Raw genomic sequence first — 114906 nt, 5'->3', positions numbered from 1 at the left:
AGTGCGATTGGCGCGCGAGTTCCGGTTTGTCGCACTGACCATCACCGATACGACATCGCAGGTCATCGGCCTCGCCGCCGGGCTCGCCGCCGCGCTGGCCGGCGCAAGCTATTGGTCGCTCGTCATCCAGATGCTGGGTGCATACGGGTCGCTGCTGATCCTGCGGATGGCTGTCACTCGCTGGTGGCCTGGGCGCCCCCGCCGGGAGCCGGGAATGAAAGCCCTCTATCTGTTCGGCGTCCACTCGGGGGCTTCCCAGCTGATCAATTACGCCGCATCGAATACGGACAGCTATCTGATCGGTATCCGCTGGGGGGCAGGCCCGCTCGGCCTCTACAACCGCGCTTTTCAGATATTCTCCGTTCCGGCGAACCAACTGCTGGCACCCCTGACAAACGTCGCACTGCCGCTGTTATCGCGGAAACGCCACGAAGGCAACGATTTCTACCCCCTTCTGTGGAAGGCACAGGTGGTTCTCTCGGCTTCTCTGGTGTTCGTCTTCACGCTGACGGCCTCGCTCGCGGAGCCCTTGGTACACGTCGTCCTCGGACCGAAGTGGGCTGCATCTGCTCCGCTCTTGGCGATTCTGTCGATTGGCGGTGCGGCGCAGGTCCTCAGTTACGTGTCTTATTGGGCGTTTCTTGCCTCAGGAAATGCGAAGCAGCTGTTCTACTTCAGTCTTGTCACCAAGCCGATGCTTGTCGTCTGCATCCTTGTGGGGTCGATCGCCGGAGTTCAGGGTGTCGCTTGGGGATTTGCGACCGGCCTGGCGATGTCCTGGTTGATCAGTCTTGGCTGGCTTCAGCGTTGCGATTCCATGCCCGCGTGGAAGTTTCTGCGCACCGGTATTCATGTGCTCCTGTGTGGCTTCGTGGCGGGCGGAGCCGTGCGAGTGGTCACTACGCAATCAGGCATGGGCTCAACCGTTCTCACCCTCGCGGGCGGATTTGCGCTCAACAGTTGCCTCTATCTTCTGCTGCTGCTTTCGAGTACCCCGACGCGAAAATTGTTGGCCGAGTTCCTTGGTCGCGGCCTCACCCGGGTGATGGCAGGACGATGACATCGCGGTGAATCGCATTGGTTTCCGGAGCCATCGAAACCACGGAACCCGCAATGGTGTCATCGGGTCTTGGGTGAGACTCCTGCGGAACCGCTCCTCTCGAGCGCGTCGTACACCGCGGCAAATCCCGCTGCCATCGACGACGGGGAAAACTGTTCTCGTCCGAACTCCCATGCTCCGCGGCCGGCTCGGGCACACCGTTCCGGATCCTTGAGAAGTTCGACCACGGCACTTGCGTACTCGCGGGTGTCGAACGGACGTACCGCCTTCGTCGCGTCGGGCAGAAATTCCTGCACTTCATCGATATCGAACGCAAGTATCGGACGTGAATAGGAGTACGCGTCGAGTATCACCCCGGATTGGGTCATGGATATGTACGGAGTAAGCACGAGTGTCGCGTCGCGGAAATACCGCTCGACGGCCTCCTCCTCGATGAAGTGGTCGTCAAGATGGACGTTCGGGCACGCTGCGATTCGAGAAATGAGTTCGCCTGGCAGGTCCTTCGACGGCTGGCCGGCGACAGTGATCTTGATAGTGGGATCGAGTCGGTAGACCTCGTTGAAAATCTCGGGGTACATCTCGCAGCCCTTGTACAAGTTCAGCCGACCGAACACGAGGGCGCGCTTCGATGTACCGGCATCGGCGGGCTCGTAGTCCCTCCACCGTTTCAAGCCGAGCGGAGCCCGGACAATTCGACAGTTGGGCCGGAGGACCCGCTCCGCTTGCGATCGCGCTGTCTCGGAATGGACGATGATCGCATCTAGTCGGCGTTGGATTGCCTTGTGGTAAGCGACGACACCACGCTGGACCGAGTCACCGTCGTGACCTATCGGATCGTGGAACGTGTGTACCCATCGGGTGTCGATGCCTCGCCACCGCACTTGTTGCAGAAGCAAGTAGTTCCACACGTGCTTGTTCACAAAATGGATGACATCTGGCCGCACCCGTTGGATGAGCTCTGCGACGACATGGAGCGACTTCTTTGATGACCACAATGATGCAATGGATGGGCGTGGCGTTGCCGGTGTAGGTACGACGATGTTACGCGGGCCCAAGTCATACGGACTTCGCAGAGTCGCGGAACCGGCAGTCCACACATCGTGGCCGAGGGAAGCAAGCTCGTCGCTGGCGCTGTAAAGGTACTTCTGCATCGTGGGCAGGGTCGAAAATGAGATCAGCAGTACCTTCGCCAAATTCTCGGACCCTTTCATTCGGTCAAGCCGCCCGTTCGGCTCGTAGCGGATACGTGAAGCCACGGCGTCACGCGATATGCACAGGAGTGTAGAAGCTACTGCCCGACATTTTATGGCCTACGGCGATCGATCGCGACTCCCGATGAGGGAATTCGACACTGTGTGTGGCGCCGGAATGCCGAGTCAAAAATAGCTGCGATCTGCCCCGCGATGAAATAGGCCATGTGAGGAATCTGGCAACGCGGCAGTGGAATGTGCTGAGGACGGTGAACCACGTTTCTCTAATCGCATAAACGCCCACCCGAGGGGCGGCACTGTCCAATGTGCGTCTCCAGCTTTCGTAAATGAGGCAGCCGAGATACCCTCTCCCGGGAAAGTGCCGCGATACGCCGACCGTTAGCGACCCCTGGGGCGGTCCGGTCCTGTCGCTTCCTCAAGATACGTTGCCGCACAACAATTTTCATCTCCTATTGACCGCTTCGCATGACACTTTTTGCCTGACTCAAGCTAGACTCCGCGTAAGCGAATCGGTGGTTCATTGAACGTCGCGCACCTGATCCAGGAGGGCTGTTGAAGATTTTCTCCAAGCGCTGCTGCCCGCTGCGAGATCATTATTGCGAACCGTCGTTCGACAACGAATCGTTGAGGGAGTCGTTGTCAAAGGGCGGGCCGCTGCGAGGCATTGAGTGGAATGTGGCCGACCTGCGCGGGTTATTGGTGTCGTTCCCATATAGCAGCGATGACTGCAGCAGTTGAGAGCTGGTGCGCGTCCACGCTCACCTGTTCCGTACGTGACCTTTGACAGCCACCCCGGAAGCGGTCTGGCCGCTTCCCTACAGAGAGTGTGATCATGACGCCAGCAGCCAACGAATTTGAGCCGGGCGACCGCGCATGAAGCTCTTCTGGTGGTCACCTCGTAGGGATGTGCGCGCTGCATGGGTCGAACTGAGGTCGAACTCTTCTACGTGGATTCGATTGCGAGCCGGCGGAGGCAGGCTGCTCTCGAACTTCGGTGACGAGATGTCGCCACTTGTTTTTCGTTCCCTCGGATATGACGTCACCTGGGCGCCACTCGACTCGGCTGAGGTGACTGGCATAGGTTCCGTCCTCGACTTGTATATGTGGGCGCGAAAACCGACGTGCTCGGTGGTGTGGGGCTCAGGCTTGCGCACGGTTCCGACGCCCGAATCGCGGGATGCCGTGCAGCGATCAGTACGAAGATTCATCGCTGTCCGAGGCCCCAGAACACGGGACGCACTCGGGCTTCCTATGACCACCACACTGGGTGATCCAGGCCTTCTCGCCCCCGCGTTGGTCGATGGATCGAAATTGCTGCGCGGTGTGCACGCCGTTGTCGTCCCGCACTATCGGGTCTGGGCTGATCCGGAGTCTCGGGGTCACCTGAAGGCCTTGGCTGCGCAGGGCTGCGAAGTGGTCATGCCGAATGAGCACCCGATAAAGGTGGTGCGTGCCATAGGCAGCGCAGCGATCGTCTACACCTCCAGCCTGCACGGCCTGATTGTTGCCGATGCCCTTGGTGTGCCGGCGGTGTTGCTCCGATTCTCGGGGCCAGAGCACTCGGGTGAGCCCGAGTTCAAATACGCGGACTATTTCGAGAGTGTGGAATCAACACCGCGCTGGATCGATGTCCACGAGATCGCCTCCGGGAGCCGAGTATTGCTGGACCGGATCGAGATGGAGTCGGAGACCCGGCAGCGGTCGGCTGCCGCTCTCAGGTCGGGGCTCGAGGAGTCGGCTGCCCTGTTGTCGGGCGCATTATGAATGCTGGAGTGGAGGAATTGGCTACCGGCGTAGGTATCGTGCGCGCGAAGATCAGCCCTCTATGTCTATGACAAGGGTTTTCCTCATTTCGCCGTTCTCCCCGCTGGATTCTCACGACCACGCGGCCGCTGACTATATGGCTCCGCTGGTGCACGAACTCGGCAAGCTCGTCGACTTGCACGTGTACGCGCCCACCAGCTGCATAACCCGGCCTTCTGTGGTCGCTGGTGTCAACTTCCACGCGGCTTCCCCGGCGCGTAGACCAGTGACAGCAGCAGCTGGTATATACCCGTATCACTTCCGGGAATCGTGGAGCCGACAATCAACGCGCGAAGCGTTGCGCATTGTGAAGCAGATCAATCCCGATGTTGTGCACATGGAGTACATCCAGCCGGCCGAGGCTGCACTGGCAATCCGAGACGTGCCCGTGACGATGACACTGCACGACTTGGCCACGCGCGCCTATCGACAGTCACTTCGGGCGCCTTGGTATACACCCCGCGGCGCCTTTGAACGTGTAGAGCTTGCGCGGTACGGGTTCTGGGAACGAGCCGCTGTTCGACGTGCTGCGCATATCTTCACCTTCTCCGAGAACGACGCAAGGGACGTATCACATTTGGCGGTGTCCACTTCTTCACCGAGAATCGGTATCTCGTTGGATGTACCGGCTTGGTCACGCGCAGAGCGCAGCGACCCGGTGCTGCTGTTCGCGGGCGCGATGTGGCGCCCCGCGAACGTCATTGCCGCAGAGTATCTGGCACATGAGGTTCTTCCGTTGGTTCGTCGCGTACACCCCGGCGCTGTTCTTCGGATCGTCGGCGCGAGGCCCAAGGACTCGGTGCGGGAACTCGCGTGTATCCCAGGAGTGGCCGTCGTCGGGGCGACGGATGACTACTACGGGGAGTTCGGGCGCGCTGACGTGGTCTTGGCTCCCTCGATGGTTGAGGCCGGTGTGCTGCTCAAATCGCTGCATTCCCTGGCGGCGGGTGCGCCGACCGTGCTGAACTCGTTCGCCGCGCGTGGACTGGAAGGTCTCGACTGGGGGAAGGATGCCCTTGTTTCTGACGGCGCAGGGCAGATGGCGGAAGCGGTCAGCCGGGTTCTCGCCGACGCCTCATTCGCCCGAGCCCTTGGAGCCGCGGGCCGGCGCTTCGTCGAGCAGCACCATTCGTGGTCTTCTTTTGCCCGAGAGTATGCAAGGGTCTTCCGCGAATTGGCGGCAAAGTGAGTGGCCGATCGACATAGCGATAAGTGGAGGGCCCTGCCTGGTGATATGTCGATCCGGACGAGTCAACGAGGCACGGGTGCAAGAATTTCAGCATATTCCGGTGCGCGGCACGGCCTGTATTGGATCGCAAAACTGATCTTGCTCCATACGTCGCAGCGCCACTGAATCCCTTATCCTCAAGTGAAGTGGAGCCCTCATGGTTATTCGGCCGAACGCGTTTGGAGCGCATGCAATCTTGACGAACTTGGCACCGAGGTCTGGTGGGCCTGGCGCTCCGGCCGTGGACGTTGGCTCACTCGCCCTCCAGGCCGACCGCAGGGGTGTACCTGGGGCACGTCGTGCTCCGCGCGCACGTCGGTGTGTCGATTGCGGCCCAACCGCCACGTGTGGTTCCGCAGCCCGATGAACAGTCCAGTGGCGATCGTCGTGGGGTTTCGTTCAGAGACGGTGATCGGCGAGTGTATTAATGCTCTGCTTGCGGTTCCGGACCTAAGCGTCTTTGTATGGGACAACTCGCCGGATACAGCGACACGGTCAGTGATCGAGGAGTTCGGCAGCGATAGGGTCACCGTGCTGTCAGACGGTCTGAATTACGGCTTCGGCGGCGGCGTCAATCGCGCTGTTGCAGCTGCCCGTGCAGCGATTGCGGAGGACATCAGCCTTCTCGTGGTCAATCCGGACTGCGTGGTCACGCCTGACGTGGTCGATCGGCTTCATGCTCGCGTCACTGGGGCGGATGATGCCGGCATGGTGGCGCCGAGGATGCGATATCCGGATGGTCGCGCGGGATTCGCCGGCGGCCCTTGGCCATCGCTACTGAAAGAGGTTGCCGCAGCGACTCGGCTGGATGACCTGTTGCCAGTCGGACTTAGAAACAAGATCCTTGCGGGCGGCGGACGGATTATGGGGCGGCGGAACACGCTTGCGGATGGTTTGAGAGAAGGATCCGAACTGGAGGTGGACTGGGTTTCGGGCTTCTGCTTCGCAATTCGGTCCGAACTGTTCCTCGCGGTCGAGGGATTCGACGAGGATTATTTTCTGTACTACGAAGATGTCGATCTGTCACGTCGTGTGAAGGCCAGAGGCTATCGCAATCTCATTCTGCGCGATATCGAGGCGCTTCATTATGAAAGTACATCAACCCGAGGCGTGGGGAAGTCCAAAGTCTATTGGAAAGGCTTCGCGACGTATTGCGCAAAGCACAAGTCCAGAAGTGCGGCCCGGATCGCAAGTTTGCTGGCCTCATGAACGGCTATCGGGATGTGGTCGTGATGTCCCTGAAAGATCAGGGATGCTGACTCCATGACCATCATCTATGTGCTCGCCGTGGTGTTTGCCCTGGTTTTGGTACGCGGACTGCAACGAGGTCCCGAAGAAAGCTCGGCGATCACCTTGGTGTTTGTCGCCGCAGTGTGCTATCTCGCGCCAGCTTATGTTCTCTACCTGGGCGATGTGTACAAGCATGTCGACATTGCGCCGTCCTCCGTCGGTGTGACTTCAGTAATGATTGCCGTCGTCGCGGCATTGCTGATCAACCTTGCCGGGCGATTGCATTTTCCGGGAGCTTGGCTTCTTGTGCCCGCGACTATTTGGCTCGCGGTAGGTACCTGGCTTTCGTGGGGCAGGTCGGACGAGCACGATGCCGGCCTGGCGCACTTGGGTGTGGGGTTTGCCGCCTGGCTTGTCGGGACGTCATGTGCGTATGCCATACGCGCCGATCCGCGTGTCCGCGAGCGTGCCGCGATGTACCTGACCGGCCTACTCGGGATACAAGCTGTGGTGGTTACCGGACAGGCGATCGGGTTTGACATCAACCCGATGAGCGCTGAGGAGCTCGCCATCCTCGATGGGCGCTACAACGGCCTTCTGAATCATCCCGGACAGCTGGCCAACGCCACATTGATGATCTTCGTCCTCATCCTAGCGCTTCGGGATACCGCCGCTTCGTGGCGGAGCGGCCGGACGTCGCTGATCTTCGCGCTTGTCATGGGAATCTGTATCGCCGCTGGAAGTCGAGCTCAGATATTCGGAGCCCTTGTCTTGCTTATGGGTTGGGCGTTCTTTGCCTATGGGCAGAGGGCTCCGCGAGGCAAGAGGTTCGGCGCGTTGGGCATCGCGATAGTCGGGCTTGTTGCGAGCTACCCGGTACTACAGCGAAGGTTCGAGGAGGATCCGACCGGTGGTGGTCGCAGTATTCTCCAGGAAATCGGGTTACAAGCGGTGATGGATCATCCTCTCGTGGGGGTGGGGCCGAACAGCTACGTCAGTGTCATTGGGTTGTCCGACGCTCTGACAGCTTCGGGTGTGCCTGTACACAACGCCTTCCTGCTCTCGGCCGTGGAGATCGGTGTTGTCGGCGCGATTGCGTTGTGGTTGCCCGTGCTCTGGACGTTCGTCCGGGGGTTTCGCCTGCGAAAACAGGCCGGCACGGCCCACGCGCCGGCCGCGGCAGCGACTGCTTTTTTCATCCCGTTCGTCATCAGCACCTTCACGGGATGGGGTCTGTTGTCTGACCCGCTGTACGGTCTGCTGATGTTGGTGATGGGGGCGATATACGCTCTGATGTTCCCGCTCGGCGGAGATGAGGAAGTGCTGAAGCCGGCAGTTCTGCAACGTCGCGCGCGATTCTGACGCAGGCAGCGCCAGGCACGTAATCACCACGGCGGCAACGCGCTAAATCACCGCACGTCGCCGGCGTCACACGCCGTCAACAGCTCAGGGCGTAGCATCCAATCGCACGAACTGCCCTTGCCGATGCTGTTCGATGCAGGCGGCGCGGCGGATCTTGCCGCTGGTGGTGGTCGGGATCGAGCCGGGCGCCACCAGGACGATATCGGCGACGTGAAGTCCATGCGCGCGTGAAATCGCAGCGGTCACATCGTTTTTCACGACTGCCAGAGCGTCGGAACCTTCGAGTTTCTTCAGTTCGATGACGGTGACCAACTTCTCGGTCTGGTCGTCAGGCACCGCGATAGCCGCCACCCGGCCACGGGTGATCTGCTGAACGGTGGCTTCGATGTCTTCAGGGTAGTAGTTGCGGCCCCGCACGATCAGCATGTCCTTGATGCGTCCGACGATGAATAGGTCTCCTTCGGAGATGAAGCCTCGATCGCCGGTGCGCAGCCACCCCGTCTCGGGGGTGCCCGCCGGCGCATCCGCCAATGTCGCGCCGAAGGCGGAGCCGGTCTGCTCGGGTTTGCACCAGTACCCGGCGGAGACGTTCTCGCCGTGGGTCCAGATCTCGCCGATGGTGCCGTCCGGACAGGGTCGGCAAGTGTCGGCGTTGACGATTCGCACCAGCGGCGAGACTGGCATCCCGTACCTCATCAGGGGTGACCCACCCGGGCTGCGGGTCGCGACGCCCTCGACCAAATCCTCGGCGGCGAACTCGACGGCCTCGGGCACCCGGTCGCTGTTGCCGCTGGCCACGAAGACTGTTGCCTCGGCGAGTCCATACGAGGGCACCATCATCTCGGGCTGGAAGCCCACGGCGCTGAACCGCTCGTTGAACTTCACCAGGGTGGGCGGATGGATCCGCTCGGCCCCGTTGATGATGCCGAGGATCCCGCTGAGGTCGAGATCCGACAGGTCGGCATCGCTGGCGCGCCGCGCCGCGAAATCGAACGCGAAGTTGGGGGCGGCCGACCACGCGTACCTGGGCCGAGACAACGCTTGCACCCAGCGCATCGGATTGCCCAGGAACGCCAGCGGGCTCATCAGGTCCGCCGCGTGACCGGCGAAGATGGGCCCCGCGATTCCCAGCATCAAGCCCATATCGTGGTAAAACGGCAGCCACGAGACCAGTTTGGTGCCGTCGGGGAGCACGCCTCCGTGCTGGGCGAAGTAGTCGGCCATCAACTGCTCGTAGTTCGCCTGCAGGTTGCGGTGGCTGATCATCACGCCGGCCGGCAACCGAGTCGAACCCGAGGTGTACTGCAGATAGGCGGTATCCGGGCCCTGCGCCGGTGCGGAGCCTCTGGGGGCGGGTCCGTCGAGATCCAGGTTGTCCACGGACACCACCGCGATCATCGCGGCACCGTCGTCGACGTACTGCGTGGCGAGGTGGGCGACCGCCGAGGTGGTCAGCACGACCGCCGGCGATGTGTCGGCGACCACGGCGCTGACCCGCTCATCATGCGAACCGGGTACCGGCACCGACAGGGGCACAGCGATGAAACCCGCCTGCATGGCGCCCAGGAACGCCACGATGTAGTCCAGGCCCTGCGGAGCGATGATCAGCGCCCGGTCGCCAGGGGACCCGTACTGCTCGAACTCCACGGCCGCGTTGAGCGTGCGGCGGTGCACCTGCGCCCACGTCAGCGTCTCAACCACACCGGCAGGGTTGACGTCGTAGTCGGTGAAGGTGAAGGCCTCGGCGTCGGGAGTCGCGGCGGCGCGTTCCTGAAGCAGGGTCAGGAGGGACGCGTTTTGCATGGTGGTCAGGCTACTCAACGGCTTGTACGGTCATCCGGTGGTGGGCCCCGCCTACCTGTCCGACTGACATAGGTCGCGCTGAGACAGAGTGTCGATGGAGGAAGCTTGCTTACCGGCTTGATCTCTCGCGATACAGCACCACCGCGCGGAACGTACGGATGATGATCTTGATGTCGAGCCACAGCGACCAGTTCTCGATGTAGAAATTGTCGTACCGGGCCCGGTCAAAGATCGAAGTGTCCCCTTTGAGGCCACTGACTTGGGCAAAGCCGGTGAGACCCACCTGAACCCGATGCCGATAGGCGTACCGGTCCACCTCGGTGGAGAACTGCTCGACGAAATGTGGCCGTTCCGGTCGTGGACCGACAATGGTCATATCCCCGCGGAAGATGTTCCAGAGCTGAGGCAGTTCGTCGATCGACGTGCAGCGCAGGAACCGTCCGACTGGGCCAACGCGGTTGTCTGAGGCCACATTCCAACGGGTTTGTGACTCTGCCTCATTTGCCGGGCGCATCGAACGGAACTTCAGTAATTCGAACTGCTTTCCGTCTCGGCCGACGCGCACCTGCCGGAAGATGACGCCGGGTCCGCCCTCGATCCGAACCGCGATGGCCGCTGCGGCCAGCACCGGCATCAGCACGATGAGAGCAATTGTCGAGACCACGATGTCGAACACTCGCTTGATCACTCGTGTCGGTCCCTGCAGGTTGGGGTTGCGGATCCGCATGATGGGAATGGAGCCGATCTGGTCGGCGATACCGGTTTGGGTGTGGAAGTGATGCATCCGCGGAACGATCAGCAACTCCGCCGACAGGCATTCCGTGGTTCTCACGGCTGTCATCAGCGCACGTTCCTCAAACGAGCCGTCGGCAATCAGGAGCGTGTCCGCACCTGACGTCACAACGGCCATATCCAGGTCGGCCAACCGGCCGAGGCGCTTGAGGTATTGCTCGGCCGGGCAGATGTCGCAGTCATCGACGAAGCCCTCGATCTTGAGCCCGTACTCAGGGTGTTCGGCGAGAGTTCTGGCGAGTTCGGCTGCCGCCGCACCGCCGCCGATGAGGACGGTGTGGTGTCTGGTCAGCCCCCGCCGGCGGCTTGCGGCGATGAGCCGTGTGGTGATGAGCCGCCCGAGGACGACCAGCGCGATTGCCTGCGCGGCAGTCTCGAGGAAGGTCAGCACCGAGATCTTTTGATGCATATAGAGGATCGCGGTGGAAACCACGGCGGCTGCGGCCAGCAACCGCGTGAGAATCATGGGGAGTTCGTCAAGGACACTCAAGTGCAGTGGCGCGGTGTACTTGGTTCCGCCGGTGAGAAGCAGGATTCCCAGCGCGGCGAAGGCAAGCATCGAGTAGATCTGGGGTGGCCGCCACGCGAGTGGCATGAGCATCATCGCGAAGTCGATCACCGGAACCACCATGTATCCCCGGACACGACTGAGAAGTGGCCTGCTCGGCGCCGTCTTGTCGACCTGTAGCGGTTCGATGTGTGTCGTCGGGAAGCGATTGGTCCTCGATGCGCTGGCACGTTCCCAGCGGGTGCGCGGCGGTTCGAGTGCACCCCTGGACAGCTTCTTAACCGCGACGGCAGCGCTTGCGGCTTTTCCGGCGGCCGGGACATGCGTAATCGCATCAGCTACGTCTGTCACTTACCCGTCCGTTCGAAGTCAGCAAACAATCTATCCTCCGAATGATTTTGATGATCTTGCGTATATCGACGCTGAGGCCGATATCTTGCTGACGGCATCGTCAATGGGAGCAATGCTTCGTGAGTGAGTGTGCGATAGCGGGCATCCTTGGAGCCATCGCTGAAGGGGCGTTGCGAAATCCGGGCATCTAATTTGCTGGATCGCGGGGAACGCGTGACGTGCAAGGTCGGGTTGCAACTTGCGTCCGTCATGACTCGGTTCACGTCCTTTCCGCAGTTCAGAAGGATACTAATGGGCCCGCGCTGCCTTTGCACAGTGAATTATTAACGTTTCGGAAGATAAATGTCGACCCCTGGTGCTGCGAGTTGAAGGATGGCAAAAAAGGCCAGTTCAGGAGCACTGTTACCCCCAGCGAGCGTCCGCGCGGGCATCGAAACCGGCCGCGTGGCGCCGCGGTCGAAAGCGTGCAGCTTAAGCGCAGTCCAAATTTGCTGGATTGCTATCTCGTGTGCTGGTTAATGGTGGTTTGGCATCCGCTGGGAATCGTCGCGGACATTCGCCGAAGTAGCTCGATAACGCGCCGACTGAACCGCTTCGAGATGCCTTTCTGCAATAGAGCAAACCGATTGGTGCGAGACAGTGTGCGGGGAAAGTCCTCCACTGTTTGTCGTGTTGCGGCTTTCCTGCCTGATAGGGCCGGAATTGCCGATGCGGTAGGCGTGTCACTTGAGCGAATTTTGGCGACGCGCGGCGACGGATCCTGAAGTTGCTGAGGATCGCGGCCGTGGGATTGCTGAACGGGCCACCCCAGTTGCCGTACGCGACAGGGATAGTGATTATGCGACTGGTGCCAGACCTGCGCCGGCGCCCGTCAGCAACGTACGGGCGGTAGCGGGCACGTTGCACCCTGTGAACTTGAGCGGGACCTGGGTGGGTCCGCGGTGGTGATCGTGAACGAGACGTAAATTTTGGCGCGCGAACGTCGTAGGTGTCGGACCGTAACGCCGGGGCTCAGACGCCTGACAACCCCGCCAGCAGCAGCGCTGCGCCCACCACGGTCAATAGACCAGCGACTTCTCTGCGTCGACGCGCACGGATCCAGTCGTTCAGAGCGGTCATCACCGCGCTGGTCTTGGCCGGCGCCACCAGATAGGCGATCAGTGGAATTTCGACAAGGGCGAATGCGACGCCGTTGAACAAGACAAGTGCGCCCAATTGCGCAGACGTGCCGATCCCCGACGCCGCGATGACGGCGAGGGCAGCCAGATAGTCCACCGAGGGAAGGGCAATCCCGAGCCCGGCGGTTCCCGCGACCCACAGCGATTCTCCCTCCAGCAGCCGCGTCATCCACGCCGGAGGCGTTCTCGTCTTTCCTGGTATCACCGCTAGGGCGAGCGCGGCGACCAGCGCCATCACGCCGATGGCGATCTGGACGCGGGGCAAGGTGAAATGTGCCTGGGGTAACCGCTTTCCGATGACGAAAAGCACTGTCACGCCGGTGGCCAGGCCCATCGCGAACCCGCCGGCCAGAAACGCCCCCAGCTGAAGGTGCGGGCGGGGACGGTTCAGCATCACCACCGACATGCCGATGCGGAAGGGTTCCAGGCTGACCGCAACGGCCATCACCAGGAGGGTCAGCCACATGTGTCGGCTAGTCGCTCGGTGAATCGGAGGAGCGTCGGCACAATTCAAGGATTGGGGTGAGCAGTTCGGCGATGCGAGCTCCGACTGCCGCGAAATACTCCGGAGCCTGCCCGATCGGGTCGCCGATATCAGCCGCCGCCCGGCCGGCCAGGTGTGGGCGCAGCGCGGCGAGGTCAGTGACGTTGGGCGGGTTGCACTCGGCGGCAAGCAGTGCGGCCTCGCTGAGTGTGAAGGTCTTGCGGAATTGCCGCGGCGCGAGTTCCAACACGTCGTTTCTCTGCGCCGCGGTCATGGTGAGAACCAGGTCCGCGTCGTTGGCGACAGGGGCCGTGAGGTGTCGTGCCACGAAGCCGGATGGATCCCCGCCCAGTTTCTCCAGGACTCGTGCGGCGTCGGAGTGCATGGGACTACCTATGACAGCACGCGTGCCGGCACTCGAGGTGGCGAAATCCGGGATCTGCAGTGTGGCGCCACGTGCTGCGGCGAGTCGCTCACCTGTCGGCGATCGGCAAATGTTGCCGGTGCAAACGAATAGGATGTGCAGATCAGCCCCCGATTCGGTCTGGTCAAACGTGTGGATTTGCTGCTCGTAGATCACGGCATCCATCCGTGCACCAAAGTTAGCCCACCCGCTTCCGCTGTGCCACGATGGCCGCGTGAAAGGGATAATCCTGGCCGGCGGTTCGGGAACACGTTTGCACCCGATCACTTTGGGTGTGTCCAAGCAGTTGATCCCGGTCTACGACAAGCCGATGGTGTATTACCCGCTGTCGACGCTGATGCTGGCCGGTATTCGCGACATCTTGGTCATCACGACGCCGCATGACGCGCCGAGCTTCGGGCGGTTACTGGGAGACGGTTCCCGATTCGGTGTGTCGATTACCTACGCTCAGCAGCCATCGCCTGACGGGCTGGCTCAGGCGTTCACGATCGGCGCCGAATTCCTCGGCGCTGACAGCGTGGCGTTGGTGCTGGGCGACAATTTGCTCTACGGACCTGGATTGGGCACGCAACTTCAAGCCTTCAATGACATCGATGGCGGGGCGATCTTCGCCTACTGGGTGGCCGAACCCGGCGCCTACGGTGTGATCGAATTCGATCGTGATGGATTGGCGGTGTCGTTGGAGGAAAAACCCAAGGCGCCCAAGAGTAACTATGCAGTTCCGGGACTCTACTTCTACGACAATGACGTGGTGGCGATGGCGAAGTCCCTGAAGCCCAGCGCGCGTGGTGAGTACGAGATCACCGATATCAACCGAATGTACTTGGAACAGGGCCGGTTGCAGGTGCAGGTGTTGCCGCGAGGAACGGCATGGCTGGACACCGGGACATTCGATCAGATGACCGACGCCGCCGAATTCGTTCGTACCATGGAGCGGCGCACTGGATTGAAAATCGGTGCTCCTGAGGAAATCGCTTGGCGGCAAGGATATTTGACTGATGACGAGTTGCGCGAACGGGCCGAGTTGCTGGTGAAATCGGGCTACGGGACGTACTTGTTGGGTCTGCTCGACAGGAGCCACTGATGACACGGTTGCTCGTTACCGGGGGTGCCGGATTCATCGGGTCCAACTTCGTCCACTACGCCGTCGAACACACCGACCATCACCTCACCGTTCTGGACAAGCTCACCTACGCGGGCAACCGCGAGTCGCTGGCGGGCCTGCCGGAAGATCGGGTGGCCTTTGTATTGGGCGATATCGCGGATGCCGCGTTGGTCGACGACTTGGTGGGATCGGTCGATGCCGTCGTCCACTACGCCGCGGAGTCACACAACGACAACTCCTTGAGTGATCCGCATCCATTCCTGCACACGAATCTGGTCGGCAGCTTCACGCTCCTGGAAGCGGCGCGCAGGCATAGCGTTCGGCTGCACCATATTTCGACCGACGAGGTGTACGGCGACCTGGAACTCGACGACCCGGCACGTTTCACCGAAGCCACTCCGTACAACCCGTCCTCGCCCTACTCATCGACGAAAGCGGGCAGCGATCTGCTGGTGCGTGCCTGGGTACGGTCCTTCGGGGTGGAAGCCACCATCTCCAACTGCTCCAACAACTACGGGCCCTATCAGCACGTAGAGAAGTTCATTCCCCGTCAGATCACCAATATTCTGCGCGGCGTGCGCCCGAAGTTGTACGGCGAGGGTCGAAACGTGCGGGACTGGATTCACGCCGACGATCACTCGTCGGCTGTGCTGACGATCCTGGAAAAGGGGCGCGCCGGTGAGACGTACCTCATCGGTGCCGACGGTGAAATGGACAACAAAACCGTCATCGAAATGATCCTGACCTTGATGGGCCAGCCCGCCGACGCGTTCGACCATGTCACCGACCGCGCAGGGCACGATTTGCGTTACGCCATCGACTCGACCAAATTGCGCACCGAACTCGGCTGGCGGCCGCAGTACCAAGATTTCGAGAGCGGTCTGGCCGCGACCATCCAGTGGTACCGCGACAACGAATCCTGGTGGGCGCCGGCCAAAGACGCGACCGAAGCGTTCTACGCTCGCCTAGGCCAGTAACCGTGACCGAGTATGGAAAGGCGCTGCGCTGCAGTGCGACTCCGATTCCCGGTCTGACCGTCTGGGACCTACCGGTGCACGGCGACAACCGCGGTTGGTTCAAGGAGAACTGGCAGCGCGAGAAGATGGTGGCTGCCGGGCTGCCCGACTTCGGGCCGGTGCAGAACAATGTGTCGTTCAACGATGCAGTCGGCACTACCCGGGGTATCCACGCCGAGCCCTGGGACAAGCTGGTCTCGGTGGCTACCGGCCGGATCTTCGGTGCCTGGGTCGACCTGCGATCCGGCCCCTCCTTCGGAACGGTGTTTACCGCTGAGCTCGACCCGTCCCGGGCGGTGTTCGTGCCGCGTGGCGTCGGCAATGCGTTTCAAACCCTCGAGGCGAACACCGCCTACACCTATCTGGTCAACGACCACTATTCACCCGAGGCCACCTACACGTCGGTGAATCTCTCGGACGAGACCCTCGCCATCGCCTGGCCGATCCCGTTGGAAAGGGCCGAATCATCGGCCAAGGACCAGGCTCATCCCCGGCTTGCTGACATTGTTCCCGTGCTGCCACGCAAGACGCTCGTCCTCGGCGCGAACGGACAGCTGGGCCGGGCCTTGCGGGACGTGTACGCCGATGTCGCCTACATCGACTTCGCCGGGCGGGACGAGTTGGACCTCGCCGCCGCCGACTTCGATCACAGATTCCCGTGGCGGGACTATGACACCATCATCAACGCTGCGGCGTACACCGCGGTCGACGCGGCAGAGACGGCCCAAGGCCGCGCCGCGGCCTGGGCGACGAATGTCGTGGGCCTCGCTGCCTTGGCGCGGATCGCCACCGCACACGGACTGACCCTTGTCCACATCTCGAGCGACTACGTGTTCGACGGCGCCATCGAGCGGGCCTATCGCGAAGACGATCCGCTTACCCCGCTGGGCGTGTACGGCCAGACCAAGGCCGCCGGTGACCAGATCGTCAGTACAGTTCCCGGTCACTACATCGTCCGGACGTCCTGGGTTATCGGCGACGGGCCCAACTTCGTCCGCACCATGTTGAGCCTCGCTGGACGTGGCGTGAACCCGTCGGTCGTCGACGACCAGTTCGGGCGGTTGACCTTCACCTCCGAGCTGGCCGGTGCCATCCGGCACCTGTTGGACGCGCGCGTCCCGTACGGCGTGTACAACGTGACGGGCTCCGGGCCGGTGACCTCGTGGGCGGGTATCGCGCGTCGGGTGTTTGCGCTGGCTGGTCATGATCCAGATCGGGTGGCGGCGGTGAGTACCGAACGATACTTTGCCTCGATTGCAGGTCCTGTCGCACCTCGGCCACGGAATAGTGTCCTGGACCTGGCAAAAACGTATTCCGTTGGATATCGAGCAATCGGCGCTGACGAGATGCTGGCCCGTTATGTATCGGACGTAAAACAAGTCCGCGGGCAGCGCTGACCAAAGATTGCCTCGATATCGGTATTCCGCGCAATTTGCTTGGCCGTAGAAACATCCCTTCACCTGCGCTCTTTCGTGTTGACAGGGGGCACAGGGTCTGGGATTCTTTTCCCAAGTTCCTTGACGGAAGGCCATCAGAAAATGTCCGCTATCGCGACACGTTTTTCCAACGCAACGACCAAATTCCAGGTGGGAGTCGCAACGTGCGCCGTCGCGGCCGCTGCCACCCTTACCCCGGCGATTGCCGCCCAGGCCGATATCGCCACACCGGCTCCGCTGGCCCCGGTAACCCAGGTTATCGACAACATTGCTCAGGACAACTGGTTGCAGAACCAGTTGTGGTGGATCGGTAGTGCCAATCCGAATCCGCCGGCCCAGACCACTGTGCTGACGTTCACGCCACTGGCCTTGATCCCGGGTTTCCTCAAGCCGATCTACAAATCGATCACGGGCGGACTGAACTTCCAGGTGTGCCTGCTGGGGGCCAGCGCGAAGATCGGGCCATACGGCACCTTGACCGTCTCGTTCGGTAGGGGCTGCTAGTAGGCAGACCACCGCACTGGTCAGTAGGGACACATCAGCCGTCCCGTTGATGCTGCAGTCAGATAGGCCGCAGCCCTGAATGGGAAGGCGATGTCCGCTGAGCGACTCTTCGAACGATGAAGATCGAGTGGAGACTGACCGCGCGCCACGGTTCGAACGCTTTCGCGAGTTGCTGGCCCGCCGGCAGACCAAGGTACTGGCTGCGGCATTCCTGGTGATCGTCATCGCGTTCCTCGGGTGGCTTGGGTTCGAGGCGTACTCGGCCAAGAGTCAGCTGGAGCAAGCGCGGGGAGACGCGCAGCAGGCCAAAGACGCCCTGTCGGACGGCCGAGTCGAAGAGGGCCAGCGATTGGCAGACTCGGCGGCGGCCCGCGCTCAAGCAGCGAACGACGCGACGCACTCCGTGCCATGGACCATTGCCGCAGCTGTTCCCTGGTTGGGCAGTCCATTCGAGACCGGACGGCAGATCTCGAGTGTCGTGCTCGGCCTTGCCAGTGACGTGCTCAAGCCGTCTGCCCAAGTCGGCGTGACGATTTCGCCCGACAAACTATTCGAAGGTTCACGTCTGAACGTGCGCCTTCTTCAGGAGAACGAGCCGGCGCTCAGCAAGATCTCCGCGGTTGCGCGCCGTCTGGAAACCGAGGCGAGTGCGATCTCCGAACCGGCCTATCTGTCGGTACTCGGAAAGGCGCGAACGGAAGTTCAAGCCCAAACGGCAAAGATCACCTCCCTCCTGGAAAACACTGCTCTTGCAGCCCGGTTGGCCCCGTCGATGATGGGGGCCGATGGTCCGCGCACCTATTTCATGGGCTTTCAAACCAACGCCGAGGCGCGCGGCACCGGCGGAATTCTCGGTGGGTTCGGCATCCTTCATTTCGAGAACGGCAAGCCCACCGTCGAAGCGCTGGGACCCAACACCGAACTCAAGGGACCGTTCACCCCGCTCGACCTCGGACCCGAGTACGCCGAACAGTACGGCTTCGCCAACGCCAGCATAGATTTCCGCAACAGCAATCTCAGTTCGCATTTTCCGTATACGGCCCAGATCTGGAAATCCATGTGGGCGCAACAGTCCGGAACCAACGTTGACGGCGCCATCGCCATTGACCCCGTTGCGTTGAGCTACATTCTTGGCGCAGTGGGGCCGGTGACACTTGCCGACGGTGAGAAGGTCACCAAGGACAACGTCGTCGAGCTGACCGAGTCGATTGCGTACCAACGCTTTCCCACCGATCAGACGGCACGCAAGCAGTATCTCCAGGATATTGCGAACGCAGTGGTGAAGAAGATGACGGGCACCGTGGAATCACCACGACAAATGCTCGAAGCATTGGGTAAAGCAGTTGGGGAGGGCCGCATCGCCGCCTGGAGCGCGTCACCCGACGAGCAGAAACTGCTCGAAGAGACGCCTCTGGGTCATGTCGTCCCCGCAGACTCAGCGCCCTACGCCGCGGTCGTCATCAACAACCTCGGCGGTAACAAGATGGACTACTACCTGCGGCGGGAGATCGAATACGCCGCAGACGGCTGCTCCGCGGACCATCGGAACACCACGGTCACGGTGAAGTTGAAAAGTGTTGCCCCCGAAGCGCCATTGCCCGACTACGTGGCCGGAGCCAATGGCGTGATCCCGAATATTCCGTTCACCATGCCGAGCGGGTCGATGTTGACGTCGGTGCGCCTCGTGGCGACCAAGGACGCAAAGATCTTGAGCGCCTTCTCCAATGGCGAACGCATACCGGTCTTCACGGGCACCGAGCGTGGGCATCCGACGTTCGAAGTCCAAGTCGCGATCCCACCGCGTCAAGCAGGTGAGCTGGTGTTCCGATTGTCTGAACCGACCGCGCCGGGAGTGCCGCGAGTTCCGGTTCAGCCCCTGATCGACAGTGTCGTTCCGGTCGTCAAGGTGCCGGAGTGCCCGCAATGACGAAGAATCATCCCCATTGGGGGTCGGCGGTCGTCGGAGAACGTCGCATACGAGCGGGTTGACACGGCTGAAGCGTTGACCGGCGGTAGGGTTCGCGAGCGTCGACGATATGACAAACAGACTTTGAGGCGCGGAAGAGTTACGGCGAAGGGTTGACCTTGAAACTACAAGACTTCTTGAAGTTGATCCGGGCACGGTGGATTACGGTTTGTGCGTCTGTGCTGGTGGCGACGGTGGTCGCGGTCGCGGTGACACTGTTGACAACTCCGCTCTATCAGGCATCGACGCGGCTTTTCGTATCGGCATCGACCGCCTCCAGTGTTTCTGACATCTACCAGGGAAACCGCTTCTCACAGGAGCGCGTCGTCTCCTATGCGCAGCTGCTCATGGGTGAGACGCTCGCGCAGCGCACGGTGGACAAGCTCGGCTTGGACATGACGGCCCAGGATCTTCAGGAAAAGGTCAAGGCAACGGCAAAAACGGGAACCGTACTCATCGACGTCAACGTCGTCGATGCCTCGCCCGTTCGTGCGCGTGACATCGCCAATGCGCTTTCTGACGAGTTCGTGGTCATGGTTCGCGACCTGGAAACGGTGGAGCGTGGTGCAACCCCCGATGCCCGGGTCGTGGTGGAGCAACGGGCGTCCGTCCCGGAAACTCCGGTGAGCCCGAAGAAGACCCGCAATATTCTCGTGGGGCTGGCCGCAGGTCTTGCGCTCGGTGTCGCACTGGCCATCGTTCGCGACCTCCTGGACAACACCGTCAAGAGCCGAGAGGTTCTTGAGGAGATCACCGATGTCGGCGTGGTCGGCGGCATCCAACTCGACAAAGAGCGCCGAAAGAACCCGGCCATCCTGTTCGGCAAGGACAACAGTGCGATCGCAGAATCGTTCCGTAAGCTCCGCACGAATCTGAGCTTTCTCGCGGTCGACAACCCGCCACGTGTCATCGTCGTGACGAGCTCGATTCCCAACGAGGGGAAGTCCACCACCGCAATCAACATCGCATTGGCATTGGCGGAGAGTGGCAACAACGTCGCATTGGTTGACGGCGACATGCGCCGGCCCACGGTGCACAAGTACCTCGACCTCGTGGGACCCGTGGGGTTCAGCACCGTGCTCAGCGGTGCGGTACCGCTGACAGAAGCGCTGCAGAAGACACAGTTCGACGGCCTCACCGTCCTGGCCGCCGGCACGACACCGCCCAATCCGAGCGAACTGCTGGCTTCGCAGGCCGCGACGAAGGTGCTTGCCGAATTGCGGGCACATTTTGATTACGTCATCGTCGACTCCTCGCCGCTGCTGGCCGTCACAGACTCGGCCATACTCGCCGCCAATGCCGACGGTGCCTTGATCATGGTCAGGTACGGCCAGACGAAGCGCGAACAGCTTGCCCAGGCAGTCGAAACTCTGCAGGGCGTCGGTGCCACTCTCTTGGGCTCGGTGTTCACCATGATCCCGTCGAAGGGAAGCGCAGCGTACGCCTACTCGTACAGCTACTACGGCGAGTCCAAGGAGAAGTAGCTCGCAGTCCTGTGGCGGGGTGACCCGACTGGGCGGTTCCATTCACCCTGAGCCGGACCATGGCCCTCCGTCCGTTCGGCGGGAAAGATGGGCCTGTGGTTTCTGCGCAGACGGCGTTGCCGGTCGTCGACCTCCGGGATGATCCGGACGTCCTGCGACGCCGGCTCGGTCAGGTGGCGCACGAGGTGGGCTTCTTTTACCTCACTGGTCACGGCGTCCCCGATGAGCTGATCGACCGGGTGCTGACCCAGGCCAGAGGACTGTTCGCGCTGCCGCAGGCAACCAAAGACGCGGTGGCGATGGTCCACAGCCCGCACTTCCGCGGGTACACCCGGCTGGGCGGTGAACTCACCGGTGGCCAGGTGGACTGGCGCGAGCAGATCGACATCGGCCCCGAGCGCACCCCGCTGGCCGACCCGGGTGAGCCATACCTGCGGCTGCAGGGGCCCAACCAGTGGCCGGAGGGACTGCCCGAACTCCCCGCTGTGATCGCCGAGTGGGATGCGGCCTTGGCGCAGGTGGGGCGAACACTGTTGCGGCACTGGGCCGTTGCGCTGGGCAATCCGGAAAGCGTGTTTGACGCGGCCTTCGCGGATACGCCGGCCACGTTGATCAAGGTGATCCGGTATCCCGGTGGCGCACCGTCGAGTCAAGGTGTCGGGGCGCATCGCGACGCCGGCGTGCTGACCCTGCTGCTCGTAGAACCGGGTAGCGCCGGCCTGCAGGTGCGCACGAGTGGGACCGGCCCAGATGGCTACGTCGATGTCGACCCGCTGCCGGGGGCGCTCATCGTGAATATCGGCGAGATGCTGGAGATCGCCAGCGGCGGCTACCTGCGTGCCACCGAGCACCGCGTCCGGATCCACGAGGCCGAGCGTCTGTCAGTCGCCTACTTCTTCAATCCGCGCCTCGACGCGCAGATACCCGTCCTACCGCTGCCCGCCGACCTGGCAGCACAGGCCCGCGGGGTCACCGACGACCCCGCCAACGATCGCATTTACGCTGTTTACGGGCGCAATGCGTGGAAGAGCAGGTTGCGCGCGCACCCTGATGTGGCCGCCGCGCACCGTTACGTGTGAAGATGGAAGTGTTATGAGCGACACAGAGCTGAGCCCAGCCTCCCTCCGCGAGGCCTTCGGCCATTTCCCGTCCGGTGTCATCGCGATTGCCGCGGAAGTCGACGGCGTCCGGGTCGGCCTGGCGGCGAGCACCTTCGTTCCGGTCTCCCTGGATCCGCCCCTGGTGGCGTTCTGCGTGCAGAACAGCTCGGAGACCTGGCCCAAGCTGAAGGATCTGCCGTCCCTCGGTCTCAGCCTGCTCGGCGAATCGCACGATCAGGCCGCACGCACGCTGGCCGCCAAGACCGGGGATCGGTTCGAGGGCCTGGACACCCACTCACACGAGAGCGGCGCGGTGTTCGTGCACGGCACCAGCGTGTGGTTGCGCAGCACCATCGATCAGCAGGTGCTGGCGGGCGACCACACGATTGTGGTTCTGCAGGTCACCGACATCACCGTGCACGACGTGCCGCCGATCGTGTTCCACCGCAGCACGTTCCGCAAGCTCGGCGTTTAGGGGCGCCCCGCGAGCTCCTCGCGGTAGACGGCGATCCGCTTCTCGATCTCGGCCGCGTCGCCGGGGCGGCCCTCCTTACGGGCCAGCTCGGCGCGGGCACTCAGCTCGCGGATGGCGTTGCGAATGTCGTTGACGCTGTTCGTTCCACCCAGTGTCATCGGTGTCCCTTTCGACGCTGATCGGACATCTTTCGGTCGCTCCACCAACCGTACGCCGAGTGCCGGCGGTTGTGGGCGCCGATTTCGTCGTGGACTCGGCATGCCAGCGCACCGTTCCCCCGATTGGGGGACAAGCAGTTCACCCGGTGCATCCACCGGTCACCCGACATATCCCACGTGCGAACCAGGGCATTCTTATCTCAACACCAGAAAGCCACTCACACAAAGGATTACCGAAATGATCAATACCCTAGGACTCAGCATTGTCACCGCCGGAATCATCGGCGCCGGAGCTCTCGGCTTGGCCGGCACCGCCGCCGCGGCCACCACGACCACCGCCCCGACCGGCCCGGGCTACTCGTACAGCCCCGACACGTACGCCCACCCGGCCCCCACCGCGAAGCCCGGCTGGCACAACAACCACGGTCCGGCCCGTATCGCCAACCTCGCGAACCAGTGAGCCAGAAGTAAGAATGCCCTTCCCGGGAAAAGCCGGGAAGGGCATTCTTACCTCGAGCTGACTATCGCCGGAACAGCTTGTTTCCCAGCCACACGATCGGGTCGTACTTGCGGTCGGCGACGCGCTCCTTCATCGGGATCAGCGCGTTATCGGTGATCTTGATGTGCTCGGGGCACACCTCGGTGCAGCACTTGGTGATGTTGCACAGGCCTAGGCCGTTCTCGTCCTGAGCCATGTCGCGGCGGTCCAGGGTGTCCAGTGGATGCATGGACAGCTCGGCTTGGCGCATCAGGTACCGCGGTCCGGCGAACGCCTCCTTGTTCTCCTCGTGATCGCGGACCACGTGGCAGGTGTTCTGGCACAGGAAGCACTCGATGCACTTGCGGAACTCCTGGCTGCGGTTCACATCCTCCTGCTGCATGCGGTAATCGCCGGGTTGCAGGTCCTTCGGCGGCGTGAACGACGGGATCTCGCGGGCCTTGGTGTAGTTGAACGAGACATCGGTGACCAGGTCGCGCATCACCGGGAAGGTACGCAACGGCGTCACCGTCACCGTCTCGTCCTCACCGAACGTCGACATCCGGGTCATGCACATCAACCGCGGGCGCCCGTTGATCTCGGCCGAACAGGAGCCGCACTTGCCGGCCTTGCAGTTCCATCGCACGGCCAGGTCACCGGCCTGGGTGGCCTGCAGGCGGTGGATGATGTCGAGCACCACCTCGCCTTCATTGACCTCGACCGTGTAGTCCTTCAGCTCGCCGCCGTCCTCGTCGCCGCGCCAGACCCGCAGACTCGCGTCATAAGAAGCCATGGTCAGCCCTTCCGTTCGGGGTGCTCGGTCAATTCGGCCTCGGTGTAGTACTTCTCGAGTTCGGCGAGCTCGAAGGTCGCCAGCAGGTCCGGTCGCATCGGCACCTGCGGCTCGGGATCGACCGTGACACCGGGGACCATCGCCTCGGCGGTCGCGGCACCCGTGGTCTTGCACACCAGCAGCGTGTTGCGCCAGTTGGCGTCCATTGCCGGATAGTCGTCGCGGGTATGCCCGCCGCGGCTCTCGGTGCGCTGCAGGGCGGCCTTGGCCACGCATTCGCTGACCAGCAGCATGTTGCGCATATCGATGGCCAGGTGCCAGCCCGGGTTGTAGATCCGGCCACCCTCGACGACGACGTTCTGCAGGCGGCCCCGCAGCTCGTCCAGCTTGACCAGCGCCTCCTCGATCTCTTCCTTCTTGCGGATGATGCCGACGAGATCGTTCATCGACTGTTGCAGCTCGGCATGCAACGTGTACGGATTCTCGGGATTCTCGTGCGCCTCGTACGGAGCCAACGCCATCTTGGTGGCCTCTTCGACAGCCGCCTCAGGGGGCGTCGGCCGCTCGGTCAGTGCCCGCACATAATCGGCTGCCCCGAGTCCGGCCCGGCGGCCGAACACCAGCAGGTCCGACAGCGAGTTACCGCCGAGGCGGTTGGAGCCGTGCATGCCGCCGGAGCATTCACCGGCCGCGAACAGTCCCGGAGTCGCGGCGCCGCCGGTGTCGGGATCGACCTCGATACCACCCATCACGTAGTGGCAGGTCGGACCGACCTCCATCTCGTCCTTGGTGATGTCGACCTCCGCCAGCTCGATGAACTGGTGGTACATCGAGGGCAGCCGGCGCTTGATCTCCTCGGTGGGCATGCGCGAGGCGATGTCGAGGTACACCCCGCCGTGTGGGGTACCGCGGCCCGCCTTGACCTCGGCGACGATGGCCCGGGCGACCTCGTCGCGGGGGAGCAGATCAGGGGTGCGCCGCGCGGAGTCGTTGTCCTTGAGCCACTGGTCGGCTTCTTCCTCGGTCTCGGCGTACTGGCCCTTGAACACCGGGGGGATGTAGTCGAACATGAACCGCTTGCCCTCGGAGTTCTTCAGCACCCCGCCGTCACCGCGGACACCCTCGGTGACGAGGATGCCCTTCACCGAGAGTGGCCAGACCATCCCGGTGGGGTGGAACTGGATGAACTCCATGTTGATCAGGTTGGAGCCCGCCCTCAACGCGAGGGCGTGGCCGTCGCCGGTGTACTCCCACGAGTTGGACGACACCTTGAACGACTTGCCGATGCCGCCGGTCGCGAGCACCACCGCCGGTGCCTCGAACAGGATGAAGCTGCCGCTCTCACGCCAATACCCGAACGCTCCTGCGATCCGGTCACCATCTTTGATCAGGTCGGTGATCGAACACTCGTGGAAGACCTTGATCCTGGCCTCGTAGTCGCCGAGTTCCTTCTTGTCCTCCTGCTGCAGCGAGACGATCTTCTGCTGCAGGGTGCGGATGATCTCCAGACCGGTGCGGTCACCGACGTGGGCGAGTCGGGGGTAGGTGTGACCGCCGAAGTTGCGCTGGCTGATCTTGCCGTCCTTGGTGCGGTCGAACAGCGCACCGTAGGTCTCCAACTCCCACACCCGGTCCGGTGCCTCCTGCGCGTGCAGTTCGGCCATCCGCCAGTTGTTCAGGAACTTGCCGCCGCGCATGGTGTCACCGAAGTGCACCTGCCAGGAGTCCTTCGAGTTGACGTTCTTCATGGCTGCCGCGCAGCCACCTTCGGCCATGACGGTGTGGGCCTTACCGAACAGCGACTTGGTGACGACTGCCACCCGGAGGCCCCGTTCGCGGGCCTCGATCACCGCTCGCAACCCCGCGCCGCCGGCACCGATGACGACCACGTCGTACTGGTGCCGTTCGAGCTCAACCATTAACCACCCTCATCTATCGAAAAATGCAGTTGTGAATTGTTCTGTTAACCAATGAATCTGAGATCGGCGATGGTGCCACTGGCCACCAGCATGATGTAGAAGTCCGTCAGCATGAGGGTGCCCAGCGTGATCCAGGCGTACATCTTGTGCCGGGTGTTCAGCCTGCTGACCTGCGTCCACATCCAGTACCGCACAGGGTGTTTGGAGAAATGCTTGAGCTTGCCGCCGACGGCGTGCCGGCAGGAGTGACACGAGATCGTGTAGACCCACAGCATGATGACGTTGACCAGCAGGATGATGTTGCCCAGGCCGAAGCCGAAGCCACTGGCGGTCTTGTCCGAATGGAAGGCGATGATCGCGTCGTAGGTGTTGATCAGCGAGATGATCCCGGCGATGTAGAAGAAGTACCGGTGGGTGTTCTGGATGATCAGCGGCAGGCGCGTCTCGCCGGTGTACTTGGCGTGCGGTTCGGCCACAGCGCACGCGGTGGGGGACTGCCAGACCGAGCGGTAGTAGGCGCCTCGGTAGTAGTAGCAGGTCAGCCGGAACAGCAGCAGGAACGGCAGCGACAGCGCGGCGTAGGGCAGCCACCAGACGTCAGGAAGGAACTGCGGCCAGAAGTGGCTTGCTTCCGGCACGCAGCCCTTACTGACGCACGGTGAATAAAACGGTGTCAGGTAGTGATAGGCGGGAACGTAGTAATTGCTCTGCAGGAAGGCGCGCACCGTCGCGTAGATGACGAATGCGGCGAACCCGAGATCCACGATGAGCGGAGACTTCCACCATGCGTCGGTGCGCAGGGTGCGTTGTGAGATCTGAGCTCTCGTTGGTGAGAAGACGCCGGTACCTTGACGATCCGAGGTCGGTGCGCTCACTGAGTTCCCTCTTTTTCTGTTGTGTGCTGGCGCGGTGCTTACCGCGTGCCGCCGAGCCCTTCGTCGTCGACGTCGCGCCAGAAGTCACTGTCATAGTCGGTGTCGGGGATGGAGATCTTCTCCACCGAATGCGGGTGGTGCACCGTCCGTCCGCCGCGATCTATCTCAAGCTCTCCGGCGTCGATATCGAGTCGGTCGATATCGTTGAGCATGCGTTCGGCGTCGTTCACGATGCGGCGCATCGCGGGGCTGTCGCCGTGCCGGGCCGCCAGTGATGTGACGCATCGGCGAAGGCCGCCGATGAGTTCGTGGAGTTCGGCAATCTCGGTCGTAGTGGACAAACTAGTGACCTCCTTGGGCTGAAGGGTGTCATGGCTCACATTACGCATTCGATGTTAGCCACAACACGGACTCCATAGTGAGACAGATCACGTCTACGAAACGAGAGGTAACCGAATTGTCGAATCAGGTGCTTGTGGAGAAAGCTGCCGCGCTGCTGGCGCTGCACCGTCCTGGCAATCCAGGGGTGCTCCCGACGGTGTGGGATGCCTGGTCGGCGAACACCGTGGTCAACGCCGGTTTCGGTGCCCTCACGGTGGGCAGCCACCCCGTCGCGGACTCCCTCGGAAAGCCCGACGGCGAAGCGATCAGCTTCGATGATCTGCTGGCCCGCGTCGCCCAGATCACCGCCGCCGTCGATGTCCCGGTGTCGGTGGACATCGAGTCGGGTTATGGCGAGTCGCCCGCCCGGCTGATCGACGGACTGCTGTCGGTCGGGGCAGTGGGTTTCAACCTCGAGGACACCGTGCACAAGGAGGGGGACCGGCTGCGCACTCCCGAGGAGCATGCGGCGCTCGTGGGCGAACTGCGCGCCGCGGCTGATGCGGCCGGGGTGCACGTGGTGGTCAACGCCCGCACTGACATCTTCATCAAGAAGGAAGGCGCTGATTCCGACCGCGTGCAGCGCGGGATCGACCGGCTCACCCTGGCCGCCCAAGCCGGCGCCGATTCACTGTTCCCGGCCGGTCTGCAACCCGCCGACGGATTGGCGACCCTGGTCGAGGCCGTGCCACTGCCGGTCAGTGTCACGGTCAAGCCCTCCAGCGACCTCGCCGAGCTCACCGCCATCGGCGTCGGCCGGATCACCTTCGGCCCGTTCCTGCAGTGGGCGCTGACCGAGAAGATCAACGAGATCCTCACCCGCTGGAAGTAGCGAGCTGGATTCCGACGTTCTGGTGTCCTGAACGCCCGCGCCATGACCGGAACGTCGGAATCCGCAGCACCAGGGAGCCGTCGCGGCATCCGGTGCGTCTGAACAGATGTGCGCATACCGTTTGTGGGCAGCGCGGCGGTCACCGAGGGCCATCTCAGCCGGTCACAGCTACGTACGAGCTACCGGCCCATTTATCGCGGCATCTACGTCCCGGTTCGCCACGAGCCGACGCTGCGCGATCGGATTGTCGGTGCCTCGTTGGCCACGGGCGGGGTGATCGCTGGTGTTGCGGCTTCGGCATGGCACGGCGCGAGCTGGGTCGATGCGGACACCGATATCGAGGTCGTTTCCGCTGGCCGCCCGCAGCGCGGCCTGGTCCTGCACGATGAACGGATCACGTCTCACGAGATCACCTGTATCGACGGCGTGCGCGTCACCACGCGTGCCCGTACCGCCTTCGACCTTGCTCGGCGTCTGCCGCGAGATAAGTCTGTCGCCCGTCTCGATGCCCTGATGCACGCCAATCCGTTCGAGATGGTTGACGTCTATGCGCTGGCCGGGCGCAACCGACGGGCGCGCGGATTACCACTGCTTCGCAAAGCGCTGCCGCTGGTCGACGGCGGGGCAGAGTCACCGCGGGAAACCTGGCTGCGACTCCTGTTCATCGACGCAGGATTGCCAAAGCCCACAACGCAATTCGTCGTCTACGAGGACCGTCGCTACGTCCGCCGGATCGACATGGTGTGGACGGAGTTCAAGGTAGGGGCCGAGTACGACGGCGCCCAGCACCTCACCAACCGCGCCCAGTACGCGAAGGATGTGTGGGCGGCCCGCGCGCTCGCGAGACTCGACTGGCACATCGTGCACGTCATCAAAGAGGACGACCCCCACGAGATCGTGAATGAGGCACGCGCAGCGCTGCTCTCCCGTGGCTGGCGTCCGTGAATCCCGACGTTTTGGTGCCCTGGCGGTCGCCGGAGCCGCCAGAACGTCGGAAACCAGGCTCAGGCGCCAGGCCCGCTACAGCGTGCCGTCGAGCTCCCCGAGCCTGTTGGTCAGGCTGATGTTCTCCGAGTAGTCGACCGGGCAGGCGATGATGGATACGCCGTCGGAGGCCAGCGCGGTGCGCAGCGTCGGCAGCAGTTCGTCGGCAGCGTTGATCCGATACCCCTTGGCGCCGAAGCTCTCGGCGTACTTCACGACGTCTGGGTTGGTGAAACCGACGTTGTAGTGCGCGCCGAGTTCAAGGTCCATCTTCCATTCGATGAGACCGTAGCCGTTGTCCTCCCAGATCAGCACGACAAGCGGAATCTTTTCCCGGACAGCCGTTTCGATCTCCTGGCTGTTCATCAAGAAGGCGCCGTCACCCATCACCGCGAGCACCTTGGCATCCGGCCGGGCGAGTTTCACACCCAAGGCGCCGGGCAGGGCGAACGCCATGGTGGACAGCCCGTTGGAGATCAGACAGGTATTGCGCTCATAGGTCGGATAGAGCCTGGCCATCCACATCTTGGCCGCACCGGTGTCCACCAACACGATATCGCTGCGTCCCAGCGCGGCCCGGGTATCGGCCACCACCCGGGCCGGGGCCAGCGGGTAGCGCGCATCATCGGCGCCGCGTGCGATCTCCTCGGCGAGCAGATGAGCGCCGGGCGCGGGGCGCTCCCGGTCGTAGCGTTGCCCGGCCATCGCCTCCCGGATTGCGTCGAGTGAGGCGCTGATATCGCCCATGATGCCGACGTCGACGGAGTAGTGCGCGTCCACCTCGGCCGGAAACCGGTGCACGTGGATGATCCGCTTGTCGGCGTTCGGGTTGATCCGCACCGGGTCGAATTCCTGCAGTTCATAGCCGACCGCGATGATGGTGTCGGCATCGTCGAAGCCGAAGTTCACGTAGTCGTGCCGCATGAAGCCGAGGGTGCCCATGCCGTTGGGATGATCGTCGGGCATCACCCCTTGCCGTGGAAGGTATTGGCCACCTGGATGCCGAGTTCTTCGGACAGCTGCACCAGCGCCGTCGTCGCATCCGCGCGGGCGGCGCCGTGGCCGGCCAGGATCACCGGCCGTTTCGCCTCCTTCAACACCGCGACGGCGCGCGCGATCTGGCCGGGGGAGGGGGATTCGGCGCGAACCACGTTGCGTGGCAGTGGGTGTAACGCGTAGTCGCCTTCGTCGGCGTCGATGTCCTCCGGGATGGCGAGGTACACCGCCGCGGGACGCTCGGTTTCGGCGAGTTTGAATGCCTTACGGAACATCTCGGGGATGGCCAGTGGTGTGGGCACCCCGTCGGACCACCGGGTGATGGGTGCGAACATCGACACCAGGTCGACGTACTGGTGGGATTCCTTGTACTCGCGGTTGCGTCCCACCTGCGCAGAGATGGCCACCAAGGGGGTGCTGTTGGTGGTCGCATCGGCCACCCCGAGTTGCATGTTGATCGCGCCCGGGCCCAGCGTGCTCGACACCACGGCGGGTCGTCCCGTCACACGCCCGTACATCTCGGCCATGAATGCGGCGGCCTGCTCGTGGCGGGTCAGCACATAACGGATCGTCGACGAGCCGGCGAGCGCCTGCACGAATCGGATGTTCTCCTCGCCGGGGATCCCGAAAACCAGTGAAACTCCCTCTGCTTCAAGGCACTCGACCATCAATTGTGCTGCCGTGGGCATCCTCAGACCTCCAGATCACGTTTCCACCGTCACGCTACGCCGGTCTGGTGGCGTGCCGGCGTCAGCTGCCGACGGGCACCTCGGTGAATCCTGGTTCGCCGGCGTCGACAACCGAGTTGAATCGGCGGCGGGTATGCAGGTGGTGGCTGATCTGGTCCATCGCGTGTTCCGAAAGTGCACTGACGTCGAAGTTCTCGGCTATCCGCGTGGCGCTGACCGACGACGTGAGAACCGCGGTGCCGCGCTGGATGCCCCAGGCCAGGAGCACCTGGGCCGGGGTTTTCCCCGCGTCGGCCGCGATGGCGATGATCACCGGGTCATCGAGAAGCCGCGGCTCCAGGGCATGCCCCAGCGGCGCGAACGCGAGCAGGGCGATGTCTTCGGCTTGGCAATAGTCATACAGCTCCCACTGCGGGTGGTAGGGGTGTGCTTCCACTTCCACGACCGCCGGTTTGATCCGGGACGCGGTGACGATTCTGCGGGTGCCCTCGACGTCGATATCGGACAGACCGATGGCGCGGGTGAGCCCGGCGTCGACCAGCTCCTCCATCGCGGCCCAGGTTTCTTCGAGGGTGACACCGTCGTCGTAGACGACGGCACCGGAATCATCGCGGGGGTCCTGGTCGTCGCCGGGCCGGAATGCGAACGGGGTGTGCATCAGGTAGAGGTCGGCGGCCTCCACACCGAGCCGGCGCAGGCTCGCCTGCAGGGCGGGTTTGACCCGTTCCGGGCGGTGGTTGTTGTTCCACAGCTTGGTGGTCAGGAACAGGTCGTCGCGCCGGACGGTACTGGCGCCGAACACATCTTTGAGCGCCTCACCCACGTCGGCTTCGTTGCGGTAGCGCTCGGCGGCGTCGAGGTGCCGGAAGCCCGTCTCGACAGCGGTTCTGACCACCTCGCGGGTGCGCCGACTGTCGGAGATCAAGGTCCCGAACCCGAGGGCGGGCATCTCGCCGGCGTCGTCGCGCAGCTTGATCCGTTGTTCGAAAAGTCTCATTTCTGTTCTCCTTGAAGGTGTTTGACGGCCTGCGCGGTGGTCCACACCGCGCTGGCGAGGAAGCGGAAGTTCACCAGTGCCGCCAGGTACCCGTCGCCTTCGGGCAGGCGCGGCCCGGCGGTGGCATCCTTGACCACCGCCACCTCGAAACCCTGCTCGATGAGTTCGCGCAGGTGTCCTTCGACGCACAGGTTGGCGGCCATTCCGGCCAGGATCACCTGGCTCACACCACGTTTGCGCAACTGAAGGACGAGGTCGTTCGATTCCGGGCCGACGATCTTGTGTGGTGAGGTGATCACGGTTCGTCCGTCGTGGATATGGCGGTGGTATGCGGGCAGGAAGTCCGCGCCCGAGCCGGTGAACCCGTCGAGGGTGTACGCCCCCTGGCGTGCGAACATGCCGACCGAACTCATGAACTGTTCGAGCGGATCGCCGAAAGTCCACTGTTCGTCGGTCGGATAGAAGTAGTGCGGAGACACCGCGACGGTGATGTCGGCCGACTTCGCGGCGCGCAGGAGTTCGCCGATGTGGGCGACGGTGTCGTTCTCGATGACGCTGGGCCCGAACGCCGCCCAGGACGCCCCCTCGGCGCTGAGGAAATCGATCTGCGGATCGGTGATGACGAGCGCCGCGCGCTTCGCGTCGAAGACGAACCCGGAGGCCGGCAAGGCGGGGTTCGCGGGTTCTCCCGATGTCGTGAGCTTCATTGGACCGTCCTTGTGTGGGTGACTGTTCACAATAATAAGTGACCGGTCGTCTATTAACAACGTGCCTGAGGTGTGATTCGTCAGACGCGCGGTGGATCAGGGCGTGAGGAGGGCGGGGATCGTGACCGCTTCGAAGCGCTGATAGGGGGCGCGGCTGCGGATGACCTTCCCGCGCAAGGCGGCGCCCTCCCACGCTTCGATCAGGGTGGCGGCCAGTTCGCCGGCATCGATATCGGTTCTGATGTCGGCCCGGAAGTCGTGGCCGTCACGCTGCCCGGAACGCACGCACGCCGCGAGTGCGTCATCCCAGCGGTCCAGGATGCGCAGCAGTTCGGCGCGGACCGACTCGCTGGACCCGCCCAGTTCGAGCGACAGGTTGCCGACCAGGCAGCCGAGCAGGAAGTCTTCGGCCTCGTGATCGTCGGTGAGTGCGCGGAAGAAGCGGATGATCCGCTTGCGCGCCGGCCCGGTCGACTCCAAGATCGGCAACAGCCGTGCTTCGATATCGGACCAGTAGTGGTTCAGGATCGCGGCGCCGAACTCTTCCTTACTGGGGAAATAGGCGTAGAAGGAGCCTTTCGGCACGCCGGCGACGTCGGTGATGTCTTTGACCCCGCTGGCGGCGAACCCCCGGGCGTGCACCAAGCCGAGGCCGGCGTCGAGCAGGCGCTGGCGTACCTCGGGATTCGCGGGACGGGGCACGATGAAATCATAGCCGACCGGTCACTTATCGACAGGAGAGCACTCACACCCGCCTCCCGGCCGATGTGAGAACACCGTGACGGCCGCTTCACACGACGCGACATTTCGGCAATATCGACTCCCTAACGTCGTGGTATGCACTCAGCCAAGCATGTTGTCGTGGTCGGACACGGCATGGTCGGACACCGGTTCGTCGAAGCCCTGCGATCCCGGGACACCGAAGGCTCCTGGCGGGTCACCATCCTGTCCGAGGAAGCCGATGCGGCATACGACCGCGTCGGTCTGACGGGATACACCGAGCACTGGAACCGGGCCGCGCTGGCCTTGTCCGGTAACGACTATGCAGGCGACAACGACGTCGTGCTGCACCTCGGCTTGGCGGCCCGGGAGATCGACCGGGCCGCCAAGACCGTGACCGCCGCCGACGGCCAGGTGCTGGAATACGACGCCCTGGTGCTGGCCACCGGGTCGTACGCCTTCGTGCCTCCGGTGCCCGGACACGACCTGCCGCAGGTGCACGTCTACCGCACCCTCGATGACCTGGACGCCATCCGGGCGGGCGCGAATACCGCCCTGGCCACGAGCACCCCGGTCGGTGTCGTCATCGGCGGCGGCCTGCTCGGTCTGGAAGCGGCCAACGCCCTGCGTGGGTTCGGGCTCACCACCCACGTGCTGGAGATGTCGCCGCACCTGATGGCCAACCAACTCGACGAGGCCGGCGGTGTGCTGTTGAGCCGGATGATCAAAAGCCTGGGTATCGAAGTGCACACGGCGGTGGCCACCGAGAGCATCGCCCCGGTGCAGCGGCACCGGCCCATCCGTAAATCCGCCGTCGACGATTCGATGCGGGTCACACTCAACGACGGCAGCACCATCGACGCCGGCGTGGTGGTCTTCGCCGCCGGTGTGCGCCCCCGGGACGAGCTGGCCCGCGCCGCCGGCCTGGACATCGCTCAACGCGGTGGTGTGCTCACCGACCTTTCCTGCGTCACAAGCGATCCGCACATCTACGCCATCGGCGAGGTGGCTGCCATCGAAGGCCGCTGCTACGGGCTGGTGGCCCCCGGCTACACCACCGCCGAAGTGGTGGCTGACCGGCTCCTCGGTGGCGAGGCCGAGTTCCCCGGCGCGGACATGTCGACCAAGCTCAAGCTCCTCGGCGTCGACGTCGCGAGTTTCGGTGACGCCCAAGGACATACGCCGAACTGCCTGGAGGTCGTGGTCAACGACCCGGTCAAGCAGACCTACGCCAAACTGGTGCTCTCCGATGACGCCAAGACGTTGCTCGGCGGCATCCTGGTCGGCGACGCGTCGGCTTACGGTGTGCTGCGGCCCATGGTGGCCAGCGAGCTGCCCGGTGACCCGCTGGCACTGATCGCCCCGGTGACCGACGGCGACGCACCGGTACTCGGTGTCGGGGCGCTGCCCGATATCGCCCAGATCTGCTCCTGCAACAACGTCACCAAAGGTGATCTCAAGGAGGCCATCTGCGGTGGCTGCGACGATGTCGCCGGCCTGAAGAAGTGCACCCTGGCCGGCACCTCGTGCGGATCATGTGTGCCGCTGCTCAAGCAGCTGCTGGAGGCCGAGGGGGTCGAGCAGTCCAAGGCGCTGTGCGAGCACTTCGGTCAGTCGCGTGCCGAGCTGTTCGAGATCGTCAGTGCCACCGAGATCCGCACGTTCTCCGGCCTCATCGAGAAGTTCGGCACCGGAAAGGGTTGCGATATCTGCAAACCCACCGTCGCGTCCATCCTGGCGTCCACCAGTTCGGATCACGTGCTCGACGGTGAGCAGGCTTCGCTACAGGACTCCAACGACCACTTCCTGGCCAACATCCAGCGCAACGGCAGCTACTCGGTGGTGCCGCGGTCACCCGGCGGCGAGATCACCCCGGAGCAACTGATCCTGATCGGCGAGATCGCCAGGGATTTCGACCTCTACACCAAGATCACCGGCGGGCAGCGCATCGACATGTTCGGCGCCCGGGTCGACCAGTTGCCCGAGATCTGGCGGCGCCTGGTCGAAGGCGGCATGGAATCCGGTCAGGCCTACGGCAAATCCCTTCGCACCGTGAAGAGTTGCGTGGGCAGCACGTGGTGCCGGTACGGCCAGCAGGATTCGGTGAACATGGCCGTCGAGATCGAGAAGCGCTACCGCGGTCTGCGCTCACCACACAAGATCAAGATGGCGGTGTCGGGCTGCGCTCGAGAGTGCGCGGAGGCCCAGAGCAAGGACGTCGGCGTCATCGCCACCGAACAAGGATGGAACCTCTACGTGTGCGGCAACGGCGGTATGTCGCCACGGCACGCCAAACTGCTGGCCAGCGACCTCGATGACGAGACCCTGGTGCGGTACATCGACCGGTTCCTGATGTTCTACATCCGCACCGCCGACCGGCTGCAGCGCACCGCGCCATGGCTGGAGGCCATGGACGGCGGACTCGATCACCTCCGTGATGTGGTGTGCAACGACTCGCTCGGCCTGGCCGCGGAGTTCGAGGCGGCCATGGAGCGGCACGTCGCCGGCTACGCCTGCGAATGGAAAGGTGTGCTCGACGACCCGGAGAAGCTGTCGCGTTTCGTGTCGTTCGTCAACGCCCCCGATGTGGTGGATCCCACGATCGAGTTCACCGAATCCTCGGGCCGCAAGGTCCCGATCGGGATGCCCACCCTGCGGCCAGTTCAGGAGAAGTCATGACCTTGCTCGACGACCGCAAAGACGTTGACGCCCAGGGTGACTGGGAGTGGGTCGAAGCCTGCCCGTACGACCGGCTGCTGCCGTGCCGCGGCGTGGGAGTGCTGTTGCCCGACCAGACCCAGGTGGCACTGTTCCGCCTGGACGACGGGTCGCTGCATGCCGTCTCCAATATCGACCCGTTCTCCGGTGCCGCGGTGATGTCACGGGGGATCGTCGGGGACCGTGCCGGCCGCGCCTGCGTACAGACGCCAATCAAGAAGCAGGCCTTCGCCTTTGACGACGGCAGCTGCCTGGACGACCCGGACGTGTCGGTCGCGGTGTTCCGGACCCGGCTTACGCCGGACGGTCTTGTGCAGATCGCTGTGTAGCGGCGGCGGCCCAGTGGGCGTCCCGGCCCGGTCCGGGCCGGCGCACGACGTCGCCACGCCGCTCCAACACGGTGAGATTCCGATAGACAGACTCGATCACCGCGCCTTTGCCCAGAGCCTTGCCCTTGAGCTGCACGTAGTCGCGCAGTTCCGCGGTGGTCATCGTCCCGTCCGTGTCGTCTAACGCGGTGAGCAGCCACTCCCGTAGCTGCGCCGCCCCCCATTGTGAAGCCATCGCAGAGATAGTAGCCGAGGAGTGCGACGCGTCCGACCAGTTGCGTTATGTCAACCTCGGGCGTCGAGTTCAATTTGAAAAGTGCTGCGCCATCTGGTAATTGCCGCCAACCTTTCGCGCAGGTGAACATCAAGCGGCCGACTCGAGCCAATCGTCGGCACTGACTAGTATCGACCCTGAAGTGGGGGGCGTTATGGGGATGCGTTCGGTAGCGACGCTGGTCGGAGCGGCAGGGGTGCTGGGCTCGCTGCTGGCCCTCGCCACAGCCGTCGGACTCGGGGCGGTGGACCGCAGCGGCGCACCCATTCCGTGCGGGGACGGTTTCCGTCCCGATTTCGAGGTTGCCGCCAAGGTGGACCGGCTCAACTTCGACCAGAACATCCTGAGCGGGCCACAGTTCGAGACCAGCGACTACGCCGAACAGTGCGGCGGGTTGATCGACACCCGGCGGACGGTGGCCGCGGCGGTTGCCCTTGGGGGAGCGGTGCTGCTGGGGTCCGTGTCTGCGGTCCCGTACCTGGGCCGGCTACGCCGCGCTGGGCAGGCCGACCGCACCGGCACGGCGGAACCTGCTGGCGATGAGCCGGACCATGCCCGGGTGGATGCCGAGTGGGTCGCCGACGATATCGGCACCGGAGGCACGCAGCCGATCCTGGAAAAGCCCGTCGGCCAGCAGATAGGACGCGACAGCCACCCGTCCATCCGTGCGGTGGCGCGCAGCTTGGACGGCCTCCGCGACGGTGGGGGCCCCGGTAGCGGCGAAAGCAAGCTCTACGCGGTCTCCGGTCAGGGCCGATAGCATCGCCGCGGTCTTACGCAGATCGGACTGCGCACTGCGATCCGAGGTGCCCGCGGCCGCCAGGATGACGGAATCGCCTGGCCGCCAGCCTGATTCGAAGAGTCTGTCGGCCATGACCCGCACCGTTCCGTGGCATGGCCCCAGGGGCTGGGTGACAACGACCCGCTGGTGCCCGCTGGCGGCGACATGGGCGGGCACGTCCACCCGCACGTGGTAGCCCCCGGCCAGGAACGCCGGCACCACGACGGCGGGCTCGTGTCCGGGCAACGAATCGAGCACCTCGCACGGCGTCGGCCCGAGGACGTCGACGAACGCCACGCGCACCTCACGGTCCAACACCGAGGAGACGCGCTGCGCCAGCTCGCCGATCATGTTCACCCCGCCGGCCTTACGGGTGCCGTGCGCCACCAAGACGTATCTCATCATGCACCCACCGGGAATTCGTCCACGGCCAACCGATAGCCGCGCTTGACCACGGTCGCGACGATGTTCTTGTCGCCCAGTGCCGTTCGTAACCGCAGCACCGCCGTTTCGACGGCGTGGGTGTCGGTGCCGCTGCCGGGCAGGGCGCCCAGCAGGTCGGCGCGCGACACCACCGCGCCCGGCCGGTGCGCCAGCGCGCGGATGGTGGCCATACCCGCGGGCGGGAGCTCCTTGACCACCTCGTCGACCATCACGCAGGTGCCCCGGATCTCCAGGACATGTCCGGCCACCCGGATACGGCGGGACTGCAGCAGGGGCAGTTCATCGGTGATGTGGCGGGCCAGCGCACCCAGGCGCATCCGCTCCGGGGCCGAGGTGGGCACGCCGAGCCGGACCAGCGGCCGGGCGGTCACGGGGCCGACGCACATGGCGTGCACGGTGGTGCGCAACGCGTGCAGCAGCGAGTCCTCCACACCGAGTTCGGCCGCCCGCATCAACGTGGCCGCGACCGCGGGGGCGGAGGTGAAGCTCACGGCGTCGAATCGTTGATCGGCGATGGCCATCACCATCTGGTCGAAGGCGCCACCGCGTGGTGCGGGATGCCAGCGGTACACCCGGATGGGCACCACGTGGGCGCCGGCGGCCATCAACTCGTCGAGGAATTCCGGGAACGGATCCCACTCGTCGGTGGCGCCGTGCAACTGCACGGCTATCCGCATGCCGACGATGCCGCCCTCGAGCAGATAGTGCAGCAGTTCGCGGGAGGACTCCGATTCCGGCGACCACTCCTCGGGCAGGCCGGCCGCGCGTAACGCCCCGGTGGCCTTCGGCCCGCGGGACACTATCCGCGCCTTGGACAGTGCGGAGGTCAGTTCGCGCGCCAGTCCCCAGCCGTCGGCGGCGGCGATCCAGCCGCGCAGCCCGATCCCGGTGGTGGCGATGACGATGTCGGGCGGGGCCGCGATGAGGGCCTCGGTGTTGGTGCGCAGTTCGTCGTCGTCGGGAAGCGGGACCATGGCGATGGCGGCCGCGCTCGTGACGTCGGCACCGCGCCGCGTCAGCAGCGCGCTCAGCTCCTCGGAACGCCGGGCCGAGGTGACCGCAACCCGGAACCCGGTGAGCGGAGCCCAATCAGGTTCGGTCATGGCACCTGTGTATTCAGCTCATGTTTCGGGCGGGTTACCCGGCCGTTGCCGAGGTGTGTCGCGTCATCGCGAAGGTGCTGCGGGCTGCGCATGCCGCCCACGTTAGGAAGACTATGTTGCGCGAACACTCTCTGCGATAGCCCGGCTGTGAACTTCCGCTCACTGCCGCCAGAGTACTCCTGTGAGGTCCGTGGGCAACGGTTTCACCAAATGTCACCGTCCCGCCAATCGCAGGTCAGATCCCCGTCGGGGTCGAGTTGTGCGGTGACCGGCAACACGTAGACGGCTCCGTCGTCATCGGGGGTCGGGGTGATACCGGACGGGGTCAGCGCAGAGGTCGCGCCCCGCCACTTCACCCAGCCTCGCGCGCCGTAGAGCGAGCGACCCGCGTCTGAAGAACTGAGCGCACCGATCTCGTAGGCGCCGCGCAGCACCTGCTCGACGGCGTCCATCACTGCTCCCGCCAGCCCTTGTCCGCGCCAATCCGCGCGCACGGCGACCGCTTCGACGTACCCGCAGCGCAGCGCACGGCCCTGGTGCAGCAGCCGGCGTTGCACCACGGCCCCGTGGGCGATGATCGCGCCGTGGTGCCAGACGAGCGCGTGCATCCCGCCCAGCGCATGTTCCCAGTCGGCGTCGGTGAAGTCGCCCGCGAACGCGTCGAGCACCATCTTCCGGGCGTCGGCTCGGGTTTCACCGTCGAGATCGGCGGTGTGGATCAGGCGTGCGGTGTATGCACCCACATCTGCCGTTCTACCAGGCGCCGTCACCCGACACGCGGAGTGCGCGCCAAAATGCGACTCCGACGTTTCAGTGCGCCGGGTTGCGCGGATGCGACCAATGCAACCGAATGGTCTGCCCCGGCCGTGCCTGCCCGACCTTGTCCAGATCGGCGTCGGTGATCACGCCGATCACCGGGTAGCCACCGGTCACCGGATGGTCGGGTCCCAGGATCACCGGAAAACCGTTGGGGGGTACCTGGATTGCGCCACGGGTGGCGCCCTCGCTGGGGAGCTGCCGATCGGGCCAGCGGTACTCCAACGGCATGCCGACGAGGCGCATGCCGACGCGGTCACTGCGATTGGTGACGAGCCAGTTGGTGCGGACCAGGATGTCCGCATCGACGAACCAGTCGTCCCGCGGGCCGGGCACCACGTGCATCTCCAGGATGTCCGGCTCGATGGAGGCCACCGGCGCCTGGTCCAGTTCGGGGAACTCGGCGGTGTGTTCGCCGACCGGGAGCACATCGCCGGCGCGCAGCGGGGCCGGGCCGATCGCCGACATCACGTCGTAACTGCGTGAGCCCAGCACCGGGGCCACGTCGATGCCGCCGCGCACCGCCAGATAGCTGCGAAGCCCGGAGTGCGGCGCGCCAAGCGATATCACCTCGCCGTCATGGGCGTAGTGAATGCTGTTGGTGCCGAACGGCTTCCCGTTGACCGACGGATCGGTGTCCGCTCCGGTCACCGCGATCGCCACGTCCCCGCCGCGCACCCGGGCCGAGAATCCGCCGAAGGTGACCTCGACGGTGGCGTGCTCACCCGGGTTGGCGACCAGCCGGTTGGCCAGTGTGTGGGCGCGCCGGTCGGCCGCACCGGAACGGGTGACGCCCATGTGCGCCAGCCCGGGCCGGCCCAGATCCTCCACCAGAGCCAACGGCCCGGTGCGCAGCACCTCCAGCGTGACGCTCATGCTGCCTCCTCGAATCGCACGGTCATACCCGGCACCAGCAGGGCGGGCCGGTCGCGGTTGATATCCCACATGACGGCATCGGTGCGCCCGATCAGCTGCCAGCCACCGGGGGTCTCGCGCGGATACACACCGCTGAACTCGCCGGCCAGGGCCACCGCGCCGGCGGGGACTCGGGTGCGTGGCTCCGAGCGCCGCGGCACGTGCAGGCGAGGGTCGCCACCCACCAGATAGGCGAAACCCGGTGCGAATCCACCGAACCCGACCTGCCACAGGCTGCCGGTGTGCGCGGCGATCACCTGGGCGGGACTCAAACCGGTCAGCTCGGCCACCGTGTCGAGATCGGCACCGTCGTAGACGACCTCAATCACCACGTCGGGTCCGGCCGGTGGTGCGGTGGCCTCGTGGTCGACGCGCACCTTGCTCAGCCGTTGCCGGGTCGGGGCGACATAACGCGGCCCGGCCAGCTTGAGCAGGATGGTGCGCGACGCGGGGACGATGTCGAGCACACCGAGCAGGTCGGCGTGGCGGATGGCAGCGGCCCAGGCCAATACCTCGGCGGTGCTGCCGAACTCGAGGAGCAGTGCCTGATCCCCGTATTCACGAACGGTGCTGAGCACCGGCGAATCCGTAGTGACGGTCATCTACCAACGCTACCGCCGGGTAAGTTCATTGCGCCGCGGTCTGTGAGCTTTGCCAGAGGAGCCTTAGGGGCTGTTTAGGCGGCCAGTGCGTACGTGGGTTCGTGGCGTTTCACATACGCGATCACCCGGTAGGTGATCGGCAGCATCACGATCTCGACCGCGGTCTTGTAGATCCAGCCCAGCGCGGTGTAGACGGCGAGATCCTTGAAAGTGGTGATGCCGATGGCGCCCGCGGCGATGGTGCAGAACACCAGGGTGTCGCCGAGCTGACCGGCGAAGGTGGACCCGACCAGCCGCGCCCACAGGTGCTTCTCCTTGGTGCGCTCCTTGATGGCCACCACGACCCAGGCGTTGATGGTCTGCCCGACGATGAAGCCGGCCAGGCCGGCGACGATCAGCTGGGTGTAGGCGTGCACGACGTTCTCCAGGTGCGGCTGGTTCTCGTAGAAGTCGGCCGCCGGGAGGTACAGGGTCACCCAGAACATGAGGGCCGCGAGGATGTTCATCGCGAATCCCAGCAAGATGGCCTTGCGGGCCGCCTTGAATCCGTAGACCTCGGAGAGCACGTCGCCGATCACATAGGTCAGGGGGAAGACGATGAAGCCACCATCGGTGAGGATCGGCCCGAACGCCACGCCCTTGGTCGCGGTGACGTTCGAGATGATGACCAGGGCGGTGAACACCGCGACGAAGACCGGATAGTAGGCCGAACCCATCTGTGCGAAACGGGTCGGCTCACGGTCCTCGGTGCTGATCACCCGGATATCTTGTCAGGCCATTCCTGTGGGCCGGTTGCTAGCCCACCGCGGTCGCCAGCAGCGGCGGTAGCCTATCGGCGACCAAGGGTAGGGACAGCGGCGACGAGAACATGATGGCCGCGGCCAGCTCGGAGTCGGTGAACACGTTGTGTTTCGTGCGGGCGGCGATATCCGGTTCGGCCAGCAGGGCATCCCGGGCGGCGTCACCGTCGGTGGTCCAGATCAACACGTCGGCGCTGCCGAGCTCGGTTTTGAACTTGTCGCGTGGCACCGGGGAGTCCACCGTCGGTACCGAGAAGCCGAGTTCGGTGAGGAATTCACTGCGCCATCCGGTGCAGACCAGGAGGTGGTCGGCGCTGAGCGCGCCCTCCAGAAGGAGCGCGGTGTGCCCGGCGAACTGCCCGCTGTTCTTGCCCGCGGTGGTGAACTTGTCGTCCACCTCGGTGACCAGCCGCTGCATCTCGTCGTGCTTGAAGACCGCCTGCCCGATGGTGGTGGCCTGGTCCTTCCACGGTTCGAAGAAGGCCTCCTGGCCGGACTGCGCGACGGTCGGCGCGATCCCGGCGAGCTTGTCGTAGGTGTCCTTGTCCAGCCCGGCGTTGGTGGCGACGATCAGGTCGGGTTTCAGCGCCGCGATGGCGTCGGTGTCGATACCGTCGGCCAGGTTCAACAGCGCAGGCTGCGCCGAGCCGAGTTTCGCGGTGGCCCACGGCCAGACCCCGAACGGCTGCCCGCCGAACCAGTCCGTCACCGCGATCGGCACCACACCCACCGCCAGCAGGAAGTCCTGTTCGTTGAGGCCCGCGCTGACCACCCGTGTGGGCGCTGCGGGAATCTTGGTCGCCCCGAACGCGTGCTTGACGGTCACTGACCCGTCCTTGGCCACGGTGCCCGGTTTGGCCTCGGGGCTGCAGGCGGCCACCAGTGCCACCCCCGCGGTCATCGCCAGGAAACCGCGCCGGGACAGATGTGTCGACACGCTGCGAGACTAGCTAAGTCCTCTCTGGTACGCCGATTGTGGGTCTTGTGCACGCTGTGGCGTCGAAACGCGTGCACAGGGCCCACACGGGGCGGCGGTTACGGCGTCAACGCCAGCCCGAGTGCGCGCCGCGCGGCGGCCTCGTCGCCGTCGATCCGGGCAACGGCGGGCAGGTCGAGGCGTTTCCACAGTCCCAGGTAGAGCGTCTGGGCATCCGTGGTCAGGGTGGCGACGGGCTCGCCGTCGCCGAGCGTCCAGGTGTCTGCCGTGTCGGCGGCCACGATCCGCAGCGGTTCGGACACCGGTGCGCTGCGCTCCAGATGCACCTGTCGGGGGTAGAACATCGACACGACCTCGTCGACGCCGTCGGCGGCGAACGCCGCGTCGAAGACGGGTGTGGTGCCGAAGGCGGATTCCAGGTCGACGCGATGGATGGCGTGCTCATGGGCCTGGCGGCGGATCCACCAGCCCGCGGTCCTGGGCGGCGGCCCGAAATTCCAGCACGGTTCGTCGGCGGCAACGGCGCGCAGCGCGGTGAGGAAGTCGGAGATCCCGTCGATGAAATCGGCCACCGGCGTAGGACCCGGCTCCGGAGTGGACTGCGGCTCCCGGTCACGCAGGATCGAGCGCACCCAGGACTCGACAACCCAGAGGTGGGCGAGCAGATCGGTGACGGTCCAACCCGGGCAGGTGGGTACCTGCCGCTCCAGATCCGGGCCGCCGGCCAGTGCTGTCGCCTGAATGGCGATCACGTCCTCTTGCAGTTGCCGCAGCAGCGCATCGTTGTCCACTGGGGCAGATTACGGTGCGGGATCAGGGGGCGCCGATACCCCGCAGCAGCACGGCCAGCCCGAACTCGAAGGCCTCGTCGGCGCGGCCCGGCCGGTGGTCACCGGTGGCCAAGGCGGCAGCGAACTCGGGTGCGACGTCCGGACTTGAGCCCCATGGTGTTTCGGGTGCGGCCGCGTCCAGTGCGGAGCCGAGGACGAAATTGTCGATGAGGGTGATGATGTGCAGCGTCTCGTCGGGTCCGAAGCCCGCGCGGGTGAGCGTCAGGGCGAGCGCGTTGTACATCTCGACCGCGTGCGGGCTGCTCACCGGGTACGCCGTCATCAGCGGGATCAATCGCGGGTACCGGGCGTAACTCCGTCGATACGACCGCATGATCGCGGCGACCACCTCGGCCCATGGGCCGTCGAGTTCGGGGAGCTCGACCTCGCTCATCGCGATCTCGCGCAGCAGTTCGACGATCTGTTCGCGGCCGGTGACGTGGTTGTACAGCGAGGACGGGCTGACCTTCAGCTTGCGGGCCAGGTCCGGAATGGTGAATCCGCCGGTCGCAGTGACCAGGTCCATCGCCGCCCGTGCGATGCGGTCGGTGGACAGGATCGGAACTGAAGGTCGGCCCATGCGAATTTCTCCGAACACTTGCGAAGTCGTGGCGTCCATCACACAATAAACGAAATCAATTCGTTTTAGGGGTATCGACATGCTCACCTTGACCGCAGCCGCGCCCGCTCCGCTGTCGCGCACCACCGCCTCCGATCGGGACCCGCTGCGCGTCGCGCTCGTGCAACACCGCTGGCGTGACGACGCTGCCGAACTGGCCCGGGTGCTGCGGGACGGCATCGACCGAGCCGCGGGCGAGGGGGCCCGGGTGGTGTTCCTGCCCGAGATCACCCTGCTGCGCTACCCGGCCGACACCCAGGCCGGCCCGAATCCCGGCGACGCTGCGGAGGAGCTGACCGAAGGCCCGACCTTCGCCCTGGCCGCCGAGGCCGCCCGCGCCAACGGCATCTTCGTACACGCCTCCCTCTATGAAAAAGCCCCTGCCGCAGACGGTCTGGGCTACAACACGGCCATCCTGGTGTCTCCGTCCGGGGAGCTGGTCGGGCGTACCCGCAAGATGCACATCCCGATCTCGGCCGGCTACTACGAGGACACCTACTTCCGGGCCGGGCCGGCAGAGAATGCGTACCCCGTCTACGAGCCCGAGGGCCTCGGCGCGCGGCTGGGTATGCCGACCTGTTGGGACGAGTGGTTCCCCGAGGTGGCCCGCAGCTACTCGCTCGGTGGTGCCGAGATCGTCGTCTACCCGACGGCCATCGGATCCGAACCGGTGTTCCCGGCCTTCGACACCCAGCCGTTGTGGCAGCAGGTGATCGTCGCCAACGGCATCAACAGCGGGCTGTTCATGGTGGTGCCCAACCGCACCGGGAACGAGGGTGCGCTGTCGTTCTACGGTTCGTCGTTCATCTCGGATCCCTACGGCCGGGTGCTGGTGTCGGCTCCGCGTGACGAGGAGGCCGTGCTGGTGGCCGATCTCGACCTGGACCAGCGTCGCGACTGGCTGGAGCTGTTCCCGTTCCTGCTGACCCGCCGGCCCGAGAGCTACGGCGCACTGACCGCGCCCGTCGACCCCGAGCGTCCGTACGGTGCGGGGCATGCGGCGACAGCGGTGGTCAAATGACGTATGTCATGCCCGCGGAGGCCGCGCCGCAGGACCGGGTGTGGATGGCCTTCCCGTCGGCGGGGTACTCGCTCGGTGACACCGAAAGTGAGCACCACGAGGCCAGGTCCACCTGGGCGGCGGTCGCGCACGCCATCGCCGAGTTCGAACCAGTCATCATGCTGGTCGATCCGGCCGAGCTGACTGCGGCCAAACGCTATGTCTCCCAATCGATCGAGATCGTCGAAGCACCGCTGAACGACGCGTGGATGCGCGATATCGGGCCGACCTTCGTGCACGCCGAGGACGGCTCGGTGGCCGCGGTGAACTGGCTGTTCAACGGGTGGGGCGCTCAGGACTGGGCGCGCTGGGATCGGGACGAGAAGATCGGCGCGACCGTGGCGGAGCTGGCCGGCGTCCCGATCGTCAACTCGGAGTTGGTCAATGAGGGCGGCGGTATCCAGGTGGACGGGCACGGCACCGTGTTGGTCACCGAAACCGTGCAACTCGACCCCGGACGTAACCCCGGGCTCGGCAAGGCTCAGGTCGAGGCGGAGTTGGCGCGCACCATCGGCGCGACCGATGTCGTGTGGTTGCCGCGTGGGCTCACCCGCGACTCGCAGCGCTTCGGTACCAGGGGACATGTCGACATCGTCGCCGCCATCACTGCGCCGGGACGGTTGCTGCTGCACACACAGACCGCCGACGAACATCCGGACACCAAGGTGTGCAAAGAGATTCGACATGCGCTGGAGGATCGCTTCGACATCGTGGACATGCCCGCACCGGACACCCTCACCGATGCCGAAGGCTACGTCGACTACAGCTACATCAACCACCTGGTGGTCAACGGCGGGGTGATCGCATGCAGCTTCGGCGATCCCCGCGATGCCGACGCCGCTGCCATCCTGGCCGAACAGTATCCCGGGCGCACCGTGGTCGGTGTGGACGCCCGACCACTGTTCGAGCGCGGCGGCGGTATCCACTGCATCACCCAGCAGCAGCCCTCGCCGAATACCGAGCGCGCGTAGATGTCTGGGCGTACAGTGCCCCGGGTGGCGACACTGTTTGACAACGGAACAATCTGGACCGGGGCGCAGACCTCGGATGCACTGCTCGTCGCCGACGGCGTCATCGTGGCGCTGGGGCAGCAGGCCCGCGAAGGGCAAGCGGACGAGACCGTGGACCTGGAGGGCGGATTCCTCATGCCCTCCTTCGGGGACGGGCACGCGCACCCCCTGTACGGCGGGCTGGAGGCCGCGGGCCCCCAGGTACGTCAGTGTGGGTCGGTCGACGAAATCGTCGCGGAGGTAGCCAGATTCGCTGCCGAGAATCCGGACGAGGAATGGATCGTCGGTGCGTCCTATGACGGCAGCCTGGCGCCGGGTGGTCTGTTCGACGCACGCTGGCTCGATGCCGCCGTACTGGATCGGCCGGTCGTGCTGCGGGCGTGGGACTACCACACGTTCTGGGTGAACTCCATTGCGTTGCTGCGCGCCGGGATCACCGGGGATATGGACGATCCGGTGCTCGGGGAGATCCCGCACCGTGCGGACGGGTCCGTGCTGGGCACCCTGCGGGAATGGGGTGCCACCGACCTGGTCAGCAATGTCATGCCGGCCCGCGACGAGGCCGTGCGCATCGCGGCGCTCGGCACCGCGGCCGACTACTTTCTGGCCCGTGGTGTCACCTGGGTGCAGGACGCCTGGGTGGAGCCGGCCGACGTCGACACCTATATCGCCGCCGCCGAGCAGGGCGCGCTACGGATGCGGTTCAATCTGGCGTTCTATGCCGACCCGCGTCATTTCGATTCGCAGGTAACGCAATACGCGTCCGCGCGGGATCGGGTGCAGGCTGCGGACTCGCCGCTGCTGACCGCCAACACCGTGAAATTCTTCGCCGACGGGGTGGTGGAGAACGAGACCGGGGCGCTGCTGGCGCCGTACTGTTCGGGCCTGCACAGCCACGGAATGCAGCTGTGGGAAGGCGATTCGCTGGCCGAGGCCGCCCGCCGGGTCGACGAACTGGGATTCCAGATCCACATCCATGCGATCGGCGATGCCGCGGTGCGCCAGGCGCTCGACGCCATCGAGTACGTCGTGGCGCACAACGGTCCCCGGGACCGACGGCCTGTCATCGCGCACGCCCAGCTGATCGATGACGCGGATATCGACCGGTTCGCCGCGCTCGGTGTCATTCCCAACATGCAGCCGTTGTGGGCCCAGATGGATGCGCTGATGACGGTGCTGACCATCCCTCGACTGGGTGTCGAGCGTGCCGATAAGCAGTACCGGATGCACACGCTCGAAAACACCGGGGCGGCATTGGCCTTCGGCTCGGACTGGCCGGTGTCCTCCGGGGCGCCGCTGGACGGCATCGCGGTTGCGGTGTCGCGGCGCACCGCCGAGGGTGATCCCGAAGGCGGCTGGATTCCCGAGGAGATCGTGCCCATCGACCGGGCGCTGTCGTCCTATACCGCGGCCGTGGCGTATCAAGCATTCGCCGAGAACGCGTGGGGCCGCCTCGTGCCGGGCGCCAGCGCCGATCTGGTCTGGCTGGACGGCGATCCGACCACCACTGCCGCGCTGGACCTGCCCGGATTGCGGGTACGCGGCACCTATCTGCAGGGCCGGCGCGCGTACGCAGCCGAACAGTGAAAGGCGCCAACATGTCTGAGACGATCGCGGAAACTGAAGGCAACCTGAAACGAGTGCTCGGCCTCCCGTCGCTGGTCCTGTTCGGGCTGGTGTACATGGTGCCGCTGACGGTGTTCACCACCTACGGCATCGTCACCGAGACCACCGGTGGCCGGCTGTCGGTGGCCTACCTGGTCACGCTGGCGGCCATGGTGTTCACCGCGCGTTCGTACGCGCGCATGGCGATGGCGTATCCCGTGGCCGGATCGGCGTACACGTACACGCAGAAGTCGTTCGGCGCACCGATCGGTTTCCTCGCCGGCTGGTCGCTGTTGCTCGACTATCTGTTCCTGCCGATGCTCAACTACCTCGTCATCGGCATCTATCTCAACGCCGCCATCCCGGCCATCCCGGCGTGGGCGATCGTCCTGGTCACCATCGCGATCGTGACCGTGCTGAACATCGTCGGCATCGTGTCGGTCGACCGGGCCAACTTCCTCATCATCGGTATCCAGGCGATCTTCATCGTGGTGTTCATCGTCATGGCGTTCATCGCGATCTCGCACTCCGGAACGGTCGACGCGATGGCCCCCTTGCGCGGCGATGGGTCGGCCGGCGGCTTCGACCCGATCCTGGCCGGCGCGGCCATCCTGTGCCTGTCCTTCCTCGGCTTCGATGCGGTGTCAACACTTTCCGAAGAAGCCAAGGACCCGAAGCGGACGGTCCCGCGGGCCATCATGATCGCCACCGTGGTGTCGGGCCTGATCTTCATCTTGCTGTCGTACATCTCGCAGCTGGTGTACCCGGCCAACCAGTTCGCCGATGTCGACTCAGGCTCCCTGGAGGTCATGACGACCGCAGGTGGGCAGTTCCTGAACTCCTTCTTCACCGCCGCCTATGTTGCCGGTGCGCTGGGGTCGGCGATCACCTCGCAGGCCTCGGTGGCGCGAATTCTCTTCGCGATGGGCCGTGACGGCATCCTGCCGCGCAAGGTATTCGGCCACGTTTCGGTGCGCTTCAGCACACCCGTGTACGCGATCGGATTCGTCTCCGTCATCTCACTGGCGGCGGTGTTCGTGGACCTGGCGCTGCTGGCCTCGGTGGTCAGTTTCGGTGCGCTGGTGGCCTTCTCGGTGGTCAACCTGTCGGTGATCAAGCACTATTTCGTCGATCTGAAGCACCGGGCGGGTGCGCAACTGCTCGGCAGCCTGATACTTCCTCTGATCGGTTTCGTGCTCACGCTGTGGCTTTGGACCAGCCTGTCCGGTACCGCATTGATCGTCGGATTGATCTGGCTGGCGATCGGGTTCATCTGGTTGCTCGGCGTCACCCGCGGATTCTCCCGGCCGACGCCGACGCTGGATCTCGCCGAGTAAAGGCAGCGCGCCGAACAGCCGACCGCCGGCTACGGGACGTCAGTAGCCGGCGGTGGAGCTTTGGCCGCGCGCGATCAGACCAGGGTGACGGTCACCGGGATGTTGCCGCGGGTGGCCTTCGAGTACGGGCAGGTCTGGTGCGCGCCGTCCACGATCTTCTGGGCGATCTCGCGATCCACACCGGGCACACTGACGTTCAACCGGGCCTGCAATGAGAATGCGCCGTCGGTGTTGAGCAGGTCGACCTCCGCGTCCACGGCGGTGTCGGCGGGCAGCTTCACCTTCTGGGCGGCCGCGGCCACGCCCATTGCGCCGATGAAGCAGGCGGACCAGCCTGCGGCGAACAACTGCTCGGGGTTGGTGCCGGTGCCGTTGGCCCCGGGCGGGGTGAGCTGGATGTCGAGGTTGCCGTCGGCGCTGTAGGACTCACCCTGGCGGCCACCGGTGGTGTGGGTCTGGGCGGTGTAGAGGACGGACATGTGGGGACTCCCTCGGCTTGATGTGTTCGTTGTACAACCCAGAACGGGTGGTTCCGGCAGATCATTCCCATCCGATTAAATCGGATCCGATTATTTTTGGCTACGCTGGGGAGATGACACCGGATGTTCCGAAGCTCGCCGACTTCATGTGCTTCGCGGTCTACTCGGCCAACCTTGCCTACGGGCGGGCCTACAAGCCGATCCTGGACAAACTGGGTGTCACGTACACCCAGTACATCGCGATCGTCGCGCTCTGGGAGGAAGACCACCAGACGGTCGGGCAGCTGGGCGACAAGCTGTTCCTGGAGTCCAACACCCTCACGCCGATCCTGAAGAAACTCGAATCGGTGGGCTTGGTCACCCGTGCCCGCGATCCGCGCGACGAACGCCAGGTGCTCGTCAGCCTGACCGACGCCGGCCGCGCGCTGCGTGAGCAGGGCGCGGAGATGGATCTGGTCGCCGCGACCGGCCTGTCCCTGGACGAGCTGCGCATCTTGCAGCGCGGGGTGGCCACCCTGCGGGACAATCTGCGCGAGCACGTGCGGCAGACGGCGGACTGAGCCGGTGGACCTACGGTTGCAGCCGGATCTTCAGGTGTTCGCCCGAGCGTGACATGGCCGCCGCATAGCCGGCCGCCGCAGCGTCCAACGGCATTGTGGTGGTGAAGATTCCGCTGACATCCAGCCGCCCGTCCTGCAGCAGCGGGATCAGCTCGGGCCAGGTCTGTTGCACCGGGGCGGTGGTCAGCCGGATGGTCAGGCTGCGGATCAGGCAGGCCAGTGCCGGGAGTGGGTAGGGCTGCAGGTCGTGCACGCCCACAATCGACACCGTCCCACCGGTACGTACGGTGTCGAGCGCATCGTTGATGGAGGCGTCGGTGCCGACGGCGTCGATCACCGAGTCAGCGCCGAGACCGTCGGTGAACTCCCGCACCTGCTGTCCTGACGGCGGCGACACCGCGACGGCCCCCCGCACCGTCGCGCGGGCGCGGCGGGCCGCCACCGGGTCGACGGCGAAAACCGTGGCAGCGCCCAAAGCGAAGGCACTCTGTAACGCGCACATGCCGACCGCGCCGAGCCCGATCACCGCGACCGTCCCGCCGATCGGGATGTCGGCACGTGTGGCGGCGGCCCAGCCGGTGGCCAGGTTGTCGGTGAGAAGCAGTGCCTGGTCGGTGTCGATACCGTCGGGCACGGCCAGCAGCTGGAAGTCCGCTGCGGGCACGGCGAGCAGATCGGCCTGCGCACCACCGAGCGCTCCCGAGCCGAAGATCCGCGGCCCGCTGACACAGCGGATCGGATCGTGTGTCGCGCAGCCGGGACAGCGTCCGCAGCCGGCGACCGAGGACACCAGGACTCGGTCGCCCACAGCGAATCCGGTGACCTCCGAGCCGATTTCGACGACGGTGCCGACGGCCTCATGTCCGAGGGTGACGGGGTCGACGATGGGGTAGTGGCCTTCCAGGAAGTGCAGGTCCGATCCGCAGATGCCGGTGGCGCTCACCTCGACGATGGCGCCATCGGGGCCGGGTAACACCGGGTCCGGCCGCTCGGCGACGCTGATCTGTCCCGCATTGTCGACGACGACCGCGCGCATACTCACGCCTCCTGATAGTCGGAGAAGACGGGTTCATCTATGGCGGAGCGATATTCGGACAGCCGCCACGGGCTGACGGTGTGGATCTCGCCGTCGGCGTTCTTGAAATACGAATGCTTGACCGACGGGTGCGCCCACACCGTCTTGCGGATCGCGTCCTGGGACCGGGCATGCCACGCGGCGGTGGGTTCGGGTAGGGGCTCCATGGATCGCAGTCCCGCCGTGATGAGGTGCTCGAGGCACTTGTTGATGTAGCGCATCTGCAACTCCGAGTTCATGATGAGGCTGCCGCCGTGCGCGAGGTGCGTGCCTGGTCCGTAGGTCATGAAGAAGTTGGGAAAGCCGGGAACGGTGATTCCGCGGTAGGCGAACGGTCTGCTGCCCCATTGGGCGTGTAGGTCGGTCCCGTCGCGGCCGGTGACCGTCATCGGGAACAGGACATCGGTGGCTCGAAAGCCGGTGGCGTACAAGAGGATATCGGCGTGGTGCTCGACGCCGTCGGTGGTGACGATCCCGGTCGGCGTGATGCGCTCGATCGGAGTGCGGATCAGATCGACATTGTCGCGCTTGAGGGTGGACAGCCAGCTGCCGTTGTCCTGCAGGGTGCGCTTGCCGGTGGCCGGATAGTCGGGCAGCACCTTGGCGAGCAGTTCGGGATCGTCACCGACCTGGGTGGTGATCCAGTCGGTGAACATGATGCGAGCGAGGGCGTTGATCTCGCTGACGGCGTCACCCTGGTCTGGGTAGTCGGGGTCGACCCGGGCGGCGTCGAGACCCTTGTCGGCGCCTGGCCACAGCAGCAGGAACCGGTACCACCGGCCGTAGAACGGCAGGTGCTGCATGGCCCAGCGGGCGCCCTCGGGTACCCGGTCGTGATACATCGGGTTGGGGAACATCCACTGGGCGGTCCGCTGGAACACCGTCAGATGCGCCACCTTGTCCGCGATGGCTGGGGCGATCTGAAATCCGCTGGCACCGGCGCCGATCAGTGCGACGCGGTTACCGGTGACATCGATGTTGTGGTCCCACCTCGCGGAGTGGAATGCGGGTCCGGCGAACGTCTGTGCCCCGGGAAACTCGGGGATCCGTGGCCGGTTGAGCTGGCCGACGGCGGTGATCACGGCGTTGGCGGTGAGCGTCTGCGTGCCGTCGGCGGTGCGCACCGTGACATGCCAGCGCTCGTCTTGCCAGGTGGCGGAGAGGACCTCGGTGTTCCACCGGATATGCGGTTCCAGGCCGTGCCGGTCCACCACCTCGCGGAAGTACTGGCGCAACTCGGGTTGTTCGGCGAAGAAGTGGTCCCAGTGATTGCTCGGTTCGAAGCTGAAACAGTAGAAGTGGTTGGCGACATCGACACGCGCGCCGGGATAGCTGTTCTCCCACCAGGTTCCGCCGGGGCCGGCGTTCTTCTCCACGATGGTGAAGGGAATGCCGGCTTGGGTGAGCCGTACGCCCGCCAGTACACCGGACTCTCCGCAGCCGATGACGATGACCCTGAAGTCGTCGGTGTCCTGGAGTGCCGTCGGGCGCCTGGGGTCGGCACCCTCCAGATCCAGCTCTTCGAGCATCAGCGCCATATTGTCCTGGTCGACGGGTTCGCAGGCGGCCCAGTCGAGCATCTCTTTGACCAGTTCGGAGGGTAGCGGGTCGGGTACCGGGCAGCCGCGGTCGCGGTAGTCGGCGATGACCGGCAGCGCGGCGGCGCGGGCGCGGGCCTTGTCTGCCTCGCTCATGAAGCCCTGCACCTCGTTGAGGAACAGTCCGGCCTGCGTGAAGTCGCGAATGTAGGACGGGTCGCCCGTGATGTGCACCAACGACAGCAGCAGGGTGGGGATGCTGACGTCCTCGAGGGCCTTGGTGATGTCGACGTCCGGCGTATCGAACGGCTGTCCCACGTGGAAGTGACGCGTCACGCGGGGTTACGCTACTCGCCGTAGCGTTATGGGACAAGGGTCTCCGGCCTCCAGTCCATCGTGCTTCGGCACCCGGATGGCAGGGCGTGGGAGGGGAATCGGCTAGCGGTGGATGCCGGTGGTACGGAATCGGCTTCGATATGTGCTGGGTGAGACCCCGAGAGCGCGCCGAAAGGCGCGCCGCATGGTGTCCGCAGACCCGAAGCCGGCCCGGCGCGCGATGGCTTCCTGACCGTGATCTCCCGTCGCCAGTAGCACTTTCGCCGCCTCGAGTCGCGCCTGTTCGACGAACCGGGCCGGAGTCAAGCCGACCTGATCGTGAAACATGCGTACCAGGTGTCGTTCGCTGACCGCAGCACGTTCAGCCATCGCCGCGATCGAATGATCGGCGCCCGGATCGGCAACCACCGAGTCGAGGATCTCGCGAAGTCCACTCTCGACCGGCAGCGCAGCCTCGGTCCAGACGCTGAACTGGGCTTGACCGCCGGGGCGCTGCAAGAACACCACCATCCAACGCGCCACCCGCCGGGCCACGTCGGGACCGTAATCGCTTTCCACCATGGCCAGGCCGAGGTCGATGCCCGCGCTGATTCCTGCTCCGGTGATGTACGGCCCGTCCTGGACGAACAGCGAGTCCGGCACCACTTCGATCTCGGGATACGTACGTGCCAGCTCCTGGCAGTGCGCCCAATGCGTGGTCGCCCGGCGGCCGTCCAGTAGACCGAGCGAGGCCAGCACGAATGCGCCGGTGCACACCGAGGCGACCCGCCGGGCCCGCGGCGCCAGTTCACCCACCATCTGCAATGCCGCCGCAACGACGTCCGGCGTCTGCTCTTCGGGGATATCGTGCTCGCCGGGCGTGAATGAGAAGTCGGGCGGCACCCCGCCAGGGACGATCAGTGTGTCGATCCGGTCGGGCACCTCGGCCAGCGACATATCGACCTTCAATGAGACGAACGACGTCGTGTCGACGGCCTCGCCTGTGGGCGAGGCCAAGATCACCCGGTAGTGCGCTCCGAAATCGTTTGCCCGGGCGAATATTTCGAGTGGCGCGGCGACATCCTGCAGCGTCACCTTGTCGTACAACGCGAACACGACGATCTTGGACGCCTTGGATTCCCGCGCTTTCGCGGGTTGGCGCCCTGCGGCAGAGAGCCGCGCTGAGCTGCGCGTGTCCGACACCCGGTGATGTCCTTTCCTGGCCCCGGCCGAGGTGACAGTCAACGTAGCGGCAGACGGGTACGACGGCAATGGGGGCGGAGCCGAGAACAGTGCCAAGTCCGGAATTGCGCGATTCGTGTCCGGACCTGACGGGCGGAGCAATCCACGTGTAACACCGCTGAAACCCACTGGTACGAAACTGATTTCAGCGTAGCTCGCGCCGAAGTCGAAGCGAGCCATCCCCTCAGATTCTCGAAGGTGAGCCATGGATTCTCGGACAGCCTTGACGCTGAGCATCGGCGTGCTTGGCGGCGTGGCAGTCGCATTCACTGCTGAAGTCATCACAGTGCCCATCTGGGTGGTGTTCCTGGCCTGGGCATCGTTCTTCTTCGTCGGAGGCGGCGTGGCCGGCTGGGTCCGTTCGGTCTCGTCGAACCTCGTCGGTGTGGTGATCGCTTCCGCCAGCCTGTATGCCGCCCATCTGATGGGCGGCGGCCTGCTGGTCACTGCCGTCGCCGTGGGCGTCGGCAGTGCAGTGATGGTGCAGGCATCCTGGGTGCCGCTGCTGGCCACCACCCCGGCCGTCGTCGTTGGATTCGCCTCCACGGTGTCGACGGTCGCCGGGCGGGGCAATGACATCACCGTGACCACCATCTCGCACCCCGGCCTGGTTGCCGCCGTGGCCTGTGTCCTCGGCGCATCGTTCGGTTTCTTCTCCGAATACCTCGCGACGGTCATGACCAAGAAGCCCGCTGCGACCCCGTCCACAGAAGGAAGCCCTGCCTGATGAAACTGCAGCACTATCTCGGCGGCCTCGAGGGGTTGCCCGAGCCGCTCACCTTGGAGAAGCGAGTCTTCGTCGAGGACTGGGAGAAAAGGATCTTCGGCATCCATGTCGCGATGATGGGGTTGTCCAACCATCTCGGATCGGCGTTGCCGGAGTACCCGATCGATGAGGTACCCACCGCGTTCAAAGACGAGTGGACGTGGGCCGACCTGCGCACCGGCGCAGAGGCGATGAACCCGTTCGACTACTTCAAGTTCCGCTATTACGAGAAGTGGTTGGGCGGCATCACCCAGTTCTTCATCGACAAGGGCTACGTCACCGAAGAGGAACTCGCCGATCGGATTGCCGAACTGACCCCGCCAGCAGGCGAGGATCTGCCGGCCATCGACGATCAGGTGATCGCCTATCTCCGCCTCGGCGACAGCCCGCGCCGCGACGTCGCGCACCCGAAGTTCGCGGTCGGCTCGCAGGTGCGTATCACCAACGTCCCTGCCGACGCGCACAGCCGACTGCCGGGATACCTGCGTGATCGGGTCGGCGTTGTGGAACGGGTCTTCGAGGGCGACTACGGCTACTTCACCCATACCGGCGACGGGATCGGTGACCCGATGCCGATCTACATCGTCGAATTCGACCCGGCCGAAATCTGGGGTCCGCGCGCCGAGGGCGGCCCGCAGAAGCTCTACGCCGAGCTGTTCGAAGCCTATTTGGCACCGATCGAGGAGGAATCATGACCGGCCAGTTCGCCTACCCGCCCGACCGCGAGGAGATCAGCGCCAAACAGGTGACCGCCTTGGAGGCGCTGCTCATCGAAAAGGGCGTCATCACACCGCAAACCGTCGACAAGGTGCTCGCCTACTTCGAGACGGAGATGACCCCACTCAACGGCAAGAAGATCGTCGTCAAGGCGTGGACCGATCCGGAATTCGCCGCCAAGATCGTCGTCGACACCCCGGCGGCCGTCGCCGAACTGAACCTGCCCGAGGGTATGGCCGGTGCCGAGGGTGAGCACCTGCAGGCCGTCGCTAACACGCCCGGGGTGCACAACCTGGTGATCTGCACGCTGTGCTCATGCTTCCCGTGGCCGGTGCTCGGGTTGCCGCCGTACTGGTACAAGGATCCGACATTCCGGTCACGGGCCGCGCGGGAGCCGCGCAAGGTGCTAGCCGAGGTCGGAGTCGATCTGCCGGCCGACACCGAAATCAAGGTATGGGACTCCAGCGGCCACTCGCGATGGTTCGTCATCCCCGAAAGGCCGGAGGGCACTGAGGATTTCACCGATGAGATGCTGATGGATCTGGTGACCACCGAGTCGATGATCGGCGTGGCGTTGGCGGGTCCCGCGTGATGAAGCTGCACGAGACCTGCACCACCGACCAGGCTGCCCCGCAGTTCGACCACGAATGGCAGCGCCGGGCATTCGGGTTGGCCCTCGCCCTCTCGGAGTTCCGGCACTACCCGTGGAGTGAGTTTCAGCAGACCCTGATCGCGACGATCGGGGAGTGGGAAACCACCCCGGAACCCGAACGGGGGCAGTGGGAGTACTACGACCACTGGGTCGCGACGCTCGCGAAGCTCGTCGACCGCCACGAGCTGCTGACCGCCCCGCTGCTCACCGACGCCAATGATCACGCCATCGCCCACGACCACGATCACGATCACTAGAACTGCGAGGACTTGAGATGAACGATGCCAACCCCGCCCTCGGTGCGCCACTCGCCGATCTGCGTGCAGCAGCTACCAGCCTCGCCGTACCGGTCCAGCTGGCCGTCCTGACCCTGCTCGCGGTCATCGCCTACTACTTCGTCGGCTACGACCAAGGCGCGGTGTCCGTGTTCGGTTCGGACACCCATGTTCACGAGTTCGTGCACGACGCGCGACACCTGCTGGGCTTCCCGTGCCACTGAACGTCGAATTGCCGCCCATGTTGCGGTATCTCGTGCCCGGTGTGGTCGGCGGCATCGTCAGCTTCGCGTTCAGCCGCGTGATGATCGAGCCGTTGATCAGTTCGGCCGTGGACTACGAAGGGCAACGCGAGCACGCGCAGGCCCAGCTCGCCGGAAGTGATCACGAGCATGCCCACGAGCTGTTCAGCCGTTCGGTCCAGGAGAACTTCGGTGCCGCAGTCGGAATCATCGCGATGGCGGTCGCGATGAGCGTGCTGTTCGCGGTGGCCCACAACGTGATTCGCACCGTGCTGGAACGGCGAGGCGCCACGCCCGATCCCACCGCCCTGGCCCTGTTGCTCTCGGCGGGTATGTTCACGGCGATCGCGTTGGTGCCGGGCCTGAAATACCCTGCGAATCCACCGACCGTCGGGCTGGAAGAAACCATCGGTGCCCGAAGTTCGGCGTTCCTGACGATCACCGTGATCTCGGTGGTGGGTGCGTGTGTCGCGGTGGCAGCCGGCCTGGCGTGGTCGCGTCGGTGGGGAAGTTGGCCGGCTGCTGCCGTCGCGGTCGGCGGTTACGGCTTGGTCATGCTGGCGGCCTTCGTATGGTTGCCCGGTTTCCATGAGGTTCCGGGACCGATTTCCGGGCCGGATGGCGTGCTTGTCGACGGCTTTCCCGCCCAGGTGCTCGGGGACTTCCGGGTGTATTCACTGCTGAACCAGGCGTTGATGTGGCTGACGATCGGTGCGACCGGGGCATGCCTGTCGGCGTTGTCATCGTCGATGCGACGCAGGAACGGACTGTCGTCGCTGGCCACGGTCGGTGGGCCGCACGGGGATGCTCGTCGCCAACGGGAGTGATCAGCGCCGGTGGTCTAATGGCCCGCGCCGCACAGGGTGCCGTCAGGCGGAGGCAACGTCCAAACAGCAAAAGATTTTGGCCAAGTCATGACTCACACCTCCACCCCGCCGGACCGGTGACCTCACTCACGGCGATGCGGCACGCGCGTCGTCCGGCAGCCGTGGCCGATCGTCACGAGTGGGAGTCCGGTTCAGACCATGAATCGAGCCCTCTGCAGTCACCACATCCGACGGCGGTGAGAGATTCATGGCAGGAGGAATCGCAAGAATGCTGCTAGGTGAGTCGGGTTCCGCCATCGACTTTGACAACCGACAGGCGCCACTGTGCTGGACGCATCGAGCCCATCGTCGGCCTGTATCCGTTCGGTCGCGTGGCGCTCAGTGGATGGCGGTTCCGTGCTCCTCGTCGATGCGGGTGGTGACACCGGTGGCGAGGTCGGTGCGCGTCACGTCTATGGATGCGTAGGTCCAGAAGATGTGCATCTCTTCGGTGGCTGAGGTGTTGTGGAAGTAGTGGCGGATACCTGCCGGGATGAAGGAATTGTCGCCCGCCGAGACGGGATACGCGACACCGTCGATGTGCGCGACAGCAGATCCCTTGATGACGAGGACGCTTTCGTCGCAGTTGTGGATGTGCTCGGCTATTGCGGAACCTGGGCCGAATACGGTGATTCCGTTAAGGAATTGCTGTGATCCGACTTGCTGGGAAACCAGGGGTACGGTGCTGGCACCGCCACCACGTTGGTCCGCGATCTGTTTCGAAATGCGAATCGTGTTGGAAGGCACAGCTACTCGCCAGGTGGCCGCAGCTGCCCGTACTGACGAAGGGATACGGCGCGTGTTCGCCGACCTGCGAGACCGGTTTATAGAGGTGGCCCAGGATGACTCGACGCCGGTGGACAGCGACCGCTTCTACGAGCTCACCGAAGCCTACGACCAGGCGATCATCGCCCACGCGGCTAACCAATACCTGTCGCGGATCATTGGAGAGCTTCGACCGCATAGCGCCCGGCTGCGTATCATCGCCCACTCACCGAAGCGGCTCGCGCAGTCACGCGACGAACACCTCATTCTGTGCAGAGCAATCGTCGAGGCTGACCCCGACGCCGCGGCCGCCGCCTGCGTCCTACATCTGCGTCATACCGAAGAGACCATCCTCGCTGCCGTGATGGAGTCAACGCGCCGCATGCAGGTGGATCTCATCTCGATGTGACGGGATCCAAGGAATATAAGTCGGGGGAGGATCGTCTTGTCCAGGCCCCAAGGGCGGACCGCCAGGACGCAAACCGTCTGAGAGCTGGCCTGACCTATCGATGCGGCAGACTCTCGGACAGGTCTTTGTCGATGAACAGAGCTACCTACCGCAAAGGCGCACAGGTAGTTCCGTTGATACGTGTATCGGCGGATCAGGTGCGCGCTGATGCCGGGCGAGTGAGGTGGCCGCCGACGATTGTTGCGGTGACATCGGAGGATCGCGCGACGAGGGGTAGTTGGTCTGGCCGCGCGCCGCGTGTCCGGGGTGTTCGCACATCGACCTCGACGGCGTCGAACGGCAGGCCCACGGCAAGTCCGGGGGAACGCCGACGGCCCATCGTCAGCCCGAGGGAGCGCAGGCCACCAAGCGAGCCCGCTTGCCACAGCATGTCGGGCGAGAAGACGCCGCGCCGCCGGAACCGTAGCCGCTGATCGAGCTCGAGTCGACCGAGCTCCTCCCACGGATCGATGACGGCGTGCTGGTCGGATCCGATCGCCAGACCGGCGCCCGCCGCGAGCAGTTCGGGCGCAGGCCCGATCCCGTCGCCGAGATCGGCCTCCGTCGTCGGGCACATCACCACGGTCGTCCTCGCATCTCCCAGCAGACGGATGTCGTCGGCGGTCAGGTGCGTCGCATGCACGGCCGAGAATCGCGGCGTGAGCATTCCGCAGTCCGCGAGCAACCCAACCGGCGTGACGCCGTACGCAGCCATACACGCGTCGTTCTCGGCAGGCTGCTCCGAGACGTGTGCGTGCACGGGCACATCACCCGGCAGGTGCTCCACGATCACAGCGAGGTCTTGCCGTGAGACCGCGCGCACCGAGTGGATCGCCGCACCCAGCGTCACCAATCCCCGGCCCGCCGCGTCGAGCCTGTCGCGCAAGGCGTGCCAGCGTTCCAGCCAGCCGTACACATCCGAGTCCCCGAACCGTCGCTGCCGGTCGTCGAGGGGTTGGCCAATGCCGCCCCGCAGATAGCACGTGTCCAGGAGGACGAGCCGGATACCGGCCGCCGTCGCGGCATCGGCGAGCGCGATCTCCATGTCGTGGCACGGATAGCGTGTTCCGTCGGGCAAATGGTGCACGTAGTGGAACTCGCCGACGGCGGTGTATCCCGCGTCCCGCATCTCGGTGAACACTTGCTCGGCGAGGTCGCGGTAGCTCTCCGGCGACAGCCGAGACGCGATGTCGTACATGCGGTTTCGCCACTGCCAGAAGTCGCCGCCATCGGCGTGGGTATGGCCGCGCAGATCTCGGTGGAAGGCGTGGGAGTGCGCGTTGACGAACCCGGGCACGACGACGTCGAGCTGGACGTCACCGGGGCGCTGGTCGACACCGGCCTCCAGCCCGGTGACCATCCCGCGGTCGAGCGTCACGCGCACGTCGCCGGCGAATACACCGTCGACGAGCGCGAGGCGACAGTGATACGACAGATCCGGGCCGGTCACGGAATCGGTTCTCCTGCCAGGTCGCGCAGTGCTGCCGCCAGACCTCGGGCACCCTCTTCGCAGTCTTCGTCGCGCGCACTCTCGCCCGGGGCATGCGATACCCCGGTCGGATTCCGTACGAAGATCATCGCGGCAGGAAGGTAGGCGGACAGGATGCCCGCGTCGTGGCCGGCACCGGTAGGTATGGCGGGTGCGCCCCCGATGGCTCTGGCCACCCGCTCGGTCAGAGCCTGATCGAAGGTGACCAGCGGTGAGAACGACTCCTCCTCGACTTCGAGGACGCACTCCTCGTTCGCCACACATTTGTCGATCAATTCGATGGTTGCCGACAACTGCGCACGCACGTCGGCGTCGGAGTGCGCGCGGATGTCGAGCCACGTGTGCACGCGTGAGGCGATGACGTTGGTGCCGTTGGGCGTCACCGAGATTCGGCCCACCGTACCGCGTGCGGTGGGGTGTTCCAGCGCCGTGTTGCGGACCACCAGCGCAGCTGCGGAGGCGGCGACGACGGGATCACGTCTACCCGCCATGGGAGTGGTACCGGCGTGATTGCCCTCGCCGGAGATGGTCAGCCGCCACCTGCCGTGCGCCATGATCCCGGATGCGACGGCCAGTGGAAGCCCGCGATCCTCGAGGTCCACGCCTTGTTCGACGTGCAGTTCGACGAATGCGTCGAGGAGAGCGAGACGGTCGGGATCCGGGCCGATACGCGACACGTCCATACCCGTTTGGCGCCAGGCTTCTTCAAGAGTGACTCCATCGCTGTCCACGCGGACCAGCGCGGCGTCGGCGGTGATCTCTCCCGTGAGCAGCCGCGTGCCCAGGCACGGCATGCCGAAGCGGCTGCCTTCCTCCTCGGTGAAGGCGCAGACGGCGAACGGCCGGCTGGGAACCCAGCTCTCGGCCCGCAGGATCGCCACAGCCTCGAATGCACTTGCCAGCCCGAGTGGGCCGTCGTAGGCGCCCCCGCCGGGGACCGAATCGAGGTGGCTGCCCGTGGCAATCGCACCGGGGCCGGAGCGGCCCCACCATGCCCACAGGTTGGCATTTCCGTCGGTCTCGACCGCCAGGCCGAGGTTGGTGGCCGAGCGGACGAACCAGTCCCGCAGCGCCATTTCAGCCGGATCGAACAAGTGACGCGAATAGCCTCCGCGCACCGGATCGCGGCCGATCTCACGAATCTCGTTGAGTCTCTCAAGAACCGACATGGCTCACCCCCTGGACGGGTCGCGGTTGCGCCGTCGGTGCGGTGATCTCGTGTCGGTCAGGGCGACATATGGTCGGCATTGCGGTCAGGTTCGTTTCTCTCGAAGGCTTGCGGTGATGGATTCGGGCGTCAGGATTGCGCGAAGAAGGCGGTCAGTTCCGCAGCGACCGTCTCGGGCTGCTCGAGAGGGCCGGCGTGTGCCGCGCCGGGAATTGCCCGGACGCTGCCGTTCTGCACCTCCCGGGCCAACTGCCGCGACCGCTGTTCGGGCACCAGTTGGTCGTACTGGCCCCACAGCGCCAGGACCGGAGGTGTCACCTCGGGCAATCGCGCGGTGACGTCGTAGTCGGCGAGCGCTTCGCACGCGTAGGCGTAGCTGAGGTCGTCGGCGTCGAGGAGTGCGGCCAGAGCCCGCTCGATTCGCTCAGGATGGTCGTGGGTGCCGGGGGCGAACCAGCGCTGGCGGGATCCGGCTGTCAGTGACGCAGTGCCGTTGGCGCGCACCGATGCGGCCCGTTGCGCCCACGATTCGGGTGAGTCGACACTGGATCCCGCTGCGAGGATCGCAGCCCCGGCGGTCTTGTCGGCGTGGCTGAGCGCCAGCTCGATGCCCACCGTGCCACCGATCGACACGCCCGCATAGAAGAATCTCTCGACACCGCGAGCATCGAGGTGTCCGACGACGGCATCGGCCAGGTCGCCGATCGTGAATGGGTTTGCAGCGCTGGGTGAATCACCATGTCCGGGGAGATCCCAGCAGATCACCCGGAACGACTGCGCGAGCAGTGCAAGCACGTCTGTCCACAGCGCGGCGGAGGTGCCCAGGGAGTGCCCGAGTACCACGACCTCCGCGTCGGGGTCGCCGACTGGATCAGTGAAATGTATTGCAGGGATTGGCATGACCTTGTCTTGGGATGTTCGCCCGTACGTCGCGGGGGTAGTTGAATTCGGGTGCGGGTGCGCCCTCTGCGCTGCTGGGTCATTCGACGTGTTGCAGAAACGTCTTCGTTCGTTCCGAAGTCGGTGCGTCGAGAAGGTCGACAGACGTGCCGATTTCCGCGATCTGGCCGTTGTCCATGAATGCGATCCGGTCGGCGACGTCGCGGGCGAACCGCATCTCGTGGGTCACCACCATCATCGTCATGCCGCCCTCGGCAACTCGGCGCATTACGGCGAGCACCTCGCCGACCAATTCCGGGTCCAGCGCGCTCGTCGGTTCGTCGAACAACATGAGCTTGGGCTCCATGGCCAGGGCGCGAGCGATGGCCACCCGCTGTTGCTGCCCGCCGGAGAGGTGTCGCGGATAGTAGTTCTGCAGGTGCTCGAGGCCGACGTCGGCCAGCGCGGCCGTCGCTCGTTGCACAGCTTCGCGTTTCGGGAGTCCGCGGACTTTGATCAGGCCGATCGTGACGTTCTCGAGGGCGGTCAAGTGAAGGAACAGATTGAAGTGCTGGAACACCATGCCGATGTGCTCCCGGTAACTCGCGGTCTCGGACTCGCTGGCTTCGTGCAACTCACCGTTTCTGACCACGGCACCCGCGAACCGATCGTCCACCCGTATGTATCCGCCGTCGATCTGTTCCAGGTAGTTGACACAACGAAGCAACGTGCTCTTTCCCGAACCGGACGGACCGATGAGACAGAGCACTTCGCCCTTGGCGACCTCGAGATCGATTCCCTTGAGGACCTCGACATCCCCGAAGCGCTTGGTCACGCCGTCGATGGTGACAAGGTTTGGTCGTGTCATAGGGTCGCCTCCACCCGCCGCTGCTGGGCGGATCTGGGCGCAGGCCCCCCGGACATGGAATACCTCTTCTCCAGAAAATGCTGTCCGAACGTCGCGCAGGTAACCAGTACCAGGTACCAGAAACTCGCGACCATCAGCAGCGGTATGGTCTGGAAGTTGGACCCGTAGATCTGCTGGGCCCGGGTGAGCAGGTCGCCGCCACCGATGACGGCCACGAGGGCACTCGCCTTGAGAAGGCTGATGAATTGATTGCCGGTGGGCGGAATGATCACCCGGATGGCCTGCGGGATGACGATCGTGCGCATGGCAAGTCCTCGTTTCATGCCCAGGCTGCTGGCGGCCTCGCGCTGGCCGCCGGGCACCGACATCAATCCCGCTCGGATTATCTCCACCATGAAAGCGCCTTCGTGAAGCGACAATCCGATGATCGCGGCGGTGAACCCGGTGATCAGTGTGTTGGTGTCCCAGCTGTGCTCGCCGAAGCCCACGCGGGGGATGAACAGTGCGGCGTTGAAGCAGATGAGAAGCAGGATCAACAACGGAAGGCCGCGGAAGAAGCCCACATACGCCTTCACGAGCGTGCGCAACACCGGATTGCGGGACTCCCCGAGGAGCGCCAGCAGGCAGCCGATGGCAACGGCGAATACCTGGGAAACCAGCGATAATTCGATGGTCACGAGCACACCTTGCAGGATGGGCTCGGAGAACAAGTAGTGCGCGAAAACCGGCCATCCCATGTGTTTGTTGGTCGCGAACTCATAGACCACGAGGGCGGCCAACAACGCCGCCACGAGCCCACTGACCCAGTAGCTGCCATGTCTTCGCGGAATGGGCTTCGCGTGGGGATCACGCACCTCGATATCGAGTGCAGAAACGGTCATCTGTGCACCTCCTTCCTATGATGTTCGCATGCTGGTGGATCACATTCTGCTGTAATGGCATTCGCCGGATCTCGGCGTCGGGTGCCATCAGAATCCGCAGGCTCCACAGGGTTCGGGTACCTTCAGCGGCCGGGTGGTCGCCAGGTTGATACCCGGCTCCTTCAGGCCATCGTCCTGGACGCCCCATTTCGCCATCACCTTGTCGTAGGTGCCGTCCTTGACGATGGCTTCGAAAGCTCCGAGGAGAGCCTGTGCGGTGCCGTCGGCATCAGGCGCGACGACCACGCCGACATACGTGCGAGACAACAGGGGATTGGGCGTCACCTTGAACATGTCGCCGGTGGTCTTGGCCTGCCACGCTCCGGTCGCGGTGTTGGTGACGGCGAAGTCGATGCGGTTGGACTGCAGCGCGGTGTTCTGATCGCCCGCGGAGGTGAACGAGGTGACCTCCACCGGCGGCTTCCCGGCTTGCACGCAGTTCTTGTTGAACAGGTCGACGTCCGTGACGAACTCGGTGCCGGTCTGTACACCCGCTTTGAGTCCGCACAGACTCAGTGGGTTCTCACTGATGCCTTTCGAACTGTTCGACGTGGTCAACACGCTCTTCGTCGCGTAGGCGTAATCAACGAACTTAACCGCCTTTTCGCGTTCCACGTTGTCGGTGATGCATTCCATCGCCGCAGGGAAGCGGCCGCTCTGCACGCCCGGTAGCAGGCCGTCGAAGGTGATCGCCTTCTGCTCGATCTTGACCCCGAGTCGAGGTGCAATGGCCATGAGCAGGTCGTGGTTGAAGCCGTCGATCTCACCTGACTCCGTGGTGAGGTCGCACGGCGGGTACTGCGGGTCGGTTGCCACGGTCAGGACGCCGGAGTCTCGAACCTGCTGGGGAAGCTTGTCATGCAGCTCGGAAATAACTGCGGCGGTGGAGCTTTCGGTAGCCTCCTGGGCGGATTTCGGGGAACCGCAGCCCGAGACGAGCAGTGCTGCCGCCAGGGCGGAGGTTGCGGCTGCGGCTGCGGTGAGCTTGTGGGACGTGGGCATCAAAGGCTCCTAAGCCATTCGGAGGACCGATGTGAACAGAAATATTCAGGAATATGAAAAACGTATCAGCAGGTATGCAACGCGGCAAGACGCAAATGTGGTCGACACATACTCGTTTCACATCGGTAACACGGTGCCCGGTCAATCTCGACTGACGTGGGTAAATAGACAAACGTCTGCCGAGACGCAACAGGGGTGAGCACCCGGCGTGCTCACCCCTGTCGTTTCTGCGCCGACCGCGTCAGGCTGCGCCGTCGAGACTCACCCCGACGATCGTGCTGAAGGCGCCCGCGAGAACGTCCGCGGCGATACTCTCCATTTCCGGCGCCATGATGCGGTCATCCTGGAGGAACTCCGCTCTCGACCGGACCAGCTCGTAGGACGGCCGGTTCGCCGGTGCGGCGTGTCCACCGTTTCGAAGATCCAAACCCTGTGCGGCGCTGAGTAATTCGATAGCCACGACGTAACCCGCGTTGCGCACCATGGCTCCCAGGCGCAACGACGCGTGCGTCGCCATGCTCACGTGGTCTTCCTGGCCGGCGGAGGTGGGAATGCTGTCCACACTGTTGGGCGTTGCTTTGGCGCGGTTCTCGGCGACCAGTGCGGCGCTGGTGACCTGGGCCATGATGAACCCGGAATTCAACCCCGCATTGCCGACCAGGAACGGCGCCAGCCCGCTCATGGAGGCATCCATCAGCATGGCCTGCCGCCGCTCCGAGATCGACCCGATCTCGCAGACCGTCATGGCAATGATGTCGGCTGCGTAAGCGATGGGCTGGCCGTGGAAGTTGCCGCCCGACAGCACGACTCCGTCATCGGGGAACATCAGTGGGTTATCGGAGACGGCATTGACTTCCTGTTCGATGGTGCGTGCGGCGAAGGCTAGAAGGTCGAGCGCTGCGCCCATGACCTGCGGCTGGCACCGTAGGCAGTACGGGTCCTGGAGCCGGCGCCCGTCGAACTCGATGTCGAGCACGCTGCTGTCGTCGACAAGTCGGCGCAGTGCCGTCGCGACGCGGATCTGGCCGTCATGGCCGCGGACCTGCTGGATCCGATCGTCGAGCACCGTCTGCCGCCCGGCCGTTGCTTCGAGGGTGAGCGCTCCCGCGGCCAGGCCGGCGTTGAACACGGCCTCGGCGCCGAGCAATCCGCGCAGGGCGATGGCGGTGGACGCCTGAACACCGTTGAGCAAGGCGGTGGCCTCCTTCGGCCCGAGCACCAGGGGTGCTATCCCGGCCCGGGCCATGCCGCTGACGGCGTCGTAGGTGACCCCGTCTATCCGGACCTGGCCTTCGCCGATCATGGCTCCGGCCATATGTGCCAGCGGGGCAAGGTCGCCGGACGCCCCCACCGATCCCTGCGACGGGATCACCGGCAGCACATCGGCGTTGATGAGGGCCTGCAGCATGGTGGCCACCTCCACGCGAATACCGGAATGGCCCCGGGCCAGACCGATCAGTTTCACCACGAGAATCGCGCGCACAATGTCGTCGGGAAGTGGGTCACCCACACCCACCATGTGCGAGAGGACCGACCTGCGCTGCAACTCGGCGAGATCATCGGGCGAGATCCGCCGGTCGGCCAGCTTGCCGAAACCGGTGTTGACGCCATAGACGACATCTCCACGGCCGATCGCATCAAGGATGACCTGGTGTGCGCGGCGGATGTTCTCCAGCGCGTGATCGGTGAGTTCCACGCGCACCGGTCCGTGGAACACGGGTCGCAGCTGATCGAGGTTCAAGCGTTCGCCGCTGATGGTGATGGTGGACATGGTCTGATGTGACTCCTCGTGGTCATAACTCCGGTGGCGATGCCGAGATGTGCAGGACCGCATCAACGAAGGCGCCGCTGTCTGCCGTTTCCGTGGCCGGCTAGCGGTGCGGACCGGCGCTCCTGCCTATATGCAGAAAAACATTCATTTGACGCACAAACTGTATCTTTCTCATGCAGGGCGGGCAACCTGCACGTATGGTTGGTCCCATGACTCGGTCGACGGCCGTCGTGCTTGCCTCGCGTCCGGACGGTGAGCCGACACCGGCGAATTTCCGTCTCGAAGTGCGTGACCTCCCTGCCGTCGGGCCGGGCCAGGCGCTGCTGCGCACCATCTACTTGTCCCTGGATCCCTATATGCGCGGCCGAATGGATGCAGCGAAGTCATACGCGAAACCAGTCGACATCGGCGCGGTGATGGAAGGTGGAACCGTATGCGAGGTAATCGAATCCACGTCCGATCAGGTGGCGGCGGGAGACATCGTTCTGGCGCATACGGGGTGGCAGACACATGCGGTCGCTGATGCTGTCGCCCTGCAGGTGATCGATCCGAGCCGAGCGCCCATCTCGACCGCGCTGAGCGTCCTCGGAATGCCGGCGTTCGCCGCGTACGTCGGGCTGACCGAGATCGGGCGACCAAGGCCGGGTGACACGCTGGTGGTGGCCGCCGCAGCAGGCGCGGTCGGCTCGATGGTCGGACAGATCGGGCGCCTGCTCGGCGCCCGCACCGTCGGGATCGCCGGAGGTCGCCGGAAAGTCGAATGGCTGCGCGAACTCGGGTTCGACGCCGCTGTCGATCACCAATCCTCCTCCTTCGCTCGGGATCTGGCGGACGCGGTGCCCGGCGGTATCGACATCTACTTCGAGAACGTCGGCGGCGCGGTGTGGGATGCCGTCTTCGATCACCTCAACGACTTCGCCCGCATCCCGGTCTGTGGCCTTGTCTCGCAATACAACCAGACAACCCTGCCGGCCGGCCCCGATCGCCTTCCGATGTTGATGAAGGCGATCAACACCAAACGGCTTCTGGTCCAGGGATTTACCCAGCGCGACTTCGGAGCGACACATCGTGAGCAGTTCCGGCGCGACGTGTCGCGCTGGCTGGCCGACGGAAACCTACGCTATCGGGAGGATTTCGTCGACGGGATAGAGAACGCTGTCGGCGCGTTCCTCGGACTTCTACAGGGCAGGAACTTCGGCAAGCTCATGGTCCGGGTATCCGATGACCCGACTCGCACGCACGCGGTCCGGGCCGGAACCTGATCGGACATGCCGCAGAGCCGTCAATCCTCGAAGACGTTCAATTCGACAGCGTGACCATCGAAGCGCTCCAGCCCTTCCTGCGCACGTCCGGGACTCGAATCAGCCATTGCGTGCAGCAGTGCGCTGGATACGATGTTGATCGCGGCAGAGGTGTCGAACAACAGGCCGCTGCCCACCTTGACCGTGATGAGCTCGTCGGTCTCGTGGCGCACCGTGGCGAATGATTCGTCGCTGAGCACCGCGACCTTCAGTCCGATCTGACGGGCATAGCGCACGAGTTCGCACGCCTCGCGGGGGTATCGCGGAAGTATGAAGAACAGGCACCACGAAGCCCCCTGGCCGAGAGCCCGGGCGATGGTCTCCTTCGCCTGGGTGTCGCCACGGTCGATGACGGTGATCCCCGGATGGACTTTCGCGCCGAGGTAGGCGAAATGTTCGGCGAACGAACGCGACACCCGAAGTCCCACCACGGGAAGAGGATGTGAAGACATGATGGCCGCACCCACCCGCGTGAGCTGTTCGCCCAGGCCGGAGTTGCTGAGCCACTGCAGATTTGCGATCTCCGCGCTGATCGCCTCGTCGAGCGGACTCACATCCTCGGTCTGCGGCGCGCGGTTCGACATCTCCAAATGGGCCCACTTCTGCAAGCCGCGCTTGAAGTCCGAGAACCGCGTATAGCCGAGTGCGGCAGCGAATCGTGACACGGAAGGCTGGCTCACACCGACCTGACGGGCGATGCTTTCACTGGTCAGGAACGCCGCTGAATCCCGATGGTCGACGATATAGCGTGCGATCCGGCGCTGGGCCGGGGAGAGCCGCGCTGTGCGTAGCCGATCGTAGATGTCGTGGGTGTCGTCACCGTCGAAGGCGTCGCCGGGCACGATGTCCGAACTCGCCGTCATTGCGGCACTCGTACGCCGCGGGTGCCACGTGCTGCCGCAACGCGCGAGAGCCTCGCGCCGTCACTGTCCGAGAGAATGCTCAGCAGTAGTGCTGCGGTGGGGTCCGGGTCGCTCACATTGGGGGAGTGCCGCGCGTCGATGTCGTGGACGGAGCACAGCGGTGTGTGCTCAGCGATGCGTGGTGCCCAGTCCCGCTCCACGAGGTCATCTTTCAACCCACTCACCAACGCGAGCGGTACCGCGACATATCGTAGATTCGACGGATACGGGTCCGCGCTCTTGGGCGTGCCGGAGAACGGTGTGACGATGCCTGCGGCGGCGACGGCGCGGTAGTGCGCCGGGCTGACCGCATTCTCCATTCGGAGGTCGACATGATCTTCGATGCCGTCGAAATCGCCGGTGAGAAGGTGCACGATGCGCAGCATATCCTCGCGGGTGCCGTCGAAATGCGAAAGCGATTCCAGCGACTTGCTGGTACGGTACGGCCCGCCTGTTCCAGCGATGGACACCGCCGATCTCATGCGCCATGCGAACCAGGGCAACGTCGCAGCGCGAAGGGCCATGGCCCCGCCGAATGAGTTGCCGATGAGGTGCACGGTGTGGTCCCGTAGCCCGATCGCGTCGAGCAGATCGGCGATCTGCTGCAACCTGAATTCGTATGGCGCGACATCGAGCTGGACGAGCTTGCTCGAATGTCCGTAGCCGTAGAGATCTGGCGCGATCACGCGGTAACGTGCGGCCAGGGCCGGAATGACGCCGCGCCAGCTGGCTTCCGCAGATCCGCCCCAGGCACCATCGTGTAGCAGTACAACCGGGTCGGCACTCGGGTTCCCGGCGGAAAGAAAGCTCGTGTGTACGCCCCCTGAGGTGACCCGGTGTCGCTCTATGGTTGGCATCCGTGCTCCCGTCGATTCGGAACGTGAGGTGGTAGTGATCACGGGAGGAACTCGTAATCGTCTTCGTCGATCGACTGGGTGATATTCCAGTACTCGACATTCGTGTACGGCCAGATCTGGGACACTCGGCCATGTCTGTTCTGATACCACGTCTTGACATACGGTTGGCCCCACGCCATTTTACGGTTACCTTCGTCCACCCACCCGACGAAGCGATCGAGGGCCTCGGGCCGGACGTCGATCGCCGAGATGTCTCGCTCGAGGATCTCGCGTATCGCCGTGAGTGAGTATTCGGCAGCCCGCTCGAGCATGAAGTGCAAGCTGCCGGCGACGACACCGCCGACATTCGGGCCGTAGATCAGGAACAGGTTGGGGAATCCCGGAACAGTCACTCCGTTGTAGGCGCGTGCATCGCCGTCCCAGAACTCGTGGATCTCGCGGCCATCACGCCCGATCACCTCGACCTCATCCAGATAGTCGGATGGCTTGAATCCCGTTGCGTAGACGACAATATCGACGGGGTGTTCCCGGCCGGAGGCGTCGACGATTCCGTTCTCGGTAAAGCGATCGATTCCGGATGTGACCAGTGTGGTGTGGGCCGAGCGCAGTGCGGCCGCCCATACCTCATTGTCGCGGAGCATGCGTTTGGCGCCGGGCGGGTAGTCGGGGATCGCGTGCTCGAGAAGGTCGGGACGGTCCGCCAGTTGGGCGCGTACCCGTGCCGTGAGGTAGTCCCGAAGTTGCTGGTTCTTCTGCGAGATGCTCAGCGGGCTGCCGCTCCAATTCTGCTCTGCGGTAACCGTATGTGCCCGGCCGGGAATGCCGGTGAGAATGACCCACAGCCGGTACCACTGCGCGTAGTGGGGCACTTTGCGCCGCAGCCAGGTGAAGGCGTCGGTAACCGGATGGTGGTAATTCGGTGCGGGCAGCATCCACGGGGCACTGCGCTGGAAGACGACCAGCGAGTCCACTGTGTCGACGATTGCCGGCACCACTTGGTAGGCGCTCGCACCGGTGCCGATCACCGCGACGCGCTTACCCGTCAGATCGACACCGTGGTCCCATTCCTGGGTGTGCATGGCCACGCCGCGATAGCGCTCCGATCCGGCGATGTCCGGAATATTCGGTCGATCGAGCTGCCCTACCGCGCTGACTATGGCGGAGAACCGCCGGACCCGGTCGACACCGTCGGACCCACGGGTGGTGGCCAGCCATTGCCGAGCGCTCTCGACCCATTCCAGCCGAACCAGCCGAGTCGAGAATTCGGTCCGTCCGGTGATCCCGGCGCGCTCGGCGATATCGCGGAGATAGTCCAGGATCTCGCCGCCCTGCGCGAACTGATTGGGCCAGTCACTGCGCTGGGCGAAGGAATACGAGTAGCCGAAGGTAGGGGTGTCGAGCCGCACACCGGGATAGACGTTCTTGGCCCAGGTGCCACCCACCGAGGTTCCGGCTTCGATGAGAACGAACGGCACGCCGGCTTGCGAGTAGCGGAAGGCGGCGGCGATGCCGCTGACACCGGCGCCGACGATGAGTGTGCTGAATTGGCGGCCCCCCGCCACATCGTCGAAATTCCAGTCCGGCTTGCCGTCCTTGTGCTCTGCTATGTCGAGTTCGTGGGTGAGCATGTGTCGCCACTCGTCGCGTCCACCGGTGAGGTAGGCGAAGATCTCGCGGACAGTCGAGTCCGGCAGCATGTGCACGGACCGGATCGCGTCATCACGGATGGCCTTGAGGCCGGCCAGAGCCAAGGTGGCGGCCTTCTGCTGCTGGTCTTCGGTCATTCCTCCGTGCGGATGAGGCGCGGTGTCCATGGGAGGCAGCGGGGGAACGAGTTCCGCGGCGAGATAGCTGGTGTCGCGCAGGACAGCGGCGATCGCAGCCAAGAGGACCGGGAGCTCGGCACCGGCCACCATCTTGCGCAGGAACGCATCGTCTTCGACGATCCGCTCCGATCTGGCTTCCCAGTACAAGTCGTCGAACTGATCGGCCTCATCGGCATGGGGATCGGGAGTGCACGCCATATCGAGTTGGATCCTCTCCGTCGCAGTCGAGTCGACGTCGGTGGCGAACTCTTGCTCGGCTCGACGAGTTCTCCGTCGCCGCGCCATTTGCATAATCCTATGCGAAAATTGTCCGCACGCATAGAATGTCATCAAGTTGGTGGCGGTGCCCGTCATCGTGAAATACGAAGTGAGTGAGGAAGGTTTGATGAGCGTCTCGGCTGTCAGTGTCACGTCGTGGTTGGAGGGTTTCGGGAGAGTGTGGCGCGAGCGTGACGCCAAGGGTGCCGCCGAACTGTTCACCGACGACGCCAGCTACCGCAACAGCCCCTTCCTCGGCGAACCCTTCGTCGGCCACCCAGCCATCGAGGGTTTCTGGCGGGCGGCGGTCGCGAACGTCTCCGATGTTGACTTCCGCTACGGCGTTCCGGTGATCGACGGCGACCGCGTCGGCGTCGAGTGGTGGGCCACACTGAAGTCCGACGGTGAGGAGCACACGCTGGCCGGGAACTTCCTGCTGGCCTTCGCCGGCGAGCGCGTTGCCGATCTGCGGGAATCGTTCGTGAAGCAGAAGGGTACGCATCAACCACACCCCGGCTGGGGCGAATGATCCACGGGAGTCGGTCACCGGCGGCCAAGCATGTGGAGGCGATGTGGGCTCCGGACTAGAACGTCGAGCTGAGATCCTGATCGTCGGTGCGGGCGTGATCGGCGCCAGCGCGGCACTCGCGCTGGCGCGCGCGGGCCACGACGTGCTCGTCGTCGATCGCAACAGCGGCGTCGGTGACGGATCGACCGGATCCTCCGCGGGGATCATCCGGGTCCACGCCAGTGATGCGCAGACCTCGGCGCTTGCCGCCGATGCACTGTCGGTGTGGAACAACTGGCGGGACTTCCTCAATGCGGACAAGTGCGATGAGCTCGCCCGCTTCGTGCGGTGCGGATCGCTCATCCTGGATGCGGACAACGGCTTCGCAGACCAGGTGACCAGGGCGATGGAGGACGCGGGTGTCGCTTTCGAGCGCTGGACCCTCGACACCATGGGTGAACACTTCCCCTACTTCGACTTCCATCGGTTCGGCCCGCCCCGACCGGTCGATGACGAATCCTTCTGGCAGGAGCCGGCCGAGTATCTCGGCGGCGCCGTCTACACGCCGCAATCTGGATATGTCGGAGATCCCACGTTGGCGGCCGCCAACCTCATGCAGGCGGCGCAGCGCGCCGGAGCGCGGATTCAGCTGTCGGCCAACGTATCCGGTGTCGACGTCGACAACGGTCGCGTGGTGGGGGTGATCCTGCAGAACGGCGACATCCTGCGGGCCGAGGCAGTGCTTGTCGTCGCCGGCCCCCACACGGACGGCCTCATCCGGTCGATCGGGGCGACATCGGACTTCCGGGTCCGTACCCAGCGCATAAGGGAAGAGTTGCTCCACGTTCCGGCGCCACCCGGCTTGGATCTCGCGCTTCACGGCGTGCACCTCGTGGACGCCGACCTCAACATCAACTTCAGACCGGAACGCGGCGACGCGTTCCTGGTGGGAAGCAACGGTGATTGCCCCGACGAACAGACAGTCATCGACGACCCGGACGATTTCGATCAGCTCGTCACGCTATCGGCTTGGGAGCGGACGACCCTCAGACTCGCCCGCCGCATCCCGGATCTGGGCATCCCGCGTGTTCGCGCCGGAATCGTCGGTCTCTACGACGCGGCCGAAGATTGGCTACCCATTTACGACCGGACTTGCTACGACGGACTTTTCGTGGCGATGGCGACGTCAGGAACGCAGTTCAAGACCGCACCTCTCATCGGCGAGATGCTCCGGTTCATCGTCGAGTCCGAGTTGAACGGCCGCGACCACACCGCCGAGCCCTTCCGATGCCCGATCGGAGGTCGCGCGTACTCGACGGCACAGTTCTCCCGGCTACGGGATCCTCATGAAGGACAGGCCCGCGGATGAGTGATGTGAAATCCCTTGTCATCGATGAAATCTCAGAGCTGACGACCAACGGTGACGAACACGGGGGCAGGCTCACCGATGCCGCGCTGGTGATCGAGGGGAATCGCGTCGCCTGGGTGGGCTCGTCCGCCGCCGCACCCGCAGCAGATGAACGAGTCGCGCTCGGCGGCCGTGCCGTGCTGCCGGGCTGGGTGGACTCGCATTCACACATGGTGTTCGCCGGCGACCGTACAGCCGAGTTCGAGGCGCGGATGGCCGGCGAACCGTATGTCGCCGGGGGCATCAATCGCACCGTGCGCGCCACGCGCGCTGCCGGCGATGAGGAGCTGGAAGCGAATCTCACCCGACTCGTCGCCGAGGCGCGCCGCGGCGGAACCACGACGCTGGAAACCAAGACCGGCTACGGACTGACCGTTGCCGACGAAGTCCGAGCCGCACGCATCGCCGGGCGGCACACCGACGCGGTGACCTTCCTCGGAGCCCATGTCGTGCCCGAGGACCAGGATCTGCGGACATATCTCCAGCTGGTCAACGGACCGATGCTGGATGCGGTCGCGCCCCTCGTCTCGGCGGTGGACGTGTTCTGCGAGGCCGGTGCGTTCGACGAAGCGTCGGCGCGTCAGGTCCTTGAGGCTGCCAGGTCGCGCGGACTGGCGCGGCGAGTGCACGGAAACCAGCTCGGCCACGGGCCGGGCGTACGGCTGGCCGTCGAGTACCAGGCCCTCAGCGTGGACCACGTCGGATTCCTCACCGAAGACGACATCGACGCGCTGGCCGGTACGTGGTCGGCGAACCTGCGCGGGACAGTCGCGACCGTCCTGCCCGCTTGTGATCTATCCACCAGGATGCCGCTCGCACCGGCGCGCCGGCTGCTCGACGCCGGCATCGTCGTGGCGATCGCATCCAACTGCAATCCGGGCACCTCCTTCACGACGTCGATGGGCTATTGCGTGACGACCGCCGTCCTGCAGATGGGTCTGTCGGTCCAGGAGGCGATCCGCGCCGCGACGTTGGGTGGGGCGACGACGTTGGCCATGCATGTGGACGGCTGGACCGATGCGCACGGCTCGCCTCAGCCTGCGGTCGGTGCCCTGCGGGTGGGAGCGCGAGCGGATCTACAGGTGCTGGATGCGCCGTCCGTCGCGCACCTCGCATACCGCCCGGGTGTACCCCTCACGTGCGCCGTCTGGAAAGCCGGAGTTCGTCTCATTTGAGCAGTCATGCAATCGACACCTCATTCACCCCAACCCATTTGGAAAGAGCTGATGAATCAGACACTCGAGGGCCAAACAGTTCTCATCACCGGTGCTGCCGAGCGCGCAGGCCGTGAGTTCGCACGTAGATTCGCCGCAGCCGGCGCGGCGGTCGTGGTCAACCACTGGCAGCAAGCCGAACGTGCCGCGGAGACGGTGGACATGATCGGCGCCGAAGGCGGCCAGGCGATCGCCCTGGAAGCGGACGCTTCGGAGCCTGCGCACGCCCGGTCACTCGTGGAGCGGGCCGCCGCCTGGCGAGGTGACCTCAGTGTCCTGATCCACAACGCGAGCTCGCTTCGCGCAAAGGAGTTCGAGGACGTCACCGAGAGTGATTTCGACGCGGCGTTCGGAATCAATATCCGCGGGCCGTTCTTCCTCAGCCAGGAAGCAGCCAAGGTGATGAAAACTCAAGGGCATGGCAGGATCATCGCGTTGGTCGGGAATTCCACCACCGAGGCATGGCCCAATCTGATCCCGCACGGGGTGTCGAAGACCGCGCTGGTCCGGTTGATGGAGCAGCTCGCCGTGGCGCTGTCACCGACCGTCCAGTGCAACGCCGTGGCGCCGACACAGTTCTTCCGCTCCGACGACGGGACTAATGACGCCTTGCGTCGATACCGTGGCGAGGCTGTCATCGACGGTGACACCTATCGCGTCGGAACGCGCTATGAATTCCGTAACGGGGACGCCGACGACGTCGCCGAGACCCTGCTGTTCCTGTCGACGTGTTCGCCTTACCTGACAGGCAACGTGATTCGCCTCGACGGCGGCAAGGCGCTCTATTAGCGAGGAGGTGCCGAGCATTCCGAACACCCGCCGCAAGAAGGGCTGGCAAGCCGTAAAGCGCGTCGAGTCAGGCGGAGACGGGGCCGGAGCGTAGTTGGCTTCGCGTGATCTTCGTGCGGCGCGATCGGTGGAGCTCAGCCGCCGAGCACCGTGGCGTAGTTGGCGACCGCCAATCCACCCATGTTGTGCACGAGTCCGAGTTTCGGGGCCTGCAGCTGCATCTCCCCGGCGCGACCGGACAGTTGCAGTGCGGCGATCACATGCTGGGACACTCCGGTGGCGCCCACTGGGTGGCCTTTGGCTTTGAGCCCGCCGGACACATTGACCGGGAGCCGTCCGTCGCGAAAAACCCACCCCTCGTCGATCGCGCGGCGGCCCTGCCCGCGCGGAGTCAGCTCGAGCATCTCGTAGCAGATCAACTCGGCAATGGTGAAACAGTCGTGGACCTCGGCAAAAGACAGCTGGTCGACGGAAGCGCCCGCCCGCATGAGTGCCTCATTTACCGCCTTGCGCCCGGCGGCGAATTCGAGCACATCGCGCTGGTTCTTTTCCAGTCGGTCATTGGCATGCCCGAACCCCAGGATGGTGGCCATCGGGTGGTCGGGGTCTTTGCGGAGGACGAGAGCCGCGGCACCGTCGCTGACCAGTGAACAATCCGTCCGTCGCAGTGGTTCGGCGACCACCGGATTGCGTTCTGACACCGCCGAACAGAACTCGACTCCCAGGTCTTTGCGCAGTTGCGCCCACGGATTTGCGCAACCGTTGAGGTGATTCTTGGCCGCGATGCGCCCGAGGGTGTCGCCGAGCCAGTCCTGCGCGTGGTAGCGATCCCGGTATTGCCGTGCCACCTCGGCGAAGACGCCGGCGAATCCCTCCGGCGACTGGGTGCCGGCCAGCTCGGCGTCGGCCCCGAGCAGGGCGCTCGCCACCTGTGCGCCGCCGGCATGAGTCATCTTCTCCACACCGACCACCAGCACGGTATCGGCGAGTCCGGACAGAATCGCCCGAATCCCTTGGTGTACTGCTGCTGAACCCGATGCACATGCATTTTCCACCCGGGTCATCGGGATTCCCCACAGCGCGGGCTCGGCGCCGATCGGCAGTGACGAGGGGAAGGCGAATGGCGTCAGGCCGCTGTTGAACTGGGAAACGAACACCTCGTCGACTTCGGCGGGTTCGATCCCGGCGTCCTTGATCGCACCGACCGTGACGGAGCCGACCAGGCTCGCCACCGTTTCGTTCTCGAGTCGGCCGAACGGGCTGTGGGCAACACCGATCACGCCGACCCGGGGTGCGGGGATCATGGTCACTGGCTCTCCTCGTCTGTGCGGTGGGGCACGATCGGTCGGCCCCTGTCGCCCGACGTTAACGGGAAAGAGAGTCGTTGCACTGTCCTATCTTTGGACAGTCACCTGGCGTCATACGGTGATGCCGTAGGTCTTGAGCTTGCGGTAGAGGCTGGACCGCGACATACCCAGATGGGTTGCCGCCGCCATCCGGTTCCCCGCAGATTCCCGCAGCGCCGCGACGATCGCGTCTCGCTCGGCGCTCTCCAGTGGGGTCAACGTGTGCCGGGCGACCGTCTGGCAGTACCCGGGCACATCGGCGGTCTGGATTTCCCCGACGGGGCGCCGTCGCACGGCGTGCACCAGAGCCTCCCGAAGCTGGGATATGTTGCGCGGCCACGAATAGCGCGAGATGAGCCGCATCGCTTCCGGGCTTATCCGCACATGACGCTCGGGGGCGATACCCCGGAGCAGGGCGGCGGTCAGAGCGGGCAGGTCGTCGGTGCGGCAGCGCAAGGGTGGCACGGCGATCGAGATGTCGAAGTAGTGAAGTAGCTGGCGGAACGGCAGATCGGCTGTCGATGAACCGTCCGAAGCGGTGGCCACCATCCACACCGGGCCGTCGAGCGACACCAAAGCCTCGAAGTACGCGGTCAAGCGCTCCACCCCGTCTGTGGTGGCCTGGTCGATGTCGCGGACGATGTGCAAGGTCGGTTCCGCCGAATCACCCAGTAAGGTCGCGAGATCCGACGGCGGGCCCTCCATGCCGAGCTGTGTCGCATCCACGGAGATACTGCGCCCAGCGGGGTAGACCGAGTGGAAGAGCTCGGCCACCAACGTGAACTTCCCTACGCCGGTCTCTCCGACCACGAGGGCGGGCTGGGTTCGTCGAAGCGCTTCGCGCAGCTGGGCTCCGGCCCGAACCCAAGCTGGAGTCGTCCCGCCGGCCAGAGACTCTCGTGCCTGGCTCAGGCCGTCGATGATCTGCGACGTGTGCGGTGTGGCGATCGCGATCGGTGGAAGCTGATGCACGCTGAAGTCGGTCGGCGATCCGGAATGATGGGCGAGCACCAGGTCGGCGATCACCACGATCCCGGCCACATCGGAACCTGCAAGGATCCGAGTGCCGCGGATGTGCACGAGGCGCTGTCCATCGGGAAGCGCCACCGTATCGGTGACGCGGTCCTTACCTGCCATCAGGAATGTCGCATGCTCGCGGAGCACCCGCTGCTCGTCGGCGTTGAACATCTGCTGCGCCACCGGATTGGCAATGAACACCGACTCGCCGAACCCGAACACGGCTTGGCGTTCCGAGCGTGCCGTCACCTTGAGATAGGTGTCGAAGATGGCCCGCTGGGCTTGGCCGCGGTCCATGAGGAGATTGTGGCCGATGTCTTTGGCGGCGCTCTTGGCGAGCGTGTGCATCAGCGGACTCCACGAGTGTGACAGCGCGGAGATATCCAGCACTCCAGCGACTCGTCCGGTCACCGGGTCGATCACCGGCGCGCCGGTGCACGCGAACATGTGCAGGTTCTCGCTGAAGTGTTCCGGGCCGACGACGCTGATCGACTGCCCCGCTTCGAACACCGTGCCGATCCCGTTCGTGCCCATGGTGGACTCCGAGTAGTCGAAACCGGGCGCAAGGTGAACTCGATCGAGAAGTCGGGCGACGGCGGCCGAACTGTCGATGCGCTGCACCACGCGGGCCTTGTTATCGGTCAACACGATGACCATCGGCATGTCCGCGGTGTCGATTTCCAGCTGCTGCAGCACGGGGCGGGCCGATCGGATGAGCAACGACCCGGTGTCGATTTCGTCGGTGAACTCACTGTGCGGCTGCGACACGTCGACCCCCGCGGCCTGGCTGCGTTCCCACGAAGCCGCGACGAGTTCGGAGACACCGGCCGCCCCGGAGCCACCGAACTCCAGGAAATCCGCCCGAGCGGCCGCAACCCGCAGCATCCGCGCCGCGCTGTCGGGCATAGGTGACTCCTGTCCGTCTGGGTCGAGGCCTCCAGTGTGAACGAGAGCCAGATCACATCCAAGCGATCACGCTGTCCCATTTTGGGACACGCCACCGGGGTGAGACGTGGGCAACGTTAATGCCAGAGATGTGTCACGGAGCACATCAGATGCGCAGTGAATCCTGAGAACGGAGCGGCATGGAAACCCTGATCAACATCGACAACGGTGGCACGCTCACCGACATCTGCGTGTGGGACGGCGGTGCGTTCACCTTCACGAAGACCCTGACCACGCCGCATGACCTGTCGGAATGCCTGTTCGCCGGTATCGAAAAGGCGTCGCAGGCTCTATACGGCGAGGCGGACATCACCCGGTTGCTGCACGCGACGGAGCACATCCGTTACTCCACCACGCAGGGCACCAATGCCCTGGTGGAGCGGCGGGGACCGAAGATCGGTGTCCTCACCACGATCCCCGATCTGCAGACCGCGATGCAGCAGACCGCCGCCGAGGAGAAGCTGTTCGCCGGTCTGGTGTCCGACCGTTTCCTGAGCCTCGATTCCTCCGCCGACGACGAGACCTTCGAGTTCGACGCGGTACAGAAGGTCAACCGGTTGACCACCTTGGGTGCGGCCCGGGTCGTCATTGCCGGGAGCGACCCCGAGCAGGAGCGGCGGCTCCGGCACGTCTTGCTCCGCAAGTTCCCGCGCCATCTGCTCGGGTCGGTGCCACTGATCTACAGCTGGGAGCTGGCCGGCGACCGCAATGACATCAGGCGGGTGTGGTCATGCGTCGTGAACGCGTTCCTCCATCCCACGATGGAGCGCTTCCTCTACAGCGCCGAGCGCCGGCTCAAGGACTACAAGGTGGCCAACCCGCTGCTCGTGTACCGCAATGACGGGGCGTCGTCGCGGGTTGCCAAGTCGATTGCGCTCAAGACCTACTCCTCGGGTCCGCGGGGCGGGTTGGAAGGCACCTCGGCCTTGGCCAAGGTCTACGGCCTCAAGCACGCCCTGATGATGGACATCGGCGGCACCACCACCGATGTCGGCATCGTCGACGACGGTGTGGTGGCGGTGGCCGATCGTGGCGCCATCGAGGATGTCGAGATCTCGTATCCCATGAGCGATGTCACGTCCGCCGGTGTCGGTGGATCGTCGGTGATCCAACTGGTCGACGGTGCGCTGCGGGTGGGCCCGAAGTCCGTCGGTGCCGCGCCCGGTCCGGCCTGCTTCGGCTTCGGCGGCAAACAGGCCACCATCACCGACGTCAACCTGCTGCTCGGCATTCTCGACCCCGACACCTACCTCAACGGCACCTTCAAGCTCGATCCGAGTCGGTCGAAGGCGGTCATCGCCGAGACGATCGCCGCGCCGCTGGGCATCTCACTCGAAGAAGCCCTGATCCGGATGGAACATGCCTACTTCCAAGCGTTGTCCACGTCGTTCGCCCACCTGGTCCGCGACGACACGACGCTGCTGGCGTTCGGCGGCGCGGGACCGATGAGCGCGGCCGGCGCAGCGCGGCTGGCAGGTGTGAAGCACGTGCTGATTCCCCGGACCGCCGCGGTCTTCTCCGCGTTCGGCATCTCGTTCTCCGATATCGGCAAGACCTACGAAGTCATCGTTCCCGGAACGTCCACGGGGGCGGCCCGGCAGACCTATGACGAACTCCTGGTTCGAGCCGAGCGGGACATGTTCCAAGAAGGCTATTCGCTGGCCGACTGCGAAACCTCATGGACGTTGCTCGTAGAGAACGCCGACGACCGGGATTCGGTGGACGGCCCCAAGGTCTCGCGCTTGCCGTATCAGCCGGGCGACGAGGTGGACTATCCCGGGTGCGTGGTGTCCCTGCAGCTGAACGCCACCGCGCGGTTGTCGCATCCCGCACTGGAACAGGGCAATTCGGTGGAGCCCAGCCCGGCCACCTCGGTCAGCCATCGATCCGTCCGCGCCACGGCAGACCGGGTCGACGAGATCCCCGTATACGTCCTCGATGAACTGAGCCCGGGTCACACCGGCGAAGGGGCGGCCATCATCGAAGGTCCGTTCTTCACCGCACGGGTGTTGCCGGGCTGGACATTTCGTGTCACGTCGGCCGGCGATCTACTGCTCACCGACAACAACTGACCTCACTTCACCCAGACCAATTCGTTTAGAAGGAAGGAGACTTGCGATGCGAGTCCCCATGACCGAATACCTCGTCATCGATCTGGACACCGAACGGTGGGTATGCCGTGTGTGCGCCCATGACATGGGTTCGGCACACGAGAACTACAAGCCGGGCACCCTGGTCTACGACCGCGACCCGCGCGAGATCCACCAACCGATCATCGACCCCGAGCGTTACGAGTACACGTTCAGCCCGGATCCGACGTACTGCCGGATCCTGGAGTATTACTGCCCCGGATGCGCCACCCAGATCGAGTGCGAGTACCTCCCGCCGGGACACCCGCCGGCCGTCGACATCGTGATCGACATCGCGGCGCTCCGAAAGCAATGGGAAGAACGCGGTGTCGACGCCGAGGCAGTCCACAACTACGGCCCCGGCGAAGACGCGCAGAAGTACACGGCCGCGCTCAAAGCATCCGCCCACCATCACTGACACGAACCTCAACCTGGAGAACTACTGACATGAAACGCATTTCAGTCGACATCGGTGGCACCTTCACCGACTGCTTCTTCGTCTGGGACGACATCTACGTCGATGCCAAGGCGCTGACCACCCACCACAATCTGGCGATCGGGTTCAACGATGCACTCGACCTCGCGTGCAAGCGCGCCGGGCTGGACCGCTCCACGGTGCTCTCGGAAGTGGACTCGGTGCGTTATGCCACCACGTTGGGCACCAACGCGCTCATCGAACGCAACGGGCCCCAGGTGGCGGCCATCGTCACCCATGGGTTCGAGGACACCATTCCGTTGTCGCGTGGCCGTGGCTACGGCGAGGGTCTGGACTATTCGATGCAGCAGAACCTCCCCGCAGCCGAGCGGCCCGAACCACTGGTGCCCCGGGCGATGATCCGATCGGTCAAGGAACGCATCAACTCTGCGGGCAAGATCGTCGCCCGGCTCGACCCCGACGACGTGCGCACGGTGGTCCGCGAACTCGTGGATGCCGGCGCTGAGGCGATCGTGGTCTCGACGGTCAATTCGACCGAGAACCCGGAGCACGAACTGGCCATCCAGGAGATCATCCTGGACGAGTTTCCGCCGCACGAGCTGGGAGCCATTCCGGTGCTGCTCGGGCATCAGGTCTCCGGCCGCAAGGGCGAGTACGTGCGCGCAACGTCGACCATCATCGATGGTTACCTGCACGAGATCATGCTCCATGCGCTGGCACAGTTGTCGACCAACCTCCGGGACTTCGGTTACGACAAGCCGATGTTGGTCATCCACAACTCCGGTGGCATGGCCCAGATGAACTCGACGGACGCGCTGCAGACCATCCATTCCGGCCCGATCGCCGGTGTGGGTGCCGCCGAACACCTTTCGAGCGAGACCGGGATCGGTCATGTCATCGCCACCGATATGGGCGGCACCTCGTTCGATATCGGCCTGGTGCCCGAGGGAGGCGTCAAGCACTACGACTTCCTGCCCACCATCGACCGGTGGCTGGTATCGGTTCCGATGGTCCACCTGGACACCCTGGGCGCCGGCGGAGGATCCATCGCCAGCTACGACCGCATCCACAACTCGATCAAGATCGGCCCGAAGTCGGCGGGTTCCAACCCGGGCCCGGCATGCTACGACCGCGGCGGGCTCCGTCCCACCGTGACCGACGCGGACCTCCTTCTCGGGTACCTCGACCCGGACAACTATGCCAACGGTTACATCAAACTCAATCCGAAGCGCTCGCTGTTCGCCATCGAAGAGGATCTGTGCGACCCCCTCGACATGGATCCGATCGACGTGGCACGGGTGATCAAAGACGGTGTCGACGAGCAGATGGCCATCGGTATCGGCAAAGAACTGCGGGTGCGGGGCTATCTTCCCGAGGATTTCACCATGCTCGCCTACGGCGGCAACGGGCCACTGCATGCGTGCGGTGTCGCACGGCACGCCGGTATCAAACGTGTTCTGGCGCCGCCCTTCTCCTCGGTGTTCTCGGCATGTGGTGCGGGCAATATGAAACAGCTGCACTTCCACGAGCGCGGTGTGCACATCACGATGTACAACGCCACCACGCGTTCGCTCTACGCCAACTACGCCGAGTTCAACGCCGTGGTACAGGAACTTGAGGATGCCGGGCGGGAAGACCTGATCCGCCAGGGGTTCTCCGAGGAAGACGTCCGGTACCGGCTCGAGCTCGACATGCGGTACGGCAACCAGCTGCTGACGCAGGCGGTGGCGCTGACCGACCTCCACCGCATCAACGGTGTCAAAGAGGTCCTGGAGATCATCAAGACCTTCGGCGATGTCTACAGTCACCGCTTCGGGGCCTCATCGGCGGCGCCGGAAGCCGGAATCCGATGCAGCACCGTACGGGTGGCGTCATTCGTCGACGGCGATGTGGTCAATTTCGAGTCACTGGAGCACGGTGGCGCGCGGAGCGCCCCGACCCCGGTCGGTAGTCGCACGGCGCACTTCATCGGAATCGACGATCCGATCGACACCCCGGTCTACGACCAGGACTCGCTTCGTCCGGACCGGGTGATCGCCGGTCCGGCAATCGTCACCACCGAGAACACCACATTCCTGGTCGAGCCCGGTTGGCGGCTCGAGCCCACGGCCCAAGGCGCCGTGTGGTTCCTGCAGGACTGACCGAAACCCTGAACCGTCGAGAAAGTTGAGTACAAGACCATGACCACAGTCAACGAACGGCCCGCCACCACGCTGACGAACGAAGAACAGCAGTGGGTGGACAAGTTCATGGACGAAACCACGCTGTTCCTGGGACCCGACGCCGGGATCATGCGCAGCCACAGCATCTCCGAACGTTCGGCGCACGAAGAGGTGGCGCTTGCCGCCGGCGTGGATCGGCTGCAGGTGGAACGCATCCGCAAGCGCATCGCCGGTGCCCTGGACGAGGGTTACGAGATGTGTGAGGCCCAGGGCGCGGCCCCGGGAGCCAAATGGGGCGACCTCACCACGGCCATCTACACCGCCGCCGGCGACGTGTCGTACCTTTCGTGCCACGGCGTCATCGCCTTCAGCGCGATCCTGCACCACCCGATCCGGTACATCATGAAGTACTGGAAGGACGAACCGACCGTGGGCGTCCACGAGGGTGACGGATTCATCCACAATGACGCCAGGTACGGCAATGTGCACAACACGGACCAGTCGATGATCATGCCGATCATGCGCGACGGCAACATCATCGCGTGGGTCGCCGCCACCATCCACGAAGGTGAGAACGGCGCATGCGAACCCGGCGGTATGCCGTCCGGGTCGGAGACGCCGTTCGATGACGGCCTGCGCATGAGCCCGTTCAAGATCGTCGAAGGTGGTGAGCTACGCCGGGATCTGCTGACCTTCCTTCAGCATTCGGTGCGAGATCCCAAGCTGCAGCTGGCGGACCTGAAGGTGAAGATCACCGCGGTGCGCAAGATCATGGAGCGCATCGACAAGGTGATCGACGAGGTGGGTGTCGATACCTTCGTGGGAGCACTTCGGACCACCATCGAAGACGTCGACGCCGAGGTCCGTCGTCGTATCTCCGAGTTGCCGGATGGCACCTACCGGTTCGACCAATTCATGGACAGCACGCTCAAAGAGAACATCCTCATCAAGATCGCGTGCAAGATCACCGTCAAAGGCGACTCGATGACCGTCGACCTGCGTGGCACCGGGCCGGAAATCATGAACCGTGCCATCAACTCACCACTGTGCTCCGTGAAATCCATGATGATGCAGGCAATCCTGGCGTTCTGGTGGCCCGATCTGCCGCGCTGCACCGCGGCGATGAGCTGCATCGAGATCATCTCGGACGAGGGCACCTGGGCGGACGCGTCCTATGACGCCCCGATGGGGCAGTCCCTGCAGGCCTCGTTCCGCGGATTCTCGGCGATGCAGGCGCTCTACAGCCGGATGTCGTTCTCCACGCCGCACAAGTACAGCAATGTGGTTGCCAACTGGTTCAACCAGATCAACACCTTCCTGTGGGGCGGCATCACCCAGCACGGCGACATGGTGGGCAACCTCTGCGCCGACCTCAACGGAATGCCCGGTGGGGCAAAACCGTTCCGCGACGGAGAGGACGCGGTCTCGCCCCTGTTCTGCGCCATGGCCGATACCGCCGAGCAGGAGGTGATGGAGGAAGAGGTGCCGTTCATGCAGCTCGTGGCCAAGCGCCTGGTCCGCGACAACATGGGCTTCGGCAAGTTCACCGGCGGCATGGGTTACGAGATGATCGTCGCTGCCGAGGGCTCCCCGGAGTGGGGATTCATGACCGTGACCTCCGGTGCCAAGTTCTCCTCCATCTACGGGATGTACGGCGGATACGGCTGCGGCACCTACCCGCTGGCCATGGTCAAGGGCACCAACGTCTACGAACACTTCCGGCAGGACAACAAGAAGTTCGACCTGTCCATCGAGAAGGTCATGAACGAACGCCCATTCCCGGACGGCCGGTACTCGACCTACCACATGGGGCTGCAGTTCGATCGGGCAAAGGACGGCGAGCTCTACATGATCAGCCAGGGCGCCGGCGGTGGCTACGGTGACCCGCTGGAGCGCTCGCCGGAGTCGGTCATCCGGGACGCCGAACTGGGGCGCATCAGCCAGAAGGTGGCCGAGACCATCTTCGCCGTGCACTACGACCCGGCGACCTTCCGGCTCGACGTGGCACGCACCGAACAGGCACGCTCCGACGCCCGGCAGGCACGTCTGCAGCGCGGAAAGCCCTTCGCCGAGTTCTGCCAGGAGTTCGTCAAGCCGGAACCTCCGAAGGAACTCGCCTACTACGGATCCTGGGGCACCTGGGAGCCGGGCAACGAGGACATCACGGCGACCGTGTACACGATCGACGGCCCCGAGCGGGTGAAGGCCCCGTTGGTCGAGCTGCCACTGGTGGTGGTGCCGGACCGCCGCGAGGTCAAGATCGCCAAACTTCAGGAGCGCATCGACGAGCTGGAGGCGCGTTACGGCGAGACCGCGCGCAAACTCGCCTGACACACCGGTGGTGGCGGCCGCTCCCGCCGGGACCGCCACCACCGTCCCCCTACCGAGCCGAACGTCACAAGGATCCGCCATCAGCCTGAAAACCCTTGCCGCCGCGCCTCCCAGCGGGCGCCCTCGACCTTTGTTGATCAACGATGACGGCTATTCCACTGCCGTCATCCGCCAGGGCGCACCGATTCCCTGGACGGACACCACCCTCGCGGCCGGGCACTTCGGGCAGGTCCGCGGACTGTTGGATCCCGACAGTCACTGGATCGACGTCCGCCGGCTGATGGCCGCTCACCTGGCGGCTCGCCCCGAACTCGTCGAGGCGATGGGGGCCCGGTCCCGGACGGGCTACCCGCTGCGCACCTTGCTCGGCGACGAGGCGCTGCTGGAGTCGCTGCTGGAGGTGCTGGGCACGGTGTCCCACACCACCCGACGCGGGCTGGTTCTGTACACACCGTCACCGGCCGCCTGGCTGTCGTGGGCGCACCAGATCGCGGGCAGCCCGATCGACGCCGTGGACCCCGACCGCGCCGACAGCGCGTCGATGTACGTCGCCGAATGGCTCGGGCGACTCGGCGAGCTCACCGTGGCTCTGGTACTGCTCGACGCGCGTGGGACTCCCTGCAAGACCGCCGAACGGCTGGACGGCTACACATCGATTGCCAACGTCGCGGGGCACTTCGACTGGTCGGTGGCGCTGTGGCACGACGGTGGAATCGAGACCGCGGCAGGGGATCCGGGGATCGTCGTCATTCCCGACCAGTTCTGGACCGCCACTGCCGAGGTTCCCGAAGGGGAGGTGCTGATGACCACCATTCCCGACTCGGCCCAGCCCGAACACGTACTCGACCAACTCGCCACACTGCGCTGAAAGGACCGCATGGACAAGACAGTTGCGACCGCCGCCGAGGCGGTATCCGACATCCCGGACTCGATCATGCTGGCGACCGGAGGCTTCGGGATCTGCGGCATCCCGTCGGCGTTACTTGCGGCCCTGGCCGAATTGGGCAGTCGGGACATCACTTTGGTCTCGAACAACTGCGGTATCGCGGGCGTGGGCAATTCGCTGTTGCTGGAGAAGCGGCAGATCAGACGTTTGATCGCCTCCTATGTCGGGGAGAACAAGGAACTGGAGCGGCAGTATCTGTCGGGGGAGGTGGAGATCGAGCTCAATCCCCAGGGCACGCTGGCCGAGCGGCTGCGCGCCGGGGGCTCGGGTATCGCGGCCTTCTACACCCGCAGCGGAGTGGGGACCCAGATCGCAGACGGTGGCCTGCCCATTCGGTACGCGGCGGACGGGTCGGTGGCCGTCGCCTCGAGTCCCAAACCGGTGAAGGCATTGAGCTGGGACGGTGTCGAGCAGCCCTTCGTCCTGGAGGAGGCACTGCGCCCCGACTTTGCCTTGATCCACGCCTGGAAGGGCGACCGGCATGGAAACCTGGTTTTCCGCAAAGCCGCCCGGAACTTCAATCCGCTGTGCGCCATGGCCGCGAAGGTCACCGCAGCCGAAGTGGAGATCCTGGTGGAACCCGGTGAACTCGACACCGATGCAGTTCATCTGCCCGGTGTCTACGTGGATCGCGTGTTGCCGTTGACCGCTGCCGAGATCGCCGGCAAGGGCATCGAGCGGCGCACGGTCCGGCCCGGGCCTGCAGATGCGGCCGATCGGCATTCGGAAGGTGAGGTGGCCTGATGGCCTGGGATCGGCATCAGATGGCGGCGCGGGCCGCCGCGGAACTCAGCGATGGAGACTATGTCAATCTCGGAATCGGATTGCCGACGCTGGTCCCCGAGTACGTGCCCCGGGACGTGCACATCGTCCTGCAGTCCGAGAACGGGATCCTGGGCCTCGGGCCGTATCCGTACGAGGGTGCCGAGGATCCGGATTTGATCAATGCCGGCAAGGAGACGGTGACCACCTTGTCCGGCGCCAGCTTCTTCGATTCGGCGACGAGTTTCGGCATGATCCGATCCGGCAGGATCGATGCCGCGATCTTGGGCGGCATGCAGGTCAGTGCCCGTGGCGATCTGAGTAACTGGGTGGTGCCCGGAAAGCTCGTCAAGGGTATGGGCGGCGCGATGGATCTGGTGCACGGTGCGAAGAAGGTGATCGTCCTGATGGAGCATCGAACCAGGGAAGGGGCATCAAAGATCCTCGCGGAGAACACCTTACCGCTCACCGGTGCGGGCGTCGTGAACCGGATCATCACCGATCTCGGCGTGCTCGACATCGATGCGCAGGGATTGAAGCTTGTCGAACTGGCCCCTGGAGTTCACCCGGACGAACTGCGGCGCAGTACGGCGGCGCCCATCACGGTCGACTGAACCTGTGCCACAGAGTAATCGAGTGAGGAGCCTGTCATGAAAGCACTGGTCTACCACGGCAATGGTGAGAAGTCCTGGGATGACGTACCGGACGCCACCATTGTGCAACCGACGGATGCTGTGGTGCGTGTCGACGCGGTCACCATCTGCGGTACCGATCTACACATCCTCAGGGGTGACGTCGCCACCGTGTCACCGGGCCGGGTGCTCGGTCACGAGGCGGTCGGCACGGTGGTCGAGATCGGTCCGGGTGTGCAGCGGGTAGCCGTCGGCGATCGGGTACTGGTGTCCTGTATTTCGTCATGCGGAGTCTGCCGGTACTGCCGTGAAGGTTCCTACAGCCAGTGCCTTGGTGGCGGTGGGTGGATCCTCGGCCACCGCATCGACGGTACGCAGGCCGAATACGTCAGAGTGCCCTTCGCCGACAACTCCACCCATCCGATACCCGATCAGGTCGGCGACGATCAGATGATCCTGCTGGCCGACATCCTGCCCACCGCCTACGAGGTGGGCGTCCTGAACGGAAAGCTGCGACCGGCAGACGTGGTGGCCATCGTCGGTGCCGGGCCTATCGGGCTGGCGGCTGTGCTGGCCGCGAAACTGTTGACTCCCAGCCATATCGTCGTCGTCGATCGCGTGGACGCACGACTCGACATCGCGCGCAAGATCGGCGCCGACATCACCATCAACAATGCCGACCAGGACCCGGCGGAGGTGATCGCGAGTCTCACCGACGGTGTGGGCGCCGATGTCACGATGGAGGCCGTGGGCATTCCCGCGACCTTCGACCTGGCGGTGTCACTTGCCCGTCCAGGGGGACACATCGCGAACATCGGGGTACACGGCGAACCGGTGACACTGCATCTGGAGGATCTCTGGATCAAGAACCTGACCCTGACCACCGGGCTCGTCGACACCCGGTCCACCCCGACGCTGATCAAGCTGGTCGCCAGCCGGCAGATCGACACCTCATCGCTGGTCACCCACCGGTTCGCCCTGTCCGATATCGAGCAGGCATACGGTGTCTTCTCCGACGCGGCCTCGTCCGGCGCGCTCAAGGTGTTGCTCAGCAATGACGCGGGGGTCCGCTGAACGACGGCAACACCGAGGCGTCATGCGGGCTGCGCACCCGTGTTCGTCCCTGTCTCGCAGGGGTTTGCACCGCACGGAAGGCGGGTACTCGCGCTCATCGCTACGCCCCTCGGCGAGGCCGTTCTTTCGCCGTCGACCCGTACAGGAGTTACCCGTGCCCACTTTGAATCAGTCGGTTGCCCGATGACCGTGTCACGGCAGATCGCCGCAAGCCGCGAACGCGTGTGGGCCGTGCTGTGCGACGGGTGGACGTACTCGGGCTGGGTCGTGGGTAACAGCCGTATCCGGGCCGTTGGCGCCGACTGGCCGGATACCGGATCCCGGATCCTGCACTCCATCGGCACGTGGCCTGCGGTGATCGACGACGAAACCGTGGTGGCCAGTGTCGATCCGGGGCGTGAGCTGGTTCTGCTGGCCAAGGTCCGGCCGGCGGCCGAAGCGCGAATCACGTTGCACCTCAGTGATACTGCCGATGGTGGCTGCCAGGTGGAGATGAGTGAGGTAGCCGTGGGCGGCCCACTGAAATGGTTGCCCGACGCCGTGGCGCTCCTGGCGGTCGCCCCACGTAACAGGGAGTGCCTGTGGCGGCTCGCGATGATCGCCGAGCGCAACGAGCCCGACCAGGTCGAATAAGCGCGGTGGGTCCTGCACACGGCCGCCGCCTACCCGCGTGCACGATTCGTCTCTACGCTGTGACAAGAGGCGGCGGAAGGAACCTGTGAATGAGCACGCCCATGGACGCAAATGCGATCGTCATCCTACTGGTCGAGGACGACGCAGGAGACGAGCTGATCACCCGGGAAGCGTTCGAACACAACAAGATCAAGAACAACCTGTACGTAGCCCGCGACGGCGAAGAGGGCTTGGACTTCCTGTATCGGCGCGGCCCCTATGCCGACGCGCCGACACCGGATCTGATCCTGCTCGACCTCAACCTGCCGAAGTATGACGGGCGCCAGGTGCTGGAGCAGATCAAGTCCGATCCGGAACTGCGTCACATCCCGGTGGTCGTGCTCACCACGTCCGCGGCCGAGGAGGACATCCTGCGCAGCTACAAGCTGCACGCCAACGCGTACGTCACCAAGCCCGTGGACCTCGATCAGTTCCTGAATGCGGTGCGCCAGATCGACGAGTTCTTTGTCCAGGTGGTCCGGCTGCCGAAGGTCTGACGACCATCGTCACCCGGTGATGTCGGCGACGGCTTCGTCGAGCGTGGAGAACAGATCGATGATGTTGGCGATCCCGACCAGTTTGAGTGGCCGGCTGGTGGCGGGTCCGTCGGCGACGACGACCAATCGCACGGCCGGTGCCAGCTGCCCGTGGGCTTCGACGAGCACTCCCATGCCGGTTGAGGCCAGGAACTCCACGGCGGTCAAGTCCACCACGATCGCGGTGGGCGAGCTGCCCGCAGCAGCGGCGATCGCCGCCTTCAACCGTGGCGCGGTGAGCACATCGACCGTGCCGGCGACGGTGAGGACGCGCACGTCGCCGAGCTGACTTTCGGCGACGGCGCAGTGGGGCACGGCAGCGGGACCGGCGCTGTCACCCGGGTCTGCGTCGTGCGGCACATCTACCTCCGAAGTGTTCCTCTGCCTATCGGCAGTGGACTCATCGTAGCGGCGGCGGTGGATCCAGCCGTCTGAGTAGTGGCACAGAGGCACCTTCCCGCCCGTATCGATTGCGATGGGCAAGACCTGGGTACTTCGGTATGAGGTGGTCGGCGAAGGGACTCAGCTTTGGTGCAACGGTTGGTCGTTTCACGATGACGGCGCAGGCCAGGGGTGCCCTGTGGCTTCTGGACCCCCGCTGGGATACCGTTGCGCGACTCGACATGGGTCGGAACCCCGGTGTGTGCACCCATATCGTGCTGATCGGCAGCCCCGTGCTGGACGGCTGCGCTGCCGTGGGTGCGACGCTGACCGATCTCGGGCGGGGTCGCGCCGGTCCCGTCGTGGATCTGATCGATGTGATGACAGGTCCCGCCGACGCCGAGCGCCCACCGGGCTCGGACGGCGGGGACCGCTTGGTCGCCGGTGGCCGGCCGATATCGTGGGATCTGCGGGGACTGGAGCTCGACGCCGTCGAAGACCTGGTGCGTGCACGCCTCACCTCGGTACTGCATCCGAACTCCCTCCTCATCGCACCCGCCGCGGTCGCCGACTCGCCGGTACGTTGCGGTCTCGCCCGTGCCGCCCTGGCCGCGGCGCGCAGCCAGGTGGCAATACTGCTGGAATACCCTCAGTGGCCTCATGATTCATCCTCCTTCGAGAACGTGCAGTGGACCAGACTCCGCCTCCTTGCGCCGTCGCTGACCGCTCTGAGATCCAAGGAATCCGCGCTACCTGCCCTGGGGGATCCCGCGCCGGAGGGCGATCTCGCAGCGGCGCGGTGCGTAGCCGAGATCGTGGCGCTCCCCGGGGATCCCGAACTCGCCGAGCGCAGCGATGTCTTCGCCGAACCTGCGGATGCGCATGCCGACGTTGCGGACCCCTTCGACGCGATGCTCACCGAGGGCGCCACCGACGATCCTTGGCATCTGGACCATTCACCCTACGAGCGCCGACGCCTGGAACTGGTGTTGGCCTGTCTCGGGAGGCCACGCTACGCACGGGTCATCGAAATCGGCTGTGCCACTGGTCAACTATCGGTGCAGCTGGCCGAACGCGCCGATCTGGTCATCGCCGTGGACGCCAGCGCGAAAGCGCTGGAGGTGGCACGCCGAAACCGTACCCCGAACATCCGTTGGATGCTGGGCACGGTGCCGCAAGACTTCCCGGCTGCTGAGGCCGACGTCGTGATTCTGTCCGAGATCGGCTACTTCCTTGACGGACCCGACCTGTTGGCCACGGTGCGCGCGGCCCGTCGGGCTCTGCGGCCCACCGGGGAAATCGTTGTCGCGAACTGGCGGCGTCCCACCGAACGCATACCCCTGGATGGCCCTGCGGTCCAGGCACAGGTGGCGGAGATCATCGACCTGCCGCTTCGCGCCCGCTACCAGGATGCGGATCTCGTCATCGAGGTGTGGGGTGAACCGGTATCGGTGTACGACGAGTACGCCGAGCCACCGGACCGCCGGTCGACGGCAGCAGAGCACGAGCGGTCATGCGAGTAGCGATCTTGGCGCCGTCGCGGCATCCGTTGTGCGAACCGTTCGCCGGCGGTCAGGAACGACTGGCCGCCGATATGGCGGCAGGGTTACGCCGGCGCGGACACCACGTGCAACTGTATGCACGCGCTGGCACCGATTCCGCGCTGGCCGACGATCTGCACGTGATGCCGCCGGTCCCGGAACTGTCCGAGATCGCCTCCGGTGACCTGAACATGCCCGAGCCAGGTTTCCTGTCCGATCAGGTGGCGTTCCTCACTGTGATGCGAGATATATTGCGGGACAGAACTATTGACGTGGTACTCAATCAGAGCCTGCATCAGCTCCCGCTGGCGCTCAGTCCCGCGCTGGATGCGCCGATGCTGACCACGTTGCACACACCGCCGTTTCCGTGGATGGAGGTGGGGGCCTGGCTGGCAGGCGACGCGGGTCATTTCGTCGCGGTGAGCGAGGCATTGCGACGGCAGTGGACCACGTTGGTGCATGCCGAGGTGATCCACAACGGCGTCGATCCCCAGGTGTTCTCGGAGGGCTTCGGTGGTGACGACCTTGCCTGGGTGGGCCGGCTCACGCCGGAGAAGGGCGCCGACATCGCGGTCCGCGCGGCAGCGCAGACCGGTCGGCACCTGAGGTTGGCTGGACCGCTCAGCGACCCGGAGTGGTTCGACGGTGTCCTGCGCCCTCTGCTCGGCGGCACCGCCGAATATGTGGGCACGCTGGCCGGACAGGAGTTGTCCGATCTCTACGCGGGCAGCGTCGTCACGCTCGTCACGCCGCAATGGGATGAACCATTCTGCTTGGTGGCAGCGGAATCTCAGATGTGTGGCACGCCGGTCGCCGGACTGGCGCGGGGCGGACTGCCGGAGGTGGTGCAGCAGTCCGGAGGACAACTGGTCAGCGAGGACGCTTCGCCGGCGGAGCGGCTGGCTCAGGCCGTCGAGGTGGCCGCTCGAATGGACCGCCGAGATGTTGCCGTCGATGCGCGTCGGCGCCTCACCACCGATCACATGCTGGATCGTTACGAGGACGCGCTCACGAAACTGACGGCAGAGCAGCAGGGCTGATGCCGCCGGCGTGGTGTCAGGTTTCGATCAGCGCACCCGGGGAATACCACCAATGCAGGCTCAAGCCAATGGTCTGGTCCGAAATTCCGATATGACGAAGGAGCCCAGCATGGGTGAGAAGAACGGTGTCCAAGAGGGTGTTGAAGGCGTAGTCGAGGGTGTGAAGGGCAAGGTCAAGGAAGTCGCGGGCACCGTCACCGGCCGCGACGACCTGCGCCGTGAGGGCGAGGCACAGCAGGACAAGGCCGACGCGCAGCGCGAGGCGGCAGAGAAAGAGGCGCAGGCCGAAAGTGCCCGCGCCGCCGCTGCCGCCAGCGAGGCGCGCGAGAAAGCCGAGCAGTAGGCCTATCGCACCAAGGGGACAGCCAACCGGACTGTCCCCTTGGTGGTTTTCAGAGGAACGTGATGACCACAGTTGAGACAGCGCGGTACCACGCTGCTGCCCCCGGCGTTCGGTGCAGCGCCCCCACCGCGCAGGCCGTGTCCGAGCTGATCGTCGTCGTGCCGGCCCACAACGAGGAACAGCTCATCGGCACGTGTCTGGCTGCGCTACTGGATTCGCAGCGCGCAGCCCATCGCCTCTTCCCGCAACTCACCTGTCGTATCGTCGTGGTTCTCGACGATTGCGATGACGACACCGGCGTCATTGTGCAGCGGATGGGTATCCGCTCGATCGTGGTGGACCGGCACAGCGTCGGTGCGGCCCGTCGCGCCGGTGTGCGTGCCGCGCTGGCCGATGCCGGCGCACCGCTGCGGCGAATCTGGTTGGCGAGCACCGACGCCGACTGTCGGGTGCCCGCCGGCTGGATGTCCCGATTTGTCGACGCCGCGGCGCACGGCTACCACCTCGTGCTCGGAATGGTCCAACCGTCGGGAGACCTGCCGGCTTCCCGGCTGCACGCCTGGCAGGACCGCCATCCCTACGTCGAAGGGCACCCGCACGTCCACGGTGCGGCACTGGGCATCCGAGCGGACGTGTATCACGATATCGGCGGGTGGCGCCCGCTACAGACCGGTGAAGACGTGGAGTTGGTCAAGCGCGCCGAACACCGGCCTTGGATCCGTATCCTGCGTACCGCCCAGGACCCGGTGTGCACCAGTGCCCGGACGGTGGGTCGTGCACCTGCCGGATTCGCCGACTACATGACGAATCTGCCGGAGCTGAGCCGCGACAGATGACAGTCGATCGACCGGCGGCGGAATCGGGGACCCACGCCCTGGTGCGGCGATGGCTGGACTCTGGTCGCCTCGATGTGTCGTTCCCGGGTTCCGGGGCCACCGCCCAGCGGTGGCATCGGTTGATGAACCTGGCCGAAGAAGATCTCGGCGCGGGGCGTCTCGCCGAAGCCCACACCGATGCGGCGGCCATTCTGCACGAGCTGGGCGAGAAGCCGCCGAATCCGCATGAACTCTGGGGCGTATGGGCAGCGGAATCGTCCACTCTTCGGCTCGTGGCAAAGGTCCTGTCTGACAACGTCTTCCGCCTGGAGGGCACCAAGCCGTGGTGCTCAGGTGCGAGCCTGTGCACGCACGCGTTGGTCACCGCGGAGATCGAGAGTGGGCAACGCGCGTTGTTCGCCGTGGCGCTCGACGCCCCGACGGTCACCGCGCTTCCGTCGGCCTGGTCGAATATCGGCTTGGCGAGCACCGATACGCGGGCCGTGCAGTTCACCGCGACCCGGGCCGTGCACGTGGGCGCAGCAGGCCGGTATCTCGAGCGTGCCGGCTTCTGGCACGGCGCGATCGGGGTGGCCGCATGTTGGCTGGGAGGCGCGCACGCGGTGGCACGGCCGCTCTATCGATACGCGGTGGAGCGCGCCGAGGATCCGCACCTGCTGGCGCACCTGGGCGCCGTGGATGCCACGCTGGCCGGTGCCGACGCCATGCTGTCCGTGGCGGCAGCCCATGTCGACGCCGACCCGTTCGACCGGACCGACACCGCACGGTTGCTTGCCCGGCGCACCCGCGCCGTCATCGAACACGCCGTAGAGGAAGTGATCACCCGCACGGGCAGGGCAATGGGTCCGGAGCCGCTTTGTCACGACAACCTGCACGCCCAGCGCGTGGCCGATCTGGTGATCTACGTCCGCCAGAGCCATGCCGAGCGGGACCTCGCGGACCTGGGCCGATTGTGCCGACCGCGCAGATGAACGGCGAGTTGGACAATTGTGCGCGCTTTGCCGCCACTCCCCTGGATACCGGAGGCACCGGCACAGCCGCGTGGGCGTCGGCGGATCCGTTGCCCGCCATGGACTTCAGCGGTTGTCGAGCACTGGTCGTCGTGGGGGCTCATCCCGATGACGAAACACTGGGATTCGGGGCAACGTCGGCATATCTCGCCTCGCGGGGGATCGAGGTGCGTGTGGTCTCGGCCAGCGACGGGGATGCTGCCCACCCGGGGGCGTTCACCTCGGAGCGAAGTCGGCTGGCATATGAACGCCGCATCGAACTCGAGGCGGCCATCCGGGTGCTCGGCCTCACGAGCGCGGTCTCGCTGGGCTTGCCCGACGGGCGACTGGCCGACCATGAGAGCATCATGACCGGCTTGCTGACCGACATCCTGGCCAACAATCCGGCGGGCACGTGGTGTGCGGCGACCTGGCGCGGCGACGGCCACCCCGACCATGAAGCAGTAGGGCGGGCCGCCGCCACGGCCGCGGCGGCCACCGGCGTCCGCATGCTGGAGTACCCGGTGTGGATGTGGCACTGGGCGAGGCCGGGCGACCCCGCGGTGCCCTGGGATCTCGCCCGCCGCGCCCACCCGCCGAAAGCGTTCGTGGACCGCAAAGCGCAGGCTGCACAGTGCTTTCGAAGTCAGTTCGAATCCACGGGAGCAGGACGGCCGCCCGTCCTGCCCGCCTTCGTCCTACGGCGCCTGCTGGCGGTAGGCGAAATGGTCTTCAGTAATCCCGACGCGCCACCAATCGCTGGAATTTGACGGGTTTGCACATTTGCTCTCAACTGCCGCGGGACTTTGCTCCAAATCGTTCGCGGGTGAGAAGTGCAAGGCCCACAACGAAAACGTATGGGCCCGTCTTTTTCCTGTATTCGTCAGCGGGTGAAGGCGGCAAAAGCGTTGTCAGATCTGGTCACCGAATGGCCCTGAAATGGCCCTGAACTTCCCGTCGCCGGCTCTAGACTTGCCCGGTGGCGCGGAGCGGGCTGGAGTCCCCATCGGGGCCGAGGATACCTTTCGAGGATCCGCGGGGGACTTTGCTGTCGCGCATGATTGTCGAGTGGTGGCGTACCCCAGTCGATTACGACGCTCAGGTCGACTTCTTCGCCAAACGGGGGTTGACGCGAGCCAATCAGGTTCTGGTCGGTGCGAGCGTGATGATGGTCGCGGTCATCTCGACGATCATCCAATTCACCCCGGCTGGACCGGGAACATTGCTATCGCGCGTTCTGGCGGCGGGCGTCGCAGTCGGTGCCGCGGGGTGGGCGCTGCGGTGGTGGCTGGGTGCCTGGCCGGGCAAGGTCACCTCGCGGGTGTTCATCGTGTGCGCGGATGTGGGAATGTTGATTCTCGCGATCGTCAACACGGATGCGTCCGTGGTGGGCTTCGCCGCGACCGTGCTGGCCTTGTTGTCGTTCTATCTGATGTTCTTCGAGGGGCCGAAACTCTTAGCGGTGCATGCGATCTGGGTAGTGGGGACGGTGGTGCTGCTGGCCGTCAACGTGATGGTCGACACCGGTGGCGATATCGCTCTCGCTGCGGTGAAGGTTATCGTCGGGGTGGGCCTGGCCTGTGTGCCGGTCGCCATCCAGTTCGGTATCTGGACGCTGCAGAACGAGGCCAACGAGTCGTTGATCGACCCGCTCACCGGCCTGCTGAACAGGCGCGGAGTGCAGCTTCACCTACGAAATCTGTTGAGTCGTAAAGGTTGTGGTGACGACCACATCGTGGTGATGGTTGTCGATCTGGACCGCTTCAAGGACATCAACGAGGTGCACGGCCATGGAGTCGGCGACGAGGTTCTGGTCCGCAGCGCGCGCCGGATCCAGTTGGCCGCTGCTCCACAGTCCGTGGTCGCGCGGGTAGGTGGAGAGGAGTTCGTCGTCATCGCGGTCTTGGCGGCCACGGCGGTGGCGCGGGCAGCCGATCTGGTGTGCGCGGCCGTCTACTCCGCCACCGACGCCGTACCGGTCACCGGCAGTGTCGGAGTGGCCAGTACGACGATGACCACATCCGGGGACAAGCCTGCGGTGTCGGCGCGGATGTGGGAAGCGCTGTTGGATTGCGCGGACCATGCGATGTTCGACGCCAAGCGGGCCGGGGGTAACAGGTCGGTGCACCTGCCCACGGAACACCGGACCTCGATGGCGCCGACGATGTATCCGTAGTCGTCGGCGGCGGTGGTCAAACCCGTTGTCACACAACGTCGAGGATGGTCCAGTGCCGATTCGCGGCGGAAGCGGGTTTGCCAACGGGCCCGGATCTCACGTTACCGTCGAAGGCATGGATGTACACGCCCTGGCTTTCGAATGGACGGATACCAACAGACACTGGCTCATCGAGGTACCGGTGCGCGTGGTCGTTTACACCGCGGTCGCGCTGCTTCTGCGCTACGTGGCACACCGGATGATCGACCGCGCCAGCGGACAGAATCGCAAGGGTGACGCACAGCCGCAGGGCAAGCCGACACTCCTGGGCAATCTGCGCGGCCGCATGCCCGCCGCGGCGGACCCCAAGACTGCCGAGCGCCGACTTCAGCGGGCGCAGACGATCGGCTCGGTGCTGAAGTCGACCGTCTCGATCGTGCTACTGGTGTGGCTCAGCCTGGCGGTACTCAACGTGCTGGGGGTGAATATCGCGCCGTTCATCGCATCGGCCGGCGTCATCGGGCTGGCCATCGGGTTCGGTGCGCAGAATCTGGTCCGGGATTTCGTCTCAGGCGTCTTCATGCTGTTGGAGGACCAGTACGGGGTGGGCGACACCGTCGACCTGGGTGACGCTACCGGTGAGGTGCAGAGCGTGGGACTGCGCATCACGACGGTGCGCGATATCGACGGCACGCTCTGGTACGTCCGCAACGGCGAGATCGCGCGGGTCGGGAACATGAGCCAGGGGTACGCCGTGGCCCGTATCGAGGTACCCGTCGCCCTGACCGCCGACGTCGAGCGGGCCGAGCAGGTTGCCCTCGACGCCGCCGAGACCGCCCTGCAGGATCCGGCACTCGCGGCGAAGGTGTTGGGCGAACCCAACATGCTCGGAGTGCAAGAATGGTCGCCCGACCTGGTGAAGCTGCGGATGACGATCAAGACGCGGCCGAACGCGCAGTGGGCGGTGCAGCGTCGGCTCCGACGCGAGATTCACCGTGCCTACGACGCACACGACATCGATCTGCCGTATCCGCGCGGACGTGTGCAGGCAGCTGCCGGCGAGTAGGGCGAATGAGGCCTCCTGGCCGACGGGCTGGTGTGAACCCATGCCGAGACGGGTATGGACAACCATTCGGGTCCTACGTGGGAGTCTCATGCGGTCGGCATTTCGGGAGCAAATCGGTGCGCTGGGCACCGGCATCGCCGGTCTGTGCGATCTCAGCGGAAGAGCGATGCAACACGCCACCCATGCGCTGCTGAACGCCGACCTGACCGTCGCCGAAGAGGTGCTCGGCCGGCACGAAGAGCTCACCTACCGGTGCGCCCAGGTGGAAACAGATGCGTTCACCATCCTGGCCCTGCAGGCGCCGGTCGCCGGGGATCTGCGCGCCGTTCTCGGCGCACTCAAGAATGTGGCCGATGCCGAACGGATGGGTGTGCTCGCGCTGCACGTGGCCAAGATCGCCCGCCGGCGCCACCCCCGCCCCGCGCTGCCCGACGAGGTCAGCTGCGATGTCGCCGATATGGGCCGCATTGCTGTCCGTATCGGCAACGACGTCACAGACGTGGTGCTGAACAACGACTCCGGCAAGGCAGCGCAGCTGGCCCTGGACGACGAGGCCATGGACGACCTGCATCGCCATCTGTTCACCGTGGTCATGAACCCCGACTGGCCGCACGGTACCGCCGCTGCCGTCGACATCACGCTGCTCAGCCGCTACTTCGAACGCTTTGCCGATCACGCGGTCGACATTGCGGGCCGTGTCATCTACCAGAGCACCGGCGCCCACGCCTGACCGATCGGACACGACGACGCCGCCCACGGCGTTCGACTCGGCCGGATGCCGGCGTACCCCCTCCATATGGTCGGTTCGCACCGGTTTGTCCGACATTCTCGGCCGATCCCGGTTAGCCTGCCCGGGATGAAGTCACTACTGGCCTCCTGTGCAGCCGTGGCCGTGGCGTTGGCATCCGCGGCCTGCGGTACGTCCTATGGCACCTCCAGGTCGGAGGCGCCACAGCTTGCCGCGTACCCCGCCGAAACGCCGGGAGGTGCCGCGGTCACCTTGGGCGCGGCCACCGTGTCCGCGCAGGGCATTGTCGACAGCTTCGCCGCGGGCGACTTCGCCGAAGTCTGGGAACACATGGCGCAGGAGGTGCGCCAGGGGATCACGCGCGAGGACTTCGTCGAGTTCTACAAGACGTGCAAGAAGCCGGGTCCGCGTCTGTCCGTCGAGGGACTGCGCATGGAGCCCGACGGCCAGGCCATCGTCCGCGTGATGAATCACGGTGCTGGGGGTTCCCGGTTCATGGTCTACGAGGACGGGGCCTGGAACATGCGGGCCACCGCCGACTTCGCCGCGCACCTCGGGCAGCCCCTACAGCGGATCATCAGCGAAGAGAAGGCCGCCGGTCTCTGCGACAGCTGAGTGTCAGTGCCAGTCCCAGACGGACATGTCGTTGGCCGGGTAGTTCTGGCAGATGTCGGTGGTGTGGGCGGCGACGCCTTTGTTGTTGAAGAACAGTTTGGCCCAGTTGGGCCAGCGCCAGGACATTTGTTCGTAGAAGGCGTTGGTGGCGGTGTCTTCGGAGTATTGGCGCCGTCCTGCGTAGTCCATGGAGAAGAACCAGTGGATGCGGTCTTGGGTGCCTTGTTGGTCGGCGGCGGGTTTGTTGTTGTAGTCGATCATGTAGCGCTCGTAGTAGACGGGTTCGACGTCGCGGGCGGCGGCCATGATCTGTTCGGCGGTGCAGGGGGTGCGCAGGATGCGGTTGGGGATGGGGTAGTCGTCGGTGGCATCTGCTGAAGAGACTGCGGAGGTGGCGATGCCTGTGGCGAGGGCGCCGACGAGGGCTGCGGTGGCGGCGGCGAGGCGAAGTGTGGTGTGCATGATGGTGTTCCTTCCTAGTGCTGGGCGGCCGCGACCTGGTCGAGGATGACGCGTTGGTCGGGGCAGTAGTAGTTCAGTGCCGAGCCCAGGAACTGCCAGTTCTGCTCGGTGGTGTTGTGTCGGTCGAGGTTGGCGCCGATGAACTTGGCTGAGTCGAAGGCGGTGTGGTCGACGTTGTTGGTCAGGCGTTTGCAGACCAGTTTGCCGATCCAGGCGTTGTAGTCCTTCTGCCCGTAGATGCCGTAGGTGTGCAACTCGTGGGCGAAGTTGGTGTCGGGATCGCGGTCATAGGCCGGGTCCGCGGCCGCCGGGGCGGCCAATCCCACCACGGCCGCCGGGGCCGCCAATCCCAGTGCTGCACCGACGATCACGGCTGTGACGACAGACTTCACGACGAAACCTCCTCAGATTCCTTGTGGGCGGGCGCCGGCCACGGTGCCGGCAACGGACGCTGTCGCACGGACACCGGCCACCAGAACCACTTGCCCAGCAGCGCCGCGATCGACGGCGTCATGAACGACCGCACGATCAACGTGTCGAACAACAGGCCCAGGCCGATGGTGGTACCGATCTGTCCGAGGATCACCAGATCGCTGAAGATGAACGACGCCATCGTCGCCGAGAACACCAGACCCGCGGCGGTGACCACCCGGCCGGTACCGGCCATGGACCGGATGATGCCGGTGTTCAGGCCGGCATGCATCTCCTCCTTGAACCGCGACACCAGCAACAAGTTGTAATCCGCACCCACCGCCAACAACAGGATGATGGCCAGCGGCACCACAATCCAATACAGATGGATCCCTAAGATGTACTGCCACAACAAGACCGACAAGCCGACCGAGGCGCCCAACGACACCGCGACGGTGCCGACGATGACGATCGCGGCGACGATGCTGCGGGTCACGAACATCATGATCAGCAGGATGAGTGCCAGTGCGGCCAGTGCCGAGATCAGCAGGTCGTACTTCATCCCTTCTTGAATGTCCTTGTTGGTGGAGCCGATTCCGGCGACGTAGACCTTGGCATCCGACATCGGCGTGGCCTTGAGCGCGTCGAACACCGCATCCTTCATGGCGTCGATGTGCGGGATCGCCTCGGGAGTGGCGGGATTGCCCTGATGGGTCACGATGAACCTGGCGGCCTTGCCGTCCGGCGAGAGGAACAGCTTGAGTCCGCGCTTGAAATCGGCGTTGTCGAAGGCTTCCGGCGGCAGGTAGAACGAATCGTCGTTCTTGGCGTCATCGAACGCCTGGCCCATCGCGGTGGCGTTCTTCAGCGCTTCATCGCTCTGGGCATTGGTGCCACCGGTGGTCGCGTAGTTCGACAGGGTGAGATCGCGGTTGCGTTCCTGAATGGCGATCTGGGGCGGCAGCAGCGCGACCAGTCGCGGCTGAAGCGCGTCCAATTTGTCCAGACTCGCGGTGATGTTGCCGAACTTGTCGGACAGTTCGGAGATTCCGTCCAGGGAATCGAACACCGACCGCAACGCCGAGCACATGGGAATGTCGAAGCAGTGCGGTTCCCAGTAGAAGTAATTGCGCAGCGGGCGGAACTGATCATCGAAATTGGCGAGTTTGTCGCGCAGATCGTTGACCGTTGCCACGGTGTCGTGGAACGCCTGGGTCTGCTCGTGGGTGGCCTCCGCGCTCTGCTGCTGCAGGGTGAGCTGCTGCTTGAGCACGTTGATGGTGTTGTCGATCTCGTTGGCCTGCTTGAGCAGATCATCGGCCCGGTCCTTCTGATAGCCCAGGTTCATGATCTGGCTGGCGCTGGACGCACTGATCTGGAAGGGGATGGAGCTGTGGGTGATGGGGGTGCCGAGCGGTCGCGTGATGGACTGCACCAGTGCGATTCCCGGAGTGTGCAGGACCGCCTTGGCCGCGCGCTCAAGGATCAGCATGTCAGCGGGATTGCGCATATCGTGATCGGTCTCGATCATCAGCAGCTCGGGGTTGATCCGCGCTTCGGTGAAATGCCGTTCGGCGGCTTCCATCCCGATCACCCCGGGTGCGGTGCCGGGGTGATCGGGCGGTTGTCGTAGCTGGTCTGATAGCCGGGCAGGGCGAACACCCCGATGAGCGCGATCGCGCCCGTCACCACCAGTATCGGACCCGGCCAGCGGACGATGGCGGCGCCGGTCCGGCGCCATCCGCGTGCGCGCAGTTGGCCCTTGGGCTCCATCAATCCGAACCGGCTGGCGATCAACAACACGGCGGGCCCCAGCGTCAACGCGGCGGCCAGGGTCACGAGAACGCCGAGAGCGGCCGGGATACCGAGTGTCTGGAAGTACGGCAGGCGGGTGAACTGCATGCAGGCGACCGCTCCGGCGATCGTCAATCCCGACCCGACGATGACATGGACAGTGCCCCGGTACATGTCGTAGTAGGCCGGGATCCGCTCCAGCCCGTTACTGCGGGCCTCCTGATAACGGCCGACGACGAAGATCGCGTAGTCGGTGCCCGCCGCGATCGCCAGCAACGTCAGCAGATTCGTCGAGTACGTGGACAGCCCGATCACACCGGAGTGGGCGAGGACGGCCACCACGCCGCGGGCGGCCGCGAGTTCGATGGCCACCGTCAGGAGCACGATCACCATCGTCACCACGGAGCGGTAGACGAACAGCAGCATGATGCCGATCACCAGGAAGGTGATGGCGGTGACCTCGTGGGTGCCCTCGCTGCCCACCTCGAAGTTGTCGGTCACCAGCGGTGACGCACCGGTCACATAGGCCTTGATACCGGGCGGCGGCGGTGTGTCGGCGACGATCTTGCGCACCGCGTCGACCGATTCGTTCGACTGGGCCTCGCCCTGGTTTCCGCGTAGGTACACCTGCGTCAGGGCGGCCTTGCCGTCCTTGCTCTGCGAGCCGCCGGCGGTCAGCGGATCACCCCAGAAGTCCTGCACGTGCTCGACGTGCTCGGTGTCCTCCTGGAGCTTCTTCACCAAGCCGTCGTAGAACTTGTGCGCCTCGGGCCCCAGCGGCTGGTCGCCCTCCAGCACGATCATTGCCGCACTGTCGGAATCGAATTCGTGGAAGACCTGGCCGATGTGCCGCATCGCCAGAATGCCCGGCGCATCCGGCGCGTTGAGCCCCACCGAGCGCTCGGCGCCGACGACCTCCAGTTGAGGGGCGATGATGTTGGACACCGCGGCGATGGCGATCCAGAGGAACAGGATCGGTACCGACAGCGTCCGGATCAGCCGGGCCGGCAGGGACCCTTCGGTCGGGCCGACCTCGGTCTGATGCTGGCTCATGCTGTCTTGTCCAAGCAGGCGATGTAGCCGTTCACGTTGTTCGAGGACCTTTCGTCCTTGACGATGCCGTTGACGGTGATGCGGCAGCCGATGGTGTCGCCGTCACCTTGTGCGCGCAGATCGGCGTACATCGTCGGGTCGTCGGTGGTCAGTGTCTGTGACCACGGCAGCGGGACATTGTCGACGTGCTGAGGCTGGGCATGAATATCGAGGTAGTTGATGGTGGCCACGGATCCGGGTGAGCCGAATACCTCGAACAACACGTGCTTGGGGTTGTAGCCGGTGTTCTCCAGGGCGTCCGAGCCGGCCCGGGACACCTCGTTGTCGGAGCCGAACACACCGTGCAATCGGGTGACGGTGAACGCGACCAGAGCGATCACCACGATCGACACGATCGCGATCCACTGCCGCTTTGCCAGCGCAGCCACCGAGAACCCACTCAATCCAAGACCTTTCGCCGCCCCCGCTGGCGATCACACGATGCCACGCTGTGAAATCGCCACGTGAAGCAGAACGGTACGGTACCGTACGATCTGTCGCAACTGCTTGACGTGCGCGAAAATAGCTGCTCTAGCTGCGTCAACGTGGTTCAACGTCGCGGCGTGACCGCGATATTCCAAGGGAGGGCGTACGCGATGGTCACCGATCAGCCGGACGATGCCTCGAGCTGTCCTTGGAACGAGCGAGAGACCGAGCTGTTGGCCATCACCCTGGAGTTGCTCCAGGAACACGGGTACGACCGCCTGAGCGTCGAAGCCGTGGCGACCAAGGCCAAGGCCAGTAAGGCCACCATGTACCGGCGCTGGCCGTCCAAGGCCGATCTGGTGCTCGCGGCGTTCATCCAGGGCACCCGGGACACCGCCATCCCGCCGCGCACCGGCTCACTACGGGGCGATCTGTTGGAGATCGGGCGGGCGACATGCCAGCAGTCGAAGCAACACATGCGCACCATGCGCGCTGTCCTCAACGAGATGTCGCACAACCCGGGTCTGCAAGATGCGATGCAGGAGAAGTTCGTCCTGCAGCGCAAGATGGTCATCGACGGCGTGCTGGCCGAGGCGGTCAAGCGGGGAGAGATCGACGCGTCGGCGATCAACGAGGAGATTTTCGATCTGTTGCCGGGATACCTGGTGTTCCGATCACTGGTCTCGGATCGGCCGCCGACCGAGGATACGGTCCGCGCGGTGGTCGACGGTGTGTTGCTGCCCAGTCTGATGGGTGCGCGAGGGCGCTAGATCCACACCGGAGCCCTTGCCCCGGCGCACTGGTCCCCGGCGTCGGTGAAATACCTTGTGCGCAACTGTAGTTGCGCGGGAAGTGCGGTGAGTCACCCAGCGCGTGATGGGTGCTGAGTTTGCGACTTCTGAGTCGGGGTATTCACAGACGGAGACGGTGAAGGACGCCGGATTCCTTCAGGAGATGTCATGCCCCCACCGCGCAAGCGCGATCAAAAAGCCCCGGCGAATGCCGGACCCACCGGTGCTGTCAACGGACGGGTATCCGATGCGGACGATGCCCGTGCCCAAACAGGCACCCATCTGACCACCGCGCAAGGCCTGCGTCTGCCGGATACCGACCATTCCCTGAAGGCAGGTTCCCGGGGCCCGACGCTGCTCGAGGATTTCCATCTGCGGGAGAAGATCACCCACTTCGATCATGAGCGGATCCCGGAGCGGGTTGTGCACGCACGCGGCGCGGCAGCACACGGCGTCTTCGAGTCCTATGGCACCGCCTCCTCGGTCACCAAGGCCGCCTTCCTGGGCAAGAAGGGCACGAAAACCGAGGTTTTCACCAGGTTTTCGACGGTTCTCGGGTCGCGCGGGTCCGCCGACACCGTCCGCGACACCCGTGGGTTCGCGGTGAAGTTCTACACCGAGGAAGGCACGTTCGATCTGGTCGGCAACAACATGCCGGTGTTCTTCATCCAGGACGGCATCAAGTTCCCCGACATCATCCACGCAGCCAAACCGCAACCGGACCGCGAGATCCCGCAAGCGCAGTCCGCGCACGACACGTTCTGGGACTTCGTGTCCTTGCATACCGAAGCCACGCACCATGTGTTCTGGAATATGAGCGATCGCGGCATACCGCGCTCCTTCCGGACGATGGAGGGGTTCGGTGTCCACACCTTCCGGTTGGTGAACGCGTCCGGCGAGACCAGCCTGGTGAAATTTCACTGGAAGCCGGTCGCCGGGGTGCACTCGCTGGTCTGGGAGGAGGCGCAGATCGCCGCCGGTTGCGACCCGGACTTCCACCGCCGTGACATGGCGGACGGGATCGAGGCAGGCGCATTCCTCGAATACGAGCTCGGTATCCAGGTGATGCCCGATGACGGTACGGACAGTTTCGAGGGCATCGACCTCCTGGACCCCACCAAGCTCGTGCCCGAGGAGCTGGCAGCGGTGCAGCTGGTGGGCAAGATGACGCTGAACCGGAACCCCACCAACTACTTCGCCGAGACAGAACAGGTGGCCTTCCACACCGGCAACCTGGTCCCGGGTGTCGAGGTCACCAACGATCCGCTCATGCAGGCCCGGTTGTTCTCCTATCTGGACACCCAGCTCACTCGCCTGGGTGGACCGAACTTCACGCAGCTGCCGATCAACCGGCCGCACTGCCCGGTCAATGACATGCTTCGCGACGGTATGCACCAGAGCGCGGTTCACACCGGTGTCGCCGCCTACCATCCCAACAGCATCGACGGTGACGAGCCGCACCCGGCTGATGCGTCCGAGGGCGGCTACGTACAGGTGCCGCGTGTCATCGACGGGACGGCCGTGCGCGCCCAACCGGCCTCATTCGACGACCACTTCTCGCAGGCGACGATGTTCTACCGCAGCCTCAGTACAGTCGAGCAGGACCATATCGTCGAGGCGTTCACCTTCGAACTGGGCAAGGTGTACGAGCAGGCGATCAAGGAACGTGAACTGCTCGTGCTGGCCAATGTCGACACCGACCTGTGCCGGCAGGTGGCCGCCGGCCTGGGGCTACCGGCCCCGAGGGGCGAGCCCGTCGCCGAGGCCACACCCTCGGCCGCGCTGGCGCAGCTGCCGGTCAAGGAGGGCCCGGTGGCCGGCCGCAAGATCGGCATCATCGCGGATGCGGGTTCAGACCTGGCCGGTGTGGCCAGACTGGTCAAAGACACCGCGGCGCTGGGTGTTACGGTCCTGGTAGTCGCACCCGTCGGGGGCACCCTCAAATCGGGCCGACGGCAGATCGTCGTGGATCGTACGTCGGCGACGGCCCGGTCGATCGAGTTCGATGCGTTGGTGGTCGCAGCGGGAACCGACCCCAACCCCGATCTCAAAACGGTCGTGATGCTGCAGGAGGCGTTCCGGCACTGCAAGGCGCTGGCGGCGTGGGGAGATGGTGCCGGACTGCTCAAGGCCGCCAAGATCCCCGGCAAAGGACCCGGCATCGAACTGGCCGATGATGTCGACAAAGATTTCACCGCAAGGCTTTCGGCTGCCCTGGTCCTGCACCGGGCATGGGAGCGCGCTCCCATGTCCGGAACTGCCCGAAGGCGGAATTCCGGTGGCGTCCGTTAGCGGCACCGGGCACGATCGCGCCCACGAGGCGCATCCCGACATGGTGGCGCAACCTCATACCGATGAGGAAGGTCCGGTCGCCGAGGCAGAGGTGCGGGCCGCCGAGATACGTTCTGCCGAGCGGCCCCTCGGGCCGCCCGGGCGGCGGTTCGACCGACGGTCGCCCTTCTTCATCGGCCTTACCGCATCCGCCGGAGTAGCGGTGACTTATGGTGCCGTTCAAGTTCTTTCGTCGCTGTCCTCGATTCTGGTGGTCATCGGCGTCGCGTTCTTCCTGGCGCTCGGGCTGGAACCGTTGGTCTCCTGGCTTGTCAGGCACGGGCTGCGTCGCCCGCTGGCCACGGGCCTGGTCTTTGTCGTCTTCCTGGCATTGATGGGCGCCTTCGTCGCTGCGGCGATTCCGCCGCTGGCGCAACAGGCCAATGAGCTGATCAGGCAAGCACCGCTGTACCTTCAGCAGGCGCAGGACAATTCGTCCACGATCGGACGGCTCAACGACCGATTCCACCTGCAGCAGCGAATCACCGATATGATCAACGGCGCAGACGGATCAGCCTTCAACGGGGTGGTCAGCGCCGGCACCGCGGTATTCGAAGTGCTCGCCGACACGCTCATCGCCATCGTCTTGACGCTCTACTTCCTCGCCGATATGCCGCGCATGCGAACCGCCATGTACCGGTTGGTGCCGCACACCCGGCGGCCGCGGGCCATCCTCATCGGTGACGAGGTCTTCGCGAAAGTCGGCTCGTATGTGTTGGGAAATGTGCTGATCTCGGTGATCACCGGTGTGGTGACGCTCATCTGGCTGGCGATATTCGACGTACCCTACCCGTTGTTATTGGCGATCTTCGTCGCGATCCTCGATCTCGTTCCCGTCGTGGGATCGACCATAGCCGGCGTCGTGGTCGCGGCCGTGTCGCTGACGGTGTCACTGCCGGTGTGCGTCGCGACGGTTGTCTTCTTCGTCGTGTTCCGGCTGCTGGAGGACTATCTCCTGGTGCCCAGGATCATCGGCCGTGCGGTGAAGGTCCCGGCATTGATCACCGTCGTCGCCGTGCTGCTCGGCGGTGCCCTGCTCGGCATCGTCGGCGCGTTGGTGGCGATTCCGGTCGCCGCTGCTCTGCAGCTCGTCATGCAGGAAGTGCTGTATCCACGCCTGGACAAGGCGTGAACGACGACGGCTACGACGCCGCCATCCAGATACCCAGGGTGACCATGATGACGGCGATGACGGCGTCCAGGATGCGCCACGTCAGGGGGGTGGCGAACAACCCGGCCAGCCGCCTGGCGCCCAGCCCCAGTCCGGTGAACCACAGCGCACTGGCCATGACCGCGCCTGCACCGAAAAGCCAACGCTGGTCTCGGTGTTCGTTCGCGAGCGAGCCGAGAAGGACCACCGTGTCGAGGTAGACGTGCGGGTTCAGCCACGTCAGCGCCGCGCAGGTGAGGAGCACCTCGGCCAGCCGCGCCGGGCTCTTCTCGGAGGGGTTCAGCGCGGCGGCCCGGAAAGCGCGGCGTGCAGCCAGCGCACCGTAGCCGATCAGGAAGACGGCCCCGCCGAGCTTGGCGACGGTCATCGCGTCGGGATGTGCGGTGATGAGCGCACCGACCCCGGCAATGCCGGCGGCGATGAGGATCAGATCCGACACCGTGCACAGTGCGATCACCGGGACGACATGTTCGCCGCGGATGCCCTGACGCAGCACAAACGCGTTCTGTGCGCCGATGGCGGCGATAAGCGCCATGGTGGTCAGGAAGCCGAGGAGGACGGGCGAGCTCATACCCCTGACGCTAGGGCCGTCGGTGGTATCAGTACAGCTAAATATTCTTACCTGGAATTAGATGAACTTAATCCACTCGCCCCGGGCCGCAGGCCGGGTCCTCATGCGGCTTCGAGGTCGAGGAGCACTCGCTTGGCTTCGATACCCCCAAGGTAACCGCCCATGGTTCCGTCGCTGCGGACCACTCGGTGACACGGCACGACGACCGGCAGGGGATTGGTCGCGCACGCGGTCCCCACGGCGCGGACCGCCTTGGAGTTGCCGGCGAGCGCGGCGACGGTTGCGTAGCTGGCGGTGTGCCCGTACGCGATCTCGGGCAGCCGGCGCAGCACGGTGCAGCGGAATCCTGCGGACAGCCGCCAGTCCAGCGGCAGGTCGAAGGTGCGACGTGTGCCTGTGAAGTACTCGTCGAGTTCGCGTGCGGTGGCGTCCAGCCGGTCGTGGTCGGGCAGGATCCGCGGACTGATCTTGTCGGCCAGTTGCTGCAGGACGGTGTCGTGGCCCTCGCTGGCGTACGCGACCCGGAGCAGTCCCCGGTCGGTGGCCGCGACCAGCAGCGGCCCGACGGGGCTGTCGACGATGCGATAGGCGATGTCGAGTACGCCGGCGCGTTGCGCGTCGGCGGTCAGCCGTGTCTGAAGCGCGGCCAGGTGGTCGACGCTGGGGTTCACGCTTCGGGTCAGACTTCGGATGAGTTCCCGGTCGGCGGCGGTCATGAGCGTTGTCCTTTCGTGCCAGGTGTGGCGGGTGTACGCGCGAAGTTGCGCCGCAGTGCGGCGATACCGTCAGATGCCGACCGGCGTGCGGCCTCGGGGCTGCTGCCGATGATGGCTCCCACTTCGGCGTACGGCAGACCGGCCAGGTAGTGGTATGCCACGGCTTGCTTCTGCTTCGGCGAGAGTCGGTTCAGCGCGTCCGTGAGATTGTTGCGATCCTCGACGTCGGGCGGCGGGATCGGTCGGTCCGGGATGTCGTCGGTGGGAACGGCGTGCCGAGACCGGTGTCGGATGATGTCGACGGCCTTGCGGTGGGCGATGGTCACCAGCCAGGCCTCGACGTTCGCTTCGGCCGGCAGATCGGGGTAAGCCTTCAGCGCGGACAGAAAGGTCTCTGACCAGGCATCGTCGGCGTCGACGGGGCCGAGGATGACCCGACAGACCCGTAGCACGGTGGCGCCGTGATCGGAGACCACCGAGGGGAAGGGCTGCTTGGGTTTCACACTGAGTAGACGCTTCGGCCGTTCATTTTGTGAGTATCGATCGTGAAACGCGGTAGGGGCAAAGTCGGCGGGCCGGCATGGGCTGGTCCGGATCCGCGCTGTCGCGAAACGCATTCTTCGGCAACAAGATTCGTCGGGTGACCGAGATCGTGGCCGGGTGCTGCTCGGGTCAGGCTGGTGTGCGTGCGCCATCTGCTGCCCGGAACCGCCACCGAGATCGGCCTCGGCGGTGAAGCGGCATTCACCGGGCACGCCTCTGGACGCCGCAGGCTTACGCGCATAAGCTCTGGATGATTTGGCCCCATCGGGCCTGCTCATCGCGGAGCGGCTCGGCGAAAGGATGAAGGACATTGAGCGACACCATTGCGGTTTTCAATCCGTCAACCGAGGAACAGATCGCGGAAGTCCCTCATGCTGACCAGGCGACGGTCGACGCTGCGGTGGCCCGGGCCCGCGAAACCTTCGAGTCCGGGGTGTGGCGCAGGCTGCCCGCCGCGCACCGGGCCGAGGTGCTCTTCCGCGCCGCGGAGATCATCAGGCAGCGCACCGAGGAACTCGCCGAGATCGAAGCGCGCGATAACGGCATGAATGCGATGGCCGCGCGGCAGATCATCAAGGTGGCCAACGAGATGCTGGTCTACTACGCCGGCTGGGTGGGCAAGATCCACGGTGAGTCGGCCAACCTCGTCTCCGACGGGCTGCTGGGGCATTTCGAGGAGTACCACACCTTCACCCAGCTGGAGCCGGTCGGCGTCGTCGGTCTCATCATCCCGTGGAACGGACCGTTCTTCATCGCCATGCTCAAGGTCGCGCCCGCGCTGGCGGCTGGATGCAGCGCGGTGCTCAAGCCCGCCGAGGAGACCCCGCTGTCGGCGCTGAAGCTGGAAGAGATCTTCCGCGAGGCCGGACTACCCGATGGCGTTCTCAATGTCATCACCGGGCACGGCGAGACCACCGGCGCAGCACTCACCGCCCACCCCGACGTCGACAAGATCGCATTCACCGGGTCGACCGAAGTGGGGCGGCTCATCGTCAAGGCTTCCGCGGGCAACCTCAAACGCCTGACGCTGGAGCTCGGCGGCAAGTCGCCCCTGATCATGTTCGACGACGCCAACCTGGACAAGGCGATCATGGGCGCCGGCATGGGTCTGCTTGCCGGGTCGGGACAGAACTGCTCCTGCACCTCACGCATCTACGTGCAGCGCAAGATCTACCATCAGGTCGTCGAAGGTCTGGCCGCATTCGCGCAGATGCTACCGATGGGCGGATATGACGACCCCACGTCTGTTCTCGGGCCGCTGATCAGCGAGAAGCAGCGCACACGAGTACATGACATCGTCACCGAAGGGGTAGCCCGCGGCGCCGAGGTGATCACCGGGGGCAAGCCGCTTGACCGCCGCGGCTACTTCTACGAGGCGACGATCATCGCCAACACCACACCCGATATGCGACTCATCAAAGAGGAGATCTTCGGCCCGGTCGGGTCGGTGATCCCGTTCGACGACGAGGAGGAGGCGATCGCCGCCGCCAATGACACCCATTACGGGCTGGCCGGAGCCATCTGGACCGAGAACCTCAGCCGAGCCCACCGCGTGGCGAATGCGCTTCGCGGGGGCCAGATCTGGGTGAACTCCGCACTTGCCGCGGACCCGTCCATGCCGATCTGCGGTCACAAGCAGTCCGGCTGGGGCGGGGAGCGCGGTAAGAAGGGGCTGGAGGCCTACTTCAACACCAAATCGGTGTACATCGGTCTGACCTGACCAACGGCTACGGGCCGGTGCTGACGCAGACCGGGCCCGCGCATGCACCGGCGCCGCCGGGGCCCGCGCTGGCTCCGGCACCCGGTACACCCGCGGTGGCGCCGCCCGGCCCGGCACCGGCCCCTGCGCCCGGCACACCTGCGGTGGCCCCGCCCGGACCTGCGCCGGCACCGGGTGCCATCGGTGCGCCCGACTCGGTCATCGCGGGACTGGGGGTGGTCGTCTCCACGGTGGTCGTCACCGTGGTCACCGGAGTGGATTCCGTCGTCGACGTGGAGGTCGAGGTGGAGGTCGAGGTGGAATTGCCGCTGCCGGAGTCCGAACCGCACGCTGCAGTCAGGCCGCCGACCAGCACGGCACCCGCGACAGCGGCGGCAACAGGAAAACCACGAACGATCTGAACGACGGTCATGTGAGGCTCGATTCTCTTCAGTACGGCTGCCGGCGGCATATCAGCCGGCCGGCAGAAACGACGAGAAGCGAGTACCCGATTCGTCCTCACGTTAAGCAGGACGCCCCACTCGGCCCGGAAGGACAGTCACGGCTGTCGATCGATGGCAGTCTCCGCCACCGGAAGCATGTTGGGGTGGAAGGTTTTCAGCCATGTGTACGGGTGTTCGGGAGAGGTGGTGCCGCCCAGGATGAACGTCCGGTCGGTGCGGCGTGCCCGGGCGATGGTGGCCAGCCAGGTGGCCACCGTGCTGATCCGGTTCTCGACTCCGGTGAGGAAGGCGATGTGGATGAAACCCCATCCCAGCCAGCCGAGAAACCCGGCCAGGCGCACCGGTCCGGCTTGGAGCAGTGCGTGTCCCCGGCTGATATAGGCCGCTGAGCCGAGATCGCGATAGCGGAAGGGGCGGCGCGGTTTTCCCGCGAGGTCGCGGCGGATCGATGCGGCCGCGTGCAGTCCGCCCTGCATCGCATTCTCGGCGACGCCGGGCAGCTGATCGCGGCCGACCAGATCACCGATGACGAAGATCTTTGGATGGCCGGGTACCGACAGGTCGGGTTCGACCGCGATGCGGCCGGCCCGGTCAGCGTGGGCACCGGTGACCTCGGCGACCCGGCGCGCGAAAGGCACCGCCTCGACACCCGCGGTCCACAGCACGGTCCGGGCCGGATGGTCCTCGGCCGGTCCGCCGTTCTTGGGCGTCACCGTGACACCGTCCTGCCGGACATCGGTGACGTGCACACCCATGTGCAGTTCGACGCCCAGGTGCTCCAATGCCCGGGTGGCCTTGTCGGTGAGGCTCGGGGCGAAGCTGCTCAGCACGCAACTCCCGCCGTCGAACAACAGCACGCGGGCGTCCTCGGGTTCGATGCTGTGGAACTCGTGCGCGAGCGCGCGGGTGGCCATCTCACGGATCTGGCCGGCCAGTTCCACCCCGGTGGGACCTCCGCCGGCGATCGCGAAGGTCAGCCAGCCGTCGCGCTCGGGTCCGGGCGGCAGCGTCTCTGCCATTTCGAAGGCGCCGAACAGCCGGCGTCGGATGGCCAGGGCGTCATCGAGTGTCTTCATGCCGGGCGCCCATCGGGCGAACTCGTCGTTGCCGAAATAGGCCTGGCGCATGCCCACCGCGACGACGAGCACGTCATAGTCCAAGGTGAAGGTGGTTTCGTCGGGTCTGCGGGCCGTGAGTACCCGGGCGTCGGTGTCGAGGTCGATCGCCTCGCCCAGCAGTGTCGTCACGTTGCTGTGCCGGGCCAGTTCCTCGCGCAGTGAGCGACTGATCTGACCGATGCTGAGTGTCCCGGTGGCGCATTGGTAGAGCAGCGGTTGGAACACGTGGCAGGCGGCCCGGTCCAGCAGGACGACATCGACGTCGACCTTCCCGAGCCGCCGCGCA

Annotated in this window: 109 protein-coding genes and 2 pseudogenes (2 of these 111 cut by a window edge); 60 read left to right on the top strand and 51 right to left on the bottom strand. The window is 64.9% G+C overall.

What is annotated here, in order from left to right; translation table 11 throughout:
* Positions 1-1060, top strand: the 3' portion of a protein-coding gene (locus QN239_RS31045) for a lipopolysaccharide biosynthesis protein (RefSeq protein ID WP_499016411.1). The gene continues 353 nt to the left of window position 1, outside the view; only the last 1060 of its 1413 coding nucleotides appear in the window; its start codon lies off the left edge, out of view; the stop codon is at positions 1058-1060.
* Between the two features lie 59 nt (positions 1061-1119).
* Here the strand turns inward: QN239_RS31045 and QN239_RS31040 are convergent, their stop codons facing one another.
* Positions 1120-2253 (bottom strand): glycosyltransferase family 4 protein, encoded by a 1134-nt coding sequence (locus QN239_RS31040; RefSeq protein ID WP_499016409.1) that lies wholly within the window; start codon positions 2251-2253, stop codon positions 1120-1122.
* 891 nt (positions 2254-3144) lie between these two features.
* Between QN239_RS31040 and QN239_RS31035 the strand changes: the two genes are divergently transcribed.
* The 4 genes from QN239_RS31035 (at position 3145) to QN239_RS31020 (ending at position 7894) form a co-directional block, all read left to right on the top strand.
* Entirely contained in the window at positions 3145-4035 is an 891-nt protein-coding gene (locus QN239_RS31035) for a polysaccharide pyruvyl transferase family protein (protein WP_499016408.1), read from the top strand.
* A 67-nt stretch (positions 4036-4102) separates the two neighbouring features.
* The gene (locus tag QN239_RS31030; protein ID WP_499016405.1) at positions 4103-5263 is read left to right on the top strand and encodes a glycosyltransferase family 4 protein; all 1161 of its coding nucleotides are present in this window, start codon (positions 4103-4105) and stop codon (positions 5261-5263) included.
* A 414-nt stretch (positions 5264-5677) separates the two neighbouring features.
* Complete coding sequence (locus QN239_RS31025) at positions 5678-6511, top strand: glycosyltransferase (protein WP_499016403.1); 834 nt, start codon at positions 5678-5680, stop codon at positions 6509-6511.
* Positions 6512-6565: 54 nt separating this feature from the next.
* Positions 6566-7894 carry an O-antigen ligase family protein gene (locus QN239_RS31020; RefSeq protein ID WP_499016401.1) on the top strand — a complete coding sequence of 443 codons (1329 nt, stop codon included), beginning with the start codon at positions 6566-6568 and terminating at the stop codon, positions 7892-7894.
* Positions 7895-7978: 84 nt separating this feature from the next.
* Here the strand turns inward: QN239_RS31020 and QN239_RS31015 are convergent, their stop codons facing one another.
* Positions 7979-9697: an AMP-binding protein gene (locus QN239_RS31015; RefSeq protein ID WP_499016399.1), complete on the bottom strand. Its 1719-nt coding sequence runs from the start codon at positions 9695-9697 to the stop codon at positions 7979-7981.
* 109 nt (positions 9698-9806) lie between these two features.
* On the bottom strand, positions 9807-11084 hold the full coding sequence (locus QN239_RS31010; protein WP_499017033.1) for a sugar transferase: 1278 nt from the start codon (positions 11082-11084) through the stop codon (positions 9807-9809).
* Between QN239_RS31010 and QN239_RS31005 the strand changes: the two genes are divergently transcribed.
* Positions 11083-11475, top strand: a complete 393-nt coding sequence (locus QN239_RS31005; protein ID WP_499017040.1) for a hypothetical protein — start codon at positions 11083-11085, stop codon at positions 11473-11475. The two genes, QN239_RS31010 and QN239_RS31005, sit on opposite strands and share 2 nt — an antisense overlap.
* A gap of 884 nt (positions 11476-12359) precedes the next feature.
* Here QN239_RS31005 and QN239_RS31000 read toward each other — a convergent pair.
* Both QN239_RS31000 and QN239_RS30995 read right to left on the bottom strand, forming a co-directional pair.
* A complete protein-coding gene (locus QN239_RS31000) occupies positions 12360-12992 on the bottom strand; it encodes a GAP family protein (protein ID WP_499016397.1) in 633 nt (210 codons plus the stop codon).
* 7 nt (positions 12993-12999) lie between these two features.
* The gene (locus QN239_RS30995) at positions 13000-13536 is read right to left on the bottom strand and encodes an arsenate reductase/protein-tyrosine-phosphatase family protein (RefSeq protein ID WP_499017032.1); all 537 of its coding nucleotides are present in this window, start codon (positions 13534-13536) and stop codon (positions 13000-13002) included.
* Positions 13537-13648: 112 nt separating this feature from the next.
* Between QN239_RS30995 and rfbA the strand changes: the two genes are divergently transcribed.
* The 8 genes from rfbA to QN239_RS30955 all read left to right on the top strand — a co-directional run bounded on the left by rfbA (position 13649) and on the right by QN239_RS30955 (position 22520).
* Complete coding sequence (gene rfbA / locus QN239_RS30990; RefSeq protein ID WP_499016396.1) at positions 13649-14518, top strand: glucose-1-phosphate thymidylyltransferase RfbA; 870 nt, start codon at positions 13649-13651, stop codon at positions 14516-14518.
* Positions 14518-15516 carry a dTDP-glucose 4,6-dehydratase gene (gene rfbB, locus QN239_RS30985; protein WP_499016394.1) on the top strand — a complete coding sequence of 333 codons (999 nt, stop codon included), beginning with the start codon at positions 14518-14520 and terminating at the stop codon, positions 15514-15516. The genes rfbA and rfbB overlap by 1 nt, the downstream gene beginning before the upstream one ends.
* A gap of 2 nt (positions 15517-15518) precedes the next feature.
* Positions 15519-16952, top strand: coding sequence for a sugar nucleotide-binding protein (locus QN239_RS30980; protein ID WP_499016392.1), 1434 nt, complete (start codon positions 15519-15521; stop codon positions 16950-16952).
* Positions 16953-17141: 189 nt separating this feature from the next.
* Positions 17142-17495 (top strand): hypothetical protein, encoded by a 354-nt coding sequence (locus QN239_RS30975; RefSeq protein WP_499016390.1) that lies wholly within the window; start codon positions 17142-17144, stop codon positions 17493-17495.
* A gap of 79 nt (positions 17496-17574) precedes the next feature.
* Positions 17575-19422 (top strand): DUF4012 domain-containing protein, encoded by a 1848-nt coding sequence (locus tag QN239_RS30970; RefSeq protein WP_499016388.1) that lies wholly within the window; start codon positions 17575-17577, stop codon positions 19420-19422.
* A gap of 158 nt (positions 19423-19580) precedes the next feature.
* Entirely contained in the window at positions 19581-20945 is a 1365-nt protein-coding gene (locus QN239_RS30965) for a tyrosine-protein kinase domain-containing protein (RefSeq protein WP_499016386.1), read from the top strand.
* 59 nt (positions 20946-21004) lie between these two features.
* Positions 21005-22024, top strand: a complete 1020-nt coding sequence (locus tag QN239_RS30960; protein WP_499016382.1) for an isopenicillin N synthase family dioxygenase — start codon at positions 21005-21007, stop codon at positions 22022-22024.
* Between the two features lie 13 nt (positions 22025-22037).
* Entirely contained in the window at positions 22038-22520 is a 483-nt protein-coding gene (locus tag QN239_RS30955; protein WP_499016378.1) for a flavin reductase family protein, read from the top strand.
* Here the strand turns inward: QN239_RS30955 and QN239_RS30950 are convergent.
* The gene (locus QN239_RS30950) at positions 22517-22678 is read right to left on the bottom strand and encodes a hypothetical protein (RefSeq protein WP_499016377.1); all 162 of its coding nucleotides are present in this window, start codon (positions 22676-22678) and stop codon (positions 22517-22519) included. The genes QN239_RS30955 and QN239_RS30950 overlap by 4 nt on opposite strands.
* A gap of 238 nt (positions 22679-22916) precedes the next feature.
* Between QN239_RS30950 and QN239_RS30945 the strand changes: the two genes are divergently transcribed.
* Positions 22917-23138 carry a hypothetical protein gene (locus QN239_RS30945; RefSeq protein WP_499016374.1) on the top strand — a complete coding sequence of 74 codons (222 nt, stop codon included), beginning with the start codon at positions 22917-22919 and terminating at the stop codon, positions 23136-23138.
* A gap of 61 nt (positions 23139-23199) precedes the next feature.
* Here QN239_RS30945 and QN239_RS30940 read toward each other — a convergent pair whose 3' ends face one another.
* Genes QN239_RS30940 through QN239_RS30925 form a run of 4 tightly spaced genes read right to left on the bottom strand, consistent with a single transcriptional unit; the run spans position 23200 to position 27084 of the window.
* Positions 23200-23949: a succinate dehydrogenase/fumarate reductase iron-sulfur subunit gene (locus tag QN239_RS30940; RefSeq protein WP_499016372.1), complete on the bottom strand. Its 750-nt coding sequence runs from the start codon at positions 23947-23949 to the stop codon at positions 23200-23202.
* A gap of 2 nt (positions 23950-23951) precedes the next feature.
* Positions 23952-25868, bottom strand: coding sequence for a fumarate reductase/succinate dehydrogenase flavoprotein subunit (locus QN239_RS30935; RefSeq protein ID WP_187097836.1), 1917 nt, complete (start codon positions 25866-25868; stop codon positions 23952-23954).
* A gap of 44 nt (positions 25869-25912) precedes the next feature.
* Positions 25913-26743, bottom strand: a complete 831-nt coding sequence (gene sdhC, locus QN239_RS30930) for a succinate dehydrogenase subunit SdhC (protein ID WP_090362836.1) — start codon at positions 26741-26743, stop codon at positions 25913-25915.
* A gap of 38 nt (positions 26744-26781) precedes the next feature.
* Positions 26782-27084, bottom strand: a complete 303-nt coding sequence (locus QN239_RS30925; protein ID WP_499016369.1) for an Rv0250c family protein — start codon at positions 27082-27084, stop codon at positions 26782-26784.
* 116 nt (positions 27085-27200) lie between these two features.
* Here QN239_RS30925 and QN239_RS30920 point away from each other — a divergent pair, with 116 nt between their 5' ends.
* Both QN239_RS30920 and QN239_RS30915 read left to right on the top strand, forming a co-directional pair.
* A complete protein-coding gene (locus QN239_RS30920; RefSeq protein ID WP_499016367.1) occupies positions 27201-27956 on the top strand; it encodes an isocitrate lyase/PEP mutase family protein in 756 nt (251 codons plus the stop codon).
* Between the two features lie 114 nt (positions 27957-28070).
* The gene (locus tag QN239_RS30915) at positions 28071-28901 is read left to right on the top strand and encodes a type IV toxin-antitoxin system AbiEi family antitoxin (RefSeq protein WP_499017031.1); all 831 of its coding nucleotides are present in this window, start codon (positions 28071-28073) and stop codon (positions 28899-28901) included.
* A gap of 78 nt (positions 28902-28979) precedes the next feature.
* Here the strand turns inward: QN239_RS30915 and QN239_RS30910 are convergent.
* The 4 genes and pseudogenes from QN239_RS30910 to QN239_RS30895 form a co-directional block, all read right to left on the bottom strand.
* Positions 28980-30559 (bottom strand): annotated as a pseudogene (locus QN239_RS30910) (thiamine pyrophosphate-binding protein); the annotation flags it as partial.
* Between the two features lie 127 nt (positions 30560-30686).
* Entirely contained in the window at positions 30687-31622 is a 936-nt protein-coding gene (locus tag QN239_RS30905) for an aldo/keto reductase (RefSeq protein WP_499016366.1), read from the bottom strand.
* Positions 31619-32329, bottom strand: a complete 711-nt coding sequence (locus QN239_RS30900; RefSeq protein WP_499016363.1) for a cysteine hydrolase family protein — start codon at positions 32327-32329, stop codon at positions 31619-31621. Before QN239_RS30900 ends, QN239_RS30905 begins: the two co-directional genes overlap by 4 nt.
* 96 nt (positions 32330-32425) lie before the next feature.
* Positions 32426-33031, bottom strand: a complete 606-nt coding sequence (locus QN239_RS30895; RefSeq protein ID WP_499016361.1) for a TetR/AcrR family transcriptional regulator — start codon at positions 33029-33031, stop codon at positions 32426-32428.
* A 135-nt stretch (positions 33032-33166) separates the two neighbouring features.
* Between QN239_RS30895 and nirB the strand changes: the two genes are divergently transcribed.
* Together nirB and nirD are read left to right on the top strand one after the other, a co-directional pair.
* Entirely contained in the window at positions 33167-35728 is a 2562-nt protein-coding gene (nirB, locus tag QN239_RS30890) for a nitrite reductase large subunit NirB (protein WP_499016358.1), read from the top strand.
* On the top strand, positions 35725-36096 hold the full coding sequence (gene nirD / locus QN239_RS30885) for a nitrite reductase small subunit NirD (protein WP_167155797.1): 372 nt from the start codon (positions 35725-35727) through the stop codon (positions 36094-36096). Before nirB ends, nirD begins: the two co-directional genes overlap by 4 nt.
* Here nirD and QN239_RS30880 read toward each other — a convergent pair.
* The 10 genes from QN239_RS30880 to QN239_RS30835 form a co-directional block, all read right to left on the bottom strand.
* Entirely contained in the window at positions 36062-36331 is a 270-nt protein-coding gene (locus QN239_RS30880) for a helix-turn-helix domain-containing protein (protein WP_090362821.1), read from the bottom strand. The genes nirD and QN239_RS30880 overlap by 35 nt on opposite strands.
* A gap of 526 nt (positions 36332-36857) precedes the next feature.
* Complete coding sequence (locus QN239_RS30875) at positions 36858-37553, bottom strand: sirohydrochlorin chelatase (protein ID WP_499017029.1); 696 nt, start codon at positions 37551-37553, stop codon at positions 36858-36860.
* Complete coding sequence (locus tag QN239_RS30870) at positions 37553-38698, bottom strand: uroporphyrinogen-III synthase (RefSeq protein WP_499016355.1); 1146 nt, start codon at positions 38696-38698, stop codon at positions 37553-37555. The genes QN239_RS30875 and QN239_RS30870 overlap by 1 nt, the downstream gene beginning before the upstream one ends.
* Positions 38699-38901: 203 nt before the next feature.
* The gene (locus QN239_RS30865) at positions 38902-39468 is read right to left on the bottom strand and encodes a GNAT family N-acetyltransferase (protein WP_499016353.1); all 567 of its coding nucleotides are present in this window, start codon (positions 39466-39468) and stop codon (positions 38902-38904) included.
* Positions 39469-39508: 40 nt separating this feature from the next.
* Positions 39509-40390, bottom strand: a complete 882-nt coding sequence (locus QN239_RS30860; protein ID WP_090362814.1) for a 5-oxoprolinase/urea amidolyase family protein — start codon at positions 40388-40390, stop codon at positions 39509-39511.
* Positions 40387-41031, bottom strand: coding sequence for a 5-oxoprolinase subunit B family protein (locus QN239_RS30855; protein ID WP_499016351.1), 645 nt, complete (start codon positions 41029-41031; stop codon positions 40387-40389). The genes QN239_RS30860 and QN239_RS30855 overlap by 4 nt, the downstream gene beginning before the upstream one ends.
* A gap of 74 nt (positions 41032-41105) precedes the next feature.
* On the bottom strand, positions 41106-41747 hold the full coding sequence (locus QN239_RS30850) for a queuosine precursor transporter (RefSeq protein WP_167160567.1): 642 nt from the start codon (positions 41745-41747) through the stop codon (positions 41106-41108).
* A 79-nt stretch (positions 41748-41826) separates the two neighbouring features.
* Positions 41827-42768, bottom strand: coding sequence for an ABC transporter substrate-binding protein (locus QN239_RS30845; RefSeq protein WP_499016350.1), 942 nt, complete (start codon positions 42766-42768; stop codon positions 41827-41829).
* Between the two features lie 98 nt (positions 42769-42866).
* A complete protein-coding gene (locus tag QN239_RS30840) occupies positions 42867-43559 on the bottom strand; it encodes a maleylpyruvate isomerase family mycothiol-dependent enzyme (protein WP_499016348.1) in 693 nt (230 codons plus the stop codon).
* A gap of 22 nt (positions 43560-43581) precedes the next feature.
* A complete protein-coding gene (locus QN239_RS30835; protein ID WP_499016346.1) occupies positions 43582-44178 on the bottom strand; it encodes a TetR/AcrR family transcriptional regulator C-terminal domain-containing protein in 597 nt (198 codons plus the stop codon).
* A gap of 79 nt (positions 44179-44257) precedes the next feature.
* Here QN239_RS30835 and QN239_RS30830 point away from each other — a divergent pair, with 79 nt between their 5' ends.
* The 4 genes from QN239_RS30830 to QN239_RS30815 are packed head-to-tail and all read left to right on the top strand — an operon-like array spanning position 44258 to position 49229.
* Positions 44258-45238 (top strand): nitrilase-related carbon-nitrogen hydrolase, encoded by a 981-nt coding sequence (locus tag QN239_RS30830; RefSeq protein WP_499016345.1) that lies wholly within the window; start codon positions 44258-44260, stop codon positions 45236-45238.
* Entirely contained in the window at positions 45235-46248 is a 1014-nt protein-coding gene (locus QN239_RS30825; RefSeq protein ID WP_499016343.1) for an agmatine deiminase family protein, read from the top strand. The genes QN239_RS30830 and QN239_RS30825 overlap by 4 nt, the downstream gene beginning before the upstream one ends.
* The gene (locus QN239_RS30820) at positions 46249-47874 is read left to right on the top strand and encodes an amidohydrolase (RefSeq protein ID WP_499016342.1); all 1626 of its coding nucleotides are present in this window, start codon (positions 46249-46251) and stop codon (positions 47872-47874) included.
* Positions 47875-47885: 11 nt separating this feature from the next.
* Positions 47886-49229: an APC family permease gene (locus QN239_RS30815; RefSeq protein ID WP_499016339.1), complete on the top strand. Its 1344-nt coding sequence runs from the start codon at positions 47886-47888 to the stop codon at positions 49227-49229.
* 74 nt (positions 49230-49303) lie between these two features.
* Here QN239_RS30815 and QN239_RS30810 read toward each other — a convergent pair whose 3' ends face one another.
* Positions 49304-49708 carry an organic hydroperoxide resistance protein gene (locus tag QN239_RS30810; RefSeq protein WP_090362801.1) on the bottom strand — a complete coding sequence of 135 codons (405 nt, stop codon included), beginning with the start codon at positions 49706-49708 and terminating at the stop codon, positions 49304-49306.
* 113 nt (positions 49709-49821) lie between these two features.
* On the opposite strand from QN239_RS30810, the gene QN239_RS30805 reads away from it, so the two are divergent.
* Positions 49822-50268, top strand: coding sequence for a MarR family winged helix-turn-helix transcriptional regulator (locus tag QN239_RS30805; protein WP_499016336.1), 447 nt, complete (start codon positions 49822-49824; stop codon positions 50266-50268).
* 10 nt (positions 50269-50278) lie between these two features.
* On the opposite strand, the gene QN239_RS30800 is transcribed toward QN239_RS30805, so the two are convergent.
* The 3 genes from QN239_RS30800 to QN239_RS30790 form a co-directional block, all read right to left on the bottom strand.
* Entirely contained in the window at positions 50279-51304 is a 1026-nt protein-coding gene (locus tag QN239_RS30800) for an alcohol dehydrogenase catalytic domain-containing protein (RefSeq protein ID WP_499017027.1), read from the bottom strand.
* A 2-nt stretch (positions 51305-51306) separates the two neighbouring features.
* Positions 51307-53217, bottom strand: a complete 1911-nt coding sequence (locus QN239_RS30795) for a flavin-containing monooxygenase (RefSeq protein ID WP_499016334.1) — start codon at positions 53215-53217, stop codon at positions 51307-51309.
* Between the two features lie 102 nt (positions 53218-53319).
* A complete protein-coding gene (locus QN239_RS30790) occupies positions 53320-54318 on the bottom strand; it encodes a GlxA family transcriptional regulator (protein WP_499017026.1) in 999 nt (332 codons plus the stop codon).
* Positions 54319-54643: 325 nt separating this feature from the next.
* On the opposite strand from QN239_RS30790, the gene QN239_RS30785 reads away from it, so the two are divergent.
* Genes QN239_RS30785 through QN239_RS30760 form a run of 6 tightly spaced genes read left to right on the top strand, consistent with a single transcriptional unit; the run spans position 54644 to position 57917 of the window.
* Complete coding sequence (locus QN239_RS30785) at positions 54644-55165, top strand: DUF1097 domain-containing protein (RefSeq protein WP_499016332.1); 522 nt, start codon at positions 54644-54646, stop codon at positions 55163-55165.
* On the top strand, positions 55165-55899 hold the full coding sequence (nthB, locus tag QN239_RS30780; protein WP_499016331.1) for a nitrile hydratase subunit beta: 735 nt from the start codon (positions 55165-55167) through the stop codon (positions 55897-55899). The genes QN239_RS30785 and nthB overlap by 1 nt, the downstream gene beginning before the upstream one ends.
* On the top strand, positions 55896-56513 hold the full coding sequence (gene nthA / locus QN239_RS30775) for a nitrile hydratase subunit alpha (protein ID WP_267291249.1): 618 nt from the start codon (positions 55896-55898) through the stop codon (positions 56511-56513). The genes nthB and nthA overlap by 4 nt, the downstream gene beginning before the upstream one ends.
* Positions 56513-56830: a nitrile hydratase accessory protein gene (locus QN239_RS30770; protein WP_499016329.1), complete on the top strand. Its 318-nt coding sequence runs from the start codon at positions 56513-56515 to the stop codon at positions 56828-56830. The genes nthA and QN239_RS30770 overlap by 1 nt, the downstream gene beginning before the upstream one ends.
* Before the next feature lie 17 nt (positions 56831-56847).
* The gene (locus tag QN239_RS30765; RefSeq protein WP_499016328.1) at positions 56848-57072 is read left to right on the top strand and encodes a CbtB domain-containing protein; all 225 of its coding nucleotides are present in this window, start codon (positions 56848-56850) and stop codon (positions 57070-57072) included.
* A gap of 17 nt (positions 57073-57089) precedes the next feature.
* Entirely contained in the window at positions 57090-57917 is an 828-nt protein-coding gene (locus tag QN239_RS30760) for a CbtA family protein (protein ID WP_499016326.1), read from the top strand.
* 378 nt (positions 57918-58295) lie between these two features.
* Here QN239_RS30760 and QN239_RS30755 read toward each other — a convergent pair whose 3' ends face one another.
* Positions 58296-58703 (bottom strand): cupin domain-containing protein, encoded by a 408-nt coding sequence (locus QN239_RS30755; protein WP_499016324.1) that lies wholly within the window; start codon positions 58701-58703, stop codon positions 58296-58298.
* Between QN239_RS30755 and QN239_RS30750 the strand changes: the two genes are divergently transcribed.
* Entirely contained in the window at positions 58681-59130 is a 450-nt protein-coding gene (locus tag QN239_RS30750) for an FCD domain-containing protein (protein WP_499016322.1), read from the top strand. The genes QN239_RS30755 and QN239_RS30750 overlap by 23 nt on opposite strands.
* A gap of 193 nt (positions 59131-59323) precedes the next feature.
* Here QN239_RS30750 and QN239_RS30745 read toward each other — a convergent pair whose 3' ends face one another.
* The 7 genes from QN239_RS30745 to hutH form a co-directional block, all read right to left on the bottom strand.
* A complete protein-coding gene (locus QN239_RS30745; RefSeq protein ID WP_499016320.1) occupies positions 59324-60619 on the bottom strand; it encodes a formimidoylglutamate deiminase in 1296 nt (431 codons plus the stop codon).
* Complete coding sequence (locus QN239_RS30740) at positions 60616-61827, bottom strand: allantoate amidohydrolase (RefSeq protein ID WP_499016319.1); 1212 nt, start codon at positions 61825-61827, stop codon at positions 60616-60618. The genes QN239_RS30745 and QN239_RS30740 overlap by 4 nt, the downstream gene beginning before the upstream one ends.
* A 128-nt stretch (positions 61828-61955) precedes the next feature.
* On the bottom strand, positions 61956-62726 hold the full coding sequence (locus QN239_RS30735) for an alpha/beta fold hydrolase (RefSeq protein WP_499016318.1): 771 nt from the start codon (positions 62724-62726) through the stop codon (positions 61956-61958).
* A 79-nt stretch (positions 62727-62805) separates the two neighbouring features.
* On the bottom strand, positions 62806-63573 hold the full coding sequence (locus QN239_RS30730) for an amino acid ABC transporter ATP-binding protein (RefSeq protein WP_499016316.1): 768 nt from the start codon (positions 63571-63573) through the stop codon (positions 62806-62808).
* Positions 63570-64364, bottom strand: a complete 795-nt coding sequence (locus tag QN239_RS30725; RefSeq protein ID WP_499016314.1) for an amino acid ABC transporter permease — start codon at positions 64362-64364, stop codon at positions 63570-63572. The genes QN239_RS30730 and QN239_RS30725 overlap by 4 nt, the downstream gene beginning before the upstream one ends.
* A gap of 177 nt (positions 64365-64541) precedes the next feature.
* Positions 64542-65495 carry an ABC transporter substrate-binding protein gene (locus QN239_RS30720; RefSeq protein ID WP_499016311.1) on the bottom strand — a complete coding sequence of 318 codons (954 nt, stop codon included), beginning with the start codon at positions 65493-65495 and terminating at the stop codon, positions 64542-64544.
* Positions 65496-65736: 241 nt separating this feature from the next.
* Positions 65737-67266 (bottom strand): histidine ammonia-lyase, encoded by a 1530-nt coding sequence (hutH, locus tag QN239_RS30715; protein WP_499016309.1) that lies wholly within the window; start codon positions 67264-67266, stop codon positions 65737-65739.
* A 209-nt stretch (positions 67267-67475) separates the two neighbouring features.
* Between hutH and curA the strand changes: the two genes are divergently transcribed.
* A complete protein-coding gene (curA, locus tag QN239_RS30710) occupies positions 67476-68528 on the top strand; it encodes an NADPH-dependent curcumin/dihydrocurcumin reductase (RefSeq protein WP_499016307.1) in 1053 nt (350 codons plus the stop codon).
* A gap of 20 nt (positions 68529-68548) precedes the next feature.
* On the opposite strand, the gene QN239_RS30705 is transcribed toward curA, so the two are convergent.
* Genes QN239_RS30705 through QN239_RS30695 form a run of 3 tightly spaced genes read right to left on the bottom strand, consistent with a single transcriptional unit; the run spans position 68549 to position 72437 of the window.
* On the bottom strand, positions 68549-69430 hold the full coding sequence (locus QN239_RS30705; RefSeq protein ID WP_499016305.1) for a MurR/RpiR family transcriptional regulator: 882 nt from the start codon (positions 69428-69430) through the stop codon (positions 68549-68551).
* Positions 69427-70326: an alpha/beta fold hydrolase gene (locus QN239_RS30700; protein ID WP_499016303.1), complete on the bottom strand. Its 900-nt coding sequence runs from the start codon at positions 70324-70326 to the stop codon at positions 69427-69429. Before QN239_RS30700 ends, QN239_RS30705 begins: the two co-directional genes overlap by 4 nt.
* 38 nt (positions 70327-70364) lie before the next feature.
* On the bottom strand, positions 70365-72437 hold the full coding sequence (locus QN239_RS30695) for a flavin-containing monooxygenase (protein WP_499016300.1): 2073 nt from the start codon (positions 72435-72437) through the stop codon (positions 70365-70367).
* Positions 72438-72537: 100 nt separating this feature from the next.
* Here QN239_RS30695 and QN239_RS30690 point away from each other — a divergent pair, with 100 nt between their 5' ends.
* Genes QN239_RS30690 through QN239_RS30675 form a run of 4 tightly spaced genes read left to right on the top strand, consistent with a single transcriptional unit; the run spans position 72538 to position 76329 of the window.
* Positions 72538-72939 (top strand): nuclear transport factor 2 family protein, encoded by a 402-nt coding sequence (locus QN239_RS30690; protein ID WP_499016296.1) that lies wholly within the window; start codon positions 72538-72540, stop codon positions 72937-72939.
* Positions 72940-72982: 43 nt separating this feature from the next.
* On the top strand, positions 72983-74287 hold the full coding sequence (locus QN239_RS30685; RefSeq protein WP_499016293.1) for an NAD(P)/FAD-dependent oxidoreductase: 1305 nt from the start codon (positions 72983-72985) through the stop codon (positions 74285-74287).
* Positions 74284-75501: an amidohydrolase family protein gene (locus QN239_RS30680; protein ID WP_499016291.1), complete on the top strand. Its 1218-nt coding sequence runs from the start codon at positions 74284-74286 to the stop codon at positions 75499-75501. The genes QN239_RS30685 and QN239_RS30680 overlap by 4 nt, the downstream gene beginning before the upstream one ends.
* Positions 75502-75552: 51 nt before the next feature.
* Positions 75553-76329, top strand: coding sequence for an SDR family NAD(P)-dependent oxidoreductase (locus tag QN239_RS30675; RefSeq protein ID WP_499016288.1), 777 nt, complete (start codon positions 75553-75555; stop codon positions 76327-76329).
* Between the two features lie 134 nt (positions 76330-76463).
* On the opposite strand, the gene QN239_RS30670 is transcribed toward QN239_RS30675, so the two are convergent.
* Together QN239_RS30670 and QN239_RS30665 are read right to left on the bottom strand one after the other, a co-directional pair.
* Positions 76464-77633 (bottom strand): thiolase domain-containing protein, encoded by a 1170-nt coding sequence (locus QN239_RS30670; protein ID WP_499017025.1) that lies wholly within the window; start codon positions 77631-77633, stop codon positions 76464-76466.
* A gap of 114 nt (positions 77634-77747) precedes the next feature.
* Complete coding sequence (locus tag QN239_RS30665; RefSeq protein ID WP_499016286.1) at positions 77748-79598, bottom strand: sigma-54-dependent Fis family transcriptional regulator; 1851 nt, start codon at positions 79596-79598, stop codon at positions 77748-77750.
* 179 nt (positions 79599-79777) lie between these two features.
* Here QN239_RS30665 and QN239_RS30660 point away from each other — a divergent pair, with 179 nt between their 5' ends.
* The 10 genes from QN239_RS30660 to QN239_RS30615 all read left to right on the top strand — a co-directional run bounded on the left by QN239_RS30660 (position 79778) and on the right by QN239_RS30615 (position 91278).
* Positions 79778-81709 (top strand): hydantoinase/oxoprolinase family protein, encoded by a 1932-nt coding sequence (locus tag QN239_RS30660; RefSeq protein WP_499016284.1) that lies wholly within the window; start codon positions 79778-79780, stop codon positions 81707-81709.
* Positions 81710-81755: 46 nt separating this feature from the next.
* On the top strand, positions 81756-82184 hold the full coding sequence (locus tag QN239_RS30655) for an acetone carboxylase subunit gamma (RefSeq protein ID WP_090363814.1): 429 nt from the start codon (positions 81756-81758) through the stop codon (positions 82182-82184).
* Between the two features lie 29 nt (positions 82185-82213).
* Positions 82214-84343, top strand: a complete 2130-nt coding sequence (locus QN239_RS30650) for a hydantoinase/oxoprolinase family protein (RefSeq protein ID WP_499016282.1) — start codon at positions 82214-82216, stop codon at positions 84341-84343.
* A 39-nt stretch (positions 84344-84382) separates the two neighbouring features.
* Entirely contained in the window at positions 84383-86695 is a 2313-nt protein-coding gene (locus QN239_RS30645) for a hydantoinase B/oxoprolinase family protein (RefSeq protein ID WP_090363817.1), read from the top strand.
* A 130-nt stretch (positions 86696-86825) separates the two neighbouring features.
* A complete protein-coding gene (locus QN239_RS30640; protein WP_499016279.1) occupies positions 86826-87563 on the top strand; it encodes a hypothetical protein in 738 nt (245 codons plus the stop codon).
* Between the two features lie 9 nt (positions 87564-87572).
* Complete coding sequence (locus QN239_RS30635; protein ID WP_499016277.1) at positions 87573-88385, top strand: CoA transferase subunit A; 813 nt, start codon at positions 87573-87575, stop codon at positions 88383-88385.
* Positions 88385-89017 (top strand): 3-oxoacid CoA-transferase subunit B, encoded by a 633-nt coding sequence (locus QN239_RS30630; RefSeq protein ID WP_499016272.1) that lies wholly within the window; start codon positions 88385-88387, stop codon positions 89015-89017. The genes QN239_RS30635 and QN239_RS30630 overlap by 1 nt, the downstream gene beginning before the upstream one ends.
* 36 nt (positions 89018-89053) lie before the next feature.
* Positions 89054-90109: a zinc-dependent alcohol dehydrogenase family protein gene (locus tag QN239_RS30625; protein ID WP_499016269.1), complete on the top strand. Its 1056-nt coding sequence runs from the start codon at positions 89054-89056 to the stop codon at positions 90107-90109.
* Between the two features lie 183 nt (positions 90110-90292).
* Positions 90293-90742, top strand: a complete 450-nt coding sequence (locus tag QN239_RS30620) for an SRPBCC family protein (RefSeq protein ID WP_499016263.1) — start codon at positions 90293-90295, stop codon at positions 90740-90742.
* Between the two features lie 89 nt (positions 90743-90831).
* The gene (locus QN239_RS30615; protein ID WP_499016260.1) at positions 90832-91278 is read left to right on the top strand and encodes a response regulator; all 447 of its coding nucleotides are present in this window, start codon (positions 90832-90834) and stop codon (positions 91276-91278) included.
* Between the two features lie 9 nt (positions 91279-91287).
* On the opposite strand, the gene QN239_RS30610 is transcribed toward QN239_RS30615, so the two are convergent.
* On the bottom strand, positions 91288-91677 hold the full coding sequence (locus QN239_RS30610) for an STAS domain-containing protein (RefSeq protein WP_499016256.1): 390 nt from the start codon (positions 91675-91677) through the stop codon (positions 91288-91290).
* 194 nt (positions 91678-91871) lie between these two features.
* Here QN239_RS30610 and QN239_RS30605 point away from each other — a divergent pair, with 194 nt between their 5' ends.
* From QN239_RS30605 to QN239_RS30560, 10 genes are all read left to right on the top strand, one after another.
* Positions 91872-93221: an SAM-dependent methyltransferase gene (locus QN239_RS30605; RefSeq protein WP_499016252.1), complete on the top strand. Its 1350-nt coding sequence runs from the start codon at positions 91872-91874 to the stop codon at positions 93219-93221.
* On the top strand, positions 93212-94279 hold the full coding sequence (locus QN239_RS30600) for a glycosyltransferase (protein WP_499016250.1): 1068 nt from the start codon (positions 93212-93214) through the stop codon (positions 94277-94279). The genes QN239_RS30605 and QN239_RS30600 overlap by 10 nt, the downstream gene beginning before the upstream one ends.
* A 109-nt stretch (positions 94280-94388) precedes the next feature.
* Positions 94389-94622, top strand: coding sequence for a microaggregate-binding protein 1 (mbp1, locus tag QN239_RS30595; RefSeq protein ID WP_499016248.1), 234 nt, complete (start codon positions 94389-94391; stop codon positions 94620-94622).
* 62 nt (positions 94623-94684) lie between these two features.
* Positions 94685-95458, top strand: a complete 774-nt coding sequence (locus QN239_RS30590; protein WP_499016246.1) for a glycosyltransferase family 2 protein — start codon at positions 94685-94687, stop codon at positions 95456-95458.
* The gene (locus tag QN239_RS30585) at positions 95455-96429 is read left to right on the top strand and encodes an acyl-CoA dehydrogenase family protein (protein WP_499016242.1); all 975 of its coding nucleotides are present in this window, start codon (positions 95455-95457) and stop codon (positions 96427-96429) included. The genes QN239_RS30590 and QN239_RS30585 overlap by 4 nt, the downstream gene beginning before the upstream one ends.
* Positions 96426-97217 (top strand): PIG-L deacetylase family protein, encoded by a 792-nt coding sequence (locus tag QN239_RS30580; protein WP_499016240.1) that lies wholly within the window; start codon positions 96426-96428, stop codon positions 97215-97217. The genes QN239_RS30585 and QN239_RS30580 overlap by 4 nt, the downstream gene beginning before the upstream one ends.
* Before the next feature lie 287 nt (positions 97218-97504).
* Complete coding sequence (locus tag QN239_RS30575) at positions 97505-98623, top strand: GGDEF domain-containing protein (protein ID WP_499016237.1); 1119 nt, start codon at positions 97505-97507, stop codon at positions 98621-98623.
* A 115-nt stretch (positions 98624-98738) separates the two neighbouring features.
* Positions 98739-99668: a mechanosensitive ion channel family protein gene (locus tag QN239_RS30570; protein ID WP_499016236.1), complete on the top strand. Its 930-nt coding sequence runs from the start codon at positions 98739-98741 to the stop codon at positions 99666-99668.
* 88 nt (positions 99669-99756) lie between these two features.
* Positions 99757-100398, top strand: coding sequence for a phosphate signaling complex protein PhoU (gene phoU, locus QN239_RS30565; RefSeq protein WP_499016234.1), 642 nt, complete (start codon positions 99757-99759; stop codon positions 100396-100398).
* Between the two features lie 126 nt (positions 100399-100524).
* Entirely contained in the window at positions 100525-101031 is a 507-nt protein-coding gene (locus tag QN239_RS30560; RefSeq protein ID WP_499016232.1) for a hypothetical protein, read from the top strand.
* Positions 101032-101034: 3 nt separating this feature from the next.
* Here the strand turns inward: QN239_RS30560 and QN239_RS30555 are convergent, their stop codons facing one another.
* The 4 genes and pseudogenes from QN239_RS30555 to QN239_RS30540 form a co-directional block, all read right to left on the bottom strand.
* Positions 101035-101493, bottom strand: a complete 459-nt coding sequence (locus tag QN239_RS30555; protein WP_499016230.1) for a DUF5078 domain-containing protein — start codon at positions 101491-101493, stop codon at positions 101035-101037.
* 14 nt (positions 101494-101507) lie between these two features.
* The gene (locus QN239_RS30550) at positions 101508-101885 is read right to left on the bottom strand and encodes a DUF732 domain-containing protein (protein WP_499016228.1); all 378 of its coding nucleotides are present in this window, start codon (positions 101883-101885) and stop codon (positions 101508-101510) included.
* Positions 101882-104751, bottom strand: a pseudogene (locus QN239_RS30545) (MMPL/RND family transporter). The gene QN239_RS30550 and the pseudogene QN239_RS30545 overlap by 4 nt, the downstream one beginning before the upstream one ends.
* Positions 104748-105194, bottom strand: a complete 447-nt coding sequence (locus tag QN239_RS30540) for an MmpS family transport accessory protein (protein WP_167155961.1) — start codon at positions 105192-105194, stop codon at positions 104748-104750. The pseudogene QN239_RS30545 and the gene QN239_RS30540 overlap by 4 nt, the downstream one beginning before the upstream one ends.
* A 192-nt stretch (positions 105195-105386) precedes the next feature.
* Here QN239_RS30540 and QN239_RS30535 point away from each other — a divergent pair, with 192 nt between their 5' ends.
* The 3 genes from QN239_RS30535 (at position 105387) to QN239_RS30525 (ending at position 109470) form a co-directional block, all read left to right on the top strand.
* Positions 105387-105986 carry a TetR/AcrR family transcriptional regulator gene (locus QN239_RS30535; protein ID WP_499017023.1) on the top strand — a complete coding sequence of 200 codons (600 nt, stop codon included), beginning with the start codon at positions 105387-105389 and terminating at the stop codon, positions 105984-105986.
* Between the two features lie 189 nt (positions 105987-106175).
* On the top strand, positions 106176-108299 hold the full coding sequence (locus QN239_RS30530; protein WP_499016226.1) for a catalase: 2124 nt from the start codon (positions 106176-106178) through the stop codon (positions 108297-108299).
* A 40-nt stretch (positions 108300-108339) separates the two neighbouring features.
* Positions 108340-109470, top strand: coding sequence for an AI-2E family transporter (locus tag QN239_RS30525; RefSeq protein WP_499017022.1), 1131 nt, complete (start codon positions 108340-108342; stop codon positions 109468-109470).
* Between the two features lie 10 nt (positions 109471-109480).
* Here QN239_RS30525 and lysE read toward each other — a convergent pair whose 3' ends face one another.
* The 3 genes from lysE to QN239_RS30510 form a co-directional block, all read right to left on the bottom strand.
* Positions 109481-110080 carry an L-lysine exporter gene (gene lysE, locus QN239_RS30520; RefSeq protein WP_499016225.1) on the bottom strand — a complete coding sequence of 200 codons (600 nt, stop codon included), beginning with the start codon at positions 110078-110080 and terminating at the stop codon, positions 109481-109483.
* Positions 110081-110181: 101 nt separating this feature from the next.
* The gene (locus QN239_RS30515) at positions 110182-110796 is read right to left on the bottom strand and encodes a methylated-DNA--[protein]-cysteine S-methyltransferase (protein WP_499016223.1); all 615 of its coding nucleotides are present in this window, start codon (positions 110794-110796) and stop codon (positions 110182-110184) included.
* Complete coding sequence (locus QN239_RS30510) at positions 110793-111299, bottom strand: RNA polymerase sigma factor (RefSeq protein ID WP_499016220.1); 507 nt, start codon at positions 111297-111299, stop codon at positions 110793-110795. Before QN239_RS30510 ends, QN239_RS30515 begins: the two co-directional genes overlap by 4 nt.
* A 350-nt stretch (positions 111300-111649) precedes the next feature.
* Between QN239_RS30510 and QN239_RS30505 the strand changes: the two genes are divergently transcribed.
* Positions 111650-113059: an aldehyde dehydrogenase family protein gene (locus tag QN239_RS30505; protein ID WP_499016219.1), complete on the top strand. Its 1410-nt coding sequence runs from the start codon at positions 111650-111652 to the stop codon at positions 113057-113059.
* 7 nt (positions 113060-113066) lie between these two features.
* Here the strand turns inward: QN239_RS30505 and QN239_RS30500 are convergent, their stop codons facing one another.
* On the bottom strand, positions 113067-113471 hold the full coding sequence (locus tag QN239_RS30500; RefSeq protein WP_499016217.1) for a hypothetical protein: 405 nt from the start codon (positions 113469-113471) through the stop codon (positions 113067-113069).
* Between the two features lie 126 nt (positions 113472-113597).
* Positions 113598-114906 carry the 3' portion of an NAD(P)/FAD-dependent oxidoreductase gene (locus tag QN239_RS30495; RefSeq protein WP_499016215.1) on the bottom strand. Its footprint extends 59 nt past the window's final position, so only the last 1309 of its 1368 coding nucleotides appear in the window; its start codon lies off the right edge, out of view — the gene reads right to left on this strand; the stop codon is at positions 113598-113600.

Origin of the sequence: Mycolicibacterium sp. Y3 (genome assembly GCF_051188035.1) — a bacterium.
Classification (GTDB): domain Bacteria; phylum Actinomycetota; class Actinomycetes; order Mycobacteriales; family Mycobacteriaceae; genus Mycobacterium; species Mycobacterium fluoranthenivorans.
Note: the sequence above shows the minus strand (reverse complement) of the source record. Positions and strands in the feature narration are given on the sequence as shown.

Bases quoted from the DNA above. Each gene is read 5' to 3' on its own strand.
- QN239_RS30860 (WP_090362814.1), bottom strand. From the start codon at position 40,390: ATGAGCGTCACGCTGGAGGTGCTGCGCACCGGGCCGTTGGCTCTGGTG.
- curA (WP_499016307.1), top strand. From the start codon at position 67,476: ATGACTCGGTCGACGGCCGTCGTGCTTGCCTCGCGTCCGGACGGTGAG.
- QN239_RS30970 (WP_499016388.1), top strand. From the start codon at position 17,575: ATGGGAAGGCGATGTCCGCTGAGCGACTCTTCGAACGATGAAGATCGA.
- QN239_RS31030 (WP_499016405.1), top strand. From the start codon at position 4,103: ATGACAAGGGTTTTCCTCATTTCGCCGTTCTCCCCGCTGGATTCTCAC.
- QN239_RS30850 (WP_167160567.1), bottom strand. From the start codon at position 41,747: ATGGGTTCGGCCTACTATCCGGTCTTCGTCGCGGTGTTCACCGCCCTG.
- QN239_RS30900 (WP_499016363.1), bottom strand. From the start codon at position 32,329: ATGAAGCTCACGACATCGGGAGAACCCGCGAACCCCGCCTTGCCGGCC.
- QN239_RS30620 (WP_499016263.1), top strand. From the start codon at position 90,293: ATGACCGTGTCACGGCAGATCGCCGCAAGCCGCGAACGCGTGTGGGCC.
- QN239_RS30695 (WP_499016300.1), bottom strand. From the start codon at position 72,437: ATGGCGCGGCGACGGAGAACTCGTCGAGCCGAGCAAGAGTTCGCCACC.
- QN239_RS30750 (WP_499016322.1), top strand. From the start codon at position 58,681: ATGCGAATCGTGTTGGAAGGCACAGCTACTCGCCAGGTGGCCGCAGCT.
- QN239_RS30880 (WP_090362821.1), bottom strand. From the start codon at position 36,331: ATGGCTTCACAATGGGGGGCGGCGCAGCTACGGGAGTGGCTGCTCACC.
- QN239_RS30600 (WP_499016250.1), top strand. From the start codon at position 93,212: ATGCGAGTAGCGATCTTGGCGCCGTCGCGGCATCCGTTGTGCGAACCG.
- QN239_RS31010 (WP_499017033.1), bottom strand. From the start codon at position 11,084: ATGCCACTCGCGTGGCGGCCACCCCAGATCTACTCGATGCTTGCCTTC.
- lysE (WP_499016225.1), bottom strand. From the start codon at position 110,080: ATGAGCTCGCCCGTCCTCCTCGGCTTCCTGACCACCATGGCGCTTATC.
- QN239_RS30575 (WP_499016237.1), top strand. From the start codon at position 97,505: ATGATTGTCGAGTGGTGGCGTACCCCAGTCGATTACGACGCTCAGGTC.
- QN239_RS30570 (WP_499016236.1), top strand. From the start codon at position 98,739: ATGGATGTACACGCCCTGGCTTTCGAATGGACGGATACCAACAGACAC.
- QN239_RS30770 (WP_499016329.1), top strand. From the start codon at position 56,513: ATGAAGCTGCACGAGACCTGCACCACCGACCAGGCTGCCCCGCAGTTC.
- QN239_RS30810 (WP_090362801.1), bottom strand. From the start codon at position 49,708: ATGTCCGTCCTCTACACCGCCCAGACCCACACCACCGGTGGCCGCCAG.
- QN239_RS31020 (WP_499016401.1), top strand. From the start codon at position 6,566: ATGACCATCATCTATGTGCTCGCCGTGGTGTTTGCCCTGGTTTTGGTA.
- QN239_RS30800 (WP_499017027.1), bottom strand. From the start codon at position 51,304: ATGCGCGCGGTCGTCGTCGACAATGCGGGACAGATCAGCGTCGCCGAG.
- QN239_RS30815 (WP_499016339.1), top strand. From the start codon at position 47,886: ATGTCTGAGACGATCGCGGAAACTGAAGGCAACCTGAAACGAGTGCTC.
- hutH (WP_499016309.1), bottom strand. From the start codon at position 67,266: ATGTCCACCATCACCATCAGCGGCGAACGCTTGAACCTCGATCAGCTG.
- QN239_RS30835 (WP_499016346.1), bottom strand. From the start codon at position 44,178: ATGGGCCGACCTTCAGTTCCGATCCTGTCCACCGACCGCATCGCACGG.
- QN239_RS30765 (WP_499016328.1), top strand. From the start codon at position 56,848: ATGAACGATGCCAACCCCGCCCTCGGTGCGCCACTCGCCGATCTGCGT.
- QN239_RS30700 (WP_499016303.1), bottom strand. From the start codon at position 70,326: ATGCCAACCATAGAGCGACACCGGGTCACCTCAGGGGGCGTACACACG.
- QN239_RS30630 (WP_499016272.1), top strand. From the start codon at position 88,385: ATGGCCTGGGATCGGCATCAGATGGCGGCGCGGGCCGCCGCGGAACTC.
- QN239_RS30625 (WP_499016269.1), top strand. From the start codon at position 89,054: ATGAAAGCACTGGTCTACCACGGCAATGGTGAGAAGTCCTGGGATGAC.
- QN239_RS30515 (WP_499016223.1), bottom strand. From the start codon at position 110,796: ATGACCGCCGCCGACCGGGAACTCATCCGAAGTCTGACCCGAAGCGTG.
- QN239_RS30500 (WP_499016217.1), bottom strand. From the start codon at position 113,471: ATGACCGTCGTTCAGATCGTTCGTGGTTTTCCTGTTGCCGCCGCTGTC.
- QN239_RS30605 (WP_499016252.1), top strand. From the start codon at position 91,872: ATGACGGCGCAGGCCAGGGGTGCCCTGTGGCTTCTGGACCCCCGCTGG.
- QN239_RS30945 (WP_499016374.1), top strand. From the start codon at position 22,917: ATGATCAATACCCTAGGACTCAGCATTGTCACCGCCGGAATCATCGGC.
- QN239_RS31035 (WP_499016408.1), top strand. From the start codon at position 3,145: ATGAAGCTCTTCTGGTGGTCACCTCGTAGGGATGTGCGCGCTGCATGG.
- QN239_RS30705 (WP_499016305.1), bottom strand. From the start codon at position 69,430: ATGACGGCGAGTTCGGACATCGTGCCCGGCGACGCCTTCGACGGTGAC.
- nirB (WP_499016358.1), top strand. From the start codon at position 33,167: ATGCACTCAGCCAAGCATGTTGTCGTGGTCGGACACGGCATGGTCGGA.
- QN239_RS30555 (WP_499016230.1), bottom strand. From the start codon at position 101,493: ATGCACACCACACTTCGCCTCGCCGCCGCCACCGCAGCCCTCGTCGGC.
- QN239_RS30905 (WP_499016366.1), bottom strand. From the start codon at position 31,622: ATGAGACTTTTCGAACAACGGATCAAGCTGCGCGACGACGCCGGCGAG.
- rfbB (WP_499016394.1), top strand. From the start codon at position 14,518: ATGACACGGTTGCTCGTTACCGGGGGTGCCGGATTCATCGGGTCCAAC.
- QN239_RS30650 (WP_499016282.1), top strand. From the start codon at position 82,214: ATGAAACGCATTTCAGTCGACATCGGTGGCACCTTCACCGACTGCTTC.
- QN239_RS30655 (WP_090363814.1), top strand. From the start codon at position 81,756: ATGCGAGTCCCCATGACCGAATACCTCGTCATCGATCTGGACACCGAA.
- QN239_RS30825 (WP_499016343.1), top strand. From the start codon at position 45,235: ATGACGTATGTCATGCCCGCGGAGGCCGCGCCGCAGGACCGGGTGTGG.
- QN239_RS31000 (WP_499016397.1), bottom strand. From the start codon at position 12,992: ATGTGGCTGACCCTCCTGGTGATGGCCGTTGCGGTCAGCCTGGAACCC.
- QN239_RS30785 (WP_499016332.1), top strand. From the start codon at position 54,644: ATGGATTCTCGGACAGCCTTGACGCTGAGCATCGGCGTGCTTGGCGGC.
- QN239_RS30740 (WP_499016319.1), bottom strand. From the start codon at position 61,827: ATGTCGGTTCTTGAGAGACTCAACGAGATTCGTGAGATCGGCCGCGAT.
- QN239_RS30525 (WP_499017022.1), top strand. From the start codon at position 108,340: ATGGTGGCGCAACCTCATACCGATGAGGAAGGTCCGGTCGCCGAGGCA.
- QN239_RS30935 (WP_187097836.1), bottom strand. From the start codon at position 25,868: ATGGTTGAGCTCGAACGGCACCAGTACGACGTGGTCGTCATCGGTGCC.
- QN239_RS30675 (WP_499016288.1), top strand. From the start codon at position 75,553: ATGAATCAGACACTCGAGGGCCAAACAGTTCTCATCACCGGTGCTGCC.
- QN239_RS30730 (WP_499016316.1), bottom strand. From the start codon at position 63,573: ATGACACGACCAAACCTTGTCACCATCGACGGCGTGACCAAGCGCTTC.
- phoU (WP_499016234.1), top strand. From the start codon at position 99,757: ATGCGGTCGGCATTTCGGGAGCAAATCGGTGCGCTGGGCACCGGCATC.
- QN239_RS30720 (WP_499016311.1), bottom strand. From the start codon at position 65,495: ATGCCCACGTCCCACAAGCTCACCGCAGCCGCAGCCGCAACCTCCGCC.
- nirD (WP_167155797.1), top strand. From the start codon at position 35,725: ATGACCTTGCTCGACGACCGCAAAGACGTTGACGCCCAGGGTGACTGG.
- QN239_RS30615 (WP_499016260.1), top strand. From the start codon at position 90,832: ATGAGCACGCCCATGGACGCAAATGCGATCGTCATCCTACTGGTCGAG.
- QN239_RS30530 (WP_499016226.1), top strand. From the start codon at position 106,176: ATGCCCCCACCGCGCAAGCGCGATCAAAAAGCCCCGGCGAATGCCGGA.
- QN239_RS30760 (WP_499016326.1), top strand. From the start codon at position 57,090: ATGTTGCGGTATCTCGTGCCCGGTGTGGTCGGCGGCATCGTCAGCTTC.
- QN239_RS30805 (WP_499016336.1), top strand. From the start codon at position 49,822: ATGACACCGGATGTTCCGAAGCTCGCCGACTTCATGTGCTTCGCGGTC.
- QN239_RS30960 (WP_499016382.1), top strand. From the start codon at position 21,005: ATGGCCCTCCGTCCGTTCGGCGGGAAAGATGGGCCTGTGGTTTCTGCG.
- QN239_RS30830 (WP_499016345.1), top strand. From the start codon at position 44,258: ATGCTCACCTTGACCGCAGCCGCGCCCGCTCCGCTGTCGCGCACCACC.
- QN239_RS30680 (WP_499016291.1), top strand. From the start codon at position 74,284: ATGAGTGATGTGAAATCCCTTGTCATCGATGAAATCTCAGAGCTGACG.
- QN239_RS30870 (WP_499016355.1), bottom strand. From the start codon at position 38,698: ATGACCGAACCTGATTGGGCTCCGCTCACCGGGTTCCGGGTTGCGGTC.
- QN239_RS30940 (WP_499016372.1), bottom strand. From the start codon at position 23,949: ATGGCTTCTTATGACGCGAGTCTGCGGGTCTGGCGCGGCGACGAGGAC.
- QN239_RS30580 (WP_499016240.1), top strand. From the start codon at position 96,426: ATGAACGGCGAGTTGGACAATTGTGCGCGCTTTGCCGCCACTCCCCTG.
- QN239_RS30950 (WP_499016377.1), bottom strand. From the start codon at position 22,678: ATGACACTGGGTGGAACGAACAGCGTCAACGACATTCGCAACGCCATC.
- QN239_RS31015 (WP_499016399.1), bottom strand. From the start codon at position 9,697: ATGCAAAACGCGTCCCTCCTGACCCTGCTTCAGGAACGCGCCGCCGCG.
- QN239_RS30820 (WP_499016342.1), top strand. From the start codon at position 46,249: ATGTCTGGGCGTACAGTGCCCCGGGTGGCGACACTGTTTGACAACGGA.
- QN239_RS30635 (WP_499016277.1), top strand. From the start codon at position 87,573: ATGGACAAGACAGTTGCGACCGCCGCCGAGGCGGTATCCGACATCCCG.
- QN239_RS30665 (WP_499016286.1), bottom strand. From the start codon at position 79,598: ATGCCCGACAGCGCGGCGCGGATGCTGCGGGTTGCGGCCGCTCGGGCG.
- mbp1 (WP_499016248.1), top strand. From the start codon at position 94,389: ATGGGTGAGAAGAACGGTGTCCAAGAGGGTGTTGAAGGCGTAGTCGAG.
- QN239_RS30690 (WP_499016296.1), top strand. From the start codon at position 72,538: ATGAGCGTCTCGGCTGTCAGTGTCACGTCGTGGTTGGAGGGTTTCGGG.
- QN239_RS30560 (WP_499016232.1), top strand. From the start codon at position 100,525: ATGAAGTCACTACTGGCCTCCTGTGCAGCCGTGGCCGTGGCGTTGGCA.
- QN239_RS30875 (WP_499017029.1), bottom strand. From the start codon at position 37,553: ATGAGATACGTCTTGGTGGCGCACGGCACCCGTAAGGCCGGCGGGGTG.
- QN239_RS30735 (WP_499016318.1), bottom strand. From the start codon at position 62,726: ATGCCAATCCCTGCAATACATTTCACTGATCCAGTCGGCGACCCCGAC.
- QN239_RS30645 (WP_090363817.1), top strand. From the start codon at position 84,383: ATGACCACAGTCAACGAACGGCCCGCCACCACGCTGACGAACGAAGAA.
- QN239_RS30585 (WP_499016242.1), top strand. From the start codon at position 95,455: ATGACAGTCGATCGACCGGCGGCGGAATCGGGGACCCACGCCCTGGTG.
- QN239_RS30660 (WP_499016284.1), top strand. From the start codon at position 79,778: ATGGAAACCCTGATCAACATCGACAACGGTGGCACGCTCACCGACATC.
- nthB (WP_499016331.1), top strand. From the start codon at position 55,165: ATGAAACTGCAGCACTATCTCGGCGGCCTCGAGGGGTTGCCCGAGCCG.
- QN239_RS30670 (WP_499017025.1), bottom strand. From the start codon at position 77,633: ATGATCCCCGCACCCCGGGTCGGCGTGATCGGTGTTGCCCACAGCCCG.
- QN239_RS31005 (WP_499017040.1), top strand. From the start codon at position 11,083: ATGAGCATCATCGCGAAGTCGATCACCGGAACCACCATGTATCCCCGG.
- QN239_RS30955 (WP_499016378.1), top strand. From the start codon at position 22,038: ATGAGCGACACAGAGCTGAGCCCAGCCTCCCTCCGCGAGGCCTTCGGC.
- QN239_RS30535 (WP_499017023.1), top strand. From the start codon at position 105,387: ATGGTCACCGATCAGCCGGACGATGCCTCGAGCTGTCCTTGGAACGAG.
- QN239_RS30590 (WP_499016246.1), top strand. From the start codon at position 94,685: ATGACCACAGTTGAGACAGCGCGGTACCACGCTGCTGCCCCCGGCGTT.
- nthA (WP_267291249.1), top strand. From the start codon at position 55,896: ATGACCGGCCAGTTCGCCTACCCGCCCGACCGCGAGGAGATCAGCGCC.
- QN239_RS30855 (WP_499016351.1), bottom strand. From the start codon at position 41,031: ATGACCGTCACTACGGATTCGCCGGTGCTCAGCACCGTTCGTGAATAC.